Annotated in this window: 103 protein-coding genes (1 of these 103 running past the window's edge); 40 read left to right on the top strand and 63 right to left on the bottom strand. The window is 39.2% G+C overall.

Annotation, left to right across the window (positions count from 1 at the left end):
• From H6G68_RS03790 to H6G68_RS03775, 4 genes are all read right to left on the bottom strand, one after another.
• On the bottom strand, positions 1-952 hold the start of the coding sequence (locus tag H6G68_RS03790; RefSeq protein WP_190905424.1) for a bifunctional acetate--CoA ligase family protein/GNAT family N-acetyltransferase. 1,826 nt of this gene lie to the left of the window's left edge; the window shows 952 of its 2,778 coding nt (coding positions 1-952); it begins with the start codon at positions 950-952; its stop codon lies beyond the left edge, outside the window.
• A gap of 428 nt (positions 953-1,380) precedes the next feature.
• On the bottom strand, positions 1,381-2,442 hold the full coding sequence (locus H6G68_RS03785) for a YwqG family protein (RefSeq protein ID WP_190905423.1): 1,062 nt from the start codon (positions 2,440-2,442) through the stop codon (positions 1,381-1,383).
• A 177-nt stretch (positions 2,443-2,619) separates the two neighbouring features.
• Positions 2,620-2,931 carry a hypothetical protein gene (locus H6G68_RS03780; RefSeq protein WP_190905422.1) on the bottom strand — a complete coding sequence of 104 codons (312 nt, stop codon included), beginning with the start codon at positions 2,929-2,931 and terminating at the stop codon, positions 2,620-2,622.
• 80 nt (positions 2,932-3,011) lie between these two features.
• The gene (locus H6G68_RS03775; RefSeq protein WP_199332491.1) at positions 3,012-4,241 is read right to left on the bottom strand and encodes an aspartate aminotransferase family protein; all 1,230 of its coding nucleotides are present in this window, start codon (positions 4,239-4,241) and stop codon (positions 3,012-3,014) included.
• 227 nt (positions 4,242-4,468) lie between these two features.
• On the opposite strand from H6G68_RS03775, the gene H6G68_RS03770 reads away from it, so the two are divergent.
• The gene (locus tag H6G68_RS03770) at positions 4,469-5,533 is read left to right on the top strand and encodes a potassium channel family protein (RefSeq protein ID WP_339327834.1); all 1,065 of its coding nucleotides are present in this window, start codon (positions 4,469-4,471) and stop codon (positions 5,531-5,533) included.
• An 86-nt stretch (positions 5,534-5,619) separates the two neighbouring features.
• The gene (locus H6G68_RS03765) at positions 5,620-10,902 is read left to right on the top strand and encodes an AAA family ATPase (protein ID WP_190905420.1); all 5,283 of its coding nucleotides are present in this window, start codon (positions 5,620-5,622) and stop codon (positions 10,900-10,902) included.
• Positions 10,903-10,997: 95 nt separating this feature from the next.
• Here the strand turns inward: H6G68_RS03765 and H6G68_RS03760 are convergent, their stop codons facing one another.
• The 3 genes from H6G68_RS03760 to H6G68_RS03750 form a co-directional block, all read right to left on the bottom strand.
• A complete protein-coding gene (locus tag H6G68_RS03760; protein ID WP_190905419.1) occupies positions 10,998-11,513 on the bottom strand; it encodes a methylmalonic aciduria and homocystinuria type D protein in 516 nt (171 codons plus the stop codon).
• A gap of 389 nt (positions 11,514-11,902) precedes the next feature.
• Positions 11,903-12,109 carry a glycogen debranching protein gene (locus H6G68_RS03755; RefSeq protein WP_190905418.1) on the bottom strand — a complete coding sequence of 69 codons (207 nt, stop codon included), beginning with the start codon at positions 12,107-12,109 and terminating at the stop codon, positions 11,903-11,905.
• Between the two features lie 119 nt (positions 12,110-12,228).
• Positions 12,229-12,864 (bottom strand): MotA/TolQ/ExbB proton channel family protein, encoded by a 636-nt coding sequence (locus H6G68_RS03750; RefSeq protein ID WP_190905417.1) that lies wholly within the window; start codon positions 12,862-12,864, stop codon positions 12,229-12,231.
• A 613-nt stretch (positions 12,865-13,477) separates the two neighbouring features.
• Between H6G68_RS03750 and H6G68_RS03745 the strand changes: the two genes are divergently transcribed.
• Together H6G68_RS03745 and H6G68_RS03740 are read left to right on the top strand one after the other, a co-directional pair.
• Complete coding sequence (locus H6G68_RS03745; RefSeq protein WP_190905416.1) at positions 13,478-13,909, top strand: DUF6932 family protein; 432 nt, start codon at positions 13,478-13,480, stop codon at positions 13,907-13,909.
• Between the two features lie 142 nt (positions 13,910-14,051).
• Positions 14,052-14,489 (top strand): helix-turn-helix transcriptional regulator, encoded by a 438-nt coding sequence (locus H6G68_RS03740; protein WP_190905415.1) that lies wholly within the window; start codon positions 14,052-14,054, stop codon positions 14,487-14,489.
• Between the two features lie 7 nt (positions 14,490-14,496).
• On the opposite strand, the gene H6G68_RS03735 is transcribed toward H6G68_RS03740, so the two are convergent.
• The 5 genes from H6G68_RS03735 to H6G68_RS03715 all read right to left on the bottom strand — a co-directional run bounded on the left by H6G68_RS03735 (position 14,497) and on the right by H6G68_RS03715 (position 18,870).
• A complete protein-coding gene (locus tag H6G68_RS03735; RefSeq protein WP_190905414.1) occupies positions 14,497-15,234 on the bottom strand; it encodes a DevA family ABC transporter ATP-binding protein in 738 nt (245 codons plus the stop codon).
• Positions 15,235-15,325: 91 nt separating this feature from the next.
• The gene (devC, locus tag H6G68_RS03730; protein WP_190905413.1) at positions 15,326-16,507 is read right to left on the bottom strand and encodes an ABC transporter permease DevC; all 1,182 of its coding nucleotides are present in this window, start codon (positions 16,505-16,507) and stop codon (positions 15,326-15,328) included.
• Between the two features lie 14 nt (positions 16,508-16,521).
• Positions 16,522-16,857 (bottom strand): DUF2834 domain-containing protein, encoded by a 336-nt coding sequence (locus H6G68_RS03725; protein ID WP_190905412.1) that lies wholly within the window; start codon positions 16,855-16,857, stop codon positions 16,522-16,524.
• Positions 16,858-16,943: 86 nt separating this feature from the next.
• The gene (locus H6G68_RS03720; protein WP_190905411.1) at positions 16,944-18,233 is read right to left on the bottom strand and encodes an ABC exporter membrane fusion protein; all 1,290 of its coding nucleotides are present in this window, start codon (positions 18,231-18,233) and stop codon (positions 16,944-16,946) included.
• Between the two features lie 37 nt (positions 18,234-18,270).
• Positions 18,271-18,870, bottom strand: coding sequence for a TetR/AcrR family transcriptional regulator (locus tag H6G68_RS03715; RefSeq protein WP_190905410.1), 600 nt, complete (start codon positions 18,868-18,870; stop codon positions 18,271-18,273).
• Positions 18,871-19,280: 410 nt separating this feature from the next.
• Between H6G68_RS03715 and H6G68_RS03710 the strand changes: the two genes are divergently transcribed.
• Positions 19,281-20,546 carry an HhoA/HhoB/HtrA family serine endopeptidase gene (locus tag H6G68_RS03710; protein WP_190905409.1) on the top strand — a complete coding sequence of 422 codons (1,266 nt, stop codon included), beginning with the start codon at positions 19,281-19,283 and terminating at the stop codon, positions 20,544-20,546.
• Positions 20,547-21,634: 1,088 nt separating this feature from the next.
• Here the strand turns inward: H6G68_RS03710 and H6G68_RS03705 are convergent.
• Together H6G68_RS03705 and H6G68_RS03700 are read right to left on the bottom strand one after the other, a co-directional pair.
• Entirely contained in the window at positions 21,635-22,321 is a 687-nt protein-coding gene (locus H6G68_RS03705; protein WP_190905408.1) for a LabA-like NYN domain-containing protein, read from the bottom strand.
• A 167-nt stretch (positions 22,322-22,488) separates the two neighbouring features.
• Entirely contained in the window at positions 22,489-23,016 is a 528-nt protein-coding gene (locus H6G68_RS03700) for a universal stress protein (RefSeq protein WP_190905407.1), read from the bottom strand.
• Between the two features lie 331 nt (positions 23,017-23,347).
• Between H6G68_RS03700 and H6G68_RS03695 the strand changes: the two genes are divergently transcribed.
• Complete coding sequence (locus H6G68_RS03695; RefSeq protein ID WP_190905406.1) at positions 23,348-24,013, top strand: phosphoribosyltransferase; 666 nt, start codon at positions 23,348-23,350, stop codon at positions 24,011-24,013.
• A gap of 21 nt (positions 24,014-24,034) precedes the next feature.
• Here the strand turns inward: H6G68_RS03695 and H6G68_RS03690 are convergent, their stop codons facing one another.
• From H6G68_RS03690 to H6G68_RS03680, 3 genes are read right to left on the bottom strand one after another with little or no spacing between them, the layout of a single operon-like run.
• Positions 24,035-24,532, bottom strand: a complete 498-nt coding sequence (locus H6G68_RS03690; protein ID WP_190905405.1) for a DUF1622 domain-containing protein — start codon at positions 24,530-24,532, stop codon at positions 24,035-24,037.
• Positions 24,533-24,919 (bottom strand): response regulator, encoded by a 387-nt coding sequence (locus H6G68_RS03685; protein ID WP_127055328.1) that lies wholly within the window; start codon positions 24,917-24,919, stop codon positions 24,533-24,535.
• A 53-nt stretch (positions 24,920-24,972) separates the two neighbouring features.
• Positions 24,973-28,836, bottom strand: a complete 3,864-nt coding sequence (locus tag H6G68_RS03680) for a response regulator (RefSeq protein WP_190905404.1) — start codon at positions 28,834-28,836, stop codon at positions 24,973-24,975.
• Positions 28,837-29,665: 829 nt separating this feature from the next.
• On the opposite strand from H6G68_RS03680, the gene H6G68_RS03675 reads away from it, so the two are divergent.
• Positions 29,666-30,196 (top strand): universal stress protein, encoded by a 531-nt coding sequence (locus tag H6G68_RS03675; protein WP_190905403.1) that lies wholly within the window; start codon positions 29,666-29,668, stop codon positions 30,194-30,196.
• A 224-nt stretch (positions 30,197-30,420) separates the two neighbouring features.
• Here H6G68_RS03675 and H6G68_RS03670 read toward each other — a convergent pair whose 3' ends face one another.
• The 3 genes from H6G68_RS03670 to H6G68_RS03660 all read right to left on the bottom strand — a co-directional run bounded on the left by H6G68_RS03670 (position 30,421) and on the right by H6G68_RS03660 (position 32,384).
• Positions 30,421-30,987 carry a hypothetical protein gene (locus H6G68_RS03670; RefSeq protein ID WP_190905402.1) on the bottom strand — a complete coding sequence of 189 codons (567 nt, stop codon included), beginning with the start codon at positions 30,985-30,987 and terminating at the stop codon, positions 30,421-30,423.
• Between the two features lie 117 nt (positions 30,988-31,104).
• Positions 31,105-31,764 carry a tRNA (adenosine(37)-N6)-threonylcarbamoyltransferase complex dimerization subunit type 1 TsaB gene (gene tsaB / locus H6G68_RS03665; RefSeq protein ID WP_190905401.1) on the bottom strand — a complete coding sequence of 220 codons (660 nt, stop codon included), beginning with the start codon at positions 31,762-31,764 and terminating at the stop codon, positions 31,105-31,107.
• Positions 31,765-32,135: 371 nt separating this feature from the next.
• Positions 32,136-32,384, bottom strand: a complete 249-nt coding sequence (locus H6G68_RS03660; RefSeq protein WP_016952413.1) for a Ycf34 family protein — start codon at positions 32,382-32,384, stop codon at positions 32,136-32,138.
• Between the two features lie 86 nt (positions 32,385-32,470).
• On the opposite strand from H6G68_RS03660, the gene H6G68_RS03655 reads away from it, so the two are divergent.
• The 3 genes from H6G68_RS03655 (at position 32,471) to H6G68_RS03645 (ending at position 37,259) form a co-directional block, all read left to right on the top strand.
• Positions 32,471-33,742 (top strand): tRNA nucleotidyltransferase/poly(A) polymerase-related protein, encoded by a 1,272-nt coding sequence (locus H6G68_RS03655; protein ID WP_190905400.1) that lies wholly within the window; start codon positions 32,471-32,473, stop codon positions 33,740-33,742.
• A 461-nt stretch (positions 33,743-34,203) separates the two neighbouring features.
• Positions 34,204-36,819 carry an ATP-binding protein gene (locus H6G68_RS03650; protein ID WP_190905399.1) on the top strand — a complete coding sequence of 872 codons (2,616 nt, stop codon included), beginning with the start codon at positions 34,204-34,206 and terminating at the stop codon, positions 36,817-36,819.
• A 158-nt stretch (positions 36,820-36,977) separates the two neighbouring features.
• Complete coding sequence (locus H6G68_RS03645) at positions 36,978-37,259, top strand: hypothetical protein (RefSeq protein ID WP_127055335.1); 282 nt, start codon at positions 36,978-36,980, stop codon at positions 37,257-37,259.
• A 95-nt stretch (positions 37,260-37,354) separates the two neighbouring features.
• Here H6G68_RS03645 and H6G68_RS03640 read toward each other — a convergent pair whose 3' ends face one another.
• From H6G68_RS03640 to bchH, 3 genes are all read right to left on the bottom strand, one after another.
• Entirely contained in the window at positions 37,355-37,939 is a 585-nt protein-coding gene (locus H6G68_RS03640) for a cytochrome b (RefSeq protein ID WP_190905398.1), read from the bottom strand.
• Between the two features lie 243 nt (positions 37,940-38,182).
• Positions 38,183-39,157 carry an ATP-binding protein gene (locus H6G68_RS03635; protein WP_190905397.1) on the bottom strand — a complete coding sequence of 325 codons (975 nt, stop codon included), beginning with the start codon at positions 39,155-39,157 and terminating at the stop codon, positions 38,183-38,185.
• Between the two features lie 123 nt (positions 39,158-39,280).
• Positions 39,281-43,018, bottom strand: a complete 3,738-nt coding sequence (gene bchH, locus H6G68_RS03630; protein ID WP_190905396.1) for a magnesium chelatase subunit H — start codon at positions 43,016-43,018, stop codon at positions 39,281-39,283.
• Between the two features lie 277 nt (positions 43,019-43,295).
• On the opposite strand from bchH, the gene H6G68_RS03625 reads away from it, so the two are divergent.
• The 4 genes from H6G68_RS03625 (at position 43,296) to H6G68_RS03610 (ending at position 46,735) form a co-directional block, all read left to right on the top strand.
• The gene (locus tag H6G68_RS03625) at positions 43,296-44,237 is read left to right on the top strand and encodes an N-acetylmuramoyl-L-alanine amidase (RefSeq protein WP_190905395.1); all 942 of its coding nucleotides are present in this window, start codon (positions 43,296-43,298) and stop codon (positions 44,235-44,237) included.
• 359 nt (positions 44,238-44,596) lie between these two features.
• The gene (locus H6G68_RS03620) at positions 44,597-45,244 is read left to right on the top strand and encodes a hypothetical protein (RefSeq protein ID WP_190905394.1); all 648 of its coding nucleotides are present in this window, start codon (positions 44,597-44,599) and stop codon (positions 45,242-45,244) included.
• Between the two features lie 84 nt (positions 45,245-45,328).
• Positions 45,329-45,724 (top strand): hypothetical protein, encoded by a 396-nt coding sequence (locus tag H6G68_RS03615; protein ID WP_190905393.1) that lies wholly within the window; start codon positions 45,329-45,331, stop codon positions 45,722-45,724.
• 378 nt (positions 45,725-46,102) lie between these two features.
• On the top strand, positions 46,103-46,735 hold the full coding sequence (locus tag H6G68_RS03610) for a hypothetical protein (RefSeq protein WP_190905392.1): 633 nt from the start codon (positions 46,103-46,105) through the stop codon (positions 46,733-46,735).
• Positions 46,736-46,776: 41 nt separating this feature from the next.
• On the opposite strand, the gene H6G68_RS03605 is transcribed toward H6G68_RS03610, so the two are convergent.
• Both H6G68_RS03605 and H6G68_RS03600 read right to left on the bottom strand, forming a co-directional pair.
• Positions 46,777-47,745, bottom strand: a complete 969-nt coding sequence (locus tag H6G68_RS03605; protein WP_190905391.1) for a CHAD domain-containing protein — start codon at positions 47,743-47,745, stop codon at positions 46,777-46,779.
• 250 nt (positions 47,746-47,995) lie between these two features.
• Positions 47,996-48,400 (bottom strand): NIL domain-containing protein, encoded by a 405-nt coding sequence (locus tag H6G68_RS03600; RefSeq protein ID WP_071189716.1) that lies wholly within the window; start codon positions 48,398-48,400, stop codon positions 47,996-47,998.
• A 353-nt stretch (positions 48,401-48,753) separates the two neighbouring features.
• On the opposite strand from H6G68_RS03600, the gene H6G68_RS03595 reads away from it, so the two are divergent.
• Positions 48,754-49,332, top strand: coding sequence for a thioredoxin family protein (locus H6G68_RS03595; protein WP_127055346.1), 579 nt, complete (start codon positions 48,754-48,756; stop codon positions 49,330-49,332).
• A gap of 114 nt (positions 49,333-49,446) precedes the next feature.
• Here the strand turns inward: H6G68_RS03595 and H6G68_RS03590 are convergent, their stop codons facing one another.
• Positions 49,447-49,674, bottom strand: a complete 228-nt coding sequence (locus tag H6G68_RS03590) for a DUF6737 family protein (RefSeq protein ID WP_127055347.1) — start codon at positions 49,672-49,674, stop codon at positions 49,447-49,449.
• 108 nt (positions 49,675-49,782) lie between these two features.
• Entirely contained in the window at positions 49,783-50,256 is a 474-nt protein-coding gene (locus H6G68_RS03585) for a hypothetical protein (protein WP_190905390.1), read from the bottom strand.
• Positions 50,257-50,616: 360 nt separating this feature from the next.
• Here H6G68_RS03585 and H6G68_RS03580 point away from each other — a divergent pair, with 360 nt between their 5' ends.
• Positions 50,617-52,305, top strand: coding sequence for a sensor histidine kinase (locus H6G68_RS03580; RefSeq protein WP_190905389.1), 1,689 nt, complete (start codon positions 50,617-50,619; stop codon positions 52,303-52,305).
• Here H6G68_RS03580 and murG read toward each other — a convergent pair.
• Entirely contained in the window at positions 52,302-53,375 is a 1,074-nt protein-coding gene (gene murG, locus H6G68_RS03575; RefSeq protein WP_190905388.1) for an undecaprenyldiphospho-muramoylpentapeptide beta-N-acetylglucosaminyltransferase, read from the bottom strand. The genes H6G68_RS03580 and murG overlap by 4 nt on opposite strands.
• A gap of 84 nt (positions 53,376-53,459) precedes the next feature.
• Between murG and H6G68_RS03570 the strand changes: the two genes are divergently transcribed.
• From H6G68_RS03570 to H6G68_RS03535, 8 genes are all read left to right on the top strand, one after another.
• A complete protein-coding gene (locus H6G68_RS03570; RefSeq protein WP_190905387.1) occupies positions 53,460-54,272 on the top strand; it encodes a Cif family virulence factor in 813 nt (270 codons plus the stop codon).
• A 237-nt stretch (positions 54,273-54,509) separates the two neighbouring features.
• Complete coding sequence (locus H6G68_RS03565) at positions 54,510-54,899, top strand: hypothetical protein (protein ID WP_190905386.1); 390 nt, start codon at positions 54,510-54,512, stop codon at positions 54,897-54,899.
• A gap of 156 nt (positions 54,900-55,055) precedes the next feature.
• Positions 55,056-56,651 carry a tetratricopeptide repeat protein gene (locus H6G68_RS03560; protein ID WP_190905385.1) on the top strand — a complete coding sequence of 532 codons (1,596 nt, stop codon included), beginning with the start codon at positions 55,056-55,058 and terminating at the stop codon, positions 56,649-56,651.
• Positions 56,652-56,744: 93 nt separating this feature from the next.
• A complete protein-coding gene (locus H6G68_RS03555; protein ID WP_190905384.1) occupies positions 56,745-57,515 on the top strand; it encodes an SDR family oxidoreductase in 771 nt (256 codons plus the stop codon).
• A 65-nt stretch (positions 57,516-57,580) separates the two neighbouring features.
• A complete protein-coding gene (sipA, locus tag H6G68_RS03550) occupies positions 57,581-57,829 on the top strand; it encodes a regulatory protein SipA (protein ID WP_190905383.1) in 249 nt (82 codons plus the stop codon).
• Positions 57,830-57,879: 50 nt separating this feature from the next.
• The gene (locus H6G68_RS03545; RefSeq protein ID WP_190905382.1) at positions 57,880-58,437 is read left to right on the top strand and encodes a peroxiredoxin; all 558 of its coding nucleotides are present in this window, start codon (positions 57,880-57,882) and stop codon (positions 58,435-58,437) included.
• A gap of 345 nt (positions 58,438-58,782) precedes the next feature.
• A complete protein-coding gene (locus tag H6G68_RS03540; protein WP_190905381.1) occupies positions 58,783-59,652 on the top strand; it encodes a polyphosphate kinase 2 family protein in 870 nt (289 codons plus the stop codon).
• A gap of 139 nt (positions 59,653-59,791) precedes the next feature.
• Complete coding sequence (locus tag H6G68_RS03535; RefSeq protein WP_190905380.1) at positions 59,792-60,247, top strand: DUF29 domain-containing protein; 456 nt, start codon at positions 59,792-59,794, stop codon at positions 60,245-60,247.
• 11 nt (positions 60,248-60,258) lie between these two features.
• Here H6G68_RS03535 and H6G68_RS03530 read toward each other — a convergent pair whose 3' ends face one another.
• The 9 genes from H6G68_RS03530 to pedR form a co-directional block, all read right to left on the bottom strand.
• Positions 60,259-61,185, bottom strand: a complete 927-nt coding sequence (locus H6G68_RS03530; protein WP_190905379.1) for a phosphodiester glycosidase family protein — start codon at positions 61,183-61,185, stop codon at positions 60,259-60,261.
• 179 nt (positions 61,186-61,364) lie between these two features.
• Positions 61,365-61,811, bottom strand: coding sequence for a hypothetical protein (locus tag H6G68_RS03525; RefSeq protein WP_127055362.1), 447 nt, complete (start codon positions 61,809-61,811; stop codon positions 61,365-61,367).
• A 27-nt stretch (positions 61,812-61,838) separates the two neighbouring features.
• Positions 61,839-62,006 (bottom strand): ribbon-helix-helix domain-containing protein, encoded by a 168-nt coding sequence (locus H6G68_RS03520; RefSeq protein ID WP_016952441.1) that lies wholly within the window; start codon positions 62,004-62,006, stop codon positions 61,839-61,841.
• A gap of 70 nt (positions 62,007-62,076) precedes the next feature.
• Positions 62,077-62,208, bottom strand: coding sequence for a hypothetical protein (locus H6G68_RS27550; RefSeq protein ID WP_277925369.1), 132 nt, complete (start codon positions 62,206-62,208; stop codon positions 62,077-62,079).
• 112 nt (positions 62,209-62,320) lie between these two features.
• Entirely contained in the window at positions 62,321-63,574 is a 1,254-nt protein-coding gene (locus H6G68_RS03515) for a DUF4912 domain-containing protein (RefSeq protein ID WP_190905377.1), read from the bottom strand.
• Between the two features lie 444 nt (positions 63,575-64,018).
• A complete protein-coding gene (gene rfbB, locus H6G68_RS03510; RefSeq protein ID WP_190905376.1) occupies positions 64,019-65,089 on the bottom strand; it encodes a dTDP-glucose 4,6-dehydratase in 1,071 nt (356 codons plus the stop codon).
• Positions 65,090-65,172: 83 nt separating this feature from the next.
• Positions 65,173-66,171 (bottom strand): glycosyltransferase, encoded by a 999-nt coding sequence (locus tag H6G68_RS03505; RefSeq protein ID WP_190905375.1) that lies wholly within the window; start codon positions 66,169-66,171, stop codon positions 65,173-65,175.
• A 247-nt stretch (positions 66,172-66,418) separates the two neighbouring features.
• Positions 66,419-67,072, bottom strand: coding sequence for a DUF6391 domain-containing protein (locus H6G68_RS03500; RefSeq protein ID WP_190905374.1), 654 nt, complete (start codon positions 67,070-67,072; stop codon positions 66,419-66,421).
• Positions 67,073-67,492: 420 nt separating this feature from the next.
• The gene (gene pedR, locus H6G68_RS03495) at positions 67,493-67,768 is read right to left on the bottom strand and encodes a photosynthetic electron transport-dependent transcriptional regulator PedR (protein WP_190905373.1); all 276 of its coding nucleotides are present in this window, start codon (positions 67,766-67,768) and stop codon (positions 67,493-67,495) included.
• Positions 67,769-68,119: 351 nt separating this feature from the next.
• Between pedR and H6G68_RS03490 the strand changes: the two genes are divergently transcribed.
• Positions 68,120-69,100, top strand: a complete 981-nt coding sequence (locus H6G68_RS03490) for a carbohydrate kinase family protein (protein ID WP_190905372.1) — start codon at positions 68,120-68,122, stop codon at positions 69,098-69,100.
• Here H6G68_RS03490 and H6G68_RS03485 read toward each other — a convergent pair.
• Complete coding sequence (locus tag H6G68_RS03485; RefSeq protein ID WP_190905371.1) at positions 69,097-69,579, bottom strand: gluconokinase; 483 nt, start codon at positions 69,577-69,579, stop codon at positions 69,097-69,099. The genes H6G68_RS03490 and H6G68_RS03485 overlap by 4 nt on opposite strands.
• Positions 69,580-69,780: 201 nt before the next feature.
• Between H6G68_RS03485 and H6G68_RS03480 the strand changes: the two genes are divergently transcribed.
• Positions 69,781-71,256 (top strand): catalase, encoded by a 1,476-nt coding sequence (locus tag H6G68_RS03480; RefSeq protein ID WP_190905370.1) that lies wholly within the window; start codon positions 69,781-69,783, stop codon positions 71,254-71,256.
• A gap of 323 nt (positions 71,257-71,579) precedes the next feature.
• The gene (locus H6G68_RS03475; protein WP_190905369.1) at positions 71,580-72,608 is read left to right on the top strand and encodes a DUF2235 domain-containing protein; all 1,029 of its coding nucleotides are present in this window, start codon (positions 71,580-71,582) and stop codon (positions 72,606-72,608) included.
• Between the two features lie 299 nt (positions 72,609-72,907).
• Here H6G68_RS03475 and H6G68_RS03470 read toward each other — a convergent pair whose 3' ends face one another.
• Complete coding sequence (locus H6G68_RS03470; protein WP_190905368.1) at positions 72,908-74,776, bottom strand: ATP-binding protein; 1,869 nt, start codon at positions 74,774-74,776, stop codon at positions 72,908-72,910.
• A gap of 34 nt (positions 74,777-74,810) precedes the next feature.
• Positions 74,811-75,158 carry a PAS domain S-box protein gene (locus H6G68_RS03465; RefSeq protein WP_190905367.1) on the bottom strand — a complete coding sequence of 116 codons (348 nt, stop codon included), beginning with the start codon at positions 75,156-75,158 and terminating at the stop codon, positions 74,811-74,813.
• A 494-nt stretch (positions 75,159-75,652) separates the two neighbouring features.
• Between H6G68_RS03465 and H6G68_RS03460 the strand changes: the two genes are divergently transcribed.
• Both H6G68_RS03460 and H6G68_RS03455 read left to right on the top strand, forming a co-directional pair.
• Entirely contained in the window at positions 75,653-76,756 is a 1,104-nt protein-coding gene (locus H6G68_RS03460; protein WP_190905366.1) for an ATP-binding response regulator, read from the top strand.
• 242 nt (positions 76,757-76,998) lie between these two features.
• Complete coding sequence (locus H6G68_RS03455; protein ID WP_190905365.1) at positions 76,999-77,697, top strand: response regulator transcription factor; 699 nt, start codon at positions 76,999-77,001, stop codon at positions 77,695-77,697.
• A gap of 333 nt (positions 77,698-78,030) precedes the next feature.
• Here the strand turns inward: H6G68_RS03455 and sfsA are convergent, their stop codons facing one another.
• Complete coding sequence (gene sfsA / locus H6G68_RS03450; protein ID WP_190905364.1) at positions 78,031-78,756, bottom strand: DNA/RNA nuclease SfsA; 726 nt, start codon at positions 78,754-78,756, stop codon at positions 78,031-78,033.
• Positions 78,757-79,065: 309 nt separating this feature from the next.
• Here sfsA and H6G68_RS03445 point away from each other — a divergent pair, with 309 nt between their 5' ends.
• On the top strand, positions 79,066-79,734 hold the full coding sequence (locus H6G68_RS03445; RefSeq protein WP_190905363.1) for a 2OG-Fe dioxygenase family protein: 669 nt from the start codon (positions 79,066-79,068) through the stop codon (positions 79,732-79,734).
• Between the two features lie 516 nt (positions 79,735-80,250).
• Positions 80,251-81,516, top strand: coding sequence for a tetratricopeptide repeat protein (locus tag H6G68_RS03440; protein WP_190905362.1), 1,266 nt, complete (start codon positions 80,251-80,253; stop codon positions 81,514-81,516).
• A 46-nt stretch (positions 81,517-81,562) separates the two neighbouring features.
• On the opposite strand, the gene H6G68_RS03435 is transcribed toward H6G68_RS03440, so the two are convergent.
• Positions 81,563-83,647, bottom strand: a complete 2,085-nt coding sequence (locus H6G68_RS03435; protein WP_190905361.1) for a serine/threonine-protein kinase — start codon at positions 83,645-83,647, stop codon at positions 81,563-81,565.
• 641 nt (positions 83,648-84,288) lie between these two features.
• Positions 84,289-84,792: a 2TM domain-containing protein gene (locus H6G68_RS03430; RefSeq protein WP_190905360.1), complete on the bottom strand. Its 504-nt coding sequence runs from the start codon at positions 84,790-84,792 to the stop codon at positions 84,289-84,291.
• Positions 84,793-84,996: 204 nt separating this feature from the next.
• Here H6G68_RS03430 and H6G68_RS03425 point away from each other — a divergent pair, with 204 nt between their 5' ends.
• A complete protein-coding gene (locus tag H6G68_RS03425) occupies positions 84,997-85,704 on the top strand; it encodes an ROK family protein (RefSeq protein ID WP_190905359.1) in 708 nt (235 codons plus the stop codon).
• A 467-nt stretch (positions 85,705-86,171) separates the two neighbouring features.
• Here the strand turns inward: H6G68_RS03425 and H6G68_RS03420 are convergent, their stop codons facing one another.
• Positions 86,172-87,014, bottom strand: coding sequence for a prephenate/arogenate dehydrogenase (locus tag H6G68_RS03420; protein ID WP_190905358.1), 843 nt, complete (start codon positions 87,012-87,014; stop codon positions 86,172-86,174).
• Positions 87,015-87,096: 82 nt separating this feature from the next.
• Between H6G68_RS03420 and H6G68_RS03415 the strand changes: the two genes are divergently transcribed.
• The 3 genes from H6G68_RS03415 to H6G68_RS03405 all read left to right on the top strand — a co-directional run bounded on the left by H6G68_RS03415 (position 87,097) and on the right by H6G68_RS03405 (position 90,284).
• Positions 87,097-88,653, top strand: coding sequence for a pentapeptide repeat-containing protein (locus H6G68_RS03415; protein WP_190905357.1), 1,557 nt, complete (start codon positions 87,097-87,099; stop codon positions 88,651-88,653).
• A gap of 108 nt (positions 88,654-88,761) precedes the next feature.
• On the top strand, positions 88,762-89,355 hold the full coding sequence (locus H6G68_RS03410) for a DUF1517 domain-containing protein (RefSeq protein ID WP_190905356.1): 594 nt from the start codon (positions 88,762-88,764) through the stop codon (positions 89,353-89,355).
• 56 nt (positions 89,356-89,411) lie between these two features.
• On the top strand, positions 89,412-90,284 hold the full coding sequence (locus tag H6G68_RS03405; RefSeq protein ID WP_190905355.1) for a hypothetical protein: 873 nt from the start codon (positions 89,412-89,414) through the stop codon (positions 90,282-90,284).
• Positions 90,285-90,685: 401 nt separating this feature from the next.
• On the opposite strand, the gene aroF is transcribed toward H6G68_RS03405, so the two are convergent.
• The 5 genes from aroF to H6G68_RS03380 form a co-directional block, all read right to left on the bottom strand.
• Positions 90,686-91,744 carry a 3-deoxy-7-phosphoheptulonate synthase gene (aroF, locus tag H6G68_RS03400; protein ID WP_190905354.1) on the bottom strand — a complete coding sequence of 353 codons (1,059 nt, stop codon included), beginning with the start codon at positions 91,742-91,744 and terminating at the stop codon, positions 90,686-90,688.
• Between the two features lie 496 nt (positions 91,745-92,240).
• Positions 92,241-92,747, bottom strand: a complete 507-nt coding sequence (locus H6G68_RS03395) for a PAM68 family protein (protein ID WP_190905353.1) — start codon at positions 92,745-92,747, stop codon at positions 92,241-92,243.
• 12 nt (positions 92,748-92,759) lie between these two features.
• Complete coding sequence (rpsO, locus tag H6G68_RS03390) at positions 92,760-93,029, bottom strand: 30S ribosomal protein S15 (protein WP_190905352.1); 270 nt, start codon at positions 93,027-93,029, stop codon at positions 92,760-92,762.
• Between the two features lie 243 nt (positions 93,030-93,272).
• Positions 93,273-94,127 carry a cyanophycinase gene (locus tag H6G68_RS03385; RefSeq protein ID WP_190905351.1) on the bottom strand — a complete coding sequence of 285 codons (855 nt, stop codon included), beginning with the start codon at positions 94,125-94,127 and terminating at the stop codon, positions 93,273-93,275.
• Positions 94,128-94,319: 192 nt separating this feature from the next.
• Positions 94,320-94,523 carry a hypothetical protein gene (locus H6G68_RS03380; protein ID WP_190711213.1) on the bottom strand — a complete coding sequence of 68 codons (204 nt, stop codon included), beginning with the start codon at positions 94,521-94,523 and terminating at the stop codon, positions 94,320-94,322.
• 488 nt (positions 94,524-95,011) lie between these two features.
• Here H6G68_RS03380 and H6G68_RS03375 point away from each other — a divergent pair, with 488 nt between their 5' ends.
• Positions 95,012-96,943, top strand: coding sequence for an ATP-binding protein (locus tag H6G68_RS03375; RefSeq protein WP_190905350.1), 1,932 nt, complete (start codon positions 95,012-95,014; stop codon positions 96,941-96,943).
• A gap of 80 nt (positions 96,944-97,023) precedes the next feature.
• Here the strand turns inward: H6G68_RS03375 and H6G68_RS03370 are convergent, their stop codons facing one another.
• The 5 genes from H6G68_RS03370 to H6G68_RS03350 form a co-directional block, all read right to left on the bottom strand.
• Positions 97,024-98,064: a 3-deoxy-7-phosphoheptulonate synthase gene (locus H6G68_RS03370; protein ID WP_127055390.1), complete on the bottom strand. Its 1,041-nt coding sequence runs from the start codon at positions 98,062-98,064 to the stop codon at positions 97,024-97,026.
• Between the two features lie 912 nt (positions 98,065-98,976).
• Complete coding sequence (locus H6G68_RS03365; RefSeq protein WP_127055391.1) at positions 98,977-99,354, bottom strand: DUF1823 family protein; 378 nt, start codon at positions 99,352-99,354, stop codon at positions 98,977-98,979.
• A 442-nt stretch (positions 99,355-99,796) separates the two neighbouring features.
• A complete protein-coding gene (locus tag H6G68_RS03360) occupies positions 99,797-100,240 on the bottom strand; it encodes a hypothetical protein (RefSeq protein ID WP_190905349.1) in 444 nt (147 codons plus the stop codon).
• Positions 100,241-100,323: 83 nt separating this feature from the next.
• Positions 100,324-100,638, bottom strand: a complete 315-nt coding sequence (locus H6G68_RS03355) for a hypothetical protein (RefSeq protein ID WP_190905348.1) — start codon at positions 100,636-100,638, stop codon at positions 100,324-100,326.
• Between the two features lie 42 nt (positions 100,639-100,680).
• The gene (locus H6G68_RS03350) at positions 100,681-101,466 is read right to left on the bottom strand and encodes a dienelactone hydrolase family protein (protein ID WP_190905347.1); all 786 of its coding nucleotides are present in this window, start codon (positions 101,464-101,466) and stop codon (positions 100,681-100,683) included.
• A gap of 233 nt (positions 101,467-101,699) precedes the next feature.
• Here H6G68_RS03350 and H6G68_RS03345 point away from each other — a divergent pair, with 233 nt between their 5' ends.
• Complete coding sequence (locus tag H6G68_RS03345; protein ID WP_190905346.1) at positions 101,700-103,805, top strand: M3 family metallopeptidase; 2,106 nt, start codon at positions 101,700-101,702, stop codon at positions 103,803-103,805.
• Between the two features lie 161 nt (positions 103,806-103,966).
• Here H6G68_RS03345 and H6G68_RS03340 read toward each other — a convergent pair whose 3' ends face one another.
• The 5 genes from H6G68_RS03340 to H6G68_RS03320 form a co-directional block, all read right to left on the bottom strand.
• On the bottom strand, positions 103,967-105,364 hold the full coding sequence (locus H6G68_RS03340) for a sensor histidine kinase (RefSeq protein ID WP_199332488.1): 1,398 nt from the start codon (positions 105,362-105,364) through the stop codon (positions 103,967-103,969).
• A complete protein-coding gene (locus H6G68_RS03335; protein ID WP_190905345.1) occupies positions 105,309-105,986 on the bottom strand; it encodes a response regulator transcription factor in 678 nt (225 codons plus the stop codon). Before H6G68_RS03335 ends, H6G68_RS03340 begins: the two co-directional genes overlap by 56 nt.
• Before the next feature lie 317 nt (positions 105,987-106,303).
• Entirely contained in the window at positions 106,304-106,873 is a 570-nt protein-coding gene (locus tag H6G68_RS03330; RefSeq protein WP_127055396.1) for a carbonic anhydrase, read from the bottom strand.
• Positions 106,874-107,079: 206 nt separating this feature from the next.
• Positions 107,080-108,768, bottom strand: a complete 1,689-nt coding sequence (locus tag H6G68_RS03325) for a SulP family inorganic anion transporter (RefSeq protein ID WP_190905344.1) — start codon at positions 108,766-108,768, stop codon at positions 107,080-107,082.
• A gap of 50 nt (positions 108,769-108,818) precedes the next feature.
• Positions 108,819-109,139, bottom strand: a complete 321-nt coding sequence (locus tag H6G68_RS03320) for an ArsR/SmtB family transcription factor (protein ID WP_190905343.1) — start codon at positions 109,137-109,139, stop codon at positions 108,819-108,821.
• Between the two features lie 361 nt (positions 109,140-109,500).
• Here H6G68_RS03320 and H6G68_RS03315 point away from each other — a divergent pair, with 361 nt between their 5' ends.
• The 3 genes from H6G68_RS03315 to H6G68_RS03305 all read left to right on the top strand — a co-directional run bounded on the left by H6G68_RS03315 (position 109,501) and on the right by H6G68_RS03305 (position 112,748).
• Complete coding sequence (locus H6G68_RS03315) at positions 109,501-110,106, top strand: PepSY domain-containing protein (RefSeq protein ID WP_190905342.1); 606 nt, start codon at positions 109,501-109,503, stop codon at positions 110,104-110,106.
• 95 nt (positions 110,107-110,201) lie between these two features.
• Positions 110,202-111,467: an adenylate/guanylate cyclase domain-containing protein gene (locus H6G68_RS03310; protein ID WP_190905341.1), complete on the top strand. Its 1,266-nt coding sequence runs from the start codon at positions 110,202-110,204 to the stop codon at positions 111,465-111,467.
• A 429-nt stretch (positions 111,468-111,896) separates the two neighbouring features.
• Positions 111,897-112,748 carry a universal stress protein gene (locus H6G68_RS03305; RefSeq protein ID WP_190905340.1) on the top strand — a complete coding sequence of 284 codons (852 nt, stop codon included), beginning with the start codon at positions 111,897-111,899 and terminating at the stop codon, positions 112,746-112,748.
• Positions 112,749-112,978: 230 nt separating this feature from the next.
• Here H6G68_RS03305 and psbM read toward each other — a convergent pair whose 3' ends face one another.
• The 4 genes from psbM to tgt form a co-directional block, all read right to left on the bottom strand.
• Positions 112,979-113,095 carry a photosystem II reaction center protein PsbM gene (psbM, locus tag H6G68_RS03300; RefSeq protein WP_083389570.1) on the bottom strand — a complete coding sequence of 39 codons (117 nt, stop codon included), beginning with the start codon at positions 113,093-113,095 and terminating at the stop codon, positions 112,979-112,981.
• A gap of 143 nt (positions 113,096-113,238) precedes the next feature.
• Positions 113,239-113,535: a 2Fe-2S iron-sulfur cluster-binding protein gene (locus H6G68_RS03295; protein WP_190711203.1), complete on the bottom strand. Its 297-nt coding sequence runs from the start codon at positions 113,533-113,535 to the stop codon at positions 113,239-113,241.
• A 284-nt stretch (positions 113,536-113,819) separates the two neighbouring features.
• Positions 113,820-113,957, bottom strand: coding sequence for a photosystem II reaction center protein K (locus H6G68_RS03290; RefSeq protein ID WP_006195022.1), 138 nt, complete (start codon positions 113,955-113,957; stop codon positions 113,820-113,822).
• Positions 113,958-114,099: 142 nt separating this feature from the next.
• Positions 114,100-115,227, bottom strand: coding sequence for a tRNA guanosine(34) transglycosylase Tgt (gene tgt, locus H6G68_RS03285; protein WP_190905339.1), 1,128 nt, complete (start codon positions 115,225-115,227; stop codon positions 114,100-114,102).
• Positions 115,228-115,343: the final 116 nt, after the last annotated feature.

Below are 115,343 nucleotides of genomic sequence, written 5' to 3'. Positions count from 1 at the left end.
CTTTGGGACGGGGTTGTTTTGCTAATACTTCCGACATATCAAATAAATCAGAAATACTATTAACTCGTAATACCCCACAACGATGAAAAGCTGCATCTAATACAGCATCACTTCCTGCTAATGCACCTGTGTGAGAAGCGGCTGCTTTGGCTGCGGCTGCGGTACGACCGGCTTTAATCACAATTATCGGTTTTGTTAAAGCCACTTCTCGCGCTGCTGATAGGAATGAACGCGCATCCCCAATGGATTCCATATAAATTACAATACTTTTAGTATGGGGATCATCCCCAAGATAATAAATCAAATCACCCCAATTTATATCTAACATTGAACCGATGGAAACGAAGGCACTAAAACCAACGTTTTCCTGTAAACTCCAGTCCAGAATTGATGTACATAAAGCCCCACTTTGGCTGATAAAACCAACATTTCCAGGACGCGCCATTGTACTTGCAAAGGTAGCATTTAAACCTGTGCGCGGACTCATTACACCTAAACAATTAGGACCGATAATTCTAATTTTTCCTCGGTGTGCTTGTTGGAGGATTTCTTGTTCTAAAGCTATACCTTTTTCCCCAGCTTCTTTAAAACCAGCGGAAATAATAATTGCTCCTTTTACACCTATATCCACACAATCAGATATGATCTTGGGGACGGTGGCTGCTGGTGTAGCTATGACTGCTAAATCTATCTTTTCGGGAACATCAAAAATACTAGCATAGGCTTTAATTCCTAGAACACTATGCCTTTGGGGATTAATAGGAAAAACTGTTCCCCCAAAGGGATTACTAATTAAGTTCCAAAGGAGAGTTCTTCCTACGCTTCCAGCTTTTTCACTGGCTCCAATTACAGCTACTGTCTGAGGTGTGAAGATAGCATCTAGGGGATTAATTCTCTCTGTTTGTAAGATATCATAAGCGCGGTCGCTGGTCGGTTTGAGAGATTGTTGCATGACTGCTCCTAAATTTTATATTGTTATTTATGGGTTAAGAAATACTGTTTACAGTGATTTTGAGGTAAATGAACTACATCTTTTTTCTCTCACACTCCAGACGCTCCAGACGCAAAGAAATAGAGAAACAAGAGTGGGATCAAACTTCCGCCGTACCACGGTTGTTATACCGCAAAAATTATAGAACTCGGACTAGTTTGTTTATTTTGCCGAAAAGCTAAAAATGTAAAGTCACCATAAAATACTATTCTAACAATAAAGTTATTGTCCTCAGACTTAAAGAATAGGTAGTAAAATACATCTGGGTGTAACCCTTTTTTAGTTAATCCTAATTCTTGGTCTTTTTCTCCATCAATAGTAGCACTGTATATTTTCAGAAAATTTCATGATGAAGATACTCTTTTTCGGTAAATATAACGCACCTACCCTCAACTACAAGCATAGGTGTAAAGAACCTTAGAAAAATCTAAACGTTTGATTGCAGAAGGCTGAATAAAAAAGTGACCTACACCCATATCTCCCCACATGATTGAGTGCTCATGCTCAGAGTCCATTTGGAATAATAGAAAGTCATAACCTTCTTCTTGCATAAAAGAATAACGCCTATCGTCCTGTGCAAATCCTGGGTATCCTCCTAAACGGTGTCCTTCTAATAAATGTTCATATTTTTCTCTATACTCATATATAAAATCATCAGCTATTTCTTCCAAAGACATCTTCATGGCTTCTGTTAAATTAGTCTGTTGAAAAATAGAAAAATATCTTTTATAAAAGTCCTTAAACTGGTAATCTGTAATACTTATCGGATGAGATTTGACGGCAAAAGTCAAAGCTAAACATTGTTCTTCTTCTAATGGGCCTAGAAACTCCGGCACAAAATCGAAATTATTCAGTAAATGATCAATATTTAAATCTATTTCAGGAAAATACAAAACTCGAAAAGTAGTTTGTGCTAATTGCGGATTATCCTCTAGTCCATAGGTTGTCATTTCTCCTGCTGTGTCAATATAAAACTGAAGAATGCCTTTTTCGGGAAAATCTTCTATTTTCGGAGTTTCTGCAAAATTGATTTGTGCTAAAAGATTAAGTGGAATACCGTCTGGAGTTGTGGGATATTCCAGATGTTTAGGGAAATAAGGTAAACCGCCAAATTTACTTTGCCATAAAGTAGTTTCTGGAGTTGAATGTGCAGTTATTTCTATATAAGGTTTGGCGGTTGCATTAGCAAATTCATCTAGTCGTGATTCCAATGCTAAATAGATTTGATCTACTTGATATAGTGTAAAATCTTTGTTTTCTTCGTCGTTGTCAATAGATTGTTCACGCCAACCATCTGCTAGTAATTCTTTAACACATTGGTCAAAAAAAGCTTCTGCTTCTAATTCCGAAGAAAATTGGAAAAGCTCCCCTCCATCTAGAACATTACAGTCATCTAGATAAATAGAAGTTCTATCGTTGAAAGACCAAACAAATTTCTTATTGCATTTCATGATAATTCACCTGAAATTATTTGTTATACCATTTCTTTATGAGGATGCTCTTTATTCGCGGATTTAGAGACGTTCCATGGGTAGGGATTCTCGTCTCTACGGTATTTATTTGGCGCAACTTTACACAGAATTGGTATTAGTGATTGGTTAATACTTGAATAAATTGAAGTTAGGAATTTAATCTCCACCACTATCACAGCCCCCATCAGATCCACCACCATCAGATCCACCACCATCACAACTGTCTCCACTGTGATAGCTACTATCATGATGAGAACTCCAAGCATCGCCACTAGACCAATTATCACTGTTATGGGAATAGTCGCTAGAGTTGGAATTTTTGCTGGGCTTTTTGTTAGAAATATAATTTTTTTGAGAACTTTTTCTAGAATTTTTTCTAGGAGATAAATTTCCAGTTTTGGAATGACTATCTACTATTAAGCCAAGAATGAAAATACTTAGACAACAAATAATTACTGTCACTGACATATTTTTCCTATTTTTAGATAAAATAATTCGTAATTGATAATTCTTAAATTACGAATTACGAATTACGAATTATCAATTATCTAAGCTGTGACTTTAGCTAATGCCTTTTCTACAGCGTGCAATGCTTGATTGATTTCGGCTTCTGTGACAATGAGAGGAGGAACAAATCGGATGACTTTGGGGCCTGCGGGGACGAGTAATAAACCCTCATTAATGGCAGCGTTGACAACTTCAGCTGCTGTTAAGGGAATATCGGCTTTGAGTTCCAAACCGTTGATTAAACCCCAACCGCGCACTTCTGAGATATGGTGAGGATATTTGAGAGCGATCGCTCTTAAACCCTCTCGCAAATGTGCGCCCTGTTCCTCAACATTCTGCAAAATATTCTCTTTTTCCAAAGTCTGACACACACTCAGCGCCACACCACAGACAAAAGGATTACCGCCAAATGTACTAGCGTGTTCTCCTGGCTGGAAAATATCGCAGAATTTCTTACTCATCATTGCACCGATGGGAATACCACCTCCCAAACCTTTCGCACTGGTGAAAATATCAGGTTCTACGCCCAGATGTTCATAACCCCATAATTTACCACTGCGTCCCATTCCCACTTGCACTTCGTCGAAAATTAACAAAATGCCAGTTTCATCACAAATCTGCCGCAGCCTTTTAAAATATGCCACATCACCAGGACGAACACCACCTTCACCTTGCAAAGGTTCAATTAAAATCGCCCCGACGCGATAATTACCTTCATCTAACTCAGTAACAGCAGCTTCCACTGCTCTAATGTCGTTGTAATTTATATAGTGGAAACCAGGAACTAAAGGATCAAAATATTTTTGATACTTTGCTTGGCCTGTAGCGGTAACGGTGGCTAAAGTCCGACCGTGGAAACTGGCATGGGCAGTTAAAATTATGGGGTGGGCAATGTCTAGGACAGTGTGGGCATATTTCCGCGCTAGTTTAATTGCTGCTTCGTTAGCTTCAGCACCAGAGTTACAGAAAAATACCCGATCTGCACAAGAATGATCAACAATCCATTTGGCTAATTCACCCTGTTCGGGAATATAGTACAAATTAGAGACATGATGCAATTTCTGGATTTGGCGTGTCACTGCCTCTACCATTGCTGGGTGGGCGTGTCCTAGAGTACAAGTTGCAATACCCGCAACAAAATCTAGATATTCCTTGCCTTGGGTATCCCAAACACGACAACCAGCACCCCGTTCTAAGGCCAAGGGAAACCGTCCATAAGTGGACATAACCGCCTGGTTGAAACTATCTGCATCAAAGGGTGTGGATGACATAAAACCTGACTCTTTAAGGATCGTGGCTTGTTCAACTAGACTTGGGAATTTCACTACCGCACCTCCTGAAAATCCTTTATCGTAATACTTTACTAGGTTCTTGGAAATCTTTCAAAATTTATTTTTATTTAGGGAGTGAAATAGACAGAAGTAGAAGTTTTGTAATTTTGAATTTGTCATTTGTAATTTTTGATTTTTCATTCTTGATTTTTAATTTTTAATTGCCTGTGTACTCTACCCTTGAGCAAAAATATAAACTTATTCAAAAAGAGTTAATGGCTGGGGCGTTTGCTCTGGGTTTTGTGTTTCTAATTGGTACTTTATGGTACTGGCTAGTGGAGGGTTGGTCATGGGAAGATGCAGCTTACATGACCGTGATTACCTTAGCTACTGTGGGTTATGGAGAAACCAACCCACTAGGTAGTCGAGGAAGATTGTTTACCATTGCCCTGATTTTGATGGGTGTAATCAATATCGGTTACATAGTCAATAGATTTACAGCAGCAGTGATTGAAGGCTATTTTCAAGAAGGAATTAGACTACGACAACAAAGGCGCTTAATGGAATCCTTATCTGGTCATTATATCATTTGTGGATTTAGCCGAACCGGGCGGCAGATAGCTAGGGAATTTCAGGCTGAAGGGGTGACTTTTGTCGTGATTGATGCGGAGGTTGAATCTGTACAAAAGGCGCAGATCGAGGGTTACACAGGATACCAGGGTGATGCGACTTTAGATGATACGCTGTTGAAGGTTGGCATTGAAAGAGCGACTTGTATTGTGGCTGCTTTACCTTCTGATGCGGAAAATTTATATATAGTTTTATCAGCAAAAACTCTGAATCCAGAAATTCGCGCGATCGCACGGGCAAGTACAGAAGAAGCTTTGCAGAAGCTACAACGAGGCGGTGCAGATGCTGTGATTTCCCCTTATATTACGGGAGGTAAGCGGATGGCTGCCGCAGCCCTCAGACCGCAAGTTTTGGACTTTGTCGATGGGATTCTTACTGGTGCAGACCGCCAGTTATATATGGAAGAATTTTTACTTGATTCGTCTCAGTGTCCGTTTGTGGGTCAAAGTTTACATAAAGCTAAATTGCGATCGCAATCTGGAGCATTAGTTCTGGCTATTCGGCGTACTGAAGGCAATTTGATCGGTGGACCAACTGGAGATACAGTTTTAATGTCAGGAGATACGCTGATTTGCATGGGGACAGCCGAACAATTACGGAGTTTAAACCAAATTCTCGGACCGATTAATTCTCAACAACTGCGACGACCGAAAAATCAGTAAGCTGACGGAAATAAATCAAACCATGTTAAGCAATGTAAAATTATTATAATTTAATTCGTAAATAGTTTTCCCCGCGCAATCTCCATATGTTTACCGTTCCTGGCATTTCTATTCAAACTCAAATCTATGAAAGTAACAGTTCCCTAGTTTATCGAGGAAAAACAAAAAAAGACAACCTACCTATCATCCTGAAAGTTCTGAAAAATAACTATCCCACACCCCAAGAACTTGCCCGCTATCAGACCGAATATGAAATTACTAAATCTTTAAATTTAACAGGAGTTGTTAAAGTCTATAACTTACAAAAATATCAAAATACTCTCGTCATGTCAATCGAAGATTTTGGCGGAGAATCATTAAGAATTTGGATGCAACAGAAATCCTTTACATTAGAGGAATTTCTGAAAATTGCTATTACTACTACTGAAACCTTGGGACAAATTCATGCAGCTAATATTATTCACAAAGATATTAACCCATCAAATATTGTTTTAAATCCAGAAACTAGTAAGATAAAAATTATTGATTTTAGCATTTCTACTAAACTGAATAGAGAAAATCCAACTATTAAAAATCCTCACGTTTTAGAAGGTACTCTTGCCTATATGTCTCCCGAACAAACGGGAAGAATGAACCGCAGTTTAGATTATCGTACCGATTTTTATTCTCTTGGTGTTACCCTTTATGAATTGTTAACAAATCAACTACCATTTGTAACAAATGATGCTCTAGAACTAGTGCATTGTCATATCGCAAAACAGCCTGTACATATCAGTGAAATAAATCCAGATATCCCTCCAGTTATTGCCAATATTGTGATGAAATTAATGGCAAAAACAGCAGAGGAAAGATATCAAAGTGCTTTAGGAATAAAAACAGACCTAGAAGAATGTTTAAAGCAATTACAAAGTCATGGCAGTATCTCAAATTTTGTCATAGCGAATCAAGATATTTCTGACAAATTTCAATTACCACAAAAACTTTATGGTAGAGAGCGAGAAATTGATAGTTTAATAACAGCTTTTGAGCGAGTTACATTTCAAAATGAAATGATTTTAATTGCTGGCTATTCTGGTATTGGTAAAACTGCTTTAGTACAGGAAATATATAAACCAATTACTCAAAAACGTGGTTATTTTATTTCCGGTAAATTTGATCAATATCAACGGAATATCCCCTATAGTGCTGTTGTGATAGCCTTTCAAGCATTAGTCAAACAACTGTTGACAGAAAGGGAAGAAAAGCTGAAGGAATGGCGAGAAAAACTCTTGGCAGCCTTAGGCATAAATGGGCAAATTATTATAGAAGTAATTCCTGAAGTAGAATTAATTATTGGTAAGCAACCCACAGTAATAGAACTCGGACTTACTGAAACTCAAAATCGATTTAATTTAGTATTTCAGAACTTTATCAAAGTTTTTACTAAACCTAAACATCCTCTAGCCATATTTTTAGATGATTTACAATGGGCAGATGGAGCATCTTTAAAATTAATGCAATTGCTAATGAGTGCAGGTTCACCGGGATTATTTCTAATTGGTGCTTATCGAGATAATGAAGTTTCTGCGGTGCATCCATTAATGTTGACTTTAGAAGAAATCGGTAAAACAGGAGTCATTATTAATCGAATTTTTCTATCACCTTTAAACTTAAATACCGTTACAGAAATCATTGCTGATACCCTTAAAAATCAACCAGAGAATGTCAAAGATTTAGCTAAACTAGTGCAAATTAAAACAGAAGGAAATCCATTTTTTATTAATGAGTTTTTGAAATCTTTAGCCACAGAACAATTATTAAAATTTGACATTAAATCTTTAACTTGGCAATGGGATTTAAAACAAATTCAACAAAGAAATTTTACTGATAACGTAGTGGAATTAATGGCAGGTAAAATTAAAAACCTACCAGAAAATACTCAAGAATTATTAAAATTTTCTGCTTGTATTGGTAATCAGTTTGATATTATTAAATTGGCGTTACTTACCAAACAATCTTTTAGAGAAATAGTTGATAATTTACAACCTGCAATTAATTACAATTTAATTGTATCTTTTGACAGTAATGAAGAAATAGAATTAGCACTTCTCAATCCTGAATCTAACAAATATCCATTACCAGAGTATAAATTTACTCATGATAGAATCCAACAAGCCACTTATTCATTAATTTCTGAAGCAGAAAAACCAATTATTCATCAAAAAATTGGTAAAATTCTTTTACAGAATAGTTTCAATGAACAACAGGAAGAAAAAATTTTTGATATTGTTAATCAATTAAACTTTACTCTATCCTTGTTAGTTAATCAATCAGAAAAAAATGAATTAGTTAAATTAAATTTAAAAGCAGGTAAAAAAGCCAAAGCATCAGTAGCTTATCAATCTGCTTTAACTTATTTACAAATAGGAATACAGCTTTTGGGAGATGATAGGTGGCAAAAACAATATGAATTAAGTTTATCACTTTATCAAGAAGCAGTGGAATCTGCTTATTTTAATACCAATTTTATATTAATGGATCAGTTAATAAACGAAGCACTTTTACAAGTGACAAATGTATTAGATCAAGTAAAATTTTATGAGATAAAAATACTCGCTTATATTGCACAATATAACTTAAATGAAGCAAATAATCAAGGCTTGGCAGTCATTAAACTTTTAGGAATAAAATTACCAAAACAACTAAATAAACTAACTATTTTCTGGGAATTTTTACAAACAAAACTCATTACAGCCAATAAATCTATTTCTAGTTTAGAAAATTTACCACAGATGGGTGATATCCATGCTCAAACAGTGATGGGTATTAGTAGTACAATTATTTCTACTTCTTATTCAACTGACTTATTAGTATTTTTACTAATGGTTTTCCAACAAGTTAGACTATCTATTAAACTGGGAAATACGGCTCAATCTGCTTTTGCTTATAGTTGCTATGGATTATTTCTTTGTGGACTAATCGAAGATATTGAAGGCGGTTTTCAGTTTGGACAACTTGCTCTTAAATTACTTTCTCAAATTCAATATCAGAAAGTAACAGCTAGAACAAAAATGATTGTCGAACTTTTTATTAGACCTTGGAAAGATTCTATCAAAGAAATTTTGCCATCTATCAAAGAGGTTTATCATATTGGATTAGAAAATGGAGATATAGAATATGCTGTTTATTCTGCTTACTTTTATTGTTCTTATGCTTTTTTTAGTGGTTTATCTTTAACAGTATTAGCAGAAGAAATGAATTTTTATACTCAGCAAATGATAAAAATGAAACAAGAAAGAGTGATCGATGGACAAAAACTATATCATCAAATAGTTATTAATTTGCTTGACAAACAAAAAAATCCTTGTAACCTTATTGGTAGTGTTTATAATGAAGAGTTAAATCTTCCTATTATTAAAAACCAAAATGATCATCATGCTCTAGCTAACTATTATGTTAATAAATTAATGCTTTTTTACTTATTTGGTGAGATTGAAAAAGCATTGACTAATGGAGAATTTGCTCAAGAGCATTTAGAAGGAATAACAAGTTCTTATACTATTACTTATTTTTATTTTTATGATGCCCTAGCTTGTTTAGCTTACCTGACTTACTCTCCGTTATCTGAACATAAAAAGTTAATCAATAAAGTACTAACTTATCATAAAAAAATGAAAAAATGGGCGCATTATGCCCCGATTAATTATTTACACAAATATTTACTGGTAGAGGCTGAACTTTGCCGAATTCAAGGCAAAAATTCTCAAGCTATAGATTATTATGACCAAGCTATATCACTTGCTAAAGAAAACGAATATATTCACGAAGCTGCTCTTGCTTATGAATTAGCTGCTAAATTTTATCTATCTCAAGGAAAAGAATTAACAGCAAAAGCCTATATGCAGGAAGCTCGTTATTGTTATCAAATATGGGGAGCAAAAGCTAAAGTTAAACATTTAGATAAAAATTACTCTCAGTTATTAACTACAATTACAGGTGGAATTAAAGACATTAAAACTTCTACGAATATAACTACTACTGACTCGGCAGCAACCCTGGATATTGCTACAGTGATGAAAGCTACTCAAGCTATTTCCGGTGAAATAATGCTAGATAAATTACTATCTAGTTTGATGAAAATTCTTATTGAAAATGTGGGCGCACAAACAGGTTATCTAATTTTATTTTATCAAGAAAAGCTACTAATTGAGGCAGAAGGAAGTATTAACTCTGAGGATGTTACTTTCTTGCAGTCCCTACCTGTAAATAATTGTAAAATTCTTTCCGAAGCAATTGTTAATTATGTTGCTCGCACAAAAGAAACTGTGGTTTTAAATGATGCGACTTGTAGCGGAAATTTTACTAGTGATCACTATATCCAAACCGTTAAACCTAAATCGATTTTGTGTGTACCCTTAATTAATCAAAGCAAACTAATTAGTATTGTTTATCTAGAAAATAATCTGACTACAGGAGCTTTTACATCTGAAAGAGTAGAAGTTTTAAATTTACTTTCAGCGGAAGCAGCTATTTCTATAGAGAATGCTAGACTCTACAATGAAATGGCAAAACTCAACCAAGCTTACGAACGGTTTGTACCGCGTCAATTTCTTCAGTTTTTAAATAAGTCCAGCATAGTTGATGTTAAATTAGGTGATCAAGTACAGTTAGAAATGTCGGTACTATTTTCTGATATCCGCGACTTCACTCAACTTTCAGAAAGTATGACACCAGAAGATAATTTCAAGTTTATCAATTCCTATCTTTCGCGTATGGAGCCTATGATTACTGAAAATAATGGCTTTATTGATAAATATATTGGTGATGCAATTATGGCTTTATTTAGTGGGGAAGCTGATAATGCAGTTAAAGCAGCTATTGCAATGTTGCAACTACTGATCGAATATAATACTATCAGGGGTAGACCTAACCGTCCTGAATTAAAAATTGGTATTGGCATTAATACAGGTTCTTTAATGTTAGGAACTGTGGGCGGACAAAATCGTATGGATGGTACAGTAATTAGTGATGCAGTGAATTTAGCTTCTCGTGTGGAAAATTTAACTAAAAATTATGGAGTATCCCTATTAATTACCGAACAAACTTATTCAAGATTAAAAAATCCCAGTAACTATGATATGAGAATTATTGATACAGTCAAAGTAAAAGGTAAATCTCAAGCAGTAACAGTTTATGAAGTATTCGATGCCGATTTAGCAGAAATCAAAAACCAAAAATTAGCTACTTTGCCCATATTTACAGAGGCTTTATCACTTTATAATCAAAGCAAATTAGAAGATGCAGCCCGTTTATTTGCATATTGTTTGCAGAAAAATCCAGGCGATCGCGTGGCACATATCTATTGTGAGCGATGTCTGCGGCAAACTTAAAACTCAGTCTTTATTGTTAGGTTTTTTCTCATCTCATAATTGTGCATTCACGATTATTGTCTATAGGATATGTTTTGATTTGGAAATCCCTTATACTAATGTGGTAACTCCGTCCAACCGTGTAGAGGAGCGATCGCTCTCGTTACCAATTCAATCATCTCTGGGGGAGCTTCGGAAAGCAAAACGCTAGGATAAACAGCAGTACCCCATTGAGGATGAACTAGCACACGGCATTTATTTTTGATGACAGGATAATTGAGTAAAGCTGTAGCCACAGCTGTGTCGTCGTGGGGAACTGCACCAGGATGGGAAAGTAAAGGATAGCCAGTACGAGGATCGATGAGGTCTGTCAAATAACCGCGATCGCGCAAATTAAAAGACAAATCGCAACCAAACCGCATAAACTTTTCTCGCAATCGTTCTTTCTCTGTCTCTACTTGCGCTGTTTTTTCCACCAATGGATATCGTGATTGCTGCAAGACAACCACAACCCATAAAAACTGCTGCTGTTTCCAATCTGGCAATATCTGTTCGCAGTTGGCACAGATATATTGGCTAGGATTATGAATGGAAATTTGAACCGCTTGTCCCGTTTTGCCAACTAAATTCATGGGACAGCCTTGCTCCGAAGTGCAAACGCTGGAATAATTCACCACATTTATTCGGGTTTTGCAAGTTTGTTATTTCAAGATCATAACTCTGAAAAGTTCCAAAAAATCAGCAATTTTTTCTGATATTTAAGGTTTCTCAAAACTATGTGTGTAAATCTTGTGCATTTTCCATCATAAATCTAAAAAATCTCAAATCCTCATCATAAATTCAAGGGTTTGAGACCCATACCTCTACAAGTAGTCTCAGTTGAGTTGGGGTAAGTGTCCCCTACTGCAACTGTTTTTAATTTTTAATTTTTAATTTTGAACACCAAGGTTACTTGCTAATGGGATTGATCCAAAATCCTTCGACTTGGTAAATGTAGTGCTGACAGGTGTGTAAAAAAAGATTAATTGAGTTTTAACGCATTGACTGGGACTTGATCCCAAGAATCGACTAACCTTAATTGTGCCACCCAACCATCAGATTTTTGTTTCTCAGTTAAACCTTTCTTAAAGGACTCATGACAATCTTGAGCCTGAGATTCATTGCAACAGGCAATGCAGGCATAAATCATACCCGATGGATCAATTTGCTCATTTACCCAAATAGTCATAGATTATCTCCTCAAAATCAAGTAGCCAAAACAGTTATTGATAATTTCAGAATACTATCTAATATCAAGTCTGGCTAATTGCTGATCAAAAAAAATCTCCGCATCATAGCGTCAGAGCGTTATTTATCCCCTCTTTCATAGCTACGGCGGTAAAGTAATTCTAACTGTCCACCATATTCTTGAATCCAAGCAATCTGCCTTATATAGAGTCCCCGAAAGGTATTGGCAAAGAAAAGAGTAATGATAGCAACAACTAAACCTGAAGCTGTGGATACCAAGGCTTCACTAATCCCAGACGTGACACCAGCGGTTTGTGTACCACCGACATCGCCAATATTTAAAGAAGCAAAAGAAGCAATTAACCCCAAAACTGTGCCGAGAAGTCCCAACAGGGGAGCAAGACCAATAATTGTATCAAAAATGTTTTGGAACCTTTTGAGTAAAGGAATTTCTCCCTGTGCTTCACTTTCTAAAGCCAAGCGGAATTCCTCTGGGGTTGGTTCTTCTAATTCTAAAGCTGCTAAAAAAATCCGGGCGACGGGTAAATCAGCATTGTTGTGCAAATGATCTAAAGCACTAACTACATTACCTTGACGATAAAACTTTAGCACCTCCCGGACTACTCGATTTTGACGACCACTTAGCCTTACCCAAAAGGTGATACGTTCAATAATTAGCGCCACTGCTAATACTGAAAAAAACAGCAGTGGCCACATGACCACCCCACCCGATTTAAACAGATTATTAATTTCCATTCACTATTTTGCCAATTCTCAACAATGCTAGATTAACAGATTGTTGCTTAGAGACAACTATAAGTAGGGGATGTCTGGGAGGAGAGTGCGTTATTTTACAATCGTGTCTGCATTGCTTAATGGCTGCGAGTTTTTTGGTAGAGATTAATTTTGAATTTCTTGTTAGCTCATATATTGACACAACAATTTTGTTGTACTATTATTAGATATAGAAGAATTTCATTGTATTCAACTACAAAATTACGCGCCGTTGCTGAATAATGGAATGATTTTATTGACTGCGGAACAGAATTTTAATGTTTCCAGCCCCTATCAGCCCACAAATATGCAACGCCAATTACGCCTTTACGTGAGTTGAAAAATCTTGTTGTTTTATAAGTTTTTCCAGGGTTTCCCAACACGATAATTTTGGAATTATCAACGAAATCACAAGAGTTTCAATACTAATTCACATAAGCCGTAAATTCTTCTATTAACACCGACAAATTAATCTAGAAATAAGTATCAAAGCTTTGTAAATCACAAGCTGATGTCTAATTCTATTTAAGTCTAATCGGTGAATTTATTGAATTTATTGGAGGAATAATGCAAAATTCTGGAATCAAAATTAATTATGACTTTTACATTCGACCAAAATGGCAATTTATTACCAGGTATTCATTTGGCCACTTGGGAGGAAATTGAAGAGTATCTAGCTTACAACAAACGCCGAAAAAATCTTTTATTTGGACTCAAACAAGGGTGTGAGATATTAAAGCAATGTGGTTGTCAGAGAATTTATATAGGTGGAAGTTTTGTAACTACTAAAAGACTTCCTAATGACTTCGATGTTTGTTACGAAAAAAATCACGTAGATTTTAAACTCTTGCAAAAACTAGACCCTATTCTCTTAAAGTCTAGCAATGGAAGGTTTGAACAGAAAAATAAGTATCGCGGTGAATTTTTCATGGCAGACTTTCAGATTGATCCTTTTACTACGTATTTGGATTTTTTTCAGCGAGATAAAAATAGCAATATCAAAGGTATAGTTGCAGTTAATCTGTAAGAATAGGAGGCGAAATATTTTTTGCTGAGGTTGATTACTGATCATTCAAAATCAGCAATAAAGTAATGAATTAGCATTACCTAATTAATTTTAATTGTTAGGTAATGCCACAACTAAACAAATGATTTATAGGTTAAACACTATGATTTTAAATGAATGGCAGTACAGTATTACTAAGGCACAAATGAAAAAATTTGAGTTGGCAATAGCTCAACTTAAAAGTAACCTAGTGCCAGAAGATGAAAATGAACAGATATGCTACGAAGCTTATTTAGAATCTTTACAAAGCCAAATTGAGGAGTTTACTCAAGACATAAAAGAGTACGAAAATCTCAAAAATAATCAAGATAAAATTGAGCGCTTGCAATATGATAGTTTAGATAAATTACCAGAAGCACTAATCAAAGCGCGGATTATTCGCGGACACACTCAAGAGAGTTTTGCCAAACTTTTAGGAGTTAAACCTCAACAGGTACAACGTGATGAAGCAAATGGATATGCTAGTGCTAGTTTGACAAAACTTTTGAAAATTCAAAACACTCTTAATCTGGAAATCCGGGAGGAAATTATCTTTAAATAAAAGAGTATTAATTTACTTTGACTCCAATATCTACTCCATCATTCTTCAATTGACCATCTTCCATGTAAACGATGCGATCAGCTATATCGAGAATCCGGTTATCGTGGGTGACTAGCAAAATGGTACAATTTTGTTCTTTAGCTAATTTTTGCATTAATTCCACCACATCACGTCCAGATTTTTTATCAAGTGCTGCTGTGGGTTCGTCAGCTAATACTATTTGAGGATGACTAACTAAAGCGCGGGCAATAGCAACCCGTTGCTTTTGTCCCCCTGATAAACTCTCTGGATAGTAATCGACACGATTTCCCAAACCAACAGTTTCCAACATAGCTATAGCTTTGGCGTTAATATCTCCTTGCAAATAATCTTCATGCAACTCTAAAGACATCCGTACATTTTCTTTGGCGGTTAAAAAAGTCATCAGGTTATGCGCCTGAAAAATATAACCAATTTGGCGACGCAACTTAGTTAATTGTCCTTTACTCGCACTGCACATTTCTTGTCCTAAAATTTGCAAACTCCCTTCTTGGGCAGAACGCAAGCCCCCCATCAGTGACAACAGGGTAGTTTTCCCTGAACCGGAAGGCCCCGTCATAATCACAATTTCGCCAGCTTTAATCTCCAAATTAATATCAAATAAGGCTTGTTTACGCAGCCCTCCATCACCAAAATAATGATTGAGGTTAGAAACATTAATTACCGTTTCTGAAGCAATATTAGATTTAGCAGACACTTGCAACATAGGATTTTTTTGGTATTAAAATTAGTCAAGATTGCTTTTTCACTCCCCTCCACGAAACAGCGGGGAGCGGTTGGAGGTAGGGTTCTAAAGCTTAAAAAACATCAGCCGGATCAGCAGAACGTAATTTTCTAATAGCAATTGCCCCAGAAACACTACACATAATCACCGTTAAAATAAAAACATTAATTGCTCGATCTGTTTTCATAAAAATGGGCAGCAATGTAGCAGAATAAGTGAGTTGATACAGCCCAAAAGATAGAAAAAATGCAGGTAAATAACCCAAGACAGCTAAAAACAATGCCTCTTGCAGCAAAACTACCAAAAAATAACTATCGCTGTAACCCATTGCTTTGAGAGTGGCGTATTCTGGTAAATGATCGGCAACATCAGAATAAAGAATTTGATAAACAATCACGATACCGACAATAAACCCAACTCCTACACCCAAACCGAAAATAAAACCAATTCCAGTCCCATTAGCCCAGTAATTTTTTTCTTTTTGAGCAAATCCTTCAGGAGTATCAACTTGAACAAAGGGATTTTTTTGATCTGGGTTTAATCCTGTTCTCAGTTGTGCTTTGACTTTTTCAATATCAGCACCTGGTTGGAGAGTAATTAACCCAACTTCAATTTGATCAGCTTTGCGGGTAGGAAATAATTGTAAAAACGTCGAATCACTAGTGATAACATTACCATCAGCCGCAAAGGAAGCACCATTACTAAATAAACCTTTGACACTAACAAATTTACTATTTAGTTCTGTTTGAAAATTACCCGTGTTTTTAAAGATATCACCCACAGCACCATATTCAGGACGACTGGCTTGATCAAACATAACTTGATTTAGTGGCTTGAGATAATCTTTATTTTTTTGGACTTCAGGAAATCTCAATCCAGGTTGATCTGGATCTACACCCCAAATTAAGATAGCTCGATCAATTCGTGTTTGTGGATTTCGCCATTGTCCGGTACTAATATAAATCGAACTTACAGACTTAACACCATCATAACTCAATGCTTGATATAGTCTTTCTCTAGAAAAGCTTTTAACTGAAAACAGAGTTTCAAATTGGGGGTTAATTAAAACTAAATCTGCTTGTAAATTTCGATGTGGTTGAATAGCTGCATCAAATAACGCACTTTCAAAACCCATCTGAATAAACATCAGCATATCTGCAAAAGTAATCCCAGCGACTGCGATAGCCAGCCGCGTTTTTTCTTTCATTAACTGTCGCCAAGCTAGAGGCGTTTTGCGAAATAGTTGAAATAACATTTTGTAAGCGCCTTTTAATAACTAAGTTGCTCACTCTGTTGTTCTATCTGCCGTTGTCGCATCAACAAAAATAAGGGCAGACCAAAGGAAACGCCAACCGTAAGATTACAAGCAATGTAAATCCACAGATTTTGCATTTTTAGCCTTGTTCCTTCTCCAAATACAAATACCCAAAATACGAGAGAAGAAACAATTACATCCATTCCAAAAAAACCAGATATTTTATTAGCAAAAAGTTGTTCAAAAAACAGTTTTATATCAAATCCATGCTCTAATATAAAGGGAATAAACTGAGAATATGGAAGAATTAAGCCGAGAATAGCAAGCGATATGTATATAGATGTCAGCATGATTTAATTCACCACAAAGTAGTTATTAGGTTGCAATTTCAGCTAATTAATAACGAACATTCGTTATTTTTAACAGCAAACAAACTTTACAATTCAATTGCTGTTTGTACTTGCAAGTTAGTTAAACCTCCAACTCGCTTACTATCTTCTGGGTTGAGGCGAATTTTAACTTCCACCACCCGGCTATCTAAATTTTCCCCTGGCTGATTGCTAAAAACGTTTTGGCGGCTGACTTGTAAGCCAATTTGTGCAACTGTTCCCTGCAATTCACCTGTAAATGCTTGACTGGTAACTACGGCTTTTTGTCCGAGTTTGATTTTGTTAATATCAGTTTGATAAACTTCTGCAATTGCCAACATTTGGTCTGTTTGGGCGAAGTCTGCAATACCAGAGTTATCAATTTTTTCGCCTGCACGGGTATGAATTTTCAGAATTTGACCTGTCATCGGGGCGCGAATATAAGTCGCTTCTAGGTCAATTTGGGCGCGTTTGAGGATAGCGATCGCACTTTCGACTTCTGTTTGTGCTAATTTCACATCTACAGGACGAACTTCGGCAATACTGTTAAGTGTGGCTTTAGCTTCGGTAACTTGTTTATTTCCAGTGGTATTAATTCTGTTTAGTGCAACTCTAGCTTCTGATAGTTGCTTTTTAGCAGTAGCGTTAATTCGGTTCAGAACTGCTTTAGCTTCACCTAATTGCTGTTTAGCAGTTTCAAAATTTAGGCGTTTGCTATCAATCACAGAATTAGAAATAGCCCCTTCAGAATATAACTTTTGATAACGTTGAGATTCTACTTCGGCGTTGTTAAGTTCTGCGGCTAATTTATTAATAGTTGCTTCTTGAGCTATTCTATCACCTTGCCATTGTGCTTCTATACGAGCAATATTTTCTTGTTGTTGTTTTTTATCTCCTTGAGATTGGGCTTTTATCCGTTCAACACTCGCAAACTGTGCTTGAATATCTCCTGATTTTGCTCCAGCTTTGATTTGCTCAAGTTTGGCTTGGGAAACTCTAACTTGTTTCTCAGCTTGGAGAACAGCATTTTGTAATTTATCACGTGAATCTAAAACTGCAACGACTTGTCCCGCTTTTACACTATCCCCTTCTTTAACTAACACTTGCGCCACGCGATCGCCATCCAAATCTAAAGGTGCAGATAAGCTAATTACCTCCGTTTCCGGTTCTAGTCTTCCCAAAGCCGTCACTTTTTGCGAAATAGAAGCAGTTTCTCCTAATTCTGGTGTAGGCTGTTTCCCAACTTGTCCAAAATTAGAAATCCCATAGATAGCAATCCCGGCTGTAATAGCAGTAGCACCTATTACTAAAGAAATTACACCTGGATTTCTCGCTTTAAATAATAGCTTTTGAGTCATCTAAGTCTCCCAAATAAAATAAGAACTTTATCTGTTGTTAGCGGCAGTTAATTATTTCAAGTTTGGGTTTTTGCTGTAAATATGCCGTCAACATTATGCCTAAAATCTCACATTGTTCTGGAAAATCAATATTTTCATTACCCCATAATTTTTCTAAAATTACACCGTTCACAAAGCTCAAAACAAAGGATGCTAACACCACATCTTGAATACCTAATACATCACAGGCTACTTGCTGACATCGTTGAGTAGCGTGTTTAAAAACAGTACTATTAGTCAGCATTGTTTTTGAGTCTTGATGTTGACAAAAATCAATCCAGACATAAGTCCACTTAATTAAGTATTCCTCATTTTTAACGAGGTATTGACCCAAGGCTTCCATCAACTCAGATATGTTATTCTTTCCTCTAAATTCTGTTAAAGCTGTAATTATATCTTGCTGAGTAATTTCTTCCACCAATTGCTCAAACAAAGCTTGTTTGTTGGGGAAGTAATGATACAGCGTACCTGTAGAAACCTTTAACCTCTGAGCAATTTGCCGCATGGTGATGGAACCATAACCTTTTTCGGCAAATAAATCGAAACACTCACCGAGTAATTCTTTGCGGTATTGTTCATGATCAACAATTTTCGGCATAACTCGGTTTATCTATATCAAACGCTCGTTATTTATTAACTTAAACATTATTTACAAGTTTGTCAATAGATAATGCTGGCTGATTAGTTATCATATCAAGTCCAGAATAATCACCTGTCACAAGTGATATCATATTCGCTTAATATGGTAGAATAAGCAATTGTTCGCGTCTGTTCGTCTTCGCGCGGTTCCCTAATGATAAGTCTTTAACCGGACAGAGATTCTTTGTGAGGAACTTAAACGCCTAAACTCAGTCATGAGAGTCATGAGATTGATAACTTATAATTGTTAATACTGATGTGCAAAGAGGCTATGTCTCTATTGTCACAACTCCCCTAGAAGTCTGCAACATAATCTTCAAAAAAAATATCTACATTAGTAATAACCCTCAATATCCTTCCAGACAGCAAATGCAAAACCAGCCACAAGACAGAGATAACCTATCTAACAGCGTTTCCTCAAACACTGCTAACACCACAAGCCATCATGATGCACCCTGGAAAAAAGCAGCGGCTTCTCTATCTTTGGTGCTGCTGGGATCGGGTATGACCCTAGGCGGTGGCTATCTAGCTGGTCACCAGCAGGATGTAACTAAAACAGCATCTAACCTAGCCGTAAGTCCAGTTAATGCTGCACCTCCAATATCAGGAACTACAGATCCTAATTTTATTACTCAAGTTGTGCAGAAAGTAGGGCCTGCGGTAGTGCGAATTAACTCTTCCCGTACTGTTCAAAGCCGGCTACCTGATGAATTTAATGATCCATTGTTCCGTCGCTTCTTTGGCTCACAGCTGCCAACACAGGGAGGCAGGCGTGTAGAAAGGGGTACCGGTTCAGGTTTTATCCTCAGTGCGGATGGTCGCATTCTCACCAATGCTCATGTAGTTGATGGTGCTGATACAGTGACTGTCACCCTTAAAGATGGGCGCAACTTTAAAGGTAAAGTAGTGGGGAAAGATGAATTAACAGATGTTGCAGTTGTGAAGATTCAAGCAGATAATTTGCCAACAGTCACCATAGGTAATTCTGACCAACTGCAACCGGGACAATGGGCGATCGCAATTGGCAATCCCCTTGGTTTAGATAATAGCGTCACTACAGGCATTGTTAGCGCCACCGGACGCTCTAGTAATCAAGTTGGCGTTCCCGATAAGCGAGTTGAATTTATTCAAACCGATGCCGCAATTAACCCCGGTAACTCTGGTGGCCCCTTGCTTAATGCTCGTGGCGAAGTAATTGGCATGAATACAGCTATCATTCAGGGAGCGCAGGGATTAGGATTTTCCATTCCCATCAAAACAGCACAACGTATTTCTAATCAACTCATAGCTACAGGTAAAGCACAACATCCTTATCTGGGAATTCAGATGGTAGGTTTAACACCTGAAGTAAAGCAAAGCATCAACTCAGACCCCAACAGTGGGTTAAGTGTGAATGAAGATAAAGGCGTGTTAGTCGTAAAAGTGATGGTTAATTCACCCGCTGCTCAAGCCGGAATACGTGCTGGTGATGTTATCCAAAAACTCAATGGTCAATTAGTAACAGATGCATCTGGTGTACAAAAGGCAGTAGATAATAGCCAAGTTGGCGGAAATTTGCAGCTAGAGTTGCGTCGCAATGGCCAGAGTCTGAACATAGCTGTCAAACCAGGCACATTCCCCACCCCAGTTCAGTAATTTTGTGGGGTAGGTAAGTTATACCAATTTTGGATTTTAGATTTGGAATTCAACCTCCTCACTAAGAGGTTATTCCACAAATCTGTTTGCAATTACCTATCCCTTTTTTAAATTGCACTTAAGGAGCAATTATCAAATTCAAACGATCCCCAGATTTAATCTCCTTAAAGTTATGCAAATATTTTTGGTTTTTTGGTAAAGTTGCCAAAGCTACCTAGTCTAAATTACTAGATTATGATAGTTTAAATTAACCTAATACCTAATTATGAAGAATAAGGGCATAATAAATTATAATGGCAAAACCAATGCCCATGAACAGAACTGAGATAATAGGAAATACTAAAAGCAAACATTGTTAAAAGAACTGGAATTACATTGCTAAATTCCAATTTGCCATTTTTAAGTATTTTTGAGCAAGAAATAGGAATAATTAGAGGCCAGAAAATAGTAGTTATCAGAAACATGACAAAAGATAAAAATTTATCTTCTGGAGAAGATGCAGGTTGACGCAAGGAAAACTTTAACCAATTGGTAAAAAAATAGCAAGTCATTAGTACGTAACTAATTAATAGAGTCAATTGGATCTGATTCACTTCTGGCACTCCTTCAATTAGGTGAAATCTAGCAACATTGTCTGTATTAAAGGTATTAGTATATTTGGTGTAAACGAAATGTATCTGTTGGCAAAGATGCTTTCACATTTAATAACTTTGATGCTAACTATACATTTCCCCATAAAATGAATGTTAATCGAATACTAAAAACTCCTTAATCAGTACTCCCACTGAATTTACAACTCAGATGAATAAGATAGCAATTATACATATCAATGTAAATTAGCTTTTCTCACCCCGGTATAGCACACATCTAAAAAAAGTTGCAAATAAAATGAAATATTTGCTACCTAGTAAATCGATTTAGTATCACTTAGTAGTTTTAAAAGACCAAATCCAGGGGAAATTACTTTTTTTAACTAGACCAGGCAGGAGTCCCACACCATAATTTTTGATTTGGTGTTGGGAGGAATGCCCGGTTTAATTTGTTGATCTGTGATTCAGTATCTGCTGAGATTGATTTGAGATGGTAATTTACAGGTGAGCATTGGACGAAGATCGGTAACTATAGCCGATATGAGAATCCTTTTGAATGTGTTGTTTAATACTGTCAAAATCAGTGAAGCAATCAGCTACATCAATCAGGCTATCGCTAGTCATTGTTTGCAGACCGATGACTTCTACCCTAGATCCCAAGCTGCTAACAGTACTGACAGCATAGGCTAAATCTCCATCCCCACTGACTAAGACAGCAGTATCATAGTACGGGGCTAAAGTAATCATATCGACAGCAATTTCTACATTCAAATTGGGTTTTTTGCAATTCTCTGCTACTGCAACTATGTCTTTAGTGACTACACGATAACCATTACGGCGCATCCACAACAGAAAGCCCTGTTGCTTTTCTTTGCTACTATCGATTCCTGTATAAAAGAAAGCACGCAGCAACCGAGAACTTTTAGTTAAACGACAAAGCAATTTAACATAGTCAATTTCAATGCCCAGTTGCAAAGCGGCATGGAATAGGTTTAAGCCATCAATAAAAATCGCCACTCGACCACGATTGAGGTCATCACTGTCAGTGATGTCAATAACAGTTTCTTGTGCTTTGATTTCTCGACCTTTGACACCAGGTTTCAGCGGTGGTGGCCCTTGCCAATGAGGTTTTTCCTTAAGTTCTTTATATTCGTTTGTTTTTTTGCTAAGATTAGTAAAACTCATTGATACCTCTAGATGTTAAATTGAGGATGATATTTGATAAATTGCTAATACTAGTATAGTCTGTGCTAACTTAATAACTTAATCACAGTAGTAGTAAACGTAGCAAGAAATTGTCTTCAGACACTAGTTGCAAATAAACTTAGCGCAGTGAAAAAATTGTCACAATTTTAAGTGGAAGCTGGTTTTGTTGTGGCTGTATTTGTGGAAATGCTGGGAATTAAGCCTTGCATGGTCATAACAGAGCAAGGCGCATGATGCAGCACATAATTGCTGACACTTCCTAAGAAAAGCTCAGTCATACCACTATGCCCCCGACGGCCGACAATAATTAAATCAGCTTGCCAACTGCTGGCTAATTCACAAATGAGACGACCTGCACTACCTACACTTTGTGTAAACTCAGTTTTGACTCCAGCATTAATTGCTGTTTGAGTGAGAGATTGCATCCAAGTCAGTCTCTCATTCTTCAATTCATCCCAGGCTTGCATATATCTCTTGATAGCTTCGGTTTGCAAAGAGGGATAGATAGTCTCTGGTTGCAAAAATATAGGATTGAGGTAAGGATCTTCTAAAGGTGAGAGAACATGAAGCAACATCATTGCTGCATCACTGGCTTTGGCCATAAATAAGGCTTGCTCAAAGATGTACTCGCTAGTTTCTGATTTGTCTAAGGCAACTAAAATTTTGTGAAACATAATTTAATAGTCCTTAATTTATACTTGTACTGATTTGTAAATAGCAAAGCTTGACCTATATTTGCCATTTTAGTCAAATCTTGCCTCAGTTTCACAGCTACATAGATATTGTGTGAGAGCTATCATATAAGTAGAGTCGGGTGTTTGGGAAAATCTGAAAAATTCAAAGTTCACACTGACTCTAATAGCCTTCTTCACTCTGATTTCTGATTTCTGAACACTGTATTCTGAATATTTACGCATCTATCCCCTAGATATTTTGTGCGAATCATCACCCAAAAACCTGCAAGCATTGTTCATTTTCAGGAATGGAACACAGGAGATGAGAGCAATGATCAAAAGATTCCGTAACCGCACTGAAGCAGGACAGATGTTAGCATCACATCTAAGAACATATGCTAACAGCAAAGACTTGTTGGTTTTAGGTTTAGCTCGTGGGGGTGTGCCGGTGGCGTTTGAAGTAGCCAAAGCCTTGAATGCGCCTTTAGATGTGTGTATAGTCAGAAAACTCGGTGTACCCGGACATGAAGAATTGGCGATGGGTGCTTTAGCCTCTGGGGGAATTAAAGTACTGAATTACGATGTTATTAGTAGTTTGGGAATCGACTGGGAAAGAATTAGGTCAGTTGCTGCTGAAGAATTGCAAGAATTACAGCGGCGCGATCGCACTTATCGGGGCAATGCTCCACCTATGAATGTCAAAAATAAAACAGTAATTTTGATAGATGACGGTATTGCTACTGGCTCTAGCATACGTGCTGCCATTGCTATTATTAAACAACAGCAGCCTGCAAAAATTGTTGTTGCAGTGCCAGTTGCACCGCCAAGCACTTATGAAGATTTACGCTTGGAAGTAGACGAAATAGTTTGTTTACAAATTCCAGCGGACTTGTCTGCAATTGGTATTTGGTATGAAGATTTTTCCCAAACCACTGATGATGAAGTACGCGAACTATTAGCAAAGCAGTCAGCCTCTTCTCTAGGAGAAACTCCGTGAACAAATCAAAAGTTTTTAGAGTCATTTATCATCACATTCTCTCTGTTGTAAACGACTTTGCTCTGCTTGTTTAATTTCAGCTTCTAAAAAATAATTGAGTAGAGTTCTTAAAAGCACGATCGCTCCCAAGTTTAAAATATCCTGACGAGTAGGCGCAACTGCTGTTCTGAGTATGTCACTAGCAACAGTAAATTCTAATCCTAAAACTAATACCCGTCCCAATTTGAGGCGAATTGATTCAGTGGCATCAAAACTCTGTCGAGAACGGGAAAATAACTGGCGGACATAAGCAAAAATACTCTGAATCACCGCACTACCAATCACTACTGCGGCGGCTATTTCTGTCCCTGCTGCTAAATAGCCGACAATCAGCTTCAGCCATGACTCCAACGGACTCCTCGATATTGCTTCTGTGTGACTTGGTTCAACATTGAGGCTTAACAACAGAACCAGACCGAAAATCAATGCCAGAGGTAGTAAAATATTCACTGAAGCATTGCTTAAAGGCTCTCGTTTCATCTACTTCTCCAAACTCCAGCCCAAAGCCGCTGCTACTTGCCCTGCTAATTCTAGCGGATTAAACGGTTTAGCGATCGCACTCTTGATTCCCAATTGAGCATAGCGACGACGATCAGTAGCTTGGATTTTCGCAGTTAACAAAATTACTGGAATCTGCTTTGTTGCTGGATTTGCTTGTAAATTTTCAAAAGCAGCCAGTCCATCCATATCTGGCATCATCACATCTAGTAAAATTGCATCTGGTTGGTAAACCTCAGCTTGTATTATTCCCTCTTTCCCAGAACTTGCAGTTACCACTTCCCAAGCTGCGACTGTTTCCAAACAAATCTTCGCTACTTCTTGAATGTATAGCTCATTATCAACTACTAGAATTCTCTTTGTTGTCATTTTATTAATTACGAATTACGTTGGCGGTAGCCTGCCGTAGGCATTATTACGAATTATTCTGTCATTCTTTGCAACAAATACATCACCCGTTGTTCAAATTCATGAGTTGTAACTCGTCCTTTAGTCAAAAATTCTGTATGTCCTAATTTGAGTCGATGACGTTCAGACTCATCCAAATCCTTAGCTGAATAAACAACGACTGGGATCTGACAAAGTTGATTGTGCTGCTTGAGCCAATCTACTACTGTAAATCCATCTATTTCCGGCAAAATTAAATCCAGAATTAGTAAATCAGGATTAACTTCTTGGCTGAGATGAATAGCTTCTCTACCAGTTTTAGCGAGGAAAGTTTCAATATCATGTCTCTCAAATAAAGTTGCTAACAAATCGGCCAGATCATTATCGTCCTCAACAATTAAAATTCTGACTTTTCGGGAAGATTCAGCGACTACTTGTCTCAAGGAATGTAACAGAGATATTTCTTCTACTGGCTTACTTAACCAATCCACAAAATCAGTGCTGGGATTACTTTTATTAGGTTTGTAGACACTACAAATCACAATAGGTATATCGTGAGTATCTGAGCGTTCTTTCAATACTGCCATTGTTTCCCAACCATTCATCCCTGGCATGAGCAAATCTAGTAAAATCACATCAGGGTGTTCGACAACTGCCAGAGCGATCGCATCCTCACCCGTAGCAGCTGTAATCACCCGATATCCTCCTTGTACCAACAAGGTTTGTAACTCTGCCCGAATCACAGCATCGTCATCACAAACCAAGACGAGAGGATAGTGTTTATTGATAATAATTGCTTCTGAGGTAGCAGACTGTTCCGATTCTGCACTGTAGGGAGTGACTAAAATCGGCAGGGTCACGTAAAAACTACTACCTTCATTTAAGACACTTTCCACCCAGATACTGCCACCATGTTGCTGCACAATACTTTTGCAAATTGCCAAACCTAAACCAGTCCCCTCATGGTTGCGTGAATCCGAAGAATCAACCTGTTGAAAGCGCTCAAAAATACTGTGGAGTTTGTCGCTGGGTATTCCCCTTCCCTGATCCTTAATTGTCAACAGCACTTGATCTTCCTGTTGTTGCGCTATTAACCAAACCGTACCACCAGCAGGAGAAAATTTAATCGCATTACTCAACAAATTCGTCAAAGTTTGGACAATGCGATCTGGATCAGCCCAGACTTGAACAGATAAGCTGGAAATGGACAAACTCACCTCAGCTTTAGCCGCTAGAGGCTGCATAACATTCACCGCTGAAGCAATTAACTCCTCCAGATTGCAGGTTTCTTGCTCCATCTTCACTTTACCCGACTCAATTCGCTCAATGTCGAGGATATCGTTAATTAGCCTCACCAAGCGCTCAGTACTATCAGTAGCAATTTGTAGCAAGCGTTTACCCTGCTCTGAGTCTGTTGGTAGCAAACCACTGGTTAACATTCCTAAAGAACCGTGAATCGAAGTCAGAGGAGTACGAAGTTCATGACTCACCACAGACACAAACTCATCTTTCATTCGTTCCACTTGCTTGCGCTCAGTTATATCGCGCAAAATTACTGTATACACACATTTTTCATCGACATCTAATTTAGATATAGAAGCCTCGGCCGGAAACTCAGTCCCATCTTTGCGGCGACCAAATAGTTCGCGCCTTTCGCCCATTCTGCGGGCAGGATTGGGAGATTTACCAAAGTCCACCACATGATGACGATGTTTTTCAGCAAAGCGCATTGGTAATAGTAAATCCAGCTTTTTGCCTAAAACTTCTGGAGACAAATAACCAAAAATCTTTTCTGCACCTTGGTTAAATAAAGTAATTTCCTGATTGCCATCAATAGAAATAATCGCATCATCAGCAATACCTAAAATTCCTTCAAAGCGAGTTTGGGAAATCCGCAGAGCTTCCTGTGTGCGTAGTCGCTCATCTAGTTCTGTCCGTAAATAGTGATTGACAGCCATTAACTCCGCTGTGCGCTCTGCTACTCTTAATTCCAGTTCGTTATTAGCTTTGTGCAGAGCTAACTCTGCCTGCTTGCGTTGAGTAATGTCACGAGCTAAAAATTGTAATGCTGGTTTGCCCTGATAACTAACAGTAGCTGCAACAATTTCCAAATCAATCACTTTGCCATCAAACCGTAAAAACTGTTTTTCCTGTAAGGGAATTGATTTTTTAATTGTTCTCAGATGTTTGATGTGTTCACCAATCTCAACTTGGGAATTTGGATGTACAAAGTCAAGTAATGATTTGCCTAATAATTCTGTCGATTTTGTTGCACCAAATAGCTTCAGGGCGGCACTGTTGAAAAAGACTAAATTATCTTCACTTTCAATAAAAATTGCTTCTGGACAGAGTTCTACTAACTGTTCGTAGTTTTCCTGACTCTGCTGTAATGCAGTGTGGTGGGTTTGCGCCATGCGCCGCAGCAGTTTTACCCGTTCTAAGCGGTTGAGAATTCTCGTTACCAGTTCTGGTCCAATGATAGGTTTGCTGACAAAGTCATCAGCACCCGCGCTAAACACCTGATTCACCATTTCTGCGTCGTTATGAACGGTGAGAAAGAGGATGGGTAACTCACTCCATTGGGGATGACTGCGTATTATTTGGCAAAGTTCAATCCCGTTTTTATAGGGCATTTCCACATCTAGAATCAGCATATCTGGCTTTTCAGTTTCTAGAGTTTCCGAGCACTGACGGGGGTCACTCAGAGGAATAACTCTAAGACCCCAGGGAGTGAGTAAGGTTTGTAATAATGCTAGAATTTGCGGGTCGTCGTCTACAACCAAGATATTGGCTTTAGCTGCTTCTGGGGCTAATTCTTCCTCCACAACTACGGACTTTTTATTACTCTTCGCTGCTGCTGGTGATAGGTTTTGCTGATCTTTACTTTGGATTTCTTGACGCAGTAGCTTGACTAAATTTTGTAGGTTGGTCGTATCAGTTGCATTTAAGCTTTTACCAGATTTCAGTAACTTCTCAATTTTTCTGGCTAACTCTGAACCAAAGGGTAGACCAAAAGTTCCTAAAGAACCTGCTAAGGTGTGTGCTTCTTGGGCAGCTTGTGAACGTAATTCTGGCTTTAAACCGGGCTGTGCTGCTTGTTCTATGATGCTCACCTGTTCATCAACCCGCCCCCGAAAACGCTGCCAAATATCTGCAATGGCTCTAAAAGTTCGCTGGGATTTGAAATTAGCATCTTCCTCTCCTGCTTCTTGCACCCCTTCTTCTTCAGGTGCTTTCAGGCGATAGCCAATTCCATATACTGTTTCTATTAAATCACTGTTAGCGCCTACACTTCTTAGTTTCATTCGCAGTCCTTTGATATGGGTACGAACGGCTTCTTCTCCTGGTGTGTCTTCATAGGACCAAAGATGCTCCAAAATCATGCCACAGCTAAACACCCGGCGATGATTTCGCAAAAATAATTCTAATAGGGCATATTCTTTAGGAGTGAGTGCGAGTAAATTTTGGCCATACGTGACTTCACAGCTACTAGGATCTAGTTTTAAATTGCCCCATTCTAGTACGGGCTGTGAGGTTATACTACCTCGGCGCAATAATGCCCGTACACGGGCTACTAATTCTTCTTGGTCAAATGGTTTCACGACATAGTCATCTGCACCTGCATCTAAACCGATGGCTTTTTCGTGAGAGCGATCGCATCCGGTTAATAATAAAATTGGTACTGTCCGACCACTAGACCTAATTTTCCGACACAGACTAATACCATCTAGCTTGGGCAGCATTACATCTAAAAGAATTAAATCATAATCGTAAGTTGTGATTAAATCCCAAGCCGCATCACCATCTGTCGCTACTTCAACTGCATAATTTTGGTCAGTGAGAACGGCTGTGAGTGCATAGGCATTTAACTCATCATCTTCCACAATTAAAATCTTCATCTTAAATGCTTTCCTGATCTGATGTAATGGTTTTAAAAGTTGGATATAAGGCAACAGTTTTATATGAGAATATCTTATGATTAACTTGGTCAGAACTCAAATAATTTTAAGAGTATATCTTAAGTAGGGTTTGCTGTTCGCGTAGCGTGCCGTAGGCATAAAAGTCTTTCCGTTAGGGGTTAGGAGTCAGGAGTCAGGAGTCAGGAGTCAGGAGTCAGGAGGAAGAATTAGAAGCAGCTTTTGAATAGTTGCTTTGGCGGAAAAGTGATAAGTTTTTGATGGGTAAAATGTCTATTCCTTGCACCAACTTAACCTTTTTTACCCCTGAATCCCTTGATTTATCTAGGTTTTACATTTATTCAGCAAGCCCTAAGTATTAATTTAAGTTAATTTTTCTAAAAAAATATCAAGCTTAAGATATAGATTAATCCCGATAATTTTGAGAAATAATAGAAATTATGTCGATAGTCCATTTATAGCAGGTGACAGGTGACAGGTGACAGGTGACAGAGTTGAAAGTCTGTTTGTGTCTAGGTTTTATCATTAGTTCATGTCCTAACTACCTTGGCGGTTGCTTTATATCCAGCTTAAGGGACTTCCAAATAAAGAATTCTCTAATTTATTTGTAGGGTGGGTTAGCGCAGCGTAACCCACCCTACAATTTATGTTTTTGTTTTGGGTAATTTATTTTTTGGTGTTCCCTAAAATGAAATGGTATGAGATGGTGATCTTTAATTTGTGCCTTTCTAATGAGGAGAAAAATCCATCCTCACAAGTTCCTCAAATTTTTGATTTATAAACAAATCAGTAAGCAGGAATGGAGGCATCTATGTTCAACAAGATTATAGCTGCATTAGATCGCTCAGAAATTGGACAGTCTGTTTTTGAGCAATCCTTGGCATTAGCAAAGCTAACATCGGCTAACTTAATGCTACTGCACGTCCTATCTCCAGAAGAAGAGGGCAGTCCTGATTTGATGATTGCTCCCAACATCGACTATTATCCGGGTTGGAATGAGCAAAGTTTTAAATTATATCAACAACAATGGGAAACCTTTAAAAACGAAAGTTTGCAGATGTTACAGTCTTTATGCGCCCAAGCAAACACAGCTGGGATAAATGCGGAATTTACTCAAAATACTGGCAATCCTGGTCGCATGATTTGTCAATTAGCTACATCGTGGAATGCTGACCTGATTATGATGGGACGAAGGGGTCGTTCTGGACTAACTGAACTAGTACTCGGTAGCGTGAGTAACTACGTTTTACACCATGCTCCTTGTTCAGTGCATATTATACATTTTCCTGTCAGTGTCAAACCAACAGAAGTGAAACCAGAAATCACAAGCGTTATCAGCTAAAATGATAATTGGTAGTTGGTAATTTGGGAATAAAATATTAATTATCTCCGTAAGTATTCAGGATAGAGAATACAGAAGACGCTACGCAGACCTGCGGTTCAGGAGAATAAAGGCTTTTTTAGTCAATTTTGATGATTTTGATAAAATCTTACTTCTCTGTATTCTTCATTTCATAAGCATTCTGACTCCTGACTCCTGACTCCTGAATTCTTACATATCTCCAACTAATATTGCTCATCCCAAAGCTTTTCTAACTGACTTCTCCAAGCGGTTAAAACTTGTTCTCTCGCTGCTGCATTTTGGTCTATTTCTCCTAATAATCCTTCTGCATAAAAACGGTCTAAATTTTGCATTGTTGCTTGCAGAGATTGTCCTTGTTGTTTTGCTGCTTGAACAATTTGCCGGATACGAGTTTCTATCAGTTGATTGAAGACATCATTGACACCTGCTTGATATAAAGATTTAAGTCGAGCGATCGCACTAGCAAAGTCTGCACTAGTTAAAGTCCCGCTATTGTGCTGAAATACTCCCCACACTACCCCATCATACACAGCGTAGCGTGTTTCTTGAGTATCATCAAAGTTGGCTTCGAGGAACTGTGTTAAAAATGGTTCGGCTTCTTGTAGAGGCATAATTGGCAACAACACCCGTAGCCAACTATTATCTTCTGAAAGTAGCACTAATAAACGAAAAGCGGAAGTTTCAATTTGCCAAGAACCAGGTGCTAGGGTTTGCACGACTTCCGCACCAAATAACTCTATCAATGTAGCTGCAATTTCTTCCAGTGTCATAGTTTTTTGTAAAAAATTTTCAGATTCCCGATTTCTTTAAAAAGTCATGGCTCTTATTGTTCATTGTAGCTTACTTGATAAAAATTACTTTTGATGAATTTAGCCTACCCTTGTTGATCACATATCCACAGGATGCTGCCCATAATATGGTAAAGCATCTGACCAATCAGGACGTTTACCTTGTTGCCAATCTAAATAAGCTAATTCTAAAATACTCGTCACAGTTGCAGCTAATCCAGATGTGGCTTTAATTAGTTGATATTCTGTATGCCAATTAGCTAAAGTTTCCTGCCATGTTTCTGGTGTAAAGACTGTATCTGGTAATAATGCGATGATGCCAGAATTATCAGCGGCTATTTGATAAATAGCACCAAAAACTTGCCCTCTTTGTGCTGGCATTTCTACGGCAATAATTGCTTGTGGTTTTGGGTTTTTGCTGTTTTCATGCCAAGCGACAGCGGCTAAAGTGGAAATCGCAAATACTGGAATTTCTAATTGTTGTCCTAAAGTCCGGGCTGTGACTACACCAATCCGACTGCCTGTAAACCCACCGGGACCTTTAGCAACAGCCAGAAAAGCCAAGTCTGTCCAATTTTGGGGTGCAATTAAATCAATTATATATTGATGGATGAGACTGGATAAATCACGCCCTAAATTCCAAACATGGGCGCGGGTATCTTCTGCACAATTACTAATTACCAGACCCAATTCTGGTGTAGTTGTATGCATTCCTAAAGCGTATTTTGTGGTTGGGAGATGTTCTAGTTGAGTTGTCAAAGTAAATATAGATTTTGAGAATATGAAAAAGTTAACTTTGGCGAAATTAACAATTTATAATTGTAGCAGGATGAGATAGATAAAATACAGAATTTTTTAAATATAATTTTAAATATAATTTTAAATATAGGAATCCTAAATGATGTCTGATAGCTTGCGTGGCGTAGCCATAAAATATCCGAGTATTGTAGGGTGGGCAATGCCCACCAAAACCCGCATATTGTGGGCAATGCCCACCCTACGTATATGTTCAAAAATCAAATAGTAACCCTATATATTGTAGAGACATTTTTATAAAATATCTCTACAAAGTTGCCAGCTGCCCAAACCAAAAATCTCAAATCCAAAATTCAAAATCCAAAATCTACAATTCAAGTCGGGACTAATTCACCGGGACGTAATTTAGCCCATTTACCCATTTCTTTCTTAAAGCTGAGACAACCGACCACATCCCATTCCATTTCAATTATTTCGTCTTTTGTGCGAATATTGACATTGATAGAAGGTTCATTGGGGTCAAAATCGGGGGTTTCAGTCAAGTGAGGCTGTTGGTGCTGTGCTTCTACTGCGTTGTAGGTTACACAACGGTCTACATAGTGGCAATTTACGCAAATACACATAATAGAACCAACTCCAGAAACCTTTATAGTTAATGTAGCTTAAGCCAAACTATTAAGCATGAGTTAGTAGGTTGATTTTTATTACAATGAGTAACTCAGTTATTTCTCGTCTAGCTGCTGAAAATTGGCCTTTTAGCCTGGAATGGTTGCCAAAACCAGCTTACATGGTTGGTGGGGCGGTACGAGATGCGATTTTGGGTAGAAGTCGGGAATATTTAGATTTAGATTTTATTATCCCAGATAATGCTGTAAAAGTAGCGAGTGCGATCGCTCATCATTACCAAGCTGGTTTTGTGTTACTAGACGCAGAAAGGAAAATTGCCCGTGTGGTGTTTCCCCATGCTACGGCAGATTTTGCCCAACAGGAAGGAGATAGTTTAATCACGGATTTGCATAGAAGGGATTTTACAATTAATGCGATCGCTTATAATCCCCATACTCAAGAAATTATTGACCCCCTCCAAGGCTGTGCAGACATAGAATCTGGTATCTTACGGATGATATCACCGGCTAATTTGCAAGATGATCCTTTGCGGTTAATGCGGGCTTATCGTCAAGCCGCCCAACTAGGTTTTACAATTGAACCAGCTACCCAAGCAACTATTCGTACCTTAGCAGCAGATATTAGTAAAGTTGCAGCCGAACGAATTAGAGTGGAAATTGGTTATCTTTTAGGCAGTTCTCAGGGTACACCTTGGCTAACCGCTGCGTGGGAAGATGGTTTATTAGCTACTTTCTTTACCAACACTACCCGTGAAAGCTTAATTAAATTAGCCGCAGTTGACAAAGCTGCAACTTTAATTTCTCAAACCTGGCCACAATTAGGGGACGAATTGCAACAATATGTCCGTGATACCGTCAAAACTACTTGGTTAGGTATTGCCAAACTAGCTTGTCTAGTTCACAAAAATCCAGAAGTTGCAGAAATAGAACTACAGAAACTAACCTATAGCCGTGCAGAAATACGGGCTGTAATTATCGCCCTGAGACTGTTCCCACAGTTCAAAGTAGTTAATCTGTCCCTACGAGAACAGTATTTTTTATTTCAGGACGTGGGAGTTGTATTTATTGCTACAACTACCTTAGCCTTAGCAGATGATATGCGAGTAGAGGCGATGTCTGGCGATAATCCGCTATGGGTCTATGCACCCTTAATCAACCGTTACCTGAACCCTGATGATTTGGTAGCTCACCCCTCACCGTTAGTGAGTGGTAAAGAGGTGATTATAGCACTAAATGTTCCAGCTTCACCACTTGTGGGAAAAATATTGAGTGAAATTGCTGTAGCCCAAGCGGAGGGGAAAGTTTCAACGCCAGAAGCAGCAATAGAGTTGGCAAAGCAGTTTGTTGAGGGTTAATTTGTGTATGCTTAATTGCCTTCCCGTAATGAAGATTTTCAAATCAAAAGAAAAAAGAAATTTCTATTAACTATGATAGTGATATAACAGGGAGTTAAAAGTCTATTGCCTGGATAAAAAAATGGTGAACTCACTTACTTTGATAACTATAGGAATAATATTTGATTTTTGAAATATACGTAGAGTAGGCATTGCCTACCGTACAAGACTGAAAATTTTATGGCTACGCCACGCAAGCTATCAGATATTATTTATGATTTCTATAGCAAATTGGATTAAATAGGATTGAGCGTGGGTAATTTATAGCAGGTGACAGGGGACAGGTGACTCTTGACAGTCTGAAGAGTCTTTTGGTGTCTAGGTTTTATAATCAGTTGGTGTCCTAACCGCCCTGTGCGTTGCTGTATATAAAAAATCATTATTTTGCGAAAATGCACATTTAAAACCTGGAAAATTACACAATGCAAAAAAAATATAATTACCCAGAGCAAATTGAGGTCAAATTGTCAGTATTACCCCAACAGGAACAGGAAATTAATTCTACTGAAGAGGGTATGCTTTTCCAGCTTGCTGATACCACTATACAGGCGTGTAATGCTGCTGCCGAGAGAATACTTGGATACACAAATGAGCAGATACTGGGAACAACTCCCTTTAAACCTCCTTGGCAAACTGTTCATGAAGACGGGTCAATTTTTACAGCGGAAACTTATCCATCTCAAGTTAGTTTACAAACAGGTAAACCATGCAAAAATATTGTCATGGGACTTTATCAGCCAACTGGTGAGCTAGTTTGGTTATTGCTCAACTGCCAACCTTTATTTCAAGCTAACAAAACTACTCCCTACGCAGTTGTTACTACATTTACCGATATTACAAAAATTAAACTCTGGCAATCTAATAGTGATGTTGATATTAAAAGCAATAAAAAACTATTAACAACCCCTAACCAAAATCCAATTGATAAGCAAAGGCTAGAGCAGCGAGTTGCAGAAACTATATCTGACAATCGCAGCAAAGCCTTCTTGTCGATGCAAAACCATATTTTGGAACTGATTGCTACTGGTACTTCTCTTTCCGAAGTGTTAACAACCTTAACTCAGTCCATAGAGATGCAGTTAGCTGAAGTTTTTTGTTCGATTATGCTATTAGATGATTCAGGAACAAAGTTATATCCTGCCGTAAGTTCTAGCCTACCAGAAAACTATACTCAAGCAATAAGAGATGGTGTTCCCGTGGGTGCAGAAGTAGGCAGTTGTGGCACATCGGCTTATACCAAACAAACAGTAATTGTCTCAGACATCGCCAACGATATAAAATGGGTAGAATACCGCGATTTGGCACTGGCTAACCACCTGAAAGCTTGTTGGTCTACGCCTATTTTGGACAGTCACGGTGAGGTATTGGGAACCTTTGCGCTGTATTATCCCACAGTTCGCTCTCCTGAAGAATCAGAGCAGCAACTGATTGAGAGAGCATCTCATTTAGCGGGTGTAGCAATTGAGCGTGAGCGATCGCAACAGGCATTGCAAAAACGTAAATATCAATTGCGGTTGATGACAGAAACTATACCGCAACAAGTGTGGACAGCACTACCTAATGGTCAGGTTGATTATTTTAACCAGCGGTGGTGCGATTTCACAGGCAAGACGCAAGAACAACTTCAATCTCAGGGTTGGGAGCAAATTATTCACCCAGAAGACTTACCAAAAGTAAAAGAAGTGTGGGCTAAAGCGGTGCAAAATGGCAGCGAATATGAGGTAGAGACTCGGATGCTCTCTGGAAGTGGGGAGTATCGGTGGATTTTGGGACAGGCACGTCCTTTGCGAGATCAACAGGGACAAATTGTTAAATGGTACGGTACTAATACTGACATTACAGACCATATCCAAGCTAGGGAAGCTATGCGGAATGCCCTACAACAACAGCAAGCAGTTTGTGAAGCAGCAGAAAAAGCAAATCTGATTAAAGATGAATTTCTTGCAGTCCTCTCCCACGAACTGCGTACCCCACTCAATCCGATCTTGGGTTGGGCTAGGCTTTTGAAAACTGGCAAACTTGACAAAGCTAACACTGATGAAGCCTTGAACAGTATTGAGCGTAATGCCAAATTGCAGGTAGATCTGATTGAAGATTTACTGGATGTGTCCCGCATTCTCCGAGGTAAACTCACTCTCAATGTTTCTACAGTTAATCTAGCAACTGTAATTTCCGCTGCATTAGATACTGTGAGTTTAGCGGCTTCTGCTAAAGAAATTGCTATTCAAACCCACCTAGAAGCGAATATAGGGCAAGTAGCAGGTGATCCGGCACGCTTGCAACAAATTGTCTGGAATCTCCTATCTAATGCTGTTAAGTTCACACCCCAGGGCGGGCGAGTGGAAGTCTGGCTACAGCAATTTGGTTCAATAGCTCAAATCACAGTCAGTGATATGGGCAAAGGTATTAACTCAGATTTTTTACCACATATATTTGAGCATTTCCGTCAAGAAGATAGTTCAATCACCAGAAAATTTGGCGGACTGGGGTTGGGACTAGCAATTGTCCGGCAGTTAGTAGAGTTACACGGTGGAACTGTTGAGGCTGATAGTCCAGGTGAAGGACAGGGAGCAATCTTTATTGTCAGAATTCCATTAATATCTTCTGGGCCAGAGATGCTAACAGAAAAAAAGCCACAAGATGTATCTTGTAATTTAAGTGGCATTAAAATTTTATTTGTGGATGATGATGCTGATTCACGGGATTTTATTACTTTTGTGTTGAAATTGTATGGGGCTGAAGTTACCACAGTTGCATCAGGATTTGAAGCACTAGAAGTTTTTATACAGTCTCAACCAGATGTTTTAGTTAGTGATATTGGGATGCCGAAAATGGATGGTTATGAATTGGTAAGAAAAATTAGGGCTTGTTCGTCAGATACAGGTAGACAAATTCCAGGAATCGCTCTCACAGCATTTGCGGGAGAATTTGACCAACAACAGGCAATGACCGCAGGTTTTCAAATGCACATATCCAAACCAGTAGAACCAGATGCTTTAGCAGCGGCTGTTGCCCAAGTGGCTAAAATTAGTACTTAGTTTAGGAATGCTAAAGTTTATATGCAAGCAGCTATTTTGGTATTGAGTAATATGTAAAACATAAGATCAAGTTTTAATATTCAGTATATTTACAATTGTATTAATCTTTAATAGCAGCATACTATGTAGCGCAATAACTTTTCATTATCTAACCTATTATGAAATCTATTCTACAAACCTACGTAGAGCAAGAAATATGGTTACTAATCAGAGATAAATGGTATTTCGGGACAATTATCGGGGTTTCTGATGAATTGTTGTGGTTTAAGCATAGAACTCACAACAAAGAGACAGAAGAAGATACTTTGTGGGAAAGGGTTGTCAAAATCAGTGAAGTAGTTGCTATTGATAAAGTTATATCTGTTATGAGTAGAAAAACAGATGTGTTTATGTCACGGTTAGTGGAAACCGAGAATAACACAAATAATCATCAACAATAAATTGTCAGGAGTCAGGAGTCAGGAGTCAGAATTCAGGAGTCAGGATATCCTGAATTCCTAATACTTACATTCATAAATGTTGATTTTCTTCTCCTTTAATCACGTGATAAACTGTTTTGGAAATTGATAAATTTTGCAAATTTGCGCCATAGCGATCGCACTACTTTTCTTTGTTGAATACTGTGTAGAATAATAAAAGCCAAAAATGTATAGGCTAACCAAAAATGCAAACTTCTACCGATATCAACCATTGCTGAATTTTGCGGGAAAATATCAGGTAAAAGAATACCAAAAAAACTGACATTATTACTTTTATACGAGTTAGAAAGCAAGAAACCAGCGATAGGAACAGCCCACATAAAGATATACAAACTGGTATGTAGGGCAACAGTTTTTAACCATTCGGTAGTAAATTTAGGAAATTTTTTTGTATACTTGCGCCACCAAACACGCAACAATACTAAAATTCGCCAAGTGAGTACAGCCATCAATAAAATAGCCATTGATTTATGAAAATCATAAAGAGAGGGACGAATCGAAACCTCTCTTGGTAATCTGGACATAAATGTTCCAGTCACAAATATTATTAAATAACCAATTGACATCCACCAATGGATAGACATTAGATGCTTAAATGCAGAATTTTGTCTAGGTTTAGGGGGTGTATTGACTGAAAACATAGATGATGATTGATTGTAATCTATGATTATGAAAAATGCTAAGTTTAGTGTACCAAAGATTTAAGTTATACGCTGGTGCTTTTGGGTTAAGGTTGATTTAAGGAAGTGGATAACCTCACGATTTACGTATATAGATATAGTATTTTAATTTTGAAAAAATCCAAGTATTTGTAGGGTGCGTTATGGCTTTGCCTAACGCACATTAAACTTGATTAATGGTGCGTTGTTGTTTATTTTACGAAACTAATAAAAATAGATTGTAAAATTTGTTCCTTGTTGAGGAATAGAATCTATAGTTATTTTACCACCAAGTTTATTTATTTCCGAACGAATTACATCCATTCCATACCCTAAACCTGCTCGTAAATCTTTGGTGTCTTTGGTACTAAAACCAGGATGAAAGATGAGTTCATAGATATCTTTTTTTGAAAGATTAGGTAATTGAGAATAGTTAATTAAACCTTTATCTAATGCTTTATTTTTAACTCTTTCTACATCAATTCCTGCACCATCATCAGCAAAAGAAACTAAAGTTTGGTTAGCTTGTTGGCAAGCACGAATGGTAATTTTACCCACAGGAGATTTACCTTGATTTACACGTGTTTCTGGTGTTTCAATACCGTGAGTAATCGAATTATTAATTAAGTGTGTTAACAAAATCGGTAGTTTCTTGAGGATAAATTTAGATATAATAGTTCCCCTACCTGAAATATTTATTTCCACCTGTTTATTATATTCAGATGCAGCTATTTTAACAGCATTTTCGAGGGGAAATATTTGTTCTATTTCCGAAAATATTACACATTCATTAGTAATATTTTTGAGGTAAGAATTGAGAGATTTAAAAGTAGCTTCGATTTGGGGTAATATTTTCTCTTCATGTTTTGGATCTATACCAAATGGTTCTATTAATTGGTTGACACAAATTGATAAAACATCAAAACATTGTAAAAATAAAGATTCAAGTTTTAAGTCAAATTTTATTGGATAATCTCGCAAGATTTCAAATTCGTATTTTAAATCCTTAGCTGTTGTGGTGATTATATTTGTACCTAAAATTTCCGAATTTAATTCAATGGTATGTATAGAACGGAGAATTTCATATACTAATTCTGGTTGTTGATGGGATGTTAACTTTAATATACCTTGTTCAATAATATCAAGGTGTTCTTGGGCATCGTCTACAAATTCTTTGATATATTGTTGTTTTTCATTCATATTTTTATTTAATGATTTGGGTTGATAATATTCATAATTATCGATCAAATTTTACTTTAGATGTGGTGGGTTACGCTGTCGCTCTAGCGAAGCCATGCCCGCAGGGCTATACCCACCCTACGATTAAACTGTGACTCCTTCTAATTCTTCATCAGTCAAATCATATAATTTCCGCAACTTATCTAACTTATCTCCATCAGCTTGCCATAAACCGCGTCCCGATGCTTCCAACATTCTCCCCACGATATTTCTAAAAGCTTCAGGATTGGCTTTGCGTAATTTTTCCGCCATTTCTGGATCTAAAGCATAGGTATCTGCGGCTTGATCATAAACCCAATCATCTTGAAAATCAGCCGTACCACCCCAACCTATTAACGCCGTCATGCGTTGAGAGATTTCAAAAGCACCACCAGAACCTTGATTAGCCATTGCGTCAGCCCATTTAGGATTTAATAACTTGGTTCTGTATTCCATTCGCAATAAATCATCTAAATTGCGGGGTGTGGTGTCCTTAGAAAAACTTTCCACAAAACTCGCTGTCACCTTTTTACCACTTTGCTTTTCTGCGGCTTTCTTCAAACCGCCTGTATTCGCATAGTATTCCTGAATATCAGTTAAACCATATTCTACCGAATCTATTTCCTGAACAATGCGATCGCTAGTTTTCAATAAAGTCTGCAATACTTCCGGCCTTGCTTGTCCTTTATCATTTCTACCATAACTAAACACATTGCGGCTTTCCCAAGTATTCCCCAACTCTTCCCCAGATTCCCAATTACCATCAACCACCCTATCATTAACCAAAGAACCAAAATCCCCAGAAGGATTAGAAAACAATCTCGCTGAAGAATTTTCCACACCTTGGGCTTTTAAAACCAAAGCGTGTTTTCTAATAAAATTCATTTCCTCCGGTTCATCAATTTCCGCAGCCCGTTGAAATAAATCATCCAACAATTCAATGATATTCACAAAACTATCTCGAAAAATACCCGATAGATTTGCTAACACATCAATACGCGGATGTCCAACCTCAGCAAGAGGCTTCAAATCATATCTAACAATTCGTCCCGTTCCCTCCTTCACAGGTTCAGCACCCACCAATTCCAAGAGAATTCCCAAAGATTCACCCTTAGTTTTAATAGCATCCAAACCCCATAACAAAACCGCCACAGTTTCCGGATACTTCTTATTTTCATCCAAAGACTGAGAAATAATTTTCTTAGCAATTTCCTTACCTCGTTCAAAAGCAGCAGGAGAAGGCATACGATAAGGATCTAAAGCGTGAATATTCCTCCCAGTTGGTAAAACACCAGCACCATCTCGCAACAAATCCCCACCAGGTGCAGGAGGAATAAACTCACCATTTAAACCCCGCAAAAGATTCGTCAACTCATCAGTTGACTGATTTAATAACCTTGTAATTTCCTTTCTTTCTTCTTCTCTTCCTTCTTCGCGTCCTTCTCTTCGAGACACTTCGTGAACGCGCCTTCGCGGTTCATTTTCTCCCCCAAAATAAGCATCCAAATAACCCGTTAACTCCTCCTGATTCGGCGCTTCACCTAAAACGTGTAAACCCGAAGAAAAAAGACGATTTTCGAGAACTTGTAGATATTCATACAACTTCACCAAATAATGATCAAAAGCATGACCACTAAACATCCTCACATTTTCCGGTGTGAATGGAATACCCAACCGTTTCGCATCATCAAAAGGACAATCTACCTCCAAACCAGTATCAACAATCTTCTTACAAATCCCTTCCTTTAACAGATAATTCTTTTCTGGATCTTCCCGATATTCAGCAATTAAATCTCGTAAATTTACTAATTCCTTATATAAACCAGCGCGTCCATAAGGCGGTACATTATGAGAAATCAACACACCATAACCACGACGTTTAGCTAAAATTGATTCTGAAGGATTATTTGCGGCATAGATATATAAATTAGGGAGATTTCCTAACAGAATATCAGACCAAGAATAACCAGTATTTCCTAAAGGTGAACCCGGCAACCATTCCACAGTTCCATGCATTCCAAAATGAACTACAGCATCAGCTTGAAAATCATTTTGTAACCATTTATAAAAAGCTGCATATTGAGGATGTGGGGTTAAATCTCTTTCAAACATTAACCGCATTGGATCGCCTTGAATTCCCAAAGGTGGCTGGACACCTATCCACACATTTCCTAATTGCACACCACCAATATTAAACTCATCACCATAAGTTTTTATGCCGCTACCTGTGAGGTATTTCCATTGTTTTTCAATGCGAGATGTAAACAGATAGCCTAACCATTTTTCTAATATTCTAGCATTGACTGTATTTGTTTGTTGTAGAGACGTTTCATGAAACGTCTCTATATTGAGGGGATTAATTTCATCTGCTTCTTTAATTTGGCGAATTAATTCTTCTCCATCTTCAGGAATATCACCAACTGTATAACCCTGTGCTTTCAGTGCGTTTAGTAATTTAATTAAACTGCGGGGAACGTTTAATAATGCAGCAGTTCCCACTGCACCATAGCCAGGAGGAAAACCATATAAAATAATGGCAATTTTCCGTTTGGAAATAGGTTTTTGTCGGAGGGAAACCCAGCTTTTGACTCTATTAGTTAATCGCTGTACTCGTTCAGGAACTAAATAAATTTGTTCACCAACTAATCCACCCAGGGGAATTGTATCAATTGCCCCATCTAATTCAGGTAAAGAATACAATACAACACTTTGCAAACCGCCGATACCTTGCCTTGTCCAAGAATAAATATCTTGAATTAATAAAGGTGCAGCGACGATATAAGGGACATTTTTAGCGGTGAGAATGCGTTTAGCAACTTCTATTTGTCTTCCTGCTTCCATTGAACCAGCGGGGCCACCAACTAAGGGAAAACCGATAGTAGAAACTACGGCATCAACTTTTACAGCTTCTGAGGAAAGGGAAGGGGTTTCAATATTACCTATTTGACGTTGTTGGGTTTCGTAGTCGCTTGTCATCCAATCTCTGACGGCTACGTGACCTTCTACACCGTTGATAAAGATTGGTAAGGGAGTTAAACCCGCTTTTTCAAAATAGCTTATCAGTTGGGGAATATAGGGCAGTTTGGTGATGACGTGCTTTCGGTAAAGTAGAATTCCAATAACTGAGGGCTTTTCTCTTTTCTGTTCCCTGTTCCCTGTTCCCTGCTCCCTTTTCCGATACCATTGTAAATACTCACGAGGTGATGTAAAAAACCCTTGATAGTCAGGATGTAATAACCCCATGTTGGGGGTTTCGATGGGTGGCGGTATATCTCCGACTTTTAAATCTAAGTATTTTTCCGCAATTATCCAAAATAGGGAAGCGACGTTTTCTGAACCGCCGGCGTTCCAGTAACCATAGATAATTAACCAGTTGCGTAAGTCTTGGACTTTTTGCACTGGCACGAATTTTAATAACTTGGGGCCAATTTTTAGGAAACTGATATAACCAGCAAGTTTGTCTTCTTCTTTACCGTTGCTGAATTTGTCAAGGATGAATTTAACGGGTTTGGGCATTCCTTTGGGTTTGTCACCGATCGCAAATGCACCGATTTTTGTTAAACTCATCAATTCTAGTGCTGACTCGAAAATGAGACGAATAGGGATGTTAGCGACACGCTCCCGCAACCACACAACTTGGTCATAATCGAACAGTAAACTGCCAAAGAACACATCTGCGTCTTTAAGTGCTGCTTCAACTTCCGTGCTATTGGTGGTAATATTGCGATCGCTAAATACTCGAATATCCAACTCTGGACACCGAGAATTAGCCAAAAAAGCCGCTTTCCGGTATAAGTCCGCGTTAAACGATTCAAACCCAGCAATCAAGACAATGCGTTTCATGCGCTTTTGCTACGAAATATTTCTTTACCTTGATCTTAAACATTGTTGGGGATTATTGGGGGGAATATCTACCTAGAGATTATAATCAGCAAGTCTGTTTCCCCATCTGTTGAAAATACAACAGCATACAGAATTTGTGCAATTTGGGATTTATAATCTGTTTGACAGTAGTTAATTTCTCCAAAAAAATCCTCAATTGGCATGGTTGGAAGTAAAAATGTATATTTAAAAATAGCAGCAGTTGAGAACTACTAAAAAGTAAATTGAGGATACACCCATGAAATTTGGAATTGATATGGGGCATAATTGCCCTCCTGATACTGGAGCCAGCGGCATTAAATTTGAAGATAATTTAACTGTAGAAATTGGTACTAAAGTTATAGCTAAGTTAAAAAGCTTAGGTCATGAAGCAATATCCTGTAACCCAAGTAGTGCTAGTACAGTAAGTCAATCTCTCGGCAGACGCTGTGATATTGCTAATAGAAATAAAGTTGATCTTTATGTTTCTATTCATTTTAATGCCTTTAATGGAAAAGCTAATGGTACAGAAATATTTGCTATTAGCGATGCTGGCAAAAAGACCGCCAAATCTGTATTGGATGAAATAATTAAGTTAGGCTTTTTTAATCGAGGTGTTAAAAGTGGGTCGCACCTGTATGTTCTCAGAAATACAAATATGTCGGCGATTCTCATAGAATGTTGCTTCATTGATTCCGCCAAAGATATGCAACTATATGATGGTGAAGCAATGGCCAGTGCGATCGTCAAAGGCTTAACTGGTAAAGTCGCATCTGCTCCTGTAAATATCATCAAAGATGAGGAAGACAACACAGATACTAGTATTCTCAAACTACAAAAAGCCTTAAATCAACTCAAAATAACTGATAAAAATGGTAAGCCTTTGGATGAAGATAACTCCATAGGACCAGCAACAGCCTCTGCTGTCGAAAAGTTTCAGAAGATTGCAGGGATTATCCCCACAGGAATGGCAAGCAAGACCACATGGGATGCCATAAATCAGATATTATCTAAACGACCCGTCGCCGGAACCAAAGCTACCGGAGCGATTGTTAGATACTTGCAATATCGTGTAGGTGCTGTACCTGATGGTATCTACGGGCCACAGACACAAGGAGCAATTAAGAAATTTCAACAGCAGAATGGTTTAACTGCTGATGGCATTGTCGGAGCAATGACTTGGCAGAAATTAATAGGTTAGATTGAGGAATTGCTGGGGACTGGGGACTGGGAAAGAACTCTTACCAATTCTCTATGAAGATGCGCCAAATTTAGATAGGAAACGAACCGCGTTCGCGAAGCGTCTCGAAGAGAAGGCGCGTTCGCGGTAGCGTTGCGAAGCAAAGGACGCGTTCGCGGTAGCGTTGCGTAGCAAAGAAAGAAATAAAAGCTCAAAAAATTTGGCGCAGGCTCAAAAAGAAATGGTATTACCAATTAACCTTTTCCCCATCACCCAGCTAAAATTCTGAAAACAGAGTGCATAAACCGAAAAAGGTCAACCTATAAGTCAGTGAAGGGGATGAAACCCCAGCAAAACAACGACTTCTTAGGAGTATGACCATGAAATTCCGTCACTTAACTAGCTCTTTGTTAACAGCTACCGCACTAATAACCACTACATTACCCGCTTTCGCCGGTCCCTTTGAAATCAAGCCTGCTGGTGTTTTTGCTCCCGCAGTTATCACCCCCGGAACATCTATAGGAAATGGAACTCCCAGCACCTCTACTCCTAGTAACCCAATTGGTACTAGTGAAGTTCAAGGATTAGGAGATCATCAATCTTGGGTAGATCCCAAAACTCTCGCCAAAGACCCCCGCGCCCTATGTAGTGATGTTGGCTTGGGTAACAATACCCGCAACAGTTCCACTAAACTTGCCCTAGCTACCTCTACCAGCACTCGTTCCAGTTCTGCTGGTAGCCATAATGATGGCGGTGGTGGTGGTGTCAGCTTCTTAGGTATTGGTGTTAGCGGTAGTGGTTCTAGTCAAGGTAGCACAAATAAGAGTGACTCCCGCGACCAACGCAACAACCGCACAGAAGAAAATAGCAGCAGTTCCTCAACAGTAGCTCAAGGCAAGAATTGTGATGCTTTTGTTAACTCTGCCGCTGCTAGAGATATGAACTTTGAAGACAACCTCACCCGTCGTTATGAAATCAAATCTGGTCGTCGGGGACAGCAAGTAAATCAACTGCTAGAGGATAAATAAGGTAATTGATCATTAGTAATTGGTGTTGGGTGATTGGGAAAACTGTTCTCCTATCACCCTATTTAGCTTGAGGAAAAATTCACCATGAAAAGCTCAAATCGAGGGATAACTATTACCCTCAGTACAATCTTATTCTTATCTATCACATCTGTTGTTCATGCTCAAACCCCTTCTCGGCATATTCGTGATTCGCAAATTCTCCCCTATTTGCTAGATAATCCCGATCAAAATTCATCGGTGCGAGTACGTTGTGTACCTACTCAGCGACGGGAAATAGATAGACGAAGACGCATTATTAGAGATAGTCTACTGCAACCAAATCCTCACACTGTCACCATAGAAATAGAAGGGAATTGTCGAGGTGTGAGAATAATTACCCCAGAAACTACAGATTTTTTAAATCCCTCTGACTTTAACGACGACTGGCTAATTCGTGAAGGTTCTGGTTGGAATTGGTTGCTACATAATCGTTATCGTTAATTTATACTTAGAGGTACGGTGTTCACAGGTAAGAATTCAGGAGTCAGGAGTCAGGAGTCAGGAGACGCTACGCAGACCTATGGCTTACGCCACGCTGCGCTATCGGTTCAGAATGCTTATGAAATGAAGAATAGAGAGAAGTGAGATTGTATCAAAATCATCAAAGTTGACTAAAAAAGCCTTTATTCTCCTGAACCGCAGGTCTGCGTAGCGTCTTCTGGATTCTCTATCCTGAATACTTACGTTTACAGTATTTCAGCGCAGACAATCCTCTTTTCTGATTTTTTCTCAGCTGACTGCATAAACTCATCACCCCAAACCTATTGATTGAGTGAAGGGTTAAAACCTCAAAAACACTCACACCACAGGAAAACGGTTATGAAAACACAAATGCTTTTGAGTCTTGCTTGTTCTTTATCTCTGTTGACTTCTCTCACAGTTCCAGCTAATGCTCAACCAGTTCCCTCCCAACCCCCAGTAGTCAGTCAAGAGATTACCATTCCCCAGGATACAGCAATTATTGTCTCTTTTCCTGCACCTGTCACTGTCGATGTAGGACAAAAAAAGGATTATCCGCTCACAGTTCCTTTATCTAGTCCAATTAAAGATGGTCAAGGTAATGTGATTGCACCAGAAAATACACCTGTTACTATTGTTCTCAAACCTGCTGAGGGAGGTGCTAAAATTGTGGCTCAGTCGTTGGTTATTAATGGACGCATTGTTGCCATTAAAGCATCTAGTCAAATAATTCCTGGTACTACTATTACCCATAAGCGAGCTAATGATAAAGCTGTGGAAAATGGTTCCATTTGGGGGAGAATTGGTGGTAGTACTTTAGGCTTTTTAGGACAAGGTGATCCAGAGCAATTTGACCGGGGGGCAATGTTAGGAAGCGCTGTAGGATTGGTTTCCGGCTTACGTTCTGCTGAAAATACCCGCATTGTCCAAATTGCCCAGAGCAGTGTTTTTGTGTTGTCTCTTGATGCTCCAATTAGCGTATCTATCCCTTAGTCAAGTTTATAGCAATTCTAAATCTTTGAATTACATTTGAATTACAAAGGTTGCAAAATTGTTAAATGGAATTTATTGCTAGTTTCAGCTTTCAGATATTGCTCTTGTAGTGGTTGCCATTGCTGCCACAATTGGTAACGATTTGCTGCTAATAATGTGGTTAAACCCCGTAGTTGACTGTTGAGTTCTGATTTGAAAATATCCGCCAGCCACTCATTTAAAACCACGCTATCTTGCATCATACCCAAACTTTCTTGGATATGTTTTACATCTGTAATCTTGTCCGTGAAAGATTCACCATATAAATCAGTAAATAACTCCATTTGGTAGCGAATACGTTTGGCTTGTTTTCGCAAACTATGCAGAGTTTCACCTTCAGTTTTCAGATGTTGTTCTAGTTGTTCCGGTGTCCAGTTAGTTTGAACTACAACTTCTGAATCTACAACTTCAGTACCAATCAGCCACCCTGGATGTAAGAAAAATCCACTCACTTCTGGTAATAATAAATCTGGTAGCACTTGCTGAATTTGCAAAGATGCTAATGGTTGATAACTAGGTTTTTCTAACCAATCCTGCAAGTCTTTTTTAAAATCTTTGTAAATTTCATCTTTGAATATTTTCTGAACATGAGAAACTTCTATTTCTCGCTGTTTATCTAAAGTAGAGAAAGCTATTTTTAGAGATTCTTGTTCTTTATGAAGCAAATGTGGTTTGTAATTGTTTTCCAGTATCTCTTTTAGCACGTCTAAATCTCGGAGCTTGCCCAGAATGCGGGCAATTTTACCAATATTTTTGTCGCTGACTGACTTAGGTAAATTTAAAGATAGCCCAAACCGACTAACGGCTGTGCGTAGACGACGCATTCCTACACGCATTTGGTGTAGTGCTTCTGGATCTTCATCTTTCTTGACTGATTTTTCCCACTTTACGGTTTTCTTAAAGTGTTTGTCAATTGCTTGGTACGCACAATCTCCTAGAGTTTTGATTGTTGTTGTGGTGTCTGGATTCATAATTAATTACAATTAACTATCTAACATATTTTTGCATGATAGCACTACTCAAAAATTAACATCTATCCTTTTATCGTCTTTTTAACAACATTTGATACTTGATAAAAATTGATATTTTATATCTACAGATACTTGATTATCAAGGATAAATGTGCATTATTTGCTAACTATTTCTTGTGTATTGAGATAATGTGATCTGCTGGATGTTCATCTCATAACTATCAAGTTAAATCAGGAGATTTGAGCAGTTTTAAAGATTAGTAGAGATAGCCTGTACCGGGCAGGTGGGAATACACTGTTCGCAGACAATGCAACGCGATCGCGTGAAGGTGAGTTTATAAGTCTCTGGGTTGAGGGATAGGGCTTCAGTTGGGCAAACCCCAGTACACAAACCACAGTCAACACATACATCTTCATCAATCACAATTTCACCTAAATTATGGGAAACACTGATATGTTGCGATCGCATCCACTCAATCGCTGCATCTAACTGATCAATATCCCCCAATAGTTCTACTACCAGTTTACCAATTTGATTAGGAGCAACTTGAGCGCGGATAATATTAGCAGCAACGTTAAAATCTTTTGCTAGTCGATAGGTGACAGGCATTTGAATAGCACGTTTAGGAAAGGTAAGGGTAACACGTTTTTTCATAGATAGGGAAATAAATAATAGGTTTTATTTCTGTTGTAACGCTGACAGGGCATATTAAAATAATTCATAATTCATAATTCGTAATTCGTAATTCGTAATTCGTAATTCGTAATAATGCCGACTGTCCCGCTAGGGATACGTAATTAAGTTTGGTAACGGAGATTTAGCGCCAAGTCGGAGTGCCGATTTCCGGTGATCTGAACTTTGTAAGAGAGACCTTGCTACAAAACTTGTTGCTTTTAGAAATGGGGGACTTAAACCTCCAGAATTAGTTAAACTTACCACAGAGAAGCAAATCAGGAAGACGTTACACTAGATAATGAAAATGCTTAATAAGTTGTAATAAATCAATTATGAATACAGATACACCTGTAAAGCCAGAATCTACTGTTGGCGGGCGCTTGAAAAACTTCATCATAGTCATTGTAGCGATCGCACTGAGTGCAGCGCTATTTTTAGGACTGCGAACCCAGACAAATTCAGTTTCTCTCACCCAATTAGACCAAGCATCCACACCCTTAGAGGTAGCAGTTAGCAATAATAAACCCAGTCTAGTAGAATTCTATGCTGATTGGTGTACTGTCTGCCAAAAAATGGCTCCAGATATGGCTCAACTCAAACAGCAGTATGCTGACAAGCTGAATTTTGTCATGCTGAATGTAGATAATACCAAATGGTTGCCAGAAATGCTTAAATATCGGGTAGATGGCATTCCCCATTTTGTGTTTTTGGGCAAGCAAGGAGAAGGTATAGCTGAAACAATTGGCGATATACCCCGTTCCGTCATGTCCAGCAATTTAGAAGCTTTAGTAGCTGGTTCTGCCCTTCCTTATGCCCAAGCCAGCGGACAGGTTTCCAAATTCTCAGCCCCAGTATCAGCAGAAAGTAGTCAAGATGATCCCCGTAGTCATGGTAGCCAGGTTGTAAATTAATTCGTACATAATTCGTAATTCGTAATTCGTAATTCGTAATAATGCCTCCGGCAGGCTACCGCCAACGTAATTCGTAATTTTGTAATGGGTAATGAGTAATTAATTGCTCATTACCTAATTTTTATCTTCCAAAACACCGCTGCGAATCATCAGTTTTGGCCAGATTAACAAAAAGAAACCCATCCAAATTAATAAAGGAATAGCAACAAGAATTGTTAGCCAGATAATTTTAAATATTAACCAGCTACCGCTAATTAATGTTACACCTGTGAGAACTATTGACCAAGGCTGACACCACCAAGGTTTATAATTCCAAGGACTTATAAGCTTTTGTTCAGACATTGTTTGTACTTAAAAAAAGTTTGTTATCAAAAAAACCAAATGCAAGGAGTAGAAATAAAAGGAAAACCATTGGTAGTAGAAATTTAATCTACTACAACCTGATCACATTTAGCGTCCATCAGGGTTCCATTTTTCCAAAGCTATGTATTCATTCTCCACCAAATCCAAAGGCTCAATCACATTACCAGAACTGGATACACGAAACCAATAAACTGGATGAGTAATTTTATCTGGGTGATTCTCAAACACTCTAACTACATAGAAAGACGCATTGACAGTAGGAGAACTATCAACAACCGCTGCAACACGGATGCTCCCTTTAGAAAGGTTTTCAATTTCTCGTGCTTTGCGTTGCACTTGTGGGAGATTCCAGACTAAATTGTAGGCTTTTGTTGCATCTATTGTTTTGGTAGCTTTATTTGTTTTAGCCACAGTTGGTAAATAAGCCAATCTCTTATGAGTCTGGTTTTCCTGATGATGGTTAATGCTGACAATGCTTGAATATCCTCCTACAACTCCTAGAATGAATGACGCAATTAGAGGGTAATAGTTGAATTGTTTATTGATGCTACGCCTAAGCATAGTGATGCACCTCCGTAATCATTTAACTTTTATCCCTGTGTAACTAGGATACCAGGGGTTAGACCCCCTATGTCCAGTCTTGACAAGAGTGTAGATGTTGTTGTACTGAGATGGGTTAGATTTGGCGAAAATTTTTGTAACCGGCTTAAGCCAAAAACCCGGATAGACAATAGCGATCCCCACCTCTTACTATCCTAGTGATGATTGATGATTTTCGCTTGAGTTTGCTTCGTGCAATCTGAATTTTCTTGACTGAAATGGGCATCATAATAAGAAAGTGCCATTTTTTTGTCAGCATTCAGCCGTGAGCCGTCAGCTAACGCCTAACGTTAGGAAGCACCAACAGCAAATGAGCAAATCATGATCAGGAACAAAATTATTTACGGGTATGCCTTGGTATTGGGTATTGCTCTCACAGGTAGCGTCTCAGGTTTGATGGTCGGCAATTACTACCAACAAAAAGCGTTGCATGATCGCCAGAATGCTGCTAAAAAACTCAAATTTTTGAGTAATTTGCAACTTCGGATTTTGTATAATCGACCCGCCAAGCAGTTATCTCCCTATATCGGAGATGCCCAAGGATTTCGACGTGAAAGTGCTAAATTTTTGCAGCAGATTCAACAAATTCAAAAACTCCTGGCAACTCAACATACATCACAGCAAGGGAGTAATGTTACAGATTTGCAGTCTTTACTTGATCAGTATGAAGTTAAGGTAGCAATCTTTTTGGAACAAGCCAAAAATGTGGTTCAACAAGTGGATAAACTGACGACTTCCCCAGCAGACAAAGAAAAAGCGCGAAAATTAATCGTGCAGTTGGTTCAAAGTCCAGAATTCATTACCTTTATTGAACTTCCAGACCAAATTCAGGGATTTTATAATTTGGCTGAAAAACAAGAACAAGCCGCCGAAGTTGCTCTGTCTAAGGCGGAAACGTTGCGAACTAAAATTATTGTGACAGGGCTAATGCTGTCTATCATCATCGCTATTGTTCTGACTATTTATACCAGCAACGCTATTGCCGCTCCTATTCAAACTGTTACCAATATTGCCCAACAGGTTACAAAAGAATCAAACTTTGACCTGCAAGCACCCATTACTAGTAATGATGAAGTAGGGATATTAGCTAATACGATGAATCAACTGATTCAACAGGTCAAGCAACTCCTCCAAAAACTAAATCAGAAAAATGTCGATCTTCAGCAAGCTTTAAAAACCCTAAATCAACAACAGAGTGAACTGATTCAATATGAGAAAATGTCTAGTTTGGGGCAGTTAGTCGCGGGGGTGGCTCATGAAATTAACAACCCGGTCAACTTCATTCATGGCAACCTATTACATATGGAGAACTGTACTCAAGATTTGCTCAACTTTATTCAATTGTTCCAGAAGTACTATCCCCATCCTGTTCCAGAAATTGAAAGAGAAGCAGAGGAAATTGACTTAGAATTTTTGCAGGAAGATTTTCCCAAGATGTTGGCTTCTATGAAAGTAGGGACTGAACGAATTCGTCAAATTGTACTGTCTTTAAGGAATTTTTCGCGCCTAGACGAAGCCGAGCTAAAACTGGTGGATATTCATGAGGGCATCGACAGCACTCTGATGATTCTGCAACATCGGCTCAAAGCTCAAGGGGAACGACCCCAAATCAAGGTGAGCAAAGATTATAGTCATCTACCTTTAGTAGAATGCTACGTGGGACAACTTAATCAGGTGTTTATGAATATTCTCGCTAATGCCATTGATGCACTGGAAGTTAGTCATCAAAATCAGATTATGATTCGGACTGAGTTGGTGGATGAAGACTGGGTGAAAATTGCGATCGCAGACAATGGTTCTGGCATTTCTGAAACAATTCAACAGCGCATCTTCGACCCGTTCTTTACCACAAAACCTATAGGTAAAGGAACAGGTATGGGAATGTCTATTAGCTATCAAATTATTACAGAAAGGCATGGTGGCAAACTAGAGTTATTTTCCACTGTTGGTAAAGGAACTGAGTTTGTAATTCAGATTCCTATCCGGCAGGAAATTCGTAAAGTTGTTTAGCTTTCCACAATTTCCCGCACTAAAGCCGCTAACTTATCAGCACTATCGGGGGATGCGATCGCTTTTGCCCTCTCTCCCATCTTCCCTAACTCTGTCGGTGACTGCAATAACTCCAAAACTCGTTTTTGTAATATCTCCGGTGTCAACTCTGACTGTTTAAAGGTTAAAGCTGCACCAACATCCGTAAAAACCGCAGCATTATAAGATTGATGATCTTCTGCTGCAAAGGGATAAGGTATCAAAATTGCTGGTGTACCACAGACTGCTAATTCTGTTAAACTCCCTGCACCAGAGCGACTAATAGCTAAATTAGCACGGCGCAATAAGGGAGCCATATTGTCATAAAAAGGTAACTCTATATACTGGGGATGTTGCAGAGTTGCCGCTTCTGGATCTTGATCACCTGTTAAGTGGACTACATAAGCCCCAGCCTCAAACCAAGCTTGAGCCGACTGACGCACCAATTTATTCACAGCTACCGCACCCTGACTACCGCCAAAAACGACAATTAGAGGTACACCGTCAGGGATTGGTAAATCTAGAGTATTATCTATTTCCTCTTCTAGGAATTGAGAACGAACAGGAGTACCCACACAGACATTTTGGGAACGGGGTAAATACTTTGTAGCAACATCAAATCCCACCGCTACTGCACTACACCAAGGGCCAAAAAAGCGAGTGACTTTACCCGGTAAAGCGTTAGATTCATGGAAAACGACGGGTAAACCCAAAGAACGAGCCGCAATTACCGCAGGGCCAGCAATATAACCACCTGTGGTAAACAATCCTTGAAAATTACCCTGTTTGAGAATGCGTCTGACTTGGAGAATTGAACTGAGAAGCTTAACCAAAATTCGCAGTGAGGAAAAGCCAAAACCTTGCTGAAACCCTTCAACTGCGATCGTATTCAAAGGATATTGGTCTGGGACAAGCTGAGTTTCTAGTCGGTTGGGTACACCCAGCCATTCAATATCATAGTTTGGCAGTTTTTGTGCCAGTGCGATCGCTGGAAACAAATGTCCACCAGTCCCACTAGCAGCTATTAATAATTTTATGGGTGCGTTTGCCATTCAAGCCATACCATTTAGCGCCTAGCTTAACTAAGATAAAACAAATTCCTTACATTCTCTAATCAAATCAGTAAACTATTACTAATGACTAACTATATTGCCTTATTAATGAAACGCAACAAAAAAGTTCCTAGCAGCATTTCTCTGCTTTCGTTCCTACTAACACTGGGTTTCAGCAGTACTGGGCAATTTGCTCAAGCGGCTACACCCGATAATGCACCCGCATCACTGAAAAACCTGTTGACACAAATTGATACAGCGGCTAGTCGGGGTGATATTAAAGGAGTAATGCAATTTTACAGCCCTAATTTCACTCATGGCGATGGTTTAAACCGCCAAACGATGGAACAAGCCTTAACATCTTTCTGGAAGCGGTATCCCCAATTACGCTACAGCACACGTCTGCAATCTTGGAAATCTGAAGGCAATAGCATCATTGCAGAAACTGTCACCAACATCACAGGTTTACCCTCTTCTAATAGTAGTAATTTAGCTCTCAACGCTACGATTACTTCACGTCAGCGTCTTACTGGTACAAAAATCCTGCGCCAAGACATTTTATCAGAACGCACTCAATTGACCTCTGGTAGCAAACCACCCCAAATAGAAATTAATCTACCACAACAGGTAAAAGTTGGACAGCAATATAACTTTGATGCTATTGTCCAAGAACCATTGGGTAATAATTTTCTCCTCGGAAGTGCGCTAGAAGAAACTATCCAACCAAACAAATATCTCAACCCCACAGCTATAAATTTAGAATTACTGAGCGCTGGTGGACTGTTTAAAATCGGACGCGCACCATCTACTCCCGGTAATCAATGGATTTCGGCAGTAATTCTGCGTAATGATGGCATGACAATGATTACTCAGCGTTTACAAGTAGTGAAAAAGTAATAACTTAGTCAGTGGTAATATATAGCAGGTGACAGGTGACAGGTGACAGGTGACAGTCTGAAGAGTCTTTTGGTGTCTAGGTTTTATAATCAGTTGGTGTCCTAACCGCCCTGTCCGTTGCTATAACTACCACTGATTGATATAGAAGGGAATAGGGAATAGGGAAAAGTTGATTATGGGTAATTAGCTAGACATAATGTTATTGATTAATACATAACAATATCCTGTAAGTAGCAGATGGAACCCTTAACTGCTGGTGCGATTCCTACGGAGCGCTTCGCTATCGCATTTTTAGCCCTCTTGGGAGAGAAAACCTTAGAAAAAACTGTTGAAATCTCCATTGGAAAAGCATTTGATTATGTGTTGAAACTGCTAAAACGCAAATCACCGGAAACAGCCGCAGATATAGAAGCAGCCGCAGCAGATGAAGAAATTAAAGTCGCTTTGGAAGACTTAGCTGCTAACGCAAAGACAGCCAACCCTGAATTAGAAAAAGCTATTCAAGAACTTATAGAGATTGTTAAAACTCAATGCCAAACAACCCCAGTTGAAAATTGGCAAGGGATAAATACCAAAGGCGGAACAGTTAACATTAGTAGTCCTCAATTCAACTTTGGGCAAAAATAACCTCTCCCTAACCCTCTCCTCTTAGGAGAGGGGAAAGGAAAAGCTTTTATTATTGGAGAGGCTTTGAAATTTACTCCCTTTCCCTTGTAGGGAAGGGGCTGGGGGTTAGGTTTTTCTTGGACTCAACTGCAAGCCGCTACACTGATAAAAACTCAAATGAACTCAGAAAACTGGCAAGGAATCAACACCAAAGGCGGAAATGTCAACATTAACAACCCTAAATTCTATAATTCCTCACCTTCCCCCATTCAACCAGTCAAAAACTTCCCCTATCGAGACAACCCCAACTTTGTCGGACGGGAAGCACAGCTAAAAGAAATACACCAACAATTACACCAATCGGAAATCGTCGCCATTACAGCTGTTGCGGGTATGAGTGGAGTGGGGAAAACCGAGTTAGCCAGCCGCTACAGCCACAAACATGAATCAGAATACCCTGGTGGTATTTGTTGGTTAGACGCAAGAGGGGAAAATCTCGCTGCTGCTGTTGTCCAATTTGCTCAACTTGATCTGAAATTGGAAGTTCCCCAAAAAGACTTTCAAGGAAAACCATTAAATCTGACTCAACAGGTAGTTTGGTGCTGGCAAAACTGGCAACCACCAGAGGGATTAGTGCTGGTAATTTTAGATGATGTAACAGATTTAGCGCACTGTCGAGACTTTTTCCCCACCTCAAACCGCTTTCGTGTCCTCATCACCACCAGATTACGCCACCTCGACACCAATATTCGAGAAATACCTTTAGATGTGCTGTCACCAGAGGAAGCATTGCAACTGCTGACAGTTTTAGAACCCAAGCGGGTACAACGTGAACCGGAAACAGCCCAGGAGTTGTGTAAATGGTTGGGATATTTACCTTTGGGGATAGATTTAGTGGGGCGGTATTTAGTGAAAAAACCTCCACAATGGACATTAGCCAAGATGTTAGAACGGCTAAAAACCCAGAGTATTGAAGATGAAGCCCTCAACCCCCAACTTTACCAAACCCTAAGTACAGCCCAGCGTGGAGTAAAAGCCGCTTTTGAGTTAAGTTGGCAAGAACTAGAACCCCAAACCCAACAAATCGCCGAATTTTTAAGCTTATTTGCCCCTTCTATGTTTGCTTGGGAGTGGGTAGAAGTTGCGGCTAGTGAGTTAAATTGGCATTCTGTGGATGTGGAAACAGCCAACCAGCAACTTTATGAGTGTCATTTAATCCAATGGGTAGAAGATAGGGAAGATGGGTTTAAGATTCACCTTTTAATTAGGGAGTTTTTAAAGGCGAAACTCAAGGTATCATCACAAGCACAGGAAGTAAAACGAGTTTTTGTAGATATTTTTGCAGCAATTAGTAAGCAAATCTCTGAAATAGCAACTTTAGAGTTAATTAAATCAGTCCAAGATGCTATTCCGCATTTAGAAGAAGTAGCAGAAAATTTGCTTGACGCAGTGAGAGAGGACAATTTGTATTATGTTTTTTCTGGTTTAGGAGGATTTTATAATGCACAAGGTTTATATGGACAGGCAGAAATTTGGTGTAAACAATGTGTATTAGTCATAAAATCCCGTTTAGGAGAAGAAAACCTCCATGTAGCTGATTGCCTTAACAATCTAGGATTACTCTACCGTTCTCAAGGGCGGTATGAAGAAGCTGAATACTTTTATCTGGAAGCGTTAGAAATCGCTGAACATAAGTTAGGCGCAGATCATCCTAATACAATAATTTACCATGAAAATCTCCAATCATTGCGCGATAACCTCAATACCTCATAAACTAACTTAACCTCCATCACCTTCGCGCTCTCCCTCTCTGTGCCTCTGCGCCTCTGCGTGATACAAAAAACATATACAACAACACTATTGAAAATGCTCTCTCTAGAAAACCAAATCGTCTTAATCACCGGTGCAAGTAGTGGAATTGGTGCAGCTTGCGCTAAAATTTTCGCTCAGGCTGGTGCAAAACTGATATTAGCCGCTCGACGGTACGATCGCTTGCAAGAATTTGCTAAAACCTTAAATTTACCAGCTGACAAAATCTATTTATTGCAACTTGATGTGTGCGATCGCACTGCCGTCGAATCCACCATCTCTAATTTACCCCCAGATTGGTCAAATATTGACATCTTAATCAACAACGCCGGATTAAGTCGCGGATTAGATAAACTCCATGAAGGCGATATCCAAGACTGGGAAGAAATGATTGATACTAATATCAAAGGTTTGCTTTACCTCACCCGCTACGTAGTTCCCGGTATGGTTGCCCGTAATCGTGGTCATGTAATTAACCTTGGTTCCATTGCCGGACATCAAACTTACCCCGGTGGTAACGTCTATTGTGGAACCAAAGCCGCAGTTAAAGCCATTTCTGAAGGTTTGAAACAAGATTTATTAGGAACTCCCATCCGTGTAACATCTGTTGACCCTGGGATGGTGGAAACAGAATTTAGTGAAGTCCGTTTTCATGGTGATACAGAACGCGCCAAAAAAGTTTATCAGGGACTTACTCCCCTTACCCCCGATGATGTAGCTGATGTCATATTTTTCTGTGCCACGCGATCGCCTCACGTTAATATTAACGAAGTCATTCTCATGCCCGTTGACCAAGCTAGTGCAACCTTAGTTAACCGACGCATTTAAAAAACCTAATTGGGCAAATCCCTGCTAAAAATTAAGAGTTCCTGCACATTCCCAACCATCTTAAAATGTCCCAAGAATTTCCTATCGGTAGTAAAGTCCGTGTCGTAGAACTACCACCCTACGTCAAAACCGCTGACCCCATGCCCATGCTACGCCCTCCTAACGTAATTAGCATTGGCGAGGAAGGTATAGTCCTTGACCGTCGTCCCGGAGGATACTGGGGCGTGCGTTTTGGACAGGGAGCCTTTCTCATAGAGAGCCAATACATTGAAAGCACTGAAAAACTTCCTGAATCTCAACCCGAATCAGAATAGCAGCCACCAAGAATGATAACTTAACATAAGTTATTATTCAGGTTTACACAATGATTTCCCGCCGCACTTTTATCAGCATCTTATTTGCCACTTGTTTGTCCCTGATTAGTTGGTTAAACTTCACCCCCACTGCTCATGCTTTAGGTGGTAAACTACCGACAATTAACCAACCAGCACCAGAGTTTACATTACCCACCAATACAGGAGAGGGCAAAATTTCCCTCTCTGACTTGCGTGGTAAATGGGTAGTTCTGTATTTTTATCCCAAAGATTTCACATCTGGCTGCACAATCGAAGCACGTCGTTTTCAGCAAGATTTGCCCAAATACATAGAAAAAAATGCGGAAATTATCGGTGTTAGTGCAGATGACATTGATTCCCACGCCGAATTTTGTGACTCAGAAGGGTTAAAATTCCCTTTATTAGCTGATACTAACGGCGCAGTCAGTAAAACTTACGGTTCTTGGATAGGCTATGTATCTATGCGCCACAGTTTTATCATTGATCCTCAGGGTGTTCTCCGTGATACTTTTGTTAAAGTCAACCCAAATATTCACAGTGCAGAAGTTTTAGCGCGACTGGAAAAACTACAGTCAGCCGCTTCTTAATTCAAATTTCAAAAAGTTAAAACACAGAGGGATTAAAAGTTAGTTGAATTTACAGCAGAATTCAGGAGTCAGGAGTCAGGAGACGCTTCGCAGACCTTCGGTTCAGGAGTCAGGAGTAAAACTGGCTTTGTGTATAGGTTTCAATTTAGATTTTGTACTTCCTAACTACGCAACCTGCTGTATCAACATTTCTCTCCTCTGTATTCTCTATTTGTTCTCTATTTACCCTGAAGTGATCACCTCTTTTTTATGAATAATTGATAATTCTTCATTCTCTCCGCGTCCCCTTGTCACCGTGTCACCGCGTCCCCCTATCCCCAACTCCCCATTCAGGTAATATTTCCAATGAATCAAGATCCTTTTATAGTTCCACCAGGTACAAAGATTTCTTTAAAAAATGACTATAACCCAAGTTATCAAACATCCTCTGAAGAAAAAGTCGATGCCAACATAAAATTAACAGCAGGTATTCAACAATTAGCTAATTATCAAGATATTCTTTATGCTCAAAACACCTATGCCTTGCTGATTATTTTTCAAGCAATGGATGCTGCTGGTAAAGATAGCACCATTAAACACGTAATGTCTGGTATTAATCCCCAAGGATGTCAGGTTTTTAGTTTCAAAGCACCAAGTGCAGAAGAATTAGACCATGATTATTTATGGCGAACAATGAAGGCTTTACCAGAACGGGGACGAATTGGGATATTTAACCGTTCATACTATGAAGAAGTACTAGTAGTGCGCGTACATCGAGAAATTCTAGAAAAACAACAACTTCACTGTATTCCTCAAGGTAAACATATATGGCAACAGCGTTTTGAGGAAATTAATAATTTTGAAAAATATTTAGTAAATAATGGAATTATTGTTCTCAAATTTTTTCTTAATGTCTCAAAAAAAGAACAGAAAAAACGATTTCTAGATAGAATTCAATCACCAGAAAAGCATTGGAAATTCTCAGCTAGTGATGTAAAAGAACGTGCTTTTTGGGATGATTATATGCTCGCTTATGAAGAAGTTTTTAATCACACTAGCACTGAATTTGCACCTTGGTATATTATTCCTGCTGATCGTAAATGGTTTACAAGGTTGATAGTTGCTGATATTATCTGTAAAAAATTACAAGAATTAAATTTACAATATCCAACTCTTAGTGAAGAGCATAAACAGCGACTTTTGGAAGCTAAGAAAATGTTGGAAAGCGAAGATTAACTTACGGTAGGTTTCGTTGCTTGTAGATGAGAGTGCGATAGCGCAACTGCTGAACCGTTAGGTCTGGGAATCGTCTTGGCTGAATACTTAATCCATTATATAATGTAATCATCATCCTATCGAGTCAGGAGAAATTATTATGCTGACTACTGATACTAACAAAACATTATATGAACAAGATTTTTACTTATGGATACAAACCACGGTTAAACTATTGCAGGAAGGTAAACTAGAACAATTAGATATTGATAATTTGATTGAAGAAATCGACAGTATGGGGCGGAGTGAAAAGAAAGAATTAAAAACTCGCTTAATAGTCTTAATTGAACATTTATTAAAACTGCAATATTGGACAGAAGAGAAAGATGATAATGCCAGAGGTTGGCGCAATACGGTTGTTGAGCAAAGACGACAAATAGCTTATACCCTGGCAGATAGTCCCAGTTTGAAATCTGTCTTGAATGATGTATTTATAGACTGTTATACAGATGCTAGAAATGATACCCTCAGAAAATATCAACTTGACTCAGAATTATTCCCCGAAGAGTCACCCTTCTCTTTAGTTGATATTCTCAATGCAGATTTTATACCCTAACTTTAAAGCCCTCACTTTTTATAAATCAAAAACGCCGATCCAATTGGCCCAAAGTTTTCCAAATAGATTTTCTTGTTGTAATACAATCCCGGAGACATTCCTCCATCAAATAAAATCCCTTCTTGAATTCTCCCTAAACAGTTATTTCTAGCAATTCCTTCTAATACATCATCAAACTGACTGGGTAGCAACTCTTTATTATTTGCAGAAATTTCCAGACTAGAATTAGCTTTTGCATCATTGACTAACAGAATTACATAACCTTTACTTGTAATCGCAGCCATAGAGCGATTAGTTGCACCTTTACAAGCAAATTCTCCCAAGGCTTTACAAATATCTTTAAACTTACCTTGACTATAAAATCTACCATTACCACCCACTAAATTGTAATTAAGAGAATTCGCTCCTCTTCTCCCAGTATCAATAGTAGCTCTACGTTCCCTTGGGTTTCCACCTGATATCCCAAAGGAAGAACGTTTATTTTTAAACGCACCTGAATACTCTACCCCACGAGAAATATTTAAACCTTGGGGTTTATTCACAGTATCTATATAGTCAGCATTAATAGCTGCAATTGGTGATTTACCATTTAATTTAGAGTTTTCATCCGCAATCAATTGACCAAACTGTTTGGGTATGAATTCTTTGCGAAAGTTGCCTCTACTATCTTTAGCATATATTTTATGAGCTAAACCCACATTAACTTTAAAATCTAGTTCTGCTGATTTAGGATTAAAAAGAATCACATGATTGATACCTTTACTGTATCTTTCACCTTGATTATTAGTCTTCAAAAATTCAATACTAAACTGAGAATTATTACCAGGACACTGAGCAGATGGTTTTGGTGCTGAATTAGCTGCCATATCCTGACAACCTAATAATAAACCGGCGCTAATTATTGGAATAGATATCAAAAATAATTTATTTGCGTTCATCTGTGTTTATCTGCGGTTATGATCACATAAAAAAACCGCTACAGAATTACTATAGCGGGGATTATTACTGGATCTAACAAATCAATCATTGAATTTCTTGCCTGATCATCCTCTGCAATATTTTATCTGCTAACTGTCCGATACAAAACAAATCACAGTAAATGAATTCACAATCCGCTTTAATCTTTTTGCCTCAGTAATTGCTCTAAAATCCTCTCCAGCCTCTCTATAGCAGCATTTGTTGATTGTTGGCTATCTCGTAATTCGAGAACTACATTATTTACTACAGCATTACGCGCTTTGGTTGTATCCACAAAATCATCAATTTTGTGGCTTAAGCGGTCAAACTGCTCATCTACTTTGACAATAAAGTTGTCAACTTTTTCACCCATGACTTGAACTTTTTCACCCATGACTTGAACTGTTACGGATAACCCGTCAAGCTGTCTTTGGGTGATATCTTGCCTTTCTGATAGCCTGTCAATGCGATTATTGGCTGATTCAGCATAGGAAGCGGCTGATATCAAAAGCTGTTTGACAGTCTCAAACTCATCATCTAACTGCTGTAGGTGTGAGTCGATGTTGGTTAGACGGGTGTTGGTGTCTACTGGCTGTGGGTTGGTCATGCCGATTTTTGCTGGCTGTGCGTGCGGCTAACTGGCTTTCTGGTCTTGAGGTTTGTAGCTCTGAATTGCTCGTGTAATCATCCGTTCTACAAGATTGGATAATGTACGATCTTCAGCATTTGCAATACTTTCTAACTCTTCTCGTAGTTCATGTGAGCAAGTAAATGTAATTTTTGCCTTTTTAGTTTGACCCATAGCTTCAGAAAGTATAGATACCTTAAGGTTACATTCTCGCTCAGTCAAAAACCAAATATTTTAGAAGCTCTTAGAAGCTATAGATAACTTCAGAAGTTATAGATAATATAACAACAGATAAGCCAATCAGACAAGTATCTGTCAGCGATCGCTCACTAATCCCCTCATAAATATTGGTGTCAACAGCTGTTGCGGCTCGCAAAGCAGGTTTTTAAGTACATATCATGAAAAAAACCGCTACAGGATGACTATAGCGGGGATTATTAAAAATTGCAGTTATGGCGTAATGTAAAATTCAATGTGAAATCCAAAAATTACGAAAGCCATTCCAGAACAGCTTCTTCTTTGGTATTGGTATTGCGAGAAGGTGTTTCACGCTCAAACTTCATGTGAATTGAACGGCTTTGTTCACCATCAGCAGCAACAGCTAAAATTGGGTAATCAATTAAACCATCTTGGAAGGACATTTGGAAACGGAATGTACCATCTGGATTGAGTTTAATGGGACGACCACCAATAGTTACATTCGCATCTGGTTCAGTTGCACCGTATACAATCAATTCAGCGTCAGCAATTAACCAGAACTGACGAGGACGTACAGGTACTGCGGAAGCAGAGAAACCAACACCAGACATACCTACACCGGACATGGTTAAACCAGATACGGTAGGAACTGCCCACATACCCACACCAGATGGGAAAACATAGGAACTGATAGCTTGTTCTGGACGTACAGAACCGGCTACGTGTTGCATGGAACCGAATATAGAACCGGCTACCCGTTGTGCTTCGGCAGATTCTGCTAAACCAAAGATTTGGTCATAAATGGGGTTGCCATTTGCAGTTCCAGGAGCAGCAGTAGCGGCAATTTTCTTCGCGGGGGGAACCAATTCATACTTCGTCTTACCACGCAAGTCTTCTTCAAAGTCTACGGTGATGAAGACATCTTCAATCCAGTCGGAAGGATAGACGGGAGGAATGTGAACTCTTGCAGAACGAGCTAATACCAACCAACGACCATCTGCGGTACGATAACCGATATCGATAACATAATCGCGATCGCTCACCGGAATTGGTAAATACCATTCTCTTGCTAGTTCATCAGCAGGATATTCCTGAATACTGTGGGGGCTTTGATGTTCGATATTAATATCAGTAACATCATAAATCCGCAGTGCTAGGGTCTGTCCGCCTTGACGACGAAGTTCTTCTTTGTGATCATTGGGAATATCCCAGTATGTGTAAGCCCATTGAGGATCACGAGGTAATAAAACAATGCGGCTTTCACCATAACCTGCTGGTAAATCGGCAAGTGCCTCATCCACATCAGCTAGAGAGCCACCAGTACGATCTTCCTGACCTAATTCAAACTTTGCTGCTTCCACGGTTTCCTGTGCCTCCAGTGAACGAGATGGACTAAGCGAAACTTTGTTGCGCTGGATTTCTTGAATCGATGCCAGCAATTGAGATTTACGCATTCGGCTATAGCGAGAAACACCGAATTCACTTGCAACTTTACGAAGTTGCCGTAATGTCATCTCCTCTAGCGGGGGGCGTTCTTTTGCCATTAATTTGGCCTCCAGTAGTTTTAAAGGTAAATGATTTCCCCGGGTTATAGAATGGTTATTAAAATGTCACCTATCCCAGATGAATTTCTTATTCCTGACTTCTGGTTTTGCCCAGTTTATAAGTGTTTTAGTTTGTTTTTAAATTGAGATTTACAAACTTTTGATTCCTCGTCCTGCCATCATTAGCATTTCTTCGGGATCAGCGGTTTGCTTTCGTTAAATAGATATTAACCGGTAATCATGCCTAGTGAGCAAGGGGTCTAAAGACGGTTTTTGGTCTGTTTGACGTATTTATTAGCCATTCGGGGATCACTATGTCAGGAAACTCTGACATAAAGAGTTTTAGATGGGGTATTTATATCAAGATTCCATGACATTTGAGTTTTTAGCCCTGAGATTCCCGATTTTTCAAAGAAGTCGAGAATCTGATTGATTAATTGATACTCATACACTGCTGCTGTAATTTTGCCGATAATAGTCTTGATATTCCTCAGACAGCAGCGGTTTCCACCAATCATGATTTTCGAGATACCATTGCACTGTGAGGCGTAAACCCTCGGTAATTGTCACAGAAGGACTCCAACCAAGCTCAGTTTTCAACTTATGAGCATTAATTGCATATCGTCGGTCATGTCCGGGTCTATCTTTGACAAAAGTAATCAATTTTTCTGATGGACGCACTGGTAAATCAGGTGCTAACTCGTCCATAATTTGGCATAAAGTTTTTACCAGACTGATATTTTCTACTTCATTATTACCGCCAATATTGTAATTCTTCCCCGGTTTTCCTTGATGAATTATCACATCTAAAGCATGACAATGATCATCAACATAAAGCCAATCTCGGACATTTTTACCATCTCCATAAACTGGTAATGGCTTACCCATTAAAATATTGATGCACATTAAGGGAATCAGCTTTTCTGGAAATTGAAAAGCCCCATAATTATTAGAGCAATTGGTGATAATTGCAGGTAATTTATAAGTATGGTAATAAGCACGAACTAAGTGATCACTTCCAGCTTTTGAAGCTGAATAAGGACTATTAGGAGCATAAGCTGTAGTTTCCGAGAAAGCCGGTTCATTTGGGGATAAACTACCATAGACTTCATCAGTAGAAACATGAAGAAAAAGATAATTATCTGGTTTTGCTTTTGTTTCCCAATGTTGACGGAAGGATTCTAAAAGGGTAAAAGTTCCCACTACATTAGTTTGTACAAAAGCCCCAGGAGCAAGAATTGAACGATCTACATGAGATTCAGCAGCAAAATGAGCTATTGTATCAATATTTTCTTCTACTAGAATTTTATCAACAATAGAACCATCGCATATATCTCCCTGGACAAATCGAAAATTCTCGTGTTCCTGAACTAACTCCAAGTTGAGGAGATTTCCAGCATAAGTTAGAGCATCCAAAACAACCACGCGGTCATTTGGATAAACCCGACACCAGTGATGTACAAAATTCGCACCAATAAACCCCGCACCCCCAGTCACTAGTAAACGACGACTCATAGAAATAGAAATTTTAGATTTTGGATTTTGGATTAGATTTTGGATTAGATTTTGGATTTTGGATTTTATATATATTGGTTGAATTATTTTTGAAAAAATTTCTTTTTCACTTTACTATATACTCTTTGGATAAATAGTTTTGTTAAACGCAATCTTGTTAAATTTTGAATCTTTGTTGAGTAATGGCTTTTGTTGTCAAAAAACTCATTTATTTCCACCAAAATTACTGTAAATCGCTGAATAATATTCTCAGCCCGGTACTCTGATAAAACCTCTGTTGATAACGTTAAAGAAACTGGAGATGTTAAAGATTTTAAAATTCTTTTTACATCATATTCTAAAGAATAGCCAGCAATTTTATAGCAATTAAATCCAGGATCTAAGTAATCAGAAAGTCCACCGTTAACACTAGAAAAAACTTGACAACCACAAGCGAGGGCTTCCATTGGTTGTAAACCAAAACCTTCACTAACGCCTTGTTGCGCCCAATATTCAGCGGAGTCGTAAAGATAAATTTTCGCTCGGTTGAATAATCCCGGTAAATCTTCGATATAAGAGTCAACGACAAATACTTTGCATTTTTGCTGCAATGCGGGAATTAATTCTTTGATTAAATATTCAGAAGATTTTCGAGTTTGAACTAAAACATCAATATCTCGCTCAAGATGCAAATTTGTAAATTCATCAGCGATTTGATTAGGTAAATAATAAATTAAAGAATTCGGTGATTTTTGTCCCCAATATCCCATCGTGTTACGGCTAACTGTAATGATGGGAATATCTGACGGTAGATTGAAATTATAACCCGCAGTGTGAGCATGATAAATTACATTATACTTTTGCAGTTTAGGCGCTAGTTTAGCAATATCAAATCCCCAGCTAATCACAAAAATAACATCATTTAAGTTGTTTTCTTTGAGCAGATCATCCAGAAAAATCTGACCTTTTTCGCGTTGACGATAAGTGACAACTTCCGCATTACAAATCTGTTGAGCCAAATTAACTGTTTTTAACTCTGCCCAAAGACCACCACAGGCAAATTTTCCATCTGTACCAGGAACTAAAAAGTAAAGTTTTCTCATAACACAATTAATATAAGCGGTATTCACTTGAAGAAGATACAAAATTTACGGTAAAAACCATACAGAAAAAGACTTTTACTCCTGAATCCTGAATCCTGAATCCTGAATCCTGAATCCTGAATCCTGACTCCTGACTCCTGAATCCTGACTCCTGACTCCTGACTCCTGAATCCTGACTCCTGACTCCTGAATCCTGAATCCTGAATCCTGAATCCTGAATCCTGAATCCTGCATTCTGCCATAGTATTTATCCACACCACTTCACTTTGACAAAATGTGATTCACGTCCCCAATCATCACGTGTCCGAATAATATTTTCAGTCTCAAGGTTAAAGGGGATAGCTGTTGTTAAATAACGTTGAGCGATAGAACCTAAATAGGGTGCAAGTTCAGATGCTGTTGTCGCTGCTAAACCTAAACCTATGAGTTGTTCAATTGGTCGAAATGGTAGCAATAAATGCACACCTACAGATAATCCAGCAGTTAATAGCATTGCTACCGATAAATTTGTACCGCAACGGGGATGCACGGCTAAATCCCATTCTCCACTGGTGAGACGATGTTGGGCTAGTGTTACCGCACGTCGCAAATGACTGATATTCACATTACCGTAAAGGTAAAATCCATCTTCTGTAGACAAACCGCCTAATAATTCGTTATCCAATTGCACATTTGTTGGCTTTCCTGAAGGGGAATAAGCGTGTTTAGTTTCACTGAGAACCCAAACAGTAGCGTGTTCTAGGGCGTGAACCTGACGCAGCATGAGAATTTCTTGCAACCCAGGAAGAAAAGATAGCTGTTTGAGTAATTCAGCATCTTGCTTGGGTGATGGTGCTATAAAGTCAAGGTTCAAAAAGTTAAAGGGAGATGAGCCATCTGGAAAAGAAGCAGTAGTATTCATTTTCCCCCAAGCGGATAAAGCAACATAGATTTCTTTCCAATGTAGCGCTTGTACAACTAGATTATTGCTAATTTTTGTGGATAATTTTTTGAAATTTTTTGAAAAAGATAAAGGTGTGGGGAAAAGAGTAAATACAAATTATACCCTTTTCCCCTTATGCCTTCCCTGACTTCTTCTAAAAGTCTATTGATTCCTTGAGCCTTTCCTCGGTTATCTGATTTGCCCAATTGTAAGAGGAATTATGATATACAGGTTCCGATACTGAAAAGAAAGTTGATTCCTTAGCGTCAACTCCCGCTAAGTGAAAGTTGCGGAACTTGTGGTAGAGGTTCACACTGAAAAAGAGGAGTGAGGAGGAGAACAATCAGTAAACCTCAAAATTGACTTTTCAGCACACCAGACAGGAATAATAGCTATCGACTAACTAACGGTTTCATCGTTATGCTTGGGAAGAGTACAGCAATTGACATCGTTTAAGCATACTTTTCCCCATTGTAAAGCCCAACGAACCAAAGCGACGCGGTTATCGGTCTTGGTTTTGGTGAGAATATTGCTGATATGGTTATCAACTGTACGTTTGCTGATCTCCAGTTTGGCTGCAATCTCTTGGTTAGTTAAGCCAGCGGCCACTAAGTCGATAATTTGCAGTTCTCTGTCTGACAGACTAACAGGGGTCCCAGACTCACTAGCAGCCATGACTTATTTATTCCTCCCTTGGTATATGTACTCAATCACTATTCCTAATTCTAAAAGATTCTCTCAGAGGTAGGCATTACAAATGTTCCCAGTAATACCAAAGTCCATATTTTCTTTGGATTTGATCTGGAGGTTAATGTAGTCCATTAAATATTTTGTATTAAATAGTACGTTTTGTCATCAAAATTTTCTTATCTACTGAGGTAAAAAATTTGGAAATTTAAAAGCAGATACGCTCTATTTAGTCACAAAAATTGCTATTGTATTCTATGAATAACTGGAGACAAATGAATAAAGTTTGTTATAGATTTTATACATATTCATAATCCCAAGTCGTAAATCAAAAATGAGATGAGTAATCCCCGTGTTTTGTGCCTTGGCGAAGTTTTGTTTGATTGTTTAGCTGATCAATTGGGGCTAAAGCTAGAAGAAGTGCAGTCTTGGACTCCCTACCCAGGGGGAGCGCCTGCTAATGTCGCTTGTGCTTTAGTGAAGTTGGGAACGCCAGCAGGGTTTATTGGCGCAGTAGGAGAGGATGAACCTGGTAATACTCTGGTGAAGCTATTGCAAGATGTAGGTGTAGATATAACAGGTGTGCAACGTCATCCTACAGCACCAACGCGACAAGTTTATGTTACTAGGGATTTGGCAGGCGATCGCACTTTTGCCGGATTTGGCGAATATGAGACTTCAGAATTTGCCGATACCCGTCTTCAAGCCAAGCAATTACCACATTCCCTGTTTGATGAAGCCGACTTTTTGGTAGTAGGAACTTTAGAACTGGCCTATCCTGAAAGTGAGCAAGCTGTTTTGCGAGCCTTAGAGTTAGCAGAACAATATGACCTGAAAATTATTCTTGATGTAAATTGGCGACCAGTATTTTGGCAAGATGAAAATACAGCCAAGGCAAAAATTCACGCATTATTAAAGAGATTTGATTTTCTTAAATTGACAAAAGAAGAAGCAGAATGGTTATTTAATACTACAGACCCTGGAGCGATTACTTATCGCTTGAATACATTAGAAGGGGTTTTGGTGACAGATGGTGAAAATGGTTGCGCTTATTGTTTAGGTGAGAATGAGGGCAAATTACCTGCATTTTCTATACCTGTTGTTGATACTACGGGTGCGGGAGATAGCTTTTTGGCTGGGTTTATCCATCAATTACATCAATCTGGTATTCAAAATTTGAGGGATGGAGAAACCGCAAAACGAGTTATAACCTATGCCAGTGCTGTGGGGGCGCTGACTACTCTTAAACCAGGTGCGATCGCTTCCCAACCTACTGCGGCTGAAGTCGATGCTTTTCTAGCTTCTCATCAACTGGCCTAAATCTCTAAAGCAGTGATAATCTTCTCTACAATCACTTCAGGCGATTCAGAAACATCAACGCAGATACAATTATTTGGCTCTTCAAGGTCATAAAACTGGCTTTTGAGGAGCTTTTCGGTCATAAAGTGATTTTGTCTTGTTTTTAGCCGTTTTTCAATCACATCAAACGCACCTTTGAGATAAACTAGCTGAACACAGTTATTAATGATCAGCATTTGCCGATAACTAGCTTTAAGGGCAGAACAGGCTAAAATCACATTTTTATTTTCTTGTTGCCAAATTTTGATCTGGGTTTGTAAATCTTCTAACCAAGGCATTCTATCGTCATTATTGAGGGGAATACCACCCTGCATTTTTTCGATGTTAGCTGGTGGGTGAAATGTATCAGCGTCGCTAAATTCCCAGTTTAGTGATTCTGCTAAAAGTTTACCAATGCTAGTTTTACCAGAACCAGAGACACCCATTAAAAGAATAATCATCAGGTTATCAGCTACTTTTTCACCTATTTGTTACAGAATTTGATGATCATGTAACCCCAATATTACATTTCATTTCGATTTATATATATGGCTTTTCAGTTGCAGTCGTATCGAATATGGTTAAAACAACTCATAACGACTACGTTTAAGAAAAGTTTATGAGTTCGTATCTAACAAAAAATATAGTCCATCTTCAAAATTATGACTGACAATAAAGCCTTAACAACTGCCGAGGGAATCCCAGTTGCAGATAACCAAAACTCCTTGACTGCTGGCTCTCGTGGCCCTGTACTGATGCAAGATTTTTACTTAATTGAAAAATTGGCTCACTTCAATCGGGAACGCATTCCTGAGCGAGTAGTCCATGCAAAAGGAGCAGCGGCTTTTGGAACATTTACCGTCACCCAAGATATTACTCGTTATAGCAAAGCTAAAGTTTTTGCTGAAATTGGTAAACAAACCCAAGTTCTCGTGCGTTTCTCCACTGTCGGGGGTGAAAAAGGGTCAGCTGATGCGGAACGTGACCCTAGAGGTTTTGCAGTTAAGTTTTATACAGAAGAAGGTAATTGGGATTTAGCAGGCAACAACACGCCTGTTTTTTTCATTCGTGACCCCCTGAAGTTCCCTGACTTTGTTCACACACAAAAGCGCAATCCGCAAACAAACTGCAAAGATGCTAACGCCATTTGGGATTATTGGTCATTGAATCCAGAGGCTTTGCATCAGGTAACAATTCTCTTTTCAGATCGGGGAGTTCCTAAAAGCTATCGTTATATGCACGGTTTTGGTAGTCATACCTTCAGCTTAATTAATGAGCAAGGACAAAGAGTTTGGTGCAAGTTCCACCTGAAAACCAAACAAGGTATTCAAAATCTGACCTCAGAAGAAGCCGTCAGAGTGAAAGGAGAAGATCCAGATCATGCTACCCGCGATTTGTTTGAAGCCATAGAACAAAAAGATTATCCGCAGTGGGATGTGAGTATTCAGGTAATGACTGAGGAACAAGCAGCCCAACACCCAGATAATCCCTTTGATTTAACCAAGGTTTGGAAATTTTCCGAATATCCCTTAATTGAAGTTGGGATTCTAGAACTCAATCGCAATCCTGAAAACTATTTTGCTGAAGTTGAACAGTCAGCATTTTCTCCATCTAATGTGGTTCCTGGTATCAGCTTTTCTCCCGACAAAGTGCTACAAGCTCGCATCATGTCCTATCCAGATGCTCAACGCTATCGGATTGGTGCTAACTATCAGCAATTGCCAGTTAACCAACCAAAATGCCCAGTAGCGCATCACCAGCGGGATGGGGCGATGGCATTGGGGAATAATGGTGGTAATGCACCCAACTATGAACCGAATAGCCATGAGGGTAGTCCTCAGCAAAATCCAGCTTATGCAGAGCCAGCTTTGGATTTAGGCAATGTGAAATGCGATCGCTACAACCATCGTGAAGGGAATGATGATTACAGCCAAGCTGGGGATCTTTATCGCATCATGACACCTGATCAACAAGAGCAACTGATTCAAAATATTGTCGGGAGTTTGAGTCAAGCAGGGACTGATATTCAAAAGCGCCAAATCTGCCATTTCTTTAGGGCTGATGTGAATTATGGTCGTCGCATAGCTGAAGGATTGGGTATCGTGATTGACCCGGCAATGATACCCACTTCTGCTTAACCTATTCAGGTGTAGCTAGATCAATACTTTCTCGTTTTCTCGTTCCCATACAGAGTATGGGAATGAATTCTATAAGGCTCTGCCTATGGCTCTAGGGGAGCGTAGAGTTAGAGTCACAGTCTCTGTGATTGCATTAAGAGTCGGAAACTGGGAACGAGATATTTTGTACTTAATTAGTGAGATGAGATTGCTTGAGAAATATTTAAATATCATTACTTTTTTGAGCTTATTTACCCTATTAGAGGTTAATATACACAAAATTATAGCCTTGTCAAAATTTTTACTATCAAAATTCAGAATTTTCTCTAGAGGAGTGAATGTAAATGAAACGGATTATTGTCTGCTGTGATGGAACCTGGCAAACATTAGAAGCTCCATATCCAACGAATGTGGTAAAACTGGCTGAAGCTATTAAACCACTCTCTGATGATCACATTTATCAAATATTATTTTACGACGAAGGTCTGGGAACTGGAAACTTAATCGATAAAATCGGAGGAGGTGCTTTTGGCGTGGGAATTGACCAAGCAATTCAAAAAGCCTACCGTTTTTTATGCCTCAATTATGAAGATGGAGATGAAATTTATCTATTTGGTTTCAGTCGTGGTGCTTATACTGCACGCTGCTTGGCTGGATTAATTTATTGTTCAGGATTATTGAAAAGACAATACATTCGGAAGATTCCACAAGCTTACGAGCTTTACCGAAATAGAGATAAAGATACTCATCCTAGTGGTAAAAAATCAGTTGAATTTCGCCAAAAATATGGTGAAAATGTACCTATTGAAGTCTTAGGATGTTGGGATACTGTAGGTTCATTAGGTATTCCAGATCTGATTCCTTATATTCCTATAGACAACTGGATTAATAAGAAATATAAGTTTTTTGATACTAAGCTCAACCACCTTATTAAGAAAGCATTCCATGCGGTTGCGATTGACGAAACTCGCAAAGCATTTGATGTAACTCCTATGACTCCTAATGCTGATATTAAAGACCAAGTGACACAAATATGGTTTCCTGGTGATCACGGTTGTGTGGGAGGAGGAACAGAATCAACGAGAGGTTTATCAGATGCGGCACTCGATTGGATGATGGCTCAAGTATCTGCAATTGGACTAGACTTAGATAAAAGCTGTGTTGAATATGGGATTAAACCAAATGCTCAAACTCTTTTTCAGAAGAATTCAAAAGTATTCGATATTCTTTTACCAAGGATATTGCGCGAAGTTGATGGTGAGTTTTCAGATTTGGATGTCACTGTAAAGAAGCGTTGGCAGGATTCTTCGCTCAAGTATAAACCTAAAAATCTGGAAAAATTCCAAGATCAACTTAATGCCTGGAAACCATAATATCTAGACACTACATTTTATATAGGAATAATATTTGATTTTTGAAATATACGTAGGTAGGGCTATGCCTTACAAACCATTGCTGCGGTGGGCATTGCCCACCCTACGAGACTTAAAATTTTATGGCTAAGTCACGCAAGCTATCAGATATCATTTATGATTCCTATATCTGCCAGATGAGGAAAAAATCAAAGAGATAACCAGAAGTGAATTGATCACACAATTCATGATACCTATTGGGGCAACGTTAGCGTAGCGTGCGCGCATACTACAGAAACGTTGTCAAGCCTTTCCTAATCTTAAGAAGTTGCAGACTGGGTTAGAGCAAGAATTTCTTCAAACAAAAAATCATTAACTAGATTAGTCAGCGTCTTAGCCAAAGCAGCCTGATTTGGCGGAATCTCTTCAATCAATTGCAGAATATGCTTGGCATTAACTCTGATGGCTGCTTGGTGCAATCGTTCTAACCAATTTGCAGGCATTTGAGCGATGGCTACACCCGCCGCAGGCATTGCATCTCCTAATTCATTCGCAAACATGACTGAAGATTGCATCTGTATCGGCAGTTGAGTTTCTTGAGTTGCATATATATATTTCACGCCCAAGTATTCTGCCATCTTCTCAAAAATCACTTCAACTCGAAATGGCTTACGTACAAAGTCATCACAACCTGTAGATAAAGCAACAATCCGGTCTTCTTCAAAAGCACTACCAGTTAGAGCAATAACAATGGGTGGCGAAGTACTTGCTGTTTTAATACGTTTAGTGGCTTCATACCCATCCATGACTGGCATCCGCATATCCATCCATACTAAGTCAGGACACCAACTTTTAGATAAAGCGATCGCTTCCTCTCCATTATTTGCTTCCCGCACATCAAAGCCGACTGGTTGCAGCAGCTTAATCATGATCTGGCGAATTTCTGGTTTATCTTCTGCTACCAAAATCCGATATTTTGGCTGTCCAGGGGCCAAAGCAATGACTTGCTGGCTAGATTTTGCCATCTGCACTTCATCAGCTCGAACTTCTTGGCTGTGGATATCGAACCTAAAAATTGTTCCCACCCCTACCTGACTGTTAACAGTCATTTCTCCCCCCATGAGCCGAACAAATTTTTGACTAATGGGTAAACCTAGTCCAGTTCCTTCTTGGGAATTTTTACCTGTTTGAGTTTGTGAAAAAGGTTCAAATAACCTTTCCAGTTCCATTAATTCAATACCGGGTCCAGTATCTTCAACCTCAAATAATAGGCGTATCCCTGTGTCTATTTCTTCTGTGTCTCGTCGAACTCGCAGAATGACACTACCTGCTTGGGTAAATTTGATGGCATTGCCTAATAAATTAATTAAAACTTGGCGCAGTTTACTTTCATCAGTACAGATATATTGAGGTAAATCGGGGGCAAGTTTAAATATTAACTGTAATCCCTTCGATTGAGATTTTAAACGTAACATCTGGGAGATTGTGTCCAAAAGATGTTTTAAATCAAAACCAGTTTGATTAAATGTGGTTTTACCAGCTTCTATTTTGGACATTTCTAGAACATCGTCGATTAATTTCAACAGATGTTCACCACTGCGAGCAATTGTATCTAAATACTCCTGCCGTTGGGTATCAATAGAACCATATCTAGTGAGTAATTGGGTAAAACCCAAAATAATATTCAGGGGAGTTCGTAGTTCATGGCTCATGTTTGCTAAGAACTGACTTTTAGCAACATTTGCCACATCTGCTGCTTCTTTGGCCTGCTGGAGTGCTGCTTCTGTTTGTTTACGAGCCGTGACATCACGAATTACCAAAACAGCACATTTTTCCCCTCCAACTAGTTCAATACAGTTTCCTGAAATTTCCAGAATTATTGTTTTCTGAGATTGTTTAAACTCATATTCAGTTGCTTTCAGTTGGTCTTGCATCGCGATCAGCACTGGATATGCCTCGTGTGTAATTACTTGTCCCTGCTGTGTTATTTGTAGTAGCTGAATTAGTGGTCTACCCAAAATTGTAATATGAGGTCTACCAACTAAGCGATCAAAGGCTGTGTTACACCATTGCACCTTGGTATCCTCACCAGTCCAAACAATTGCATCATCAATAGCCCCTAATGCTACTTCCATTTTTCCTAGAGTTGAACGCAGTCGGTTTAACTGAAGGGTAAGATCTTTATCCATAAAAATAACCTGATTGAAAAATGACTGTTAATTTTTATAAAGGAGATATAGTTGCGGCAAAAAACCAATTTTCACCTTGTTTTTCTGCCGTGATAAAATGTTCGCTTTCTACTTCTACACCATCCTTAGTTACAGTTTTTAATAAAAGCGGATGATTAAGAATTTTGGCTTTTTCAGTCATCACAAAGCGGGAAAAACTCAGTCGGTGAGAATCATGCAGGCTCTGGGGAATAATTACTTCTAAAGGCAACCCAATGATTTCCTCTGAAGTCCAACCATAAACAGCCTTGAAAGCCTCGTTTATATAAGTAATAAATCCTTCTTTGTCAGTAATAATCACTGGAAGTTCAGTCTCTAACTGCATTTGGTGGAAATTTTTCATGACTAGGCTTTGATGTTTAAATGGTATTGGTTGACAAACAAATAATAATTTAAAATTATATACAGTCTTTATATCTCAATTTACGCAAATTTGTTTAACAAGAATACAGAAGGTCAGCAGTAACCTGCACCGAACGCGCCTCCTCGTTTACTTAAAGGAGGGGTACAGGAGTATGGCTAATGCCATGCTGCGCTATCAGGAGTACAGCGATTAGCCTTACTTTTGACAATCTGAAGTTCTAGCGACCAATAGAGAGCAAGAATTTACATCTCTCACCAAAATTTCCAATTTGCTGGTTTTTGTTTCCGATGGATTTTAAATCCTATAGCTGAAAATGTTCTGCAACTACTGCACTCCTGTATTCATCCCTCATTTTTAAATTTTTTGTCAATCTTTATTTATTGCATCAAAAACTGTTATAGTTTTTTTTGGATATTTTCACACACGCATTATTAAAAATGTTGATTTCTTGAGTTTCATTCAAGCTAAATTTTATGGATGGCAGTCACTTACACAAGGGAGATATTCTTATTGTTGATGACACCTTGGATAACCTGCGCCTTTTATCGAAAATGCTTACTGCTCAAGGGTATGAGGTGCGGTGTGTAACAAATGGCACGACAGCATTGACAGGATCTCAGGCTCAACCGCCAGATTTAATTCTATTAGATATCACCATGCCAGGATTGAATGGCTATGAAGTTTGCCAGCAATTGAAAGCAGACTCTCGCACCTGTGAAATTCCGGTAATTTTTATCAGTGCTTTAAATGAAACATTTGATAAAGTCAAAGCCTTCTCAGTTGGAGGTGTAGATTATATTAGCAAGCCTTTTCAGTTGGAGGAGGTATTTGTTCGGATTGAAACGCAACTGACTAGTCGGAGATTGCAAGCTCAACTTCAGGTGCAAAATTTCCGGTTGCAGCAAGCGGAAGCAGACTTACTCAAAGCTTTAGAACAAGAACGAGAACTCAATCTGCGACTTCAGGAAATGGCAACTATAGAAGAACGCAATCGCATTGCCCGTGATATTCATGATTCTTTAGGCCATTCGTTGGTGGCGCTGAACATTCAACTTGAAGCGGCTATGGCTTTGTGGCAAGATAACTCTACCAAAGCTTATGAATGTTTGTTAGAAGCGAAACAACTGGGGTCAGAAACTTTAAAAGCGGTACGTGAATCTGTGGGGTTAATCAGGTCAGAACCTCTACAAAGTCAACTTTTGGCAGCAGCGATCGCTAACCTTACAGAAGAATTTTATCGACTCACTGGCATCTTACCAGAAAGCAATATTCATATCCCACCCAACTTACCCCATGCCATAAACACAACTATTTATCGGATTTTACAAGAGGGCTTGACTAATATATGCAAGTATGCGAAAGCAACAGCAGTGGAGATTCAGATTCGGAGTACTGATTCTCATACAATACTTATGCTTGAAGATAATGGTAAAGGCTTTCAAGTAACCGAAAACACTCAGGGATTTGGGTTGAGGGGAATGCAGGAACGAGTCACTGCATTAGGAGGTTACTTAGAGATTAACAGTGAGCCAAATGCAGGCTGTAGGATTACTGCCTTTTTCCCTCAAGCGACGTGATTTACCCAAATTTCTGTTGTTACTCCCTTAAACGACTTATAGCTTGATTGGGACTATGTATTTAAGAGTCGGTTTTTACCCTACTTCAGAATCTCCGTGCCTGTCTTGTCGGGGAGTGTCAAAAATTCTCTTCCACAATGTAAATTTATTCTTAGTAATTTTACGGCTTCTTTGGTGACTGATATGATGATTTTTCAATGCTGAAAGTGAATAAATATTTAACCTACTGAATAATGTAATTTATGATTCGGATGTTGCTTGTCGAAGACCAAGAAATTGTGCGTCGTGGTTTGAAGACTTTACTAGAGATTCAATCCGATTTACAAGTAGTGGCAGAAGCAGAAAACGGTCAACAAGCAATTGATCAGATGGAAAGCCTGTATGCAGCGGATGCTGCACCTGATATTGTATTGATGGACATCCGTATGCCTGTAATGGATGGGGTAGTAACTACCCAAAAGTTATGTCAGCAGTTTCCAGACACGAAAATTCTGATTTTAACAACATTTGACGATATCCAATACATTTCTGAGGCATTACGTTTTGGCGCTAAGGGCTACTTACTAAAGGATACGCCAGCACAAGAACTGGCAGCAGCAATTCGTTCAATTTACAAAGGCTATACTCACTTTGGCCCCGGAATTTTGGAAAAGATGCTGAGTGTTGTACCCACTTCTGGGACAGAAGCCCCAAAGCAGCCACCACCTGAACTGGCAGAACTCACATCTAGAGAGCGAGAAGTTTTACATTTGATTGCAACTGGCTTCAGTAATCGAGAAATTGCTCAACATCTCCACCTTTCTGAAGGAACCGTGAGAAATCATATTACTAATATTCTGACTCGACTGAACTTACGCGATCGCACTCAAGCTGCTATTTTTGCCAATTCGTTTCTGTCTTTACTCAATAACTCTGAGTCAAATGGCACTAATGGGACTTAAACAAAAAGGTTCTTCAGTTCCTATTTTATTAGGTCAAATATGAGTTTAGTTACGCCTACACCTATATATAGCAGGAGTCAGGAGTCAGGAGTCAGGAGTCAGGAGTCAGGAGTCAGGAGTCAGGAGTCAGGAGTTAAACCCTCTTGTAGTGAGAGTTTCATTATCAATTGATGTCCTAACCACCCTGTCCACGGCTATAAATAAAGGGTTTCATTGCTTTTGATGTCAAATTCATATCAAGCGATGAATTCACCTACAATCTTTATATGGCAATAGTTTCAGAATTTAAAAAAATAATTTACCATGAATTTAGCATAGTAAGTACGGAAGAACCTAAATTTTTAGTTTTGCTAAACCCAAATAACGAATACCTTCTGGAGAAACGTCAAAACGACAGGGTAGGACTTCTAAACCCAGGTTTATAGCTTCCCGTAATAACTTACCATATACAGGGTCGGTGCTGTCACCGGGGGCAAACTCTGGACAATCACCCCGATTGATAAAATACAGCATCACTCCCCTGTTTTGGGGTAAAAGTGCCATTAATTCCCGTAAATGCTTTTGTCCTCTTGTGGTTTCTGTGTCGGGAAATAGTGCTAAATTACCTTGTGTCCAAGTCGTATTTTTAACTTCTAAATAAATCGGAAGTTGTTCATCACTTCCTGTTAAGTAGAAATCTACTCGACTTTTTTTATCTTGGCCATAAACCACTTCACCTTTAACTTGGCTATAGTCACCTAATTCTGGAAAAAGATGTTTTTCTAAAGCTAATTTCACTACCCGATTTGGTAAAGCTGTATTCACACCTACCCAAGTCGGTTCTATATCTTGTACTTGAATTAACTCTAAGGTATAAGCTAATTTGCGATTAGGATTATCACTTTTAGAAAGCTGTACCGCACTACCAATAGTTGAGACTCCAGTCATTGGCCCTGTATTAGCACAGTGTGCTGTCACTAATTCCCCAGAAGCTAGTTGAACATCAGCAAAAAAACGCTTGTAGCGTTTGAGCAAAATACCAGAATATAGTGTTGGATAGCGATAAAGCCAATCAGTCATTGTAATAGTTCAAAGGGAACAGAGAGCAGCGCGGTCTTGGGGTCTCCCCAAGTGGAGAGACTGCGGAGGAACAGGGAAGGGGGAACAGTGAAACCCACCCTTAAAAGAGTGAGATTGAAAACTTGGACGTTTTTAAGACACTTTCTATTCCCTGTTCCCTTTTTTTGTAAATTGTCTTATTAATATCATAAATGGGTAACTTTTGTAGTCAAATTTACGATATTTAAATCGTAGTGGCATATAATAGAGATCACATACCTCCTATGTAAAAAAACTGGGAGGGTTAAAAAATGCAAGGAGAAACATCCTATGCAAGAAGTCTCACGTGCGACGGAATTAGAATATGCTTTTCTGTTTACTCTCAGAAAAGTAAATTCAATTAATACTGAAGATTTACAGCCATTTTTTCATAATTTACCAATTGATCCTTACATTAAGGGAGAATATCGCTCCAGAAGGTTATCGCGGCTGATAGTTTCAGGGGATAAGTTGATTAAACTTCCTCATGGACATCTATTCCAAAGCGGAGAATATAATCCTTTATTGGGTGATATCAAAAGAGAGTTTGCAGAATTAGATGATGGGTTGGTAGAACTGGATATTTTTAAGAAGGTTGTTTTAGCATTTTGTGATTCTTGTCAACTCCACCCAGAAGCAGAAATTGGTGTTCATCAAATTAGAACTACTTGTTCTCCTGGACATTTAGGAAATCCAGCACCGGAAGGTATCCATCAAGATGGTACTGATTTTATTGGGATATTTGCTGTGAGTAGGGACAATATTCAAGGTGGAGAAACGCATTTGTACAATGCTAAAAAAGAGAAACCAGTTTTTAACAAGATTCTCCAACCAGGAGAACTGCTTTTAGTTAATGATCATGAATTTTTTCACTTTACTACTCCGATTAAACCTCAAAATCCAACTACAGGAACTAGGGATGTTTTTGTGCTGACTTCTCCTAGTTTAATTCTAGATTGAGTATTTTTTCTAGAGGATGTTGAAAAAGTCGTAAAGTTGACAGAATAACCCCTCTCCAAACCTCTTTCCCCCAATCCCCAAAGGGGGTACCGAGTCCCCCAAGGGAGGAGAGGCTTTGATATCATGTATATACTGCGTCTAAACCAACCTACAAGATGTTCACAACCTCCGCAAGGATTGCTATATACTATTAAACTACTCTGGTAAACTTTACGACTTTTCAAACATCTTCTGAAAATCCAAAATTGATTGACGTTATTATATATAGGATGGTTATATAACGTTTATCGGTTGAGTGAGATACAATCACCCCACCCCCAACCCCCTGATCGCTCGCTTGCGGGGTAGGGGGCTATGATGTACCTCATGTGATTAGGAAACGCTATATAGCAATTCCCATTCAAGTGAGGTACAAGCAGTAATAATTAAACGCAGATGAACGCAGATAAACGCAGATAATTTAGTACTTCATTAGACTAGGAAATGCTATAAAAGTCTTGTTAAGAATAAAAGATTATGAATGAGCAATTTTACAATCGGGGATTAGAAAAAGCTCAACAAAAAGATTATGCTGGTGCGATTGCAGAATTTAACCAAGCCATACAGGTAGATCCTTATTTTAGCGCCGCTTACGTAAAACGGGGTTTAGCATATTATGATTCAGGTGCAATTCTCCAAGCTGTTTCTGATTATACCGAAGCTATCAAACTAGATAACAAAAGTTTCCAAGCTTATTATTGTCGCGCTTTAGCCAGGTTAACGCTGAAAAATCTACCTGGTTGTTTAGAAGATGTGGAAAAAGCGATTCAGCTGAATCTTAATTTTGCAGCTGGTTATGATTTGCGGGGGATAGTACGACGCAAACAAGGATATATTCAAGATGCGATCGCTAATTTTAAAAAAGCCGCCGAATTATATCTAGAACAAAAGGATGCAGAAAATTGTCGTCTCTGTTTGGAGAAGATTAAACAAATACAACCTAAAGAACACACTACCGTAAATCCACCCAGTTCTAAACCGACTCCTGTCATATCCACTAAAGATTATTTCACGCAATTATTAGATAAGGCGGAAAAGGGAGACACAGGAGAAGCAATTGCTGATTTAAATTGGATCTTAAAAGCTGATTCCCAAGATGCACAAGCTTATTGCTGTCGTGGGGTGGTGCGTTGTAAAATGGGAAATTATCGAGAAGCGATCGCAGATTTTAATCAAGCACTACAACTAAATTTTCAAGCTGCTATTGTCTATCGCAACCGGGGAAAGGCTCGTTCGCAGTTAGGAGATCATCAAGGGGCGTTATTGGATTTTAACCAAGCAATCAAGATAGAACCAGAAAATGGTTTAGTCTATATTGCTAGAGGTAATGTTTATCGATCAATGGGTAACTATCTGGCTGCTATTCAAGACTACGCTCAAGCCTTACAAATTAATCCCCATGATCCACAAGCTTACTACAATCGCGGACTGGCTTACACCTTTTTAGAAGAAATGTCAAAAGCGATCGCAGATTATCAAAAAGCAGCCAGTATATTTTGTGAACAAGAAGACTGGGAAAATTACCGCCAAGTATTAAATAGCCTGCAAAAAATCCAGTCATTTGTCCCAGAAACAAACAAAACCACATATAATCTATTACGTCAAAAACTGTTACGTCTAGTGGGGGGATATTGGGAAATCGCCCAAAGACTGATTCAGCAAAAGAAATTTGTGTATCCGGGGATGTCGGAAGAGTGGTATTTACAAAAAGTGATTGATGATTGGGAAAGCGATCGCCCTTAAACTCCAAAAATATCCCCTTATTCGCTGAAAAACCAGGAATATCAGCCTACTCAGACAACCGCCAAATCTTAATTTTGTTATCTTCCCCACCACTAACCAAAGTCTTACCATCAGCATTAAAAGCCAAAGATGTGACTGTACTAGTATCTCCCTGTAAGGTGCTAATTTCCTTACCTGTGGACACATCCCATAATTTAATCGTGCTATCGCGGTTAGCACTAGCTAAAATCTTACCATCTGGGCTAAAAGCAATAGTCGTCACATTATTATCTTGTCCCATCAGAGTAGGAATTTCCGTCCCAGTTTCGATATTCCACAGTTTAATTTTGCGATACTTGGGGTGAGCGTAGCTATCGCGGCTAACACTTGCTAGAATTTTACCATCAGGGCTAAAAGCGACAGTAGTCACCGTTTGTAAATTTGGTGTAATTGTACGAATTGGCTTTTCTTGAGCAATATTCCAGAGTTTAATAGTCTTGTCAAAACTACCACTGGCTAAGGTGACACCATTAGGACTCATCGCTACAGTTCGCACCCAGTAAGAATGACCTTTAAAAGTACGAATTAGCTTTCCCTCTGCTAAATTCCAAACTTTAATTGTTTTATCATCACTAGCACTCACTAAAGTTTTTCCATCAGCGCTAATCGCCAAAGCATGAACTGCGTCAGCATGACTTATTAAAGTATGAATCAGCTTTTTCGTACTTAAATTCCAAACTTTAATTGTGGAATCATCACTACCACTAATCAAACTTTTACCATCAGGGCTAATAGCTACCACATTTACCTTTTTTGTGTGTCCTTTCAGGGCTGTAATTTCCTGATCTGTGCTAAGATCCCATAAATTAATGATGCTATTTTTGTCCTCGCAGCCCTTCGTGCAATCACCACTACTAGCAATAATCTTACCATCTGGACTAATCGCCACAGACAAAACCAAATCTTCCTCTCCTGGGAGAGTTTTCACCAAAGACATTTTCCCCAAAGATTCCTCTTGAGACTGATGGACAATAGCATCACTCTTGACTGTACTAATTGGTGGTGGACTGAAACTAGAGGAAAGACCAGTTTTTAACTGGCGAAAATGTCTATAACCAGATTCTCCCAACCCCAAAGATAAAATCACTCCAGCTACCAAAAGTACATTTCTCAGTAAAATATATTTTTTTGGATAAGTAGTTGAATAATTTTTTGGTAATTGGACAAATGAATTACTAGCTGGTGGTAATATATGTGTATACTGTTTACTCAAATCTCTGATAACTTCATTAGCTGATTGGTAGCGATTCTTAATATCTATTTGTAACAGCTTATCTATAGCTTGTGCTACTTCATTACTCACAGGAGTTCGCAAATAATTCTGCCAAGTTTTTACCCAACTGTATCCATGTTCCATCCACAATTGGAAAGGAGAAATTCCTGTTAATAAATGAAAGCAAGTAGCCCCTAAACTAAATAAATCACTAGCGGGATAAGCTTTTCCATCTCTAATTTGTTCAATGGAAGAATAACCATGTGAACCAATTGAAGTCCCATGCTTTTTTTGACCTTTGGCTGTTAATTGTTTAGAAGAACCAAAATCAATTAAAATTAATCTTCCATCACTTTTCCTGCGAATAATATTTTCTGGCTTGATATCTCGATGAATAACTCCCCGCTCATGAATAAACTGGATAATCGGCAACAAATCCAGCAAAATAGATTGAATATCCCAATCTCTATAGGTCTTTCTTAATTGCAACTCTGTTAATAAATTATGTCCATCAATAAATTGCTGAACTAAATACAAACAGTTATCTTGCTCAAAGTAAGCTAATAGAGTGGGAATTTGTGGATGTTCTCCAAGTTCACGAAGTCGCTTTGCTTCTTCACTAAACAACTCCATTGCTTTCTTTTGTGACCAAGTTCCTTGGAATTTTGGTGCTAATTGTTTAACTACACAGTAGTCATTTAATTTATCTGTATCTTCTGATAGATAGGTTCTACCAAATCCCCCTTCATCTGAAAGCACCCGAATGACACGGAAGCGATTTCTCAAAAGTGGTACTAGGGGAGTTTTACAAGTTTGACAAAGCTGATTTCCCTCTGGATTTTGGGGATTTGAACAATCTGGATTTAAGCAGCAAATCATGATCTGAGATGCGTGAATGCATGATAAATAATCCGTAATCGTACTCTGTTTTCCTGAATATGGGAAAATTACTAGAGCTATATAATTAATTATTTATTTTCTGATTATTTTCAGATTATATAATATTCAAAAATTAAAAACTGGTCAAAATGCCACTATGATTTGATGTATATTTTGCTATCAAATCGGCAATTAGCTATTCGGTAAATATATCTTTATCTAATCACAGATTATCTCTGTTTATTTGTAAAATAAGTTACTAAATTTATGTATTAAATTAACAAGTTATCAAAATTCCCGAAAATTACCCATTCATTTCATTAATTACAACCAATAACTAGTAGTCTGTCAAGAGCTAATTGACGGGTAAATAAATCTTTCAATTTTTCTTCTTCCTTCTTCCTTCTTCCTTTGCTACGCAACGCTAACGCGAACGCGCTCTTTGCGTCTATCCCTACGGTCCCGTAAGGGATACGCGGTTCATTACTCTATCCGTCAAAATTTATTTGACAGACTACTAGTACAACACGGCGTAAGTTAACCAACCATTAAAAATACCTGAAAAGCCTGTTAAATCTGCTTTTTTAATTTTTAATTATTAATTTTTAATTCCGAGAAAGCGGTACTAGTACATTGGGTAATTAAGCTTGCCATGTTTTAAACCACTTATTCAAGACTGTATTGATAGTCTGTTTGATTTGATGCTTACGATTCCATTTTTGGAAAGCAACTTCGTATTCTTCCCCTTTAGTTTGAAAAGTATTCCAGATATCAAGTCCTATGGCTAAACCGCAAAATAGTAAAATATAAAGTGACCAAGAAAGAGTATTGCCCCCAATCAAGTCCATCAGCAGCAAAAAACCGTTGACAATGGTATAATTACCAAGACGTTTTTTAAATTTACCCCAGCGGTAAACCTCAAAAGCTTGGCGCTGTTGGACTTCACTTTTTTGTCCTAACCAGTCCTGTTCTGCAACTTTGACCAAATCAGGTGATATTTGTAACTCAGCAGCAATTTCTAGGATCTGCTGATATGAAAATTCTTGATCAAAATCGTCAGTTTGACGAGCGATCGCTAATTGCAGAATTTGCTGCACCTCTTCTTGGCTATAAGAACGCAGGCTGTTAGATTCAAACGCCGTCATAATGCTTTCTCTGAAAGGAATTTTAATAATAGAGAGCCAGTATCACCCATCTTCGCGCTATTCCTACACTAGCAAATCTAGATTAGGGTGGCGATAGAGATTTCTAACTGCAAGCAAAGCTGAAGACTCTCAAAAAATCTGCTGCTGACGAGAATTTAGCAGCGCATAATAACCAAAGAAGTTGCAGCAGGAGATAGAAAACCAATGCTTGAAGATAACGGATCAATTCGCACCCTGTCGGTGGATATTGGCGGTAGTGGTGTCAAAGTCATGGTTTTGGATATTACAGGTAAACCATTAACAGAAAGGGCGCGGTTAGAAACACCCCAACCCGCGACACCAGAAGTAGTAATTAATGCCATTGCCACGTTAGCCTCATCTCAAGGTGAGTATCATCGAGTTTCCGTTGGTTTTCCCGGTGTTGTGCGTTGTGGAGTCACGGAAACAGCCGCCAACCTAGATCAAAATTGGATTGGGTTTGATTTAGCAACAGCACTATCTGAGCGACTAAATAAACCAGTGAAGGTAATTAATGATGCAGATATGCAAGGACTAGGTGCAATTGCAGGTAAAGGCGTGGAATTGGTGATTACCCTGGGGACTGGTTTTGGTTCCGCTTTGTTTGTTGATGGTAAGTTAGTGCCAAATATGGAGATGGGACATCATCTGTTTCGTCAAGGGAAGACTTATGAAGAACAGCTAGGACGTGCAGCCTTGGAAAAAATTGGGGATAAAAAATGGAATCGGCGGTTACAAAAAGCGATCGCATCTTTGCAAAGTCTGTTTAACTATGACTGTCTTTACATCGGCGGCGGTGAAGCTGTGCGAGTGAATATGAATTTGCCCTTAAACGTGAAACTCATTCCCAATATCACCGGGTTATTAGGTGGTATTGCTTTGTGGCGAGATTAGCTGTTTTAATCCCCACTGATATCGTGTTCGGTTAAAGACTTATAGTTAGGGAACCGCGCGGTGAAGGGGGGACGCAGTGACTTTTTAAATAAGTAATTAAGCGAACATGATATGAGTTATAAACAAATTTGTTAATAGTTAAAAGCCTCAACAAGTTATATCAATTCACTTAATTAAAGCTAAAATGAATCTCCGCGTCTGTGCGTCCCCTTCCGCATCTGTCCATTTGTATCAACCTGAAAGTATAGCCGTGGACAGGGTGGTTAGGACATCAATTGATAATGAAACTCTCACTACAAGAGGGTTTTACTCCTGACTCCTGACTCCTGACTCCTGACTCCTGCTATAAAACGGTCTTACTCCCACGGCTTGGGAACAGGAAATAGGAAAAACTGTTAAAACTTCCCTATTCGCTGTTCCCTTCTGCGATAAATTTGTACCTCAACTGACTAGAAAACGCTATATTATTAATCTTTAACAAACTTAGGTCGAGTCTGTTGATTTAAATTCATTTGTTCGTTTAGCTGTTCCCACTTTTCTTGTTCAATCAGGTAAATAAATTCGTCGAGGTTTTGACGATACTGATGTAGTGAGTGTAGCAAGGCTTGACGATTATATTGTGCCATCATCACCCCTAATTCTGGATTCCCACCACCAACACGGCTGGTATCTCGAAAACCTGAACTAGCAAGATTTTGAGCAAGGTGGGCAATTTCTAGGTCTGTTTCACTCAAACAAGCAGCTATCAAGGAGGCACTAACCATCACAGGTAAATGAGAAATCCAACTAACCGCACGGTCGTGTTTTTCTGGCTGACAATGATAGATAATAGAACCAAGCGATCGCACAATTTCCTCTAATACTGTAATGGCACTAATTGGCGTTGTCGCTACAGGTGTGAGTACATAAGGACGATTAACAAACAAATTTCGCTGTGCAGCTTCTATGCCTACATCCGTATTTCCAGCCATTGGATGACCACCAATAAAATTTTCCCAAATGGGGGCAATCGCCTCTACAATTGGTGTTTTTACTGAACCTACATCAGTCACGATAGTAGTCGCAGGTAAATGAGCAATTAGCTGTTCAACTTGAGGCACAATAAGTCCTATAGGGGTGCAAATAAATACAACATCGGCTGATGCCAACAGGCTCAAGTCAACTGAGGCTTCATTCACACTTCCCAAATCAACAGCTTTTTTACAGGTTGATTCACGACGGCTAACTCCTAAAACATGATGTCCTTGCGACTGTAAATCAAAACCCAAAGAGCCGCCTATCAGTCCCAGTCCTAAAATACCAATTTTCATTTTTTCAATTGACAACTAAACTTTTACATATTCTCTGCATAACTTTACCAACTATTAAAGTTGGCATCTGAGAGGTAGGTTCATGACTATAGAGGAATTACTAGAAAAATATGCAACGGGAGTCTTAGATTTTAGTGGCGCTGAACTAGCTGAAGTCAACTTGAGCGGCACTAAACTTAATGGTGTCAATCTCAGCCAAGCTAATCTCAGCGTAGCTAATCTCAGTGGAATCAATCTCTCCGAAGCTAATTTGAGTTATGCCAAGCTGAATGTAGCCAGACTCAGTGGCGCAAATCTGGCTGGGGCAATTCTTAACAACTCCAGTCTCAATGTCGCTAATTTGATTAGAGCAGATTTTAGTCGCACTCAACTCCGTCACGCTTCCTTAGTTCGCGCTGAGTTAATTCGCACTGATTTCACTCGCGCTGACATGAGTGAAGCTAACCTCAACAGTGCCGATTTACGAGAAGCTACACTGCGTCAGGCCAATCTCCGTCACGCTAACTTGAGCGAAGCCAATTTAAGAGGCTCTTGTTTGCGGGAAGCCAACTTAGAAATGGCTAATTTAAACGCCACTGATTTGACTTCTTCCGATCTCAGTGGGGCAAATTTACGTGACAGTGAGTTGAGACAATCCCAACTTTGCATGGCCAATCTTAGTGGAGCAGACTTAAGTGGGGCAAATCTTCGTTGGGCAGATTTGAGAGGAGCAAATCTAATTTGGGCAGATTTGAGCAATGCCAAACTGAGTGGAGCCAACTTAACTGGAGCAGATTTGAGTAATGCCAATTTAACCAATGCAAGTTTAGTACACGCTAACTTAACTCAGACAAAATTAATTAAAGTCGAATGGATTGGTGCGGACTTAACTGGAGCTACATTAACTGGCACAAAACTTTACGCTACTCCCCGTTTTGGTTTAAAAATTGAAGGCATCAAATGCGACTGGGTTGACCTTTCTCCTACAGGCGATCGCACCATCATTCAAAATTTTAATGAGGAAGAATCACGGGACTTTTTTAATGCTACTCCGCCGACAATTCGTATTATTGTTGACTTACCTTTAGAACACGAAGCCAACTTTGTTCTCGCTGGGACTTATTACCAAATTGCTCAAGAATATGCGGGATTGATACAAATACCCAGTGTAGAAAACGGAAGCCGTAGAACTATTTTTACCTTTCGAGTCGATAGCGACGAAGCTTTATTACCAACAGCTTTTATGGCTATTCTTCCCTTTAAAGATGCCGCCGCTACCCAAAAAAATATCTACACAATGGTAGAGATGATTCGTAAAGAAACGATGACTAACCAAAGTTTCAAATCACCACAACTTGTCAAAAAAATAATCTTCCTGGTAGAGGAAGCTCTGAATAAATCGAAGACAATTAAACAGACGAAAAAAAATCTAGAAGTAGCAGCAAAATTAAGATTTTTTAAAGCCCCAACCCAAACAATATTAACAAATTCTAACGCTCAATCTTTAACTATTTATGATCATCCTAACTTTGGCAAACGATTGATGAATCGTCCGATGAGTAGTTCTGTTGATGATATATCAATTGAATCAGAATATATTATGCCTTCACTCAAGATGACCTTAGATTTTGTGCAAGGATTTTATTTCATGAGTCGATAATCCAGTAATACCTGTTTTCAGATAAACGCAGATAAATACAGATGCATTCATGGATTCTATAATCTTCAGGCTAAATTAGTATAAATAATACATTGTGGGAGTCAAACAATGCGCGATGGCTTTAATCGGATGATGGGTAAAACACGCTATGTCGTCTGTCGTCTATTCCTGCATTTAAACGGGGGCGAAGTAGCGCCGATATTGGGTGTCCTCAATCGCGCTGCACGAGCAGCAATTGATGCTGATGGTGATTTGGAAGTTTTGGGAGAAGAATTAGTCTCAATCTGTCAAAGCCTACTCCAATATGATGAATACTGGACTTCAGCCGCTAATGAAGGCGATGTATTTTGGAGTGAAGGCGAAGCGGGAGATTATGTCAATGAATTATTTACTGACTCCGCCCAAAGATATCTCAGTGAACCAGATTTTAGTACAGCTTCCCGTTTCGATGAACCTTTATCTATCCCTGTCACCCGCAACGTAGTAGTCATGCTGACAGTGGCTTATGAAGGAGAAGTACCAGAATTAGAAGCAGATCTTTCTAACATCCAGGCGCTGAAGGAAGGCTTTAAAGCTTTAATCAATCTGCACTACAAACATAAACTCCGAGCCATCCAAGTGCATTTTTCACCAGCCCAGTTAGGTGACGAACTGACTAACGATCAGTTGTTGCAGTATTTTCCGGAATTGATTCCTTTGTAATTTGTTAGTTAGTCTATAATTACCACCCGCATCGATCACTTTAGGAAAATCACACAATGATCATGACCATAGCACGTAAATTTACAGTCGTTTTTCTAGCCTTGAGTTTGTGCTTGACAACTGTCGCCTGTGGGGGAGGAAACGAAACTACATCTTCCAATAACAATGTGAGCCAAACTGCTACCCCCACAAAAATAAGTGATGGACAGTATCCAGTACAGCAAGCCACCTACAACGATGGTAATGGCGAGTATACGCTGTTTTTACTCAATAGTCAGCCTCCAACATTTGCCACCGAAAAGTTACAAATGGCACGGCTGACAGATGAAGAAATCAAAGCGGGTAAAAAAACTTACTTGAAGGTAGAAAATGGACAGCCAGCTTTATACCTGACAGAAGATTTTAAAATTGAGTACGTCCATAACGTTACTGAAACCAAAACTAATCCCCAAACTGGACAAAAAGAAACAGTTGTTGTTCGTCAAGAATCTAACTTCTGGACACCTTTTGCCGCTTCTTTGGCTGGTAACGTGGCAGGTCAAGCCATTGGTAGTCTATTATTTAGACCTCAGTACTATGTACCTCCCGTTTATCAGTCAGGTGGGATTATGAATGGCTATGGTGGATATGGTTCTACTTATGACCAAGCAGTTTCCAGCTACCGTACTCGCTACAATCAACCACCCGCAGCCGTAAGAAATCGCACTGCTTTCCGCACCACAGGGTCAATTAGAAGGTCATCTGGAAACTCTACTCGCACGACACCACGCACAACTACAGGTAGAGCTACTGGTTCTGGTTTTGGTGGCAGTACCCTCCGTCCTTCTGGTAACTCTAGCTCTACTCGACGCAATTCTGGTAGTGGTTTTGGTAGTGGTGGACGTTCTTCGAGTCGCCGTTCTTCTGGATTTGGTAGCAGAAGAAGGTAATATCGTGTCCGGTTAAAGACTTATCATTAGGACTGACGCGGAGATGGTGAGACGCTCTTACGCGGAGAGTTTTTTTTCATAAGTAATTAGCCGGACTTGATATAGGAATAATATTTGATTTTTGAAATATACGTAGGTAGGGCTATGCCTTACAAACCATTGCTGCGGTGGGCAATGCCCACCCTACGAGACTTAAAATTTTATGGCTACGCCACGCAAGCTATCAGATATCATTTATAGTTCCTATATTATTCGTAATAATGCCTCCGGTCTGGCTAGTGATACGAATTTGTAATCATTCCTACGGCAGGCTACCGCCAACTTAATTCGGATGATGGTTACAAATTACGAATTAGTTTTCTTTCAACCCTGTCACCTGCCACCTGTCACCTGCTATAGTTTTATACTGCTACAGGTGCCGGTTGTTGCCAACGACCCACAGCTTTACCAATGACTGCCAATTCTGACATCAACTTATCAAAACGGTCTGGTGTTAAAGATTGGGGGCCATCAGATAAAGCTTTGGCGGGGTTGGGATGAACTTCTATCATCAGGGAATCGGTACCAGCTGCGATCGCCGCCATTGCCATAGAAGGTACAAACTCAGACCAACCCACACCATGACTAGGGTCAATCATCATCGGTAAATGGGTCAGTTTCCGCAACACAGGCACAACTGACAAATCCAAAGTATTGCGAGTGTACTGACGGTCAAAAGTTCTAATTCCCCGTTCACACAAAATCACATTAGGATTACCCGCAGCCAAAATATACTCAGCCGCCATTAACCAGTCTTCAATCGTCGCCGCCATACCTCGTTTTAAAAGAACTGGTTTTGGTTGCGCCCCAACTTTTTTCAGCATCGAGAAATTTTGCATATTTCTCGCCCCGACTTGAATCACATCCGCAACTTCCCCAATTTTCTCTAAGTCTTCTGTATCCATAACTTCGGTAATAATGCCGAGTCCACTCACTTCCCGCGCTTTAGCCAACAATTCCAAAGCACTTTCACCATGACCTTGAAAAGCGTAAGGTGAAGTTCGGGGTTTGTATGCACCACCACGTAAAAACTTAGCCCCAGCAGCTTTTACACGCCGCGCTGTCTCGACAATCATTTCCTCATTTTCCACCGAACATGGCCCAGCGACTACCACCAATGGATGATGTTCGCTAAACACAACAGCCCCATCAGGAGTGTTAACCACTACCTCAGAAGCTTGACCGTGACGGAATTGGCGGCTAACTCGTTTGTAGGGTACTTCCACCCGCAACACTTGCTCAATCCATGGACTGGCTTCCTGAATTTGTAAAGGGTCTAAGTTAGCTGTCTCACCGACTAGACCAATTACTACTTTATGCTGTCCAATGATTTTTTCTGGTGTTAATCCCCAGCTACTTAGTTCCTCGCTCAGGCGGTCTATCTCTTCCTGTGGGGAACCCACTTTCATCACAACAATCATGTTAAAATTCCTGTCTATGTGAGTAACTTTTATTGTTTCTGATCTTAAACAGATCGGGGTGTAATAGCGATTTAATGTGAGGTTGCAAAGAATTATACTATTTAAGAAGCCACCCAAAGCGAGTCTACATCTGCGGTTGGTGTCCTGGAAATCTGATTCTATGCAGCTTCATCTGAAAAAAGCTATCACCTTACCTAGGATTTAATACTTATTAATTAACAGATCAAATATCAAAAAAAATGTAGCGCCCAGTACTTTTTCTGAATATTGGGTATAAATAAGAAATTATAATTTTTTGAAAATTGATGTTGAAGAGATAAAATTTCAACTTCAACATTCAAGCTTAAAAATCTACCCAATATCGCAGTTATATAGCAACAGACAGGGCGGTTAGGACACCAACTGATTATAAAACCTAGAGATCAAAAGACTTTTCAGACTGTCACCTGTCACCTCTTCCCTGTCACCTGCTATATAAATACCTGAGCGCTAATGATCAGACGTTCTTGTTTCGAGTTTCGCGCCAAACTTCGGTCATCCGTCCCCAATTAATGCCCAACTCACCCAATCCTAGTAAAGTTCCAGGTCTTTCTTCATCCCAAGAAGCGGAAAGAACACCATAGGTTATTCCCAGCACCCCTAAACCAAATAATCCCATGTTCACCAATAACACGGCAATAGGAGGAAGTTGGATATCAGCAAATGTGATCAGCAGATAGCTGACAACTAGAGTGGTAATACCCAATGCTGTGGGTATACCGCAAAAAGCAGCAACTCGGCGAATCATCCGCTGGCTGACGACTTCAGGAATCGCCATTTCTTCTTTAGTGAAGGTTTGGGGCTTTTGCGGCTGTTTACTAGATTCTTGTGACTTGACTATGGGTTGACTGTTAGTTTTAGGGGCAGTTTTTGGAGGAGTTTTAGCGGTAGCTTTAGCGGGTTTTTGACGCTTTTTGTTTGGCTCAAAGGGTAAACGACTGCGTTCTGATTCTTCACCAGGCATAAGCAGTAGTTCCTAACCACGAATACCAAGGCGACCAATCAATGCTTGATACTTTTCCCGACTGTCCTGTTGGATATAGGATAGAAGGCGCTTACGTTGACCAATCATCTTTAATAAACCCCGACGGGAAGAATGGTCTTTTTTATTAGCTTGGAGGTGTTCACTGAGGCGGTTAATGCGGTCAGTTAACATAGCGATTTGGACATCGGCTGAACCAGTATCGGTTTCGTGAACTTGGAAGCCAGAAATTAGTTCTTGTTTGCGCTGTTGCGTCAGAGCCATGATTAATTCAATTTCTATTTTTTCTAATGTCTTCAGCAGTCTCCCATGATATCACAACCTCTAAGCTGTGCGGCGAATTAGCATTGTCGCCTTGTCAACCAAGAGGCAGGAGGGATTTGTTGCAGGGAGCAAGGGGAGGAAAGGTCGTTTTGATTGCAGAACTTGGATAATTTATTTTTTGGAGTTCCCTAAACAAATAATTTTGTGATCTAATGAAACTATAATTTCTAATTTCCCAAAAAGTTAGCTTCCGGTTGTAGCCACTGGTACAGACACATTTGCCGCTGAGGGATGATCTATGATAGGTTGACGTGTTTTTAGGTCAAATTTATATCCATGTGGCAAAATATGTAGCTTCGCGCCGACAATTGCCAAAGGCTCATCCTTCAAAATTTGATCCAGATTATTATACGTAGCTTCTGATTCATCTACAATCGTAACTGCACCTTCGCCAATAACTTCAATCTGGGTATCAGTTACTACCATAGCTGTATTTTCATCAATGCCAAATCCCAAGGCCACAGGCTGTTGCACTAAAGCAGAAATTAAGCGTCCTAACCGTCCGCGCTGAGAAAAATGCTGATCAATCACTACCCCTGGTAAAAAACCAAGACCAGGCCCCATTTCCACCACTTCAATCCGGGCATTAGTCTGAGAATCACCTTCGACTATCATTTGATCTGGCATGACAGCAGCACCTGCACTGGTTCCACCTATGACTATGCCTTCAGAGTAACGTTTGTGAATCGCTGCATCAATTTCTGTGTCTTTGAGAATACTGGTGATGCGAGCTTGATCTCCGCCAGTAAAAAATACACCTGTGGCGTTACTAATTGCTTCTAATGCTGTAGATGAAGATGCATCTTCACGAGTTTCTGTATCAAGAATGCGAACGTGTTCGGCTCCCAGACGCTCAAAAACTCTAATATAATTTTCTCCGGCTTCTCGTGGTAGTTCTGTTGCCGCCGTCATAATTACTATGTGTGCCTTTGTCCCACCAGAACGGCGCACAAACTCACGCAAGATTGGGGTATCTCCATCTTTTTCTTCGGCTCCGCCAATAATTACTAGCTGCCTTTTGCTATGAATGTCAGTCATGATGGTTCCTTGTTTTTGTTATTTATTTTCACTAAAACATGACATTACAAGTAAGGAATCATCCATTTGATAGATTGCAGAGCCATAAAAATGTATTTAGTTGTTAGTCATAACCGTTAATAAATCAATAGCAATTTTCCATTCTGCAAAATAGTTGGTGGATGCTATTATTTCTCGCAGCTTATTCAATCTCTACTGAACTCTACTCCTATAAAGTAAGTCAATTAAGAAAAGACGTGCTTGTGCAAGTGAGATATGCCTGGGTTTCCCTTGGTAGACAATTTGGTACTCATTGATATCCGGTCCATCTCCATATCCTGAAATCAACTTGTTGTGAAATGCTTCCTCCGCAAGTTGCCGAACTTCATCTCTCAGACTAGCTTGTGTGTTATTCATGCTTGACTGTACCCTAAACGCCCTTTTAGAGTTATAGATATCTGGCGAACATATTGCACCTTTCCTAGGTTAGATTTTTTATTTATTTTATCCAAAAGACGTTGAATGCGATCACACTCAAGCTTCACCTGTCTCCGACGGAATCAGTAATTCAGTCGAAGTTATGTCCTGAGATAGGAGCAAATTTTAGATCATTGGGATATGCTGAGTTATTGAATTCGGACTTAATACTTAATCAGTTTGGCTAAACATAAGTAGTTAGTCTAAATTATTCACAGGTCTTTTTTGCCTCTTTGCCTGAGCTAATCTAGGATGCAGAATTAACAAATGTTCAATTAATTTTACAGGGGTACTTAACTCATACTGTTTCACTTTAAGGTTTATACAAATAGACAGACGCTCTGATGCGGAGATTCATTTGTAGCTTTAATGAAGTGAATTGATATCAGAAATCAGATTCAGGGTATTTAGTTAAAGGTTAATAATCAATGGTTCAACAGCAAAGCACCGATGTCATTCGCATCAATGCTAGAAGAAGTGATGTTTTCGATATTTTCAATTTAAAGTATTATATTGGACCAAATCCTTATTTAGATACAGGGGCGCTAGTTTTTGATTTTTCTTTGACTGAATATCGACAGCCCCTAGCAATTGAGGAGTATGTTTCAATTATTAGCGATACCTCCAGTGGTCATCGCCAACGCTATCCCCACTTAGCAGAGCAAACCTATAATTCCTACGCTGATTTATTTGCTCATGTCGTCTCTGAAGTGGGTAAATTAGACATGGGTTTGCACTTCCATCTTTGGAGCATCAAGCAATATCCCAATTTTGCCAGAATTAGCATTCAATCACTTCATGAACGGACAACTAGATCAGTAGTTTACTTAGTTTGGGATTGGTTTGAAACTATTACTCAAGGTGAGGAATTTTCAATCGATGAAAGATTAGTAAGTTTGCAAAATACATTTCGTGCCTCTGTCTATGGGGGTCCTACTGTTTACGCTTTATTGCGAACTGCATACCAACAGGGTATTCCTGCTTTTTACTTGTGGGAAGAAGGACTAATGCAATATGGCTTTGGTAAAAAACAGGTGCGGGGAGTCGCAACGACTTTTGACTGTGATAGCCATCTTGATTCAGAATTCAGTACCCGCAAAGATGACTGTAAAGACTTTTTACAAAACTTGGGTTTCCCAGTTCCCAAAGGTGATATCGTCCACTCCGAAAAAGAAGCTGTGGCGGTAGCGAAAGAGATTGGCTATCCAGTTGCAGTTAAGCCTGTGGTAGGTCACAAAGGAATTGGTGTTACTGCTGAGGTGCAAAATGTTAGAGAGTTGGAATCTGCTTATAATAGAGCGTTGTTAGCGATTCCAGATGAACAGCCAACCAGGATTATTGTCGAGAAAAGCATATCAGGTACGGATTTTCGGTTACTGTGCGTTGATGGTAAATTTGTCGCCGCTACAGAACGTCGCCCAGCATCGGTTGTGGGTGATGGAGACTCAACTATTAAAGAATTAATCAGGCGAGAAAATCGTAAACAGGAAAGGAGGGATACACCAACCTCTCCCATGAGTAAGATCCAGATTGATGAAGCGATGGAATTGTCTTTAGAGGAACAGGGTTTAGAATTGGATAGTATTGTTGAGAGCGATCGCACTGTTTATCTGCGTAAAGTGGCGAATCTCTCTGCTGGGGGAATGAGCATTAATGCTACAAACCCAATTCACCATGACAATATTATCTTGGCACAAGATATCGCCCAACATTTTCGGCTCACTTGTCTGGGTATTGATATCATTGCTAAAAATCTTTCCGAATCTTGGAAATCTGGCAACTTTGCTATTCTAGAAATTAATTCTGCACCTGGGATTTTGATGCACCTTAACCCAGCAGTGGGTAGTAGTGTTGATGTCCCTGCTCATATTTTGGCAACCTTTTTTCAATCTAGCATTGATGCCAGAATACCAATTATTACTTTTAATCAAATCAACCTTACTGACTTGCAAGTAACAATTGATCACATTCTTTTACAGCATCCTGAATGGACAATTGGTGCTGTTTGTCGTCAAGGCATTTTTGTCAATCGTTCCGAAAAAGTCTTGAGTCAAGATTACAATCACAATGTCCAGAGTTTGTTGCGTCATCCCAAACTTGACTTACTCATTGCTGAATACCCAGAAGCAATTCTGGAACCAGAGGGAATGTTTTACCAAGGAAGTAATATTGTTGTTTTAGATAATCCCACTGAAACTGAAATGATGTTGGTAAGAGATGTCTTAGATGGTTCTATTGTCGTGATTAAGAAAGAAAAGGAGGTTTCTATTCAGCGACAGGGGTTAATTGAGGATTACACTTTGGGCGTTGAGGAAGCTTTTAGCAGAGTTTATTTGAAGGAAATTAGGTCGATTTTGTAATTTTTAAACGCTGAGGTACGCTGAGTAAATCGCAGAGGTACGCAGAGAAATTAACCTGCGTCTCTGCTATATTTCGTTGACTACAGTTTGGCGTGAGCAGCCAAAATGATTTTTTCTGTTTCTTCCCAATTAATACATTTGTCAGTTACTGAAACTCCATATTGTAATTCTTCGCGTTTGCCAGTAATCGGTTGATTACCTTCATATAAATTGGACTCTAGCATCATCCCGACTATGGAGGTATTACCATCCACGATTTGCTGAATCACATTTTCTAAGACCACAGGTTGTAATCTGTAATCTTTATTTGTATTCCCATGACTACAATCAATCACGATTCTGGATGGTAAATTTGCCGCTGTTAATTCTTCTTCCACTAGCCTGATATTTTCTACATCAAAATTAGGCTGACTTCCGCCACGCAAAATTACATGACCATGAGCATTCCCTCTAGTTTGAAATACGCTCACCTGTCCTTTTTGATTAATTCCTAAGAAATTATGTGGTTCTTTAGCTGATTTTAAAGCATTTAAAGCTACGTGAATATTACCATCAGTACCATTTTTAAAGCCTACAGGCATAGACAGACCACTAGCCATTTCTCTGTGGGTTTGTGATTCAGTTGTGCGTGCGCCAATTGCTGACCAAGCAACCAGTTCACTAATATATTGAGGGATAATAGGATCAAGCGCTTCTGTAGCAGTTGGTAATCCTAATTCGGCAATTTTCAATAACAAGTTACGGGCAATTAATATACCATGTTCAACATGAAAAGAATCATCCATATCTGGATCATTAATTAATCCTTTCCAGCCTACAGTAGTTCGGGGTTTTTCAAAATAAACACGCATGATTAACAGCAGTTTATCTTGAACCTTTTCTGCTAAAATTTTCAACCTCTCAGCATATTCAATTGCCGCTTTTGGATCATGAATTGAACAAGGCCCAACTACGATAAATTTCCGGCTATCTTGGAAATCTAGAATATTTTCTATTTCCTGTCGAAACTTCAAAATTGTCTGTTCAGCAGACTTAGTTAAAGGTGATTTTGCCTTAACTTCATTCGGAGTTAATAAGACGTGAGAACTTTTAATGTTAGTGTTAATTAATTTGTTGATCATGACTCAAATCTCTTGATTTGTTTAATGCTATTTAATCTGTAAACGATTACTATACACATTTTTAATAAAAAAAACAAGCTCAAGCCATATAGCAATCGGAAATGATATGTGAGAAAATATGTTGCCTATTGCCTACTTTCATGCTCTCTGGGAAACACTAGATAAAGAAAAGTGTAGTATCAATTCACTTAATTAAAGCTATAAATGAATCTCCTTCCGCGTAAGAGCGTTTTTCCATTTGTATCAACCTTAAAGTGAAACGGTATAGCGTCTCCCAGAGAATAAGTATAGCTACGCAGCTATCACCAATCAACCGTTATTTATTAATACCATATTCAATATTTGTAAAAATCAATCAAACAGCAGATATTTAGTCAAAAATATCTTATTTATTGCTTCATATCTGCTATTAGCAATTAAGTGGAGCAACGTCAATAATTGAAGCTTTGTAGTGAGTGCTTTAGACCTAACTACGAGCCAATTTCAACATTTGTTACTTTACTTAATACAGCAGATTGCAGATCAATGAGGCTTCGCCGTGAGCGTCAGCCGATAGCTTGCGTGGCGTAGCCATATGGTACAGAATCTAAATTGAAACCTAGACACCAAGCCAGTTTTACTCCTGACTCCGGTCACTGAGCGTAGTCGTTCGCGAAGCGTCTCGTTCACGTAGTGTCTCCGACAGGAGAAGAGAAGTGCTGACTCCTGACTCCTGAATTCTGCTGTATGTAGGACTCCTATTTGATTTTTGTTGGCATTCGCGCGGAACGTGGCGTTAGCCATAGCCTGCGCTTACAAACTCCGTATACTTCTACCTCCCTTCTTCCCTATTCCCTATTCCCTATTCCCTGTCTCTACAAGTAATTTCATTAATCAAACCGGATTGCTATAGTTTGATTTTTTTTCGCCTACTTACTCGATTTTTCCTGTAGTAATGAGCATATAACTTAATAACCAATTTGCCGCTGTCGCCCTACGAGTTTGTCGTGGTCCAAATTCACCAATTTTGTAACCTTTGAAACCTAGTTTTTCTTTGAGTAGTTGTTTGTTTTCTTGGGGAATGGAACGAGTCAATTTCATGGTTGCAGGGCGAGACTCCAGAAAATCTATTGGTTCTGAATACTCATCTCGCCATGCTGGTGCTACTTGACTGGTGTTCCATTTTTCAGTTGCAGAGTCGTAGCGATAACCTAAGTGATACCATACTAATTGGTTGACGGTAGCATCATCAATTGTATCGTTGATGATTGCCCAAATTGTTTCTGTGTTAAGTTCTGGTAGGTTAGACATAAGCCAATTACGATTTATCAGTTGTCGTCTGCGAAATAACTACTAGTACCGCTTTCTGGGAATTAAAAATTAAAAATTGAAAATTCCAAAAAGCAGATTAAAAAAGTTTTTCCATAATTTTTAATGGTTGGTTGACTTACTCCGCTGTGTACTAGTGAATTGTAGTGAAAAATTATTTTTCACTACCTGGATATATTCTTCAACACAGGAATAATTTTATCTTGTTGTCAATCGGCTGAAAGATTTATCTGCTACAACTTTCCGATGTTCTCACTTTCAATCCTCTCACCTATATAGCCGTTTCCACATTCGTGAAGCACAGCAAGAAAGATTTTACCGCAGATATAGACACCTGTAGGGTGGCTTCTCGTTCGCGCAGCGTCTCCGACAGGAGAAGAGAAGAGTACGCAGATTAATTTTTACTTTACTCTATGAGGAAACGCTATAAAGTAATTGTTAAGTCTTTGAATAAAGTAAAAAGTTCTACGCAAAGAGAGGTTACTTGATCAGGAGCTATTTTATCCTCTGTAACCCATCCGCTATAAACCCAATTCCCACAATAGTTGTAATAGGCATCTACTTGAGATACTTTGTCCCATATGGAATGAAACTCTATATGATCCAACTTGTAAGGGGCAGTAAAGCTAAAACTACCATCTTCCGAGGATTGTTGCCAAAAGCATACATTCAGCACTGCGTCAATCAATCCATCTGCTTGAGGTATTAAAATTTTAAAACCTTCAAACATTTTACTACACCATATTTCCGCCTCGGTGTTATTGTCTGGGAAATATTTTTTGACAATTTCCGACATTTTTACCAGATACTGGCGAACTTCAAAGTTTTTAAGTAATACTTTTTCACAATCTGATAAATTTTTCTGCATTATTGTTTATCCTTGTATGAGTTTTTACTAAGCCTTTTTTCTGTTATGTTTAGTTTGTAAGATTGATTAAAATATTGTGGTTTTTATACTTCCACAAGAATTATTATATAGGTAAACTGCAAATCTTGAATACTAGACCAGTTTATCCAAAATTCCCTACCACTACCAAGCAGCACAGACGCACAGACGCGGAGATTATTCTGTAGTTTTAATCTACGTGAATTGATATTACTTATTACCAGTTGCAATAACGGAACTAACCCGGCTGCTTGTGGAAACCGGGTTGATGGGGTATTTAGATATTTTGGCGTTGCTGATTCCATGTATGAATATGATTTTATCTCATACCAAAATCCTGGTAGAGACGTTTCCGGAAACGTCTCTACAACCGAATTCATACCTCAATTCAGCAACGTCTATATTTGGGGTTTTAAAGATTTTTAGCGAAAGATTTCAGCAAAAAACTGCCGCATAGCCTTCCAAGAACGTTGTTCTGCAATTGGATTATAAAGTGCGCCTTTGGGATCATTTTTGGCTTCAGGGTTGGTGAAAGAATGAACTGCACCACCGTAAGAGATTAATTGCCAGTCCACATTTGCCTGACGCATTTCGTTTTCAAAGCCTTTGAGTTGCTCTTCAGGCACAAAGGGATCATCAGCACCATGTAAAACTAATACCTTAGATTGAATATTTTTGGCATCACTGGGGTTAGGGGTATCCAGGTTGCCGTGAAAACTGACTACACCCTGAATATTTGCACCGCTACGGGCTAATTCTAATACTGTGCCACCACCGAAGCAGTAACCAATAGCAGCGATACGTTTAGGGTCAGTTAACCGATAGTTTTGTAGAACTTGTAACCCAGCTGTTGCTCTTTGACGCAATAATTTTCTATCCTGGCGATAAATTGTCGCTTGGGTTCCCGACTCCTGTTGATTTTGTGGTCTTATACCCTTGCCATAGATATCAGCTGCAAAAGCAACATATCCCAGCTTGGCTAATTGCTCAGTCTGTTTTTTGGTAAAAGACTGTAAGCCAGTCCAATCATGAACTACTAAAACCCCAGGACGCTTTACCTTGATAGCGTCATCATAAGCTAAATAACCTTCTAAAATGGTATTACCTTGTTTATATTGGATATTCTTAGTTATAATTACTGCCAGTACATCCCCAGCAGTCAACAACATAACCACAGGTGTAAAAAAAACAGAAAGCAAAATTTTCATGACCCTGTAAATACTAAAATACTCATCATGGTTGATTATCCCTACAAAACTGACAAAAACAGCAACAATGTCTCACTCTTAATGCAAAAATTATGCTTCAGCTTGCTGGTAGATTTTCATGAATTCATAAGACTGCCATTCCAGCAAGGCCAAATTGTGTAGTGACGGTACATTATTAGTTATATAAATAAAAATCATTGTTCCGTCTATTTATCGGCTACTAACACAAAACCATGAGTGCAACTGCTACTATTTCTCAAAGTTCCCTAATTCAAGGCTGTGGTTTACCTCCGTTTGCAGAGATTACACCGGAGCAAGTAGAACCAGCCTTCAGGCATCTGTTAGCAGACCTGGAGCAGCAACTAGCTATCTTAGAAGCTAATGTCAAACCTACCTGGAGCGGTTTAGTAGAACCTCTAGAAAAGTTGACAGAAAGGCTGCACTGGAGTTGGGGGATACTGAACCATTTGATGGGTGTTAAAAATAGCCCAGAACTACGTATAGCCTATGAAAAGGTTCAGCCGCAAGTAGTGCAGTTTATTAACACCCTTGGTCAAAGCAAACCTATTTACAAGGCTTTTAAAGCCCTACGGGCTAGTGATACCTGGGAAACCTTAGAATCAGCCCAGCAGCGTATTGTTGAAGCAGCTATTCGGGATGCAAAATTGTCTGGTGTGGGCTTAGAAGGAGCAGCACGAAAACGTTTCAATGCTATTCAGATGCAGTTAGCAGATTTGTCCACAAAGTTTTCTAATCATCTTCTGGATGCTACTACAGCTTTTAGCTTAATTCTCACAACCAAAGCCGAAATAGAGGGTTTACCTAGTAGCTTACTTAGTTTGGCTGCCCAAGCTGCTCGTGCGGCAGGAGAAGAAAACGCTACTCCAGAAAATGGACCCTGGCACATTAGTTTGGATTTTCCTAGCTATTTCCCCTTCATGCAACACAGCACCCGTCGGGATTTGCGTGAAAAGGTTTACAAAGCTTATATTACTCGTGCTTCTTTTGGGGAGTTGAATAACAACCCTTTAATTGAAAGTATTTTAGAGTTGCGGCAAGAACTGGCAGAGTTAATAGGCTTTGAAAATTTTGCCGAACTCAGTTTAGCTAGTAAGATGGCCAAGAATGTCCCAGCAGTAGAAAAGCTGTTAGAAGAACTACGCCAAGCCAGTTATCATGCGGCTGTCAAAGACTTAGAAGAACTCAAAGCCTTTGCCAAATCCAAAGGAGCAGCAGAAGCCGAGAATTTACAACATTGGGATATCAGCTTTTGGGCAGAACGCCAAAGAGAAGCAAAATTTGCTTTTACTGAGGAAGAATTGCGTCCTTACTTCCCTCTCCCCCAAGTGTTAGATGGGTTATTTGGACTAGTGAAGCGGTTGTTTGGTGTGACTGTTACTCCCGCTGATGGTCAAGCCCCAGTTTGGCATGAGGATGTACGTTATTTCCAAATTGCTGATAAAAATGGCTCTCCCATTGCTTACTTTTATCTAGACCCCTATAGCCGTCCCGCTGAAAAGCGAGGTGGTGCTTGGATGGATGCTTGTATTCATCGCCGCAAAATCAAAGAAAATGGTGTAACTAGCATCCGCTTACCTGTGGCTTATTTGATTTGTAACCAAACTCCCCCAATCGATGACAAGCCCAGTTTAATGACTTTTGATGAAGTGGAAACATTGTTCCACGAGTTTGGACATGGCTTACATCATATGCTGACCAAGGTTGACTATACGGGAGCCGCAGGCATTAATAATGTGGAGTGGGATGCTGTGGAATTACCTAGTCAGTTTATGGAAAACTGGTGTTATGACCGCCCCACCTTATTTGGTATGGCTAAACACTACCAAACCGGTGAACCACTACCAGAGCATTATTACCAAAAGCTGTTAGCAGCACGTAATTACATGAGTGGTTCGGCGATGTTGCGACAAATTCACCTCAGTAGCGTTGACTTGGAATTACACTACCACTATCGCCCTGATGGTAACGAAACTCCCATAGATGTACGCCAACGCATTGCTAAAACGACTACTATTTTACAACCATTACCGGAAGATGCCTTTTTATGTGCATTTGGTCACATTTTTGAAGGTGGTTATGCAGCCGGTTATTACAGCTACAAATGGGCGGAAGTTCTCAGTGCTGATGCTTTTGCTGCTTTTGAAGAAGCTGGGCTAGAAGACGAAGAAGCAATACACATTACTGGTAGACGCTACCGGGATACAGTGTTAGCACTGGGCGGTAGTAAGCACCCAATGGAAGTTTTTCAATCCTTCCGGGGTAGGGAACCAAGTACTACTGCGCTGCTAAAGCATAATGGTTTATTGGCTGTGGTTTAAAGTTGACCTAAGGAAACCCAACATTGACGAAGTTTTTGTTGGGTTGCACTGTTGCTTAACCCAGTCTTGTATCTTAGAGGATGTCTGAAAAGTTTTGAGGAGGTGATTTTAATTACGCCAGCTGCTTTAACATTGAACTAGGAAAGAAACTACAGTTAGCACTAATTTCCCAATTCAAATACTGGTAACTTCACCCGAAAACAACTTCCCGCTCCGATTTGACTCGTCACAGAAATCTCACCACCATGAGCATGAGTAATAGCTTGAACAATAGCTAAACCTAAACCAGAACCACCTTGACGACGAGAACGGGCTTTTTGGGCCCGCCAAAAGCGGTTAAATACTAAGGATAAATCTTCAGGTGCAATACCAATACCAGTATCTGCCACTGAAATAATCACAAAATCATCCCATTTAACGATTTTTACCCTTACAAAACCGCCATTAGGCGTATATTGCAGGGCATTTTCTAGCAAATTCCCAAATAGTCGTTGTAACTGATTTGCATCTCCTTTTACCCATACCTCATTAATCAAATCAGCCTCTAAAGTAATTTCTTTTTCTTGTGCTTGTGGCTGTAAGCTATCAACTAAATCAAATAAAATTTCATCTATAGGTATGGGAATTGCGGTTTTGGGCAAACTTAAAGAAGCAGAATCGCTTCTTGCTAACAATAGTAAATCCTCTACCAAGTGAGTCATCTGCTGTGTTGCGCCCTCTATCACCGTTATTTTTTTGACATCACTGGGATGAATACGTTCTGGATGACTTTGGATTACTTCCACTGTTGTTTTAATCGCTGTCAGGGGACTGCGTAATTCATGGGATGCATCTGCTGTAAATTGTTGTAATTGCTGGAAACTTTGCTCAATAGGTTGCAAGGCTTTACTCGTTAACCACCAACCTGTACCACCAATTAACACCATTCCTAAGACACCACCAAACCCCAAACCCATCAACAGTCTATTTAGTTCTTTTTCTACTTCTACAGTTGATGCACTTACCCGCACATAACCTAAAAGTTGTTGATTGTTTTCGGAAACATGAACGGGAATAGTTAATGTTCTGATGCCATTTTGTTGCCATGTATGAAAACTATTCACAAATTGTGTTTGCGGAAATTGCTTTCCTGCTTTTCCTAATAATTGCTTTTTGGCATCAAACCATTCCACACTTTGATGATATAGTTGCAAATCTTGCCAAGGAATATCTAAATCCCCATCATGATCTAAAATTCGCGGCATTTTCCGATTTACAGCCGTTCTATCTGCTTGAATAGCTGATAAATTATGAGCCGCTGCATCTGCTAAAGTTAATAATTGACGGTATAATTGCTGATTGAGACTGTAAGCAAAAAAATGATAAACTCCCATTGATGACAGTCCCATTACTACCATCATCGCTATCAAATAAGATAACAGTAACCGCGAACTGGTAGCGCGAAACTGAGGATTAGATAAAATATTTTCCCGCCGCCAAGGTATAATAAACCTGTTTTTATTTCTAGAAGCTCTGGTTAAGTCTATACCCAAGTCCATAAACAGTTTCGATAAAATCATGTTTTGCTCCTGCGGCTTGGAGTTTTTGACGTATTGCTCGGATATGGACTTTGACTGTATCTTCTCCTGGTGCGTCAATAGATGACCACAAGTGATCAAGTATTTGGTGACGACTAAGAACATGACCATGATTACGAAGAAATAATTCTAGTAATTGGTATTCTTTAGGTGTCATTGACAATAATTTATTTTTATAATTAACAGTACAATTTGCTGGGTCAAGTTGGAGTTCACCCCACTCTAAAAAAGTTAATAATGTACTATTTCCCCGACGTAGTAAAGCCCGAATTCGTGCTAGTAATTCCTTTAAATCAAAAGGTTTAATGACGTAATCATCAGCACCTGCATCTAAGCCTTCTACTTTATCTGTGCTGCTATCTTTTGCTGTCAACATCAATACTGGTATTTCATGACCACGCTGTCTTAATCTTTGACATAATTCTATCCCATTTAATTTTGGTAACATCACATCCAGAAGGATTAAATCATAGCTAAAAGCCGTTATAAAGTCCCATCCTTCTTCCCCATCACCTGCTACATCAACCGCGTAATTATTATCAGTTAATGCTTCTGTAAGAGATGAAGCAATTCGTTCATCGTCTTCTACTAATAAAACTTTCATAAAGCTATCACCAGAATAATATCATGTCCGGTTGTTCGCGTAGCGTCTCGTCAGAGATATACTTATCATTTAGACTGACACGGAGACAGGGAGACGCTCTGACGCGGAGTTTTTTTTGATAAGTGATTTAAATCATGACTGTTATTAATTCATCCATCTTTATCTGCGGTTAATTATTCTTGCAATCTCAGCCTGAAACCTGATACAGGAATCATAAATGATATCTGATAGCTTGCGTGGCGTAGCCATAAAATTCTCAGTCTCATAGGGTGGGCATTGCCCACCAAACTTAATTTTTCAAAAATCAAATATTATTCCTATATCTGATTTTCAACTGTTGGTAAAATAGGTTGGAATTCAGCTTTGTTGAGAGTTGCCAAATAAAGTTCAACATCAATATCAGGATAGCGATTGCGAATTAACCAATAAGCTCGATTTAAATAATCTGTATGTACTTGCAACTCTCGCTCTGGATCTTTGCTTAAATTAGAGTCAATCATCATTGCATAAGCTCCGCAATCTTGATGATCAATCACAATCACTTTCTGAATATGATGTAGTCGATAGGATATATCTAGCTGATCCCAAAATGCTTCAGCATCAGATGGGTGGGGAAAACCTGTTATAGCTAGGGAAGCACCTGCTAAAGCTGTCCAATCATACTCACCCCATAAATTTTTTCTGCTTAAAAAATAGCGTTCTGCTGTCATAAACCGAAAGTCAATACAACTAAGAACTAAAGCTTTTGTTTGAGGAGTTTCGGCTCTAGCGGGTGCTGCTGATTGTAAAATACTAAATGCTACTGCTCCGGGAAGGAGAGATTTGAGAAAATGACGACGACTTGCCAAGGGATGGCAACAAAGACATTGATTGATAGTTTTGTTCATGTTCTATTAATAATGTTATTTAGGAATTAGTGAAATTAAGCCTTGGCGATGGGAAGTCGCAGCTACACAAACAAAGTTCCTCGTAACAGTAGAGTCAGAGCCTCTGTGATAGCATTCCCAGTCTGGAGACTGGGAACGAGATAAAAAGTTTAAAACCCACGAAGATGGCCTTCTCTCGTTCCTATACTCAATATCTAACAGTAGTTTTAGTTATTTAATTCCTGCAATTCTTTTGATTTTAAATCAGTGACTCCAGTTTGAGAACATCCTGCAATTTGGGGACTAATAGAGCAAATAGCATCTGTGGTGGTTTCAAAACAATTTGATAATCCAATTGTTTTCAATAATCCTGAACGTTCTAGTAGTTGTTTAACTTGAGGTTGCAAACCTGTGAGAATTAAGCGGCAATTATGGCGTTCTAAGTCATGGTAAATATCCTCTAAAGCTACTAACCCAGTGGTATCCATGTTTGGTACAAACCGCAATCGCAGAATTAAATATTTTACTTCGGGTTCATCTCTCAGAAAGGTAGCAAACCTCTCAGCGGCACCAAAAAATACGGGACCATCTACTCGATAAACAGCAATTTCTTTGCCTAATTCCAGCGCAGTACCGGGGGGAAACACTTCAGTTTCAGGAATCTTCACCAAGCTCAAATCACTCATGCGTTTGATGAACAAAGCTCCGGCTGCAATTAATCCTACTTCGACAGCGAGAACTAAGTCAAACAAGATTGTCACCAACCAGGTAAGAATCATCACCGCAAAGTCGGAATAGGTAGCACGCATTAACAAACCAATGGCTTCCCACTCAATCATCCGCACACTAACTACCATGAGAATTCCCGCTAGTGCGGCTAGGGGAACTTGGGCTGCTAGGGGTGCTAAAGTGAGAACAATCATGGCTAAAGCAACGCCGTGAATTACTCCAGATAGTCGGGTTTTGCCACCAGAACGGACATTAACAGCCGTCCGTGCGATCGCTCCTGTGGCAGGAATACCACCAAAAAATGGGACAATGATATTTGCTAATCCTTGACCGATTAATTCGCGATCGCTATTATGTTTCTCACTAACTGTCATCCCATCAGCCACAACCGCTGATAACAAGGATTCAATACTCCCCAGTGCGGCTAAAGCCAAAGCCGGATTAATCAATTCTCGAATTACACTAAAATCATTCCAATGGGGAATACCTTGGGGCATTGGTAAAGATTGCGGAATCGCCCCAATTGTGGGTACATTCAGATGAAAATAACCAGCTATTCCTGTCGCTAACACCAGCCCCACTAAAGAACCTGGAATTGTAGTATTTATCCTTGGCCACAAAACTGTAGTTGCAATCACCACAACTGCCAGCCCAACTGCTGCCCAATTTAAAGCTTCTACATGACTTAAACTTTGCCAAACTCCCGGCAGAAAATGTTCACTACGGGGTAGTTTTAGCCCAAAGAAATTATTTAACTGCCCACAAAAAATAATGACAGCAATACCATTCGTAAAACCTGCCGTTACGGGATAGGGAATAAACTTTACTAGTTGTCCCAGTTTGGCCACCCCCAAAGCAATCTGGATAATTCCAGCCATTACCCCAGCAATCCAAACTTTCTCAATCCCGTATTTGGCGACAATTCCCACCAAAACCACAGCCATTGCCCCTGTGGGGCCTGTAATCTGGACTGGTGAACCGCCAAAGATGGCCGCCACTATTCCCGCGACAATAGCGGTGTAAAGTCCTGCTTTTGGTTCAACTCCACTGGCTACAGCAAAAGCTAAAGCCAGAGGTAATGCTACTACTGCTGCTGTTAATCCTCCTGTCAAATCGCCACGTAGATTACTAAATAAGCGCCCCAGAGAGAAAAACTTTGGTTTTTGGAGGGTATCAGAGATTGCCATATTGTCATTTTCAACTCTTATACACAATTGGTTGATGCACGCAGTGTGTGTTATTTCATCTTTTCTAAGGTGTTACGCACCTCAACAAGATGGTTATTAAACACCTCCAGCGCGGCATCCAGCACTTTGAAAATAGCTGGATCACGAATCGAGTAAAAGACGAAGTTGCCTTGTTTGCGACTCGTTACCAGATTAAGCCGACGCAGCACTCCCAACTGCTGAGATATTGAGGAAGCATCTGCTTCTAGCCACTCGGCAATACAATTCACGTTTTGTTCTCCCTGTCGCAGAGTATCCAGGATTTGAATCCGCACAGGGTTGGACAGAACCTTGAAAAAGTCTGCCTTGAAGTAACTAGGCTCACCGGACATCTTAATATCTCTCTATCTTCAAAGTCTTGCAGATAGTTTAACGCATTTTTAAATTTAGTGGGTGATAAGTAGGTTGGCGTTAAAAATTGTCGTTATGACAAGGCAGGAGGTTTTTGGGCAACTTTACTTTTCGTTACATAGTACTCTTCGAGAAGCCGCTGCGCGTCTACGGTTTTTTTGTGCCTTTCTACTTATCTCGGTTTTAAATCTGTATCAATTTAGAAACATTCCAGGATTTTTAGCTTGGTGATACATCTTTCCGAGTTCTTTACCTTTACGGTCTTAAGCTCAAAAGGAATATGAGCTTAAACAGCATATTTATCTAAATACAGAATAGTTGTATTCATTCTTCGAGGTTCTCATGGTTAATAACAATCAGTCCCGTGAATTCCGCAAAATTCATCGTCAAGTAGCACCAATTTTATTCATTCCTCTACTGCTGAGTGCGTTAACTGGTATTGGTTATCGCTTGGGAAGAAGTTGGTTTGGGATATCGAAAGACACTGGCAAGATTTTCATGAACATTCACCAGGGTACTTTTTTGGGTAAACCACTAGAACCTGTTTATGTATCTTTGGTAGGATTGGGACTAATTGGGCTGGTGATTACTGGATTGGTAATGATCAAAAAATCCCAGCAGTCTCGCTCAAGTAAAGCAAAATCTAAACTGACTGTCCGCAGTATTCACAGCATTATTGCACCTATTATTTTTCTACCCTTGTTCGCTAGTGCGATTACGGGTATTGCTTACCGAGTGGGTGAAAGCTGGTTGGGATTACCAGAAGAACAAATTGAATTTTTAATGACAATTCATCAAGGTAGCTATTTCGGTAGTGTTGGTAAACCTATTTACGTTTTGCTGGTTGGGTTAGGACTGATTGCTATGCTATTTACAGGTATCAGTATGACAGGAATTTTTCGTCAACGTCGTTCCCAAGTTCGAGAAAGTGAACAAATAGATGATTAAGAATTTACAACTTTCTGGTTTTTAAGTCATCCAAGTGGATGTGTTTGCCGATACTGGGGTATATTCACTTTGGTTGAGGATAAAAATATCTACAAATGCTAAGACTATTAAAACACCAATCCAATAACACCATTGAATCTAAGTTGGAGGGAACTCGTTTAACCGCCTTCATCAGTGAGTTTTTGAGTAATAGCGGACATTTTCTGATTCTGAAAAATATTTCTGATGTTGCACTCTACGGTTGGCAAAAATATATCACTGATCCAACCGAATATTTACTGATTGGGGCGATGGTGGTACAAACATTTTATTTATCCAAATCAGGCTCATCTCGGTTTTTTGGTAATCTGATTGGTGTGAGTATTTACACTTTAATCGATTTACCAGTAGATGGGGCTGAATTTCTGCAAAATCCCAGTCATTTTGTCCTTTGGGCATTTTCTATAGCGATCGCTACACTGCAAAGTATTCGCTACCATTGGAAACCCATTCTGGAACGTTGGATAATTCCCTTAGAAAGTGTAGTGCGAATGCTAATGCTACTGGGGTTTTATCTAGTTGTTAGCATCGGTGTGACTCCCAATCAGCAAGGGAATTTTCAAATCCAAAAGTTTTCAGCCGCAGCTACCCATAAATACTTAGTTGCTAGTTTAGTTTTAGTTGGTTTATTACTTGGGTTTCAGCGGTTGCAAATTATTATTCAGCAACGACAACTTAAAGAAACTGCTGGATTATTGCGAAATTTGGCAAAATGGGGAATGGGTAGCTATGCCGTGAATACGGTAGTTAATAACCCAGAAGGCTTGGAATTTCAACAGTGTGATCGCGCGATTCTGTTTATGGATATTCGCGGATTTACCTCTTGGTGTGAGCAAACTGAACCAGATATTGTTGCCAGTGTTCTCAATAGCTATTATCGTCACGTAGAACCCGCTGCTGCCCATTCTCAACCCCTACGCATTACCCTAACTGCTGATGAAATCATGGCCATTTATGCCACTCCAGAACAAGCAGTTTCAGCCGCCCAAGTCATGCAAAAAGCCGCAGTGGAAATTCTCTCACCTTACGGAATTGGGGCTGGTTGTGCAGTTCACTGTGGCACAGTGGTAGAAGGATTATTTGGTGGAGAGGAAGCCCGCACCTATACTGTGATTGGGGATGTAGTTAATACTGCTAAACGTCTAGAAGGTGCAACACCAGCTGGAGAGATTACCATTTCTGATGCTGTTTATCAAAAGTTAGGCTATGAGTTAACTGTTAAGCCACGGGAAGCGATCGCACTCAAAGGTAAAGCAGAAATTTTAAAAGCTTGGCAAATTGTACCATTAGTTAATGAAATTTCTGAGTTAACCTCAAACTAAGTTCATGGGTGATTGTAGACATTCCATTAAAAATCTTGTATTGATTGGATAACTGATATGATCTATCCTTTATTTTTCTTAGCATTACTTAACGAAGTTCTAATTAAAAAAGATGAACATAGATTAAAAATAATAACTAACATCATATTTCGTAAAGTTTATTAGGCTAGATTGAGAGTATGCTTAATCTAACAAAAGCCTAGTTGCAATTTTAAGTAACTAAGTGCAAACAAACTTAAAGATTCATTAGTTTTTGGCTCATTGGTTAGTTTTAGTAGTACTAACTAAAGACTCATAACTAATCACTAAGATCGCAAGTTAATTTGTGCCTATTTACTGACTAGGTTGTAGAGCAAAGTGGAGAACATCCGTTCTGATGCTCAGTACTAGCAGCGAAACCCCAAGAAACCTTAAGAACAATTACGGAAGATGATAGAAAAAATTTTGCTGGCTGTCTCTGGACTGGGACACGCAGAAGAAATGCTCAAGACATTGAAAGAAATGCCTTCGATCCAATCTGCAAAAGTTACCGTTCTGCACGTTGTACCCCCACAAAGCACTGCTGCGGCAATGACAGATAAATGGGAAGAAGGTGGCAAGATTCTCGCTAATGCAATTCAGTCTTTGAACTTAGATCCGAGTCAGGTTTCTTCGATTTTGCGACAAGGTGATCCCAAAGATGTAGTTTGTCAAGTAGCTGAAGAAATGGATGCTGACTTGATTATCATGGGTTCACGAGGACTCAAGCGACTACAATCGATTTTATCGAACTCAGTTAGCCAGTATGTTTTTCAATTGTCTTCTCGTCCCATGTTGCTGGTTAAGGATGACATTTATGTCAAGAGAATTAAGCGCGCTATGGTGGCTATAGATAATTCTGAAGCAGCTACAAATTGCTTGAATTTAGCTTTGTTTTTGTTGCGTGGTGTTACAGGTGGTCAGTTAGTTTTGGCTAATGTTAATACAGATTTGGGTGGCAAATTATCAGGAATCACTGATATCAAGCCAGAGAAAAATTCAGTTTTGGGACTTGCCGTTGCAGAAGCTGAGAGACAAAATGTTGCGGTTCGTTGTGTAAGCAGTAGTGGCAAACCTGGAGAAGAAATTTGCCGTTTAGCTGAAGAACTGAATGTAGATTTATTATTGCTGGGTTCTCCAGATCGTCGTCCATCTATTGCTAAGAGTTTTGTGGATCTAGACAGACTTATTGGTGCTTCTTTGTCTGACTATGTTCGAGTTAATGCGGCTTGTCCTGTATTGTTAGCGCGGACGGTTGCATAAATAGGTAATTGGGAGCAAGATTCTCCGATCAAAGGATGAACAGGATGGATTTGAGAATGATGAAGATTAATCCTGTATCCCTGAGGAGAGTCTTAACCATTCATTCTTAAGTTCTGATTGGTAATACTTTCTCCTATTACCAATTCACGAGCCAAAATTCATATCGGTGGTTGATAAATAAAAACCCCAGCACTAAAAGTGTCAGGGTTTTTTCTTTTATTACTCAAGTATTAACTATCTTTTCCACCTTCACGGCTGGCAGTTTGGATGTAAAGTATGATTAAAAACACGGCAGGAACTAGAACGAACAAAATGCTCGCTACGAACCCCAACTCATTAACTTGCATGGCAAGATAGCCTCTCTTTGATTTCCAGTCAACAATTTTAGAATAGCATCATCGATGACAGGGTTTGCTCAAATTTTCTGTTTTGGTCAGTAGTTATTGGTTATTAGTCATTGAGTAAAATCCTGAACTCATCAACTCCTTACTTAAGGCTTAGTAACAACACTGACAGGGCCATTGACTAGGGTTTGACAAGCAAGACGGTAATTATCGGGCTTTTTCTTGAATTTGCGGTTTTCTACATCGGTGCGCGGTGAGAGGTTCTCCAGTCCTTCGACTACCTCAACTACGCAAGTAGCACACTGCCCATTACCGTTACAATTCGTCACCTTAGCAAAGAATTTATAGATATCAATGCCATTTTCCATTGCTTTGATCCGGAGATTAGCACCATCGGCCGCCACTATTTCTTTATTTTCTTTGACAAATTTGATGTTTCCCATAGCTGATTCCTCGCTGAGTGTAAGTGTGGCTTGTGGCTTTGTGTTGATCAAGCTTGATACATTAGACAAATTGCAAAAGGTACTTTTGCAAGAGTTGGGGAAAGGTTAAAGGGGAAAGGGAAATTCTTACCCTTTTTCCCGACTTCTGTAATTTGTCTATGATCCTAGTTAATTATAGTAATTTATTGCAAAATATTAATAAATATCAATTTTTGCTAAGATAATAGGGCAAAAAAATAGGACAGGTGTATGTTTCCTGTCCAGAAAATTAAGAATAGATTGGTCTACCTGAAACCTACAGCTGCTTGCCAAACAAAAGCGAGCAACAAGAAGAAGACAGGAATTACTGGGAGAACATCCACCAAGGGGTCGAAGATTTGGTAAGCTTCAGGCAGTTTTGCTAATAAAAGTGCTGCTTCCATGTTTGTTTAAATCCACCTAATCCAACACAGCTTTCATATTTGAGATGTATCTTAACATGGTTTGGTGATTGGCAATTGGGAATTGGTGATTGCTAATTAATTATTCTTTCCAATTTCCTAACTTCCTATCTTCCCATCTTCCTTAAGCTTCTGTCTCCCCTACTTCTGGAGTTTTAAGCCAGTGACCAAAGTCCTCCAGGAAGCGATCGCTCAAAATTGATTCCCGAATCTTTTGGGTAAAGCGAATCAGTTCGGTGATGTTGTGAATACTCAACAAGGTATAGGCTAATATTTCTTGCGATCGCACTAAATGTGATATGTATGCACGACTAAAATTTACACAAGCATAACAAGGGCAAGTTTCATCTAAAGGCGTAAAGTCTTCACGAAACTTAGCATTTTTTAAATTCCAACGTTCACTGGATACTATAGCTGTTCCATGTCGCGCCCATCTGGTGGGAATTACACAGTCGAATAAATCGACACCACTAGCGATCGCAATGGCCATTTCTCGATAAGTACCCACACCCATCAAATAACGCGGCTTATCAACTGGTAACAAGGGCGCTGTAGTTTGGACAATTTGCGCCATCAGTTCCGTTGGTTCACCCACACTTACCCCACCAATGGCATATCCTGGCATATCTAGTTTTGCTAAAGCTTCCGCAGCCTGGACGCGCAAATCCAAATACACACCCCCCTGGACGATGGGAAACAATGCTTGATCGCTGCGTTTATGGGCGGTTATACAGCGTTCTAGCCAACGATAAGTACGGTCTGTGGCGGCTTCTACCTCTTGACGAGTTGCGGGATAGGGAGGACATTCATCAAAAGCCATGATCACATCCGCCCCTAAAATATTCTGTATTTCAATGGAGCGTTCTGGGGTTAATTTAATCATCTGCCCGTCATGAGGTGAGCGAAAAGTTACGCCTTCTTCTGTAATTTTTCGCATCTCACTCAAGCTGAAGACCTGGAAACCACCGGAATCTGTGAGCATGGGACCATGCCAGCCCATGAACTTATGTAGTCCACCGCCTCCAGCAACAATTGCTTCCCCTGGTTGGAGGTGCAAATGATAAGTATTAGATAAAACCATCTGCGCCCCTGTATCTTTAAGTTGAGCGGGGGTGATGGTTTTGACATTTGCCAGTGTTCCTACAGGCATAAATCTGGGAGTTTCGACTTCCCCGTGAGGTGTGTAAAATACTCCGGCTCTGGCTTTGGTATGGCTACAGGTAGCTAGAGATTCAAAGGAAAAATTGGTCATTGGTCATTAGTCATTGGTCATTGGTCATTGGTCATTGGTCATTGGTCATTGGTCATTGGTCATTGGTCATTGGTCATTGGTCATTGGTCATTGGTCATTGGTCATTGGTCATTGGT

The organism is Anabaena catenula FACHB-362, assembly GCF_014698735.1.
Lineage (GTDB): Bacteria > Cyanobacteriota > Cyanobacteriia > Cyanobacteriales > Nostocaceae > Anabaena > Anabaena variabilis_A.
This window is presented reverse-complemented; position numbering and strand designations above follow the sequence as displayed.

Coding starts and splice junctions, on each gene's coding strand:
- H6G68_RS03785 (WP_190905423.1), bottom strand. CDS start 2,442: ATGAAATGCAATAAGAAATTTGTTTGGTCTTTCAACGATAGAACTTCT.
- H6G68_RS03780 (WP_190905422.1), bottom strand. CDS start 2,931: ATGTCAGTGACAGTAATTATTTGTTGTCTAAGTATTTTCATTCTTGGC.
- H6G68_RS03775 (WP_199332491.1), bottom strand. CDS start 4,241: ATGTCATCCACACCCTTTGATGCAGATAGTTTCAACCAGGCGGTTATG.
- H6G68_RS03765 (WP_190905420.1), top strand. CDS start 5,620: ATGTTTACCGTTCCTGGCATTTCTATTCAAACTCAAATCTATGAAAGT.
- H6G68_RS03760 (WP_190905419.1), bottom strand. CDS start 11,513: ATGAATTTAGTTGGCAAAACGGGACAAGCGGTTCAAATTTCCATTCAT.
- H6G68_RS03755 (WP_190905418.1), bottom strand. CDS start 12,109: ATGACTATTTGGGTAAATGAGCAAATTGATCCATCGGGTATGATTTAT.
- H6G68_RS03750 (WP_190905417.1), bottom strand. CDS start 12,864: ATGGAAATTAATAATCTGTTTAAATCGGGTGGGGTGGTCATGTGGCCA.
- H6G68_RS03745 (WP_190905416.1), top strand. CDS start 13,478: ATGACTTTTACATTCGACCAAAATGGCAATTTATTACCAGGTATTCAT.
- H6G68_RS03740 (WP_190905415.1), top strand. CDS start 14,052: ATGATTTTAAATGAATGGCAGTACAGTATTACTAAGGCACAAATGAAA.
- H6G68_RS03735 (WP_190905414.1), bottom strand. CDS start 15,234: ATGTTGCAAGTGTCTGCTAAATCTAATATTGCTTCAGAAACGGTAATT.
- devC (WP_190905413.1), bottom strand. CDS start 16,507: ATGTTATTTCAACTATTTCGCAAAACGCCTCTAGCTTGGCGACAGTTA.
- H6G68_RS03725 (WP_190905412.1), bottom strand. CDS start 16,857: ATGCTGACATCTATATACATATCGCTTGCTATTCTCGGCTTAATTCTT.
- H6G68_RS03720 (WP_190905411.1), bottom strand. CDS start 18,233: ATGACTCAAAAGCTATTATTTAAAGCGAGAAATCCAGGTGTAATTTCT.
- H6G68_RS03715 (WP_190905410.1), bottom strand. CDS start 18,870: ATGCCGAAAATTGTTGATCATGAACAATACCGCAAAGAATTACTCGGT.
- H6G68_RS03710 (WP_190905409.1), top strand. CDS start 19,281: ATGCAAAACCAGCCACAAGACAGAGATAACCTATCTAACAGCGTTTCC.
- H6G68_RS03705 (WP_190905408.1), bottom strand. CDS start 22,321: ATGAGTTTTACTAATCTTAGCAAAAAAACAAACGAATATAAAGAACTT.
- H6G68_RS03700 (WP_190905407.1), bottom strand. CDS start 23,016: ATGTTTCACAAAATTTTAGTTGCCTTAGACAAATCAGAAACTAGCGAG.
- H6G68_RS03695 (WP_190905406.1), top strand. CDS start 23,348: ATGATCAAAAGATTCCGTAACCGCACTGAAGCAGGACAGATGTTAGCA.
- H6G68_RS03690 (WP_190905405.1), bottom strand. CDS start 24,532: ATGAAACGAGAGCCTTTAAGCAATGCTTCAGTGAATATTTTACTACCT.
- H6G68_RS03685 (WP_127055328.1), bottom strand. CDS start 24,919: ATGACAACAAAGAGAATTCTAGTAGTTGATAATGAGCTATACATTCAA.
- H6G68_RS03680 (WP_190905404.1), bottom strand. CDS start 28,836: ATGAAGATTTTAATTGTGGAAGATGATGAGTTAAATGCCTATGCACTC.
- H6G68_RS03675 (WP_190905403.1), top strand. CDS start 29,666: ATGTTCAACAAGATTATAGCTGCATTAGATCGCTCAGAAATTGGACAG.
- H6G68_RS03670 (WP_190905402.1), bottom strand. CDS start 30,987: ATGACACTGGAAGAAATTGCAGCTACATTGATAGAGTTATTTGGTGCG.
- H6G68_RS03660 (WP_016952413.1), bottom strand. CDS start 32,384: ATGTGTATTTGCGTAAATTGCCACTATGTAGACCGTTGTGTAACCTAC.
- H6G68_RS03655 (WP_190905400.1), top strand. CDS start 32,471: ATGAGTAACTCAGTTATTTCTCGTCTAGCTGCTGAAAATTGGCCTTTT.
- H6G68_RS03650 (WP_190905399.1), top strand. CDS start 34,204: ATGCAAAAAAAATATAATTACCCAGAGCAAATTGAGGTCAAATTGTCA.
- H6G68_RS03645 (WP_127055335.1), top strand. CDS start 36,978: ATGAAATCTATTCTACAAACCTACGTAGAGCAAGAAATATGGTTACTA.
- H6G68_RS03640 (WP_190905398.1), bottom strand. CDS start 37,939: ATGTTTTCAGTCAATACACCCCCTAAACCTAGACAAAATTCTGCATTT.
- H6G68_RS03635 (WP_190905397.1), bottom strand. CDS start 39,157: ATGAATGAAAAACAACAATATATCAAAGAATTTGTAGACGATGCCCAA.
- bchH (WP_190905396.1), bottom strand. CDS start 43,018: ATGAAACGCATTGTCTTGATTGCTGGGTTTGAATCGTTTAACGCGGAC.
- H6G68_RS03625 (WP_190905395.1), top strand. CDS start 43,296: ATGAAATTTGGAATTGATATGGGGCATAATTGCCCTCCTGATACTGGA.
- H6G68_RS03620 (WP_190905394.1), top strand. CDS start 44,597: ATGAAATTCCGTCACTTAACTAGCTCTTTGTTAACAGCTACCGCACTA.
- H6G68_RS03615 (WP_190905393.1), top strand. CDS start 45,329: ATGAAAAGCTCAAATCGAGGGATAACTATTACCCTCAGTACAATCTTA.
- H6G68_RS03610 (WP_190905392.1), top strand. CDS start 46,103: ATGAAAACACAAATGCTTTTGAGTCTTGCTTGTTCTTTATCTCTGTTG.
- H6G68_RS03605 (WP_190905391.1), bottom strand. CDS start 47,745: ATGAATCCAGACACCACAACAACAATCAAAACTCTAGGAGATTGTGCG.
- H6G68_RS03600 (WP_071189716.1), bottom strand. CDS start 48,400: ATGAAAAAACGTGTTACCCTTACCTTTCCTAAACGTGCTATTCAAATG.
- H6G68_RS03595 (WP_127055346.1), top strand. CDS start 48,754: ATGAATACAGATACACCTGTAAAGCCAGAATCTACTGTTGGCGGGCGC.
- H6G68_RS03590 (WP_127055347.1), bottom strand. CDS start 49,674: ATGTCTGAACAAAAGCTTATAAGTCCTTGGAATTATAAACCTTGGTGG.
- H6G68_RS03585 (WP_190905390.1), bottom strand. CDS start 50,256: ATGCTTAGGCGTAGCATCAATAAACAATTCAACTATTACCCTCTAATT.
- H6G68_RS03580 (WP_190905389.1), top strand. CDS start 50,617: ATGATCAGGAACAAAATTATTTACGGGTATGCCTTGGTATTGGGTATT.
- murG (WP_190905388.1), bottom strand. CDS start 53,375: ATGGCAAACGCACCCATAAAATTATTAATAGCTGCTAGTGGGACTGGT.
- H6G68_RS03570 (WP_190905387.1), top strand. CDS start 53,460: ATGACTAACTATATTGCCTTATTAATGAAACGCAACAAAAAAGTTCCT.
- H6G68_RS03565 (WP_190905386.1), top strand. CDS start 54,510: ATGGAACCCTTAACTGCTGGTGCGATTCCTACGGAGCGCTTCGCTATC.
- H6G68_RS03560 (WP_190905385.1), top strand. CDS start 55,056: ATGAACTCAGAAAACTGGCAAGGAATCAACACCAAAGGCGGAAATGTC.
- H6G68_RS03555 (WP_190905384.1), top strand. CDS start 56,745: ATGCTCTCTCTAGAAAACCAAATCGTCTTAATCACCGGTGCAAGTAGT.
- sipA (WP_190905383.1), top strand. CDS start 57,581: ATGTCCCAAGAATTTCCTATCGGTAGTAAAGTCCGTGTCGTAGAACTA.
- H6G68_RS03545 (WP_190905382.1), top strand. CDS start 57,880: ATGATTTCCCGCCGCACTTTTATCAGCATCTTATTTGCCACTTGTTTG.
- H6G68_RS03540 (WP_190905381.1), top strand. CDS start 58,783: ATGAATCAAGATCCTTTTATAGTTCCACCAGGTACAAAGATTTCTTTA.
- H6G68_RS03535 (WP_190905380.1), top strand. CDS start 59,792: ATGCTGACTACTGATACTAACAAAACATTATATGAACAAGATTTTTAC.
- H6G68_RS03530 (WP_190905379.1), bottom strand. CDS start 61,185: ATGAACGCAAATAAATTATTTTTGATATCTATTCCAATAATTAGCGCC.
- H6G68_RS03525 (WP_127055362.1), bottom strand. CDS start 61,811: ATGACCAACCCACAGCCAGTAGACACCAACACCCGTCTAACCAACATC.
- H6G68_RS03520 (WP_016952441.1), bottom strand. CDS start 62,006: ATGGGTCAAACTAAAAAGGCAAAAATTACATTTACTTGCTCACATGAA.
- H6G68_RS03515 (WP_190905377.1), bottom strand. CDS start 63,574: ATGGCAAAAGAACGCCCCCCGCTAGAGGAGATGACATTACGGCAACTT.
- rfbB (WP_190905376.1), bottom strand. CDS start 65,089: ATGAGTCGTCGTTTACTAGTGACTGGGGGTGCGGGGTTTATTGGTGCG.
- H6G68_RS03505 (WP_190905375.1), bottom strand. CDS start 66,171: ATGAGAAAACTTTACTTTTTAGTTCCTGGTACAGATGGAAAATTTGCC.
- H6G68_RS03500 (WP_190905374.1), bottom strand. CDS start 67,072: ATGAATACTACTGCTTCTTTTCCAGATGGCTCATCTCCCTTTAACTTT.
- pedR (WP_190905373.1), bottom strand. CDS start 67,768: ATGGCTGCTAGTGAGTCTGGGACCCCTGTTAGTCTGTCAGACAGAGAA.
- H6G68_RS03490 (WP_190905372.1), top strand. CDS start 68,120: ATGAGTAATCCCCGTGTTTTGTGCCTTGGCGAAGTTTTGTTTGATTGT.
- H6G68_RS03485 (WP_190905371.1), bottom strand. CDS start 69,579: ATGATTATTCTTTTAATGGGTGTCTCTGGTTCTGGTAAAACTAGCATT.
- H6G68_RS03480 (WP_190905370.1), top strand. CDS start 69,781: ATGACTGACAATAAAGCCTTAACAACTGCCGAGGGAATCCCAGTTGCA.
- H6G68_RS03475 (WP_190905369.1), top strand. CDS start 71,580: ATGAAACGGATTATTGTCTGCTGTGATGGAACCTGGCAAACATTAGAA.
- H6G68_RS03470 (WP_190905368.1), bottom strand. CDS start 74,776: ATGGATAAAGATCTTACCCTTCAGTTAAACCGACTGCGTTCAACTCTA.
- H6G68_RS03465 (WP_190905367.1), bottom strand. CDS start 75,158: ATGAAAAATTTCCACCAAATGCAGTTAGAGACTGAACTTCCAGTGATT.
- H6G68_RS03460 (WP_190905366.1), top strand. CDS start 75,653: ATGGATGGCAGTCACTTACACAAGGGAGATATTCTTATTGTTGATGAC.
- H6G68_RS03455 (WP_190905365.1), top strand. CDS start 76,999: ATGATTCGGATGTTGCTTGTCGAAGACCAAGAAATTGTGCGTCGTGGT.
- sfsA (WP_190905364.1), bottom strand. CDS start 78,756: ATGACTGATTGGCTTTATCGCTATCCAACACTATATTCTGGTATTTTG.
- H6G68_RS03445 (WP_190905363.1), top strand. CDS start 79,066: ATGCAAGAAGTCTCACGTGCGACGGAATTAGAATATGCTTTTCTGTTT.
- H6G68_RS03440 (WP_190905362.1), top strand. CDS start 80,251: ATGAATGAGCAATTTTACAATCGGGGATTAGAAAAAGCTCAACAAAAA.
- H6G68_RS03435 (WP_190905361.1), bottom strand. CDS start 83,647: ATGATTTGCTGCTTAAATCCAGATTGTTCAAATCCCCAAAATCCAGAG.
- H6G68_RS03430 (WP_190905360.1), bottom strand. CDS start 84,792: ATGACGGCGTTTGAATCTAACAGCCTGCGTTCTTATAGCCAAGAAGAG.
- H6G68_RS03425 (WP_190905359.1), top strand. CDS start 84,997: ATGCTTGAAGATAACGGATCAATTCGCACCCTGTCGGTGGATATTGGC.
- H6G68_RS03420 (WP_190905358.1), bottom strand. CDS start 87,014: ATGAAAATTGGTATTTTAGGACTGGGACTGATAGGCGGCTCTTTGGGT.
- H6G68_RS03415 (WP_190905357.1), top strand. CDS start 87,097: ATGACTATAGAGGAATTACTAGAAAAATATGCAACGGGAGTCTTAGAT.
- H6G68_RS03410 (WP_190905356.1), top strand. CDS start 88,762: ATGCGCGATGGCTTTAATCGGATGATGGGTAAAACACGCTATGTCGTC.
- H6G68_RS03405 (WP_190905355.1), top strand. CDS start 89,412: ATGATCATGACCATAGCACGTAAATTTACAGTCGTTTTTCTAGCCTTG.
- aroF (WP_190905354.1), bottom strand. CDS start 91,744: ATGATTGTTGTGATGAAAGTGGGTTCCCCACAGGAAGAGATAGACCGC.
- H6G68_RS03395 (WP_190905353.1), bottom strand. CDS start 92,747: ATGCCTGGTGAAGAATCAGAACGCAGTCGTTTACCCTTTGAGCCAAAC.
- rpsO (WP_190905352.1), bottom strand. CDS start 93,029: ATGGCTCTGACGCAACAGCGCAAACAAGAACTAATTTCTGGCTTCCAA.
- H6G68_RS03385 (WP_190905351.1), bottom strand. CDS start 94,127: ATGACTGACATTCATAGCAAAAGGCAGCTAGTAATTATTGGCGGAGCC.
- H6G68_RS03380 (WP_190711213.1), bottom strand. CDS start 94,523: ATGAATAACACACAAGCTAGTCTGAGAGATGAAGTTCGGCAACTTGCG.
- H6G68_RS03375 (WP_190905350.1), top strand. CDS start 95,012: ATGGTTCAACAGCAAAGCACCGATGTCATTCGCATCAATGCTAGAAGA.
- H6G68_RS03370 (WP_127055390.1), bottom strand. CDS start 98,064: ATGATCAACAAATTAATTAACACTAACATTAAAAGTTCTCACGTCTTA.
- H6G68_RS03365 (WP_127055391.1), bottom strand. CDS start 99,354: ATGTCTAACCTACCAGAACTTAACACAGAAACAATTTGGGCAATCATC.
- H6G68_RS03360 (WP_190905349.1), bottom strand. CDS start 100,240: ATGCAGAAAAATTTATCAGATTGTGAAAAAGTATTACTTAAAAACTTT.
- H6G68_RS03355 (WP_190905348.1), bottom strand. CDS start 100,638: ATGAATTCGGTTGTAGAGACGTTTCCGGAAACGTCTCTACCAGGATTT.
- H6G68_RS03350 (WP_190905347.1), bottom strand. CDS start 101,466: ATGAAAATTTTGCTTTCTGTTTTTTTTACACCTGTGGTTATGTTGTTG.
- H6G68_RS03345 (WP_190905346.1), top strand. CDS start 101,700: ATGAGTGCAACTGCTACTATTTCTCAAAGTTCCCTAATTCAAGGCTGT.
- H6G68_RS03340 (WP_199332488.1), bottom strand. CDS start 105,364: ATGATTTTATCGAAACTGTTTATGGACTTGGGTATAGACTTAACCAGA.
- H6G68_RS03335 (WP_190905345.1), bottom strand. CDS start 105,986: ATGAAAGTTTTATTAGTAGAAGACGATGAACGAATTGCTTCATCTCTT.
- H6G68_RS03330 (WP_127055396.1), bottom strand. CDS start 106,873: ATGAACAAAACTATCAATCAATGTCTTTGTTGCCATCCCTTGGCAAGT.
- H6G68_RS03325 (WP_190905344.1), bottom strand. CDS start 108,768: ATGGCAATCTCTGATACCCTCCAAAAACCAAAGTTTTTCTCTCTGGGG.
- H6G68_RS03320 (WP_190905343.1), bottom strand. CDS start 109,139: ATGTCCGGTGAGCCTAGTTACTTCAAGGCAGACTTTTTCAAGGTTCTG.
- H6G68_RS03315 (WP_190905342.1), top strand. CDS start 109,501: ATGGTTAATAACAATCAGTCCCGTGAATTCCGCAAAATTCATCGTCAA.
- H6G68_RS03310 (WP_190905341.1), top strand. CDS start 110,202: ATGCTAAGACTATTAAAACACCAATCCAATAACACCATTGAATCTAAG.
- H6G68_RS03305 (WP_190905340.1), top strand. CDS start 111,897: ATGATAGAAAAAATTTTGCTGGCTGTCTCTGGACTGGGACACGCAGAA.
- psbM (WP_083389570.1), bottom strand. CDS start 113,095: ATGCAAGTTAATGAGTTGGGGTTCGTAGCGAGCATTTTGTTCGTTCTA.
- H6G68_RS03295 (WP_190711203.1), bottom strand. CDS start 113,535: ATGGGAAACATCAAATTTGTCAAAGAAAATAAAGAAATAGTGGCGGCC.
- H6G68_RS03290 (WP_006195022.1), bottom strand. CDS start 113,957: ATGGAAGCAGCACTTTTATTAGCAAAACTGCCTGAAGCTTACCAAATC.
- tgt (WP_190905339.1), bottom strand. CDS start 115,227: ATGACCAATTTTTCCTTTGAATCTCTAGCTACCTGTAGCCATACCAAA.